At 57.1% G+C, this 115,343-nt stretch carries 97 protein-coding genes and 1 tRNA gene (2 of these 98 cut by a window edge); 47 read left to right on the top strand and 51 right to left on the bottom strand.

Going from position 1 to position 115,343, the window contains the following annotated elements; translation table 11 throughout:
• The 4 genes in view from maiA to mhbT are tightly spaced (at most 23 nt apart) and all read right to left on the bottom strand, a layout consistent with a single transcriptional unit that may run on beyond the window.
• A protein-coding gene (maiA, locus tag CDA56_RS19495) for a maleylacetoacetate isomerase (protein WP_025106757.1) crosses the window boundary here: on the bottom strand, positions 1 to 557 show its 5' portion. It extends 88 nt beyond the left edge of the window; the window shows 557 of its 645 coding nt (coding positions 1-557); it begins with the start codon at positions 555 to 557; its stop codon lies off the left edge, out of view.
• A gap of 8 nt (positions 558 to 565) precedes the next feature.
• On the bottom strand, positions 566 to 1,264 hold the full coding sequence (locus CDA56_RS19490; RefSeq protein WP_014230148.1) for a fumarylacetoacetate hydrolase family protein: 699 nt from the start codon (positions 1,262 to 1,264) through the stop codon (positions 566 to 568).
• A 23-nt stretch (positions 1,265 to 1,287) separates the two neighbouring features.
• Positions 1,288 to 2,325, bottom strand: coding sequence for a gentisate 1,2-dioxygenase (gtdA, locus tag CDA56_RS19485; RefSeq protein ID WP_025106756.1), 1,038 nt, complete (start codon positions 2,323 to 2,325; stop codon positions 1,288 to 1,290).
• Positions 2,326 to 2,336: 11 nt separating this feature from the next.
• On the bottom strand, positions 2,337 to 3,695 hold the full coding sequence (mhbT, locus tag CDA56_RS19480) for a 3-hydroxybenzoate transporter MhbT (RefSeq protein WP_102802921.1): 1,359 nt from the start codon (positions 3,693 to 3,695) through the stop codon (positions 2,337 to 2,339).
• Positions 3,696 to 3,821: 126 nt separating this feature from the next.
• On the opposite strand from mhbT, the gene CDA56_RS19475 reads away from it, so the two are divergent.
• From CDA56_RS19475 to sanA, 5 genes are all read left to right on the top strand, one after another.
• Complete coding sequence (locus tag CDA56_RS19475; protein WP_047723230.1) at positions 3,822 to 4,739, top strand: LysR family transcriptional regulator; 918 nt, start codon at positions 3,822 to 3,824, stop codon at positions 4,737 to 4,739.
• 121 nt (positions 4,740 to 4,860) lie between these two features.
• Entirely contained in the window at positions 4,861 to 5,259 is a 399-nt protein-coding gene (locus CDA56_RS19470; protein ID WP_014230151.1) for a CidA/LrgA family protein, read from the top strand.
• Complete coding sequence (locus CDA56_RS19465; protein ID WP_025106754.1) at positions 5,256 to 5,951, top strand: CidB/LrgB family autolysis modulator; 696 nt, start codon at positions 5,256 to 5,258, stop codon at positions 5,949 to 5,951. The genes CDA56_RS19470 and CDA56_RS19465 overlap by 4 nt, the downstream gene beginning before the upstream one ends.
• A gap of 127 nt (positions 5,952 to 6,078) precedes the next feature.
• Complete coding sequence (gene cdd / locus CDA56_RS19460) at positions 6,079 to 6,963, top strand: cytidine deaminase (RefSeq protein WP_014839055.1); 885 nt, start codon at positions 6,079 to 6,081, stop codon at positions 6,961 to 6,963.
• A gap of 124 nt (positions 6,964 to 7,087) precedes the next feature.
• The gene (gene sanA, locus CDA56_RS19455) at positions 7,088 to 7,804 is read left to right on the top strand and encodes an outer membrane permeability protein SanA (protein WP_004852661.1); all 717 of its coding nucleotides are present in this window, start codon (positions 7,088 to 7,090) and stop codon (positions 7,802 to 7,804) included.
• 191 nt (positions 7,805 to 7,995) lie between these two features.
• Here the strand turns inward: sanA and mglC are convergent, their stop codons facing one another.
• The 6 genes from mglC to folE form a co-directional block, all read right to left on the bottom strand.
• Positions 7,996 to 9,006, bottom strand: coding sequence for a galactose/methyl galactoside ABC transporter permease MglC (mglC, locus tag CDA56_RS19450; RefSeq protein ID WP_004852662.1), 1,011 nt, complete (start codon positions 9,004 to 9,006; stop codon positions 7,996 to 7,998).
• A gap of 15 nt (positions 9,007 to 9,021) precedes the next feature.
• Positions 9,022 to 10,542, bottom strand: coding sequence for a galactose/methyl galactoside ABC transporter ATP-binding protein MglA (gene mglA / locus CDA56_RS19445; RefSeq protein ID WP_049071642.1), 1,521 nt, complete (start codon positions 10,540 to 10,542; stop codon positions 9,022 to 9,024).
• A gap of 119 nt (positions 10,543 to 10,661) precedes the next feature.
• Positions 10,662 to 11,660: a galactose/glucose ABC transporter substrate-binding protein MglB gene (gene mglB, locus CDA56_RS19440; RefSeq protein ID WP_014230154.1), complete on the bottom strand. Its 999-nt coding sequence runs from the start codon at positions 11,658 to 11,660 to the stop codon at positions 10,662 to 10,664.
• Between the two features lie 289 nt (positions 11,661 to 11,949).
• Positions 11,950 to 12,972, bottom strand: coding sequence for an HTH-type transcriptional regulator GalS (galS, locus tag CDA56_RS19435; RefSeq protein ID WP_014230155.1), 1,023 nt, complete (start codon positions 12,970 to 12,972; stop codon positions 11,950 to 11,952).
• 155 nt (positions 12,973 to 13,127) lie between these two features.
• Positions 13,128 to 14,285 (bottom strand): DUF418 domain-containing protein YeiB, encoded by a 1,158-nt coding sequence (yeiB, locus tag CDA56_RS19425; protein ID WP_032719902.1) that lies wholly within the window; start codon positions 14,283 to 14,285, stop codon positions 13,128 to 13,130.
• A 15-nt stretch (positions 14,286 to 14,300) separates the two neighbouring features.
• Positions 14,301 to 14,969 carry a GTP cyclohydrolase I FolE gene (gene folE, locus CDA56_RS19420; protein WP_004103895.1) on the bottom strand — a complete coding sequence of 223 codons (669 nt, stop codon included), beginning with the start codon at positions 14,967 to 14,969 and terminating at the stop codon, positions 14,301 to 14,303.
• 368 nt (positions 14,970 to 15,337) lie between these two features.
• Between folE and fghA the strand changes: the two genes are divergently transcribed.
• Positions 15,338 to 16,174: an S-formylglutathione hydrolase gene (gene fghA, locus CDA56_RS19415; RefSeq protein WP_014839058.1), complete on the top strand. Its 837-nt coding sequence runs from the start codon at positions 15,338 to 15,340 to the stop codon at positions 16,172 to 16,174.
• 293 nt (positions 16,175 to 16,467) lie between these two features.
• Entirely contained in the window at positions 16,468 to 16,626 is a 159-nt protein-coding gene (locus tag CDA56_RS31290) for a type I toxin-antitoxin system Hok/Gef family toxin (protein ID WP_025106750.1), read from the top strand.
• 106 nt (positions 16,627 to 16,732) lie between these two features.
• Here CDA56_RS31290 and cirA read toward each other — a convergent pair whose 3' ends face one another.
• The 3 genes from cirA to yieE form a co-directional block, all read right to left on the bottom strand.
• Positions 16,733 to 18,706 (bottom strand): catecholate siderophore receptor CirA, encoded by a 1,974-nt coding sequence (gene cirA, locus CDA56_RS19400; protein WP_014230158.1) that lies wholly within the window; start codon positions 18,704 to 18,706, stop codon positions 16,733 to 16,735.
• Positions 18,707 to 19,009: 303 nt separating this feature from the next.
• Entirely contained in the window at positions 19,010 to 20,479 is a 1,470-nt protein-coding gene (locus tag CDA56_RS19395) for an amino acid permease (protein ID WP_004852681.1), read from the bottom strand.
• Positions 20,480 to 20,638: 159 nt separating this feature from the next.
• Positions 20,639 to 21,505: a DNA-binding transcriptional regulator YeiE gene (gene yieE, locus CDA56_RS19385; RefSeq protein ID WP_014839059.1), complete on the bottom strand. Its 867-nt coding sequence runs from the start codon at positions 21,503 to 21,505 to the stop codon at positions 20,639 to 20,641.
• Positions 21,506 to 21,678: 173 nt separating this feature from the next.
• On the opposite strand from yieE, the gene CDA56_RS19380 reads away from it, so the two are divergent.
• The 3 genes from CDA56_RS19380 to CDA56_RS19370 all read left to right on the top strand — a co-directional run bounded on the left by CDA56_RS19380 (position 21,679) and on the right by CDA56_RS19370 (position 24,775).
• A complete protein-coding gene (locus CDA56_RS19380; RefSeq protein WP_014230161.1) occupies positions 21,679 to 22,728 on the top strand; it encodes a YeiH family protein in 1,050 nt (349 codons plus the stop codon).
• A 96-nt stretch (positions 22,729 to 22,824) separates the two neighbouring features.
• Positions 22,825 to 23,682 carry a deoxyribonuclease IV gene (gene nfo, locus CDA56_RS19375; RefSeq protein ID WP_014230162.1) on the top strand — a complete coding sequence of 286 codons (858 nt, stop codon included), beginning with the start codon at positions 22,825 to 22,827 and terminating at the stop codon, positions 23,680 to 23,682.
• Position 23,683: 1 nt separating this feature from the next.
• On the top strand, positions 23,684 to 24,775 hold the full coding sequence (locus CDA56_RS19370; RefSeq protein ID WP_014839060.1) for a sugar kinase: 1,092 nt from the start codon (positions 23,684 to 23,686) through the stop codon (positions 24,773 to 24,775).
• A gap of 31 nt (positions 24,776 to 24,806) precedes the next feature.
• Here the strand turns inward: CDA56_RS19370 and CDA56_RS19365 are convergent, their stop codons facing one another.
• From CDA56_RS19365 to fruB, 6 genes are all read right to left on the bottom strand, one after another.
• Positions 24,807 to 26,057: a NupC/NupG family nucleoside CNT transporter gene (locus CDA56_RS19365; RefSeq protein WP_048260729.1), complete on the bottom strand. Its 1,251-nt coding sequence runs from the start codon at positions 26,055 to 26,057 to the stop codon at positions 24,807 to 24,809.
• Between the two features lie 95 nt (positions 26,058 to 26,152).
• Positions 26,153 to 27,088, bottom strand: a complete 936-nt coding sequence (locus CDA56_RS19360) for a pseudouridine-5'-phosphate glycosidase (protein WP_004852691.1) — start codon at positions 27,086 to 27,088, stop codon at positions 26,153 to 26,155.
• Entirely contained in the window at positions 27,081 to 28,016 is a 936-nt protein-coding gene (locus CDA56_RS19355; protein ID WP_025106748.1) for a pseudouridine kinase, read from the bottom strand. The genes CDA56_RS19360 and CDA56_RS19355 overlap by 8 nt, the downstream gene beginning before the upstream one ends.
• Before the next feature lie 324 nt (positions 28,017 to 28,340).
• A complete protein-coding gene (gene fruA / locus CDA56_RS19350; protein ID WP_014230167.1) occupies positions 28,341 to 30,029 on the bottom strand; it encodes a PTS fructose transporter subunit IIBC in 1,689 nt (562 codons plus the stop codon).
• A 16-nt stretch (positions 30,030 to 30,045) separates the two neighbouring features.
• A complete protein-coding gene (gene fruK / locus CDA56_RS19345) occupies positions 30,046 to 30,984 on the bottom strand; it encodes a 1-phosphofructokinase (RefSeq protein ID WP_004103928.1) in 939 nt (312 codons plus the stop codon).
• The gene (gene fruB / locus CDA56_RS19340) at positions 30,985 to 32,115 is read right to left on the bottom strand and encodes a fused PTS fructose transporter subunit IIA/HPr protein (RefSeq protein ID WP_032750633.1); all 1,131 of its coding nucleotides are present in this window, start codon (positions 32,113 to 32,115) and stop codon (positions 30,985 to 30,987) included. It abuts the gene before it with no gap.
• Between the two features lie 331 nt (positions 32,116 to 32,446).
• Between fruB and setB the strand changes: the two genes are divergently transcribed.
• Positions 32,447 to 33,628, top strand: a complete 1,182-nt coding sequence (setB, locus tag CDA56_RS19335) for a sugar efflux transporter SetB (RefSeq protein WP_103814889.1) — start codon at positions 32,447 to 32,449, stop codon at positions 33,626 to 33,628.
• A gap of 25 nt (positions 33,629 to 33,653) precedes the next feature.
• On the opposite strand, the gene CDA56_RS19330 is transcribed toward setB, so the two are convergent.
• Complete coding sequence (locus CDA56_RS19330) at positions 33,654 to 33,905, bottom strand: YkgJ family cysteine cluster protein (RefSeq protein WP_014230170.1); 252 nt, start codon at positions 33,903 to 33,905, stop codon at positions 33,654 to 33,656.
• A gap of 148 nt (positions 33,906 to 34,053) precedes the next feature.
• Between CDA56_RS19330 and yeiP the strand changes: the two genes are divergently transcribed.
• The 10 genes from yeiP to yejF all read left to right on the top strand — a co-directional run bounded on the left by yeiP (position 34,054) and on the right by yejF (position 46,564).
• Positions 34,054 to 34,626, top strand: a complete 573-nt coding sequence (gene yeiP, locus CDA56_RS19325) for an elongation factor P-like protein YeiP (protein WP_004122911.1) — start codon at positions 34,054 to 34,056, stop codon at positions 34,624 to 34,626.
• Between the two features lie 282 nt (positions 34,627 to 34,908).
• Positions 34,909 to 36,375: a mannitol dehydrogenase family protein gene (locus CDA56_RS19320; RefSeq protein ID WP_032750635.1), complete on the top strand. Its 1,467-nt coding sequence runs from the start codon at positions 34,909 to 34,911 to the stop codon at positions 36,373 to 36,375.
• 118 nt (positions 36,376 to 36,493) lie between these two features.
• Positions 36,494 to 37,471: a CobW family GTP-binding protein gene (locus tag CDA56_RS19315; protein ID WP_102802922.1), complete on the top strand. Its 978-nt coding sequence runs from the start codon at positions 36,494 to 36,496 to the stop codon at positions 37,469 to 37,471.
• A 35-nt stretch (positions 37,472 to 37,506) separates the two neighbouring features.
• Positions 37,507 to 38,220: a phosphatase PAP2 family protein gene (locus tag CDA56_RS19310; protein WP_165795127.1), complete on the top strand. Its 714-nt coding sequence runs from the start codon at positions 37,507 to 37,509 to the stop codon at positions 38,218 to 38,220.
• 426 nt (positions 38,221 to 38,646) lie between these two features.
• Positions 38,647 to 39,216 carry a bifunctional murein DD-endopeptidase/murein LD-carboxypeptidase gene (gene mepS / locus CDA56_RS19305; protein ID WP_004122922.1) on the top strand — a complete coding sequence of 190 codons (570 nt, stop codon included), beginning with the start codon at positions 38,647 to 38,649 and terminating at the stop codon, positions 39,214 to 39,216.
• A gap of 189 nt (positions 39,217 to 39,405) precedes the next feature.
• Complete coding sequence (locus CDA56_RS19300; RefSeq protein ID WP_014839070.1) at positions 39,406 to 40,968, top strand: cyclic di-GMP phosphodiesterase; 1,563 nt, start codon at positions 39,406 to 39,408, stop codon at positions 40,966 to 40,968.
• A gap of 70 nt (positions 40,969 to 41,038) precedes the next feature.
• Positions 41,039 to 42,844: an extracellular solute-binding protein gene (locus tag CDA56_RS19295; RefSeq protein ID WP_103814891.1), complete on the top strand. Its 1,806-nt coding sequence runs from the start codon at positions 41,039 to 41,041 to the stop codon at positions 42,842 to 42,844.
• 9 nt (positions 42,845 to 42,853) lie between these two features.
• Entirely contained in the window at positions 42,854 to 43,948 is a 1,095-nt protein-coding gene (locus CDA56_RS19290; RefSeq protein ID WP_004122930.1) for a microcin C ABC transporter permease YejB, read from the top strand.
• Complete coding sequence (locus CDA56_RS19285) at positions 43,948 to 44,973, top strand: ABC transporter permease (protein ID WP_004852714.1); 1,026 nt, start codon at positions 43,948 to 43,950, stop codon at positions 44,971 to 44,973. Before CDA56_RS19290 ends, CDA56_RS19285 begins: the two co-directional genes overlap by 1 nt.
• 1 nt (position 44,974) lies before the next feature.
• Entirely contained in the window at positions 44,975 to 46,564 is a 1,590-nt protein-coding gene (yejF, locus tag CDA56_RS19280; protein ID WP_102802924.1) for a microcin C ABC transporter ATP-binding protein YejF, read from the top strand.
• 3 nt (positions 46,565 to 46,567) lie between these two features.
• Here the strand turns inward: yejF and CDA56_RS19275 are convergent, their stop codons facing one another.
• The 3 genes from CDA56_RS19275 to rsuA form a co-directional block, all read right to left on the bottom strand.
• Entirely contained in the window at positions 46,568 to 46,912 is a 345-nt protein-coding gene (locus CDA56_RS19275) for a YejG family protein (RefSeq protein ID WP_004122937.1), read from the bottom strand.
• A 330-nt stretch (positions 46,913 to 47,242) separates the two neighbouring features.
• Positions 47,243 to 48,439: a Bcr/CflA family multidrug efflux MFS transporter gene (locus CDA56_RS19270; RefSeq protein ID WP_014230177.1), complete on the bottom strand. Its 1,197-nt coding sequence runs from the start codon at positions 48,437 to 48,439 to the stop codon at positions 47,243 to 47,245.
• Positions 48,436 to 49,155: a 16S rRNA pseudouridine(516) synthase RsuA gene (gene rsuA, locus CDA56_RS19265; RefSeq protein WP_014230178.1), complete on the bottom strand. Its 720-nt coding sequence runs from the start codon at positions 49,153 to 49,155 to the stop codon at positions 48,436 to 48,438. The genes CDA56_RS19270 and rsuA overlap by 4 nt, the downstream gene beginning before the upstream one ends.
• 148 nt (positions 49,156 to 49,303) lie before the next feature.
• On the opposite strand from rsuA, the gene radD reads away from it, so the two are divergent.
• Together radD and rplY are read left to right on the top strand one after the other, a co-directional pair.
• On the top strand, positions 49,304 to 51,061 hold the full coding sequence (gene radD / locus CDA56_RS19260) for a DNA repair helicase RadD (protein ID WP_057173885.1): 1,758 nt from the start codon (positions 49,304 to 49,306) through the stop codon (positions 51,059 to 51,061).
• 137 nt (positions 51,062 to 51,198) lie between these two features.
• The gene (rplY, locus tag CDA56_RS19255; protein WP_004103955.1) at positions 51,199 to 51,483 is read left to right on the top strand and encodes a 50S ribosomal protein L25; all 285 of its coding nucleotides are present in this window, start codon (positions 51,199 to 51,201) and stop codon (positions 51,481 to 51,483) included.
• A gap of 61 nt (positions 51,484 to 51,544) precedes the next feature.
• On the opposite strand, the gene CDA56_RS19250 is transcribed toward rplY, so the two are convergent.
• Positions 51,545 to 52,138: an NUDIX domain-containing protein gene (locus tag CDA56_RS19250; protein WP_009654037.1), complete on the bottom strand. Its 594-nt coding sequence runs from the start codon at positions 52,136 to 52,138 to the stop codon at positions 51,545 to 51,547.
• 80 nt (positions 52,139 to 52,218) lie between these two features.
• Here CDA56_RS19250 and CDA56_RS19245 point away from each other — a divergent pair, with 80 nt between their 5' ends.
• Positions 52,219 to 52,977, top strand: a complete 759-nt coding sequence (locus CDA56_RS19245) for a DeoR/GlpR family DNA-binding transcription regulator (protein ID WP_103814879.1) — start codon at positions 52,219 to 52,221, stop codon at positions 52,975 to 52,977.
• A 48-nt stretch (positions 52,978 to 53,025) separates the two neighbouring features.
• On the opposite strand, the gene yejK is transcribed toward CDA56_RS19245, so the two are convergent.
• Positions 53,026 to 54,033 (bottom strand): nucleoid-associated protein YejK, encoded by a 1,008-nt coding sequence (yejK, locus tag CDA56_RS19240; protein WP_004122954.1) that lies wholly within the window; start codon positions 54,031 to 54,033, stop codon positions 53,026 to 53,028.
• Positions 54,034 to 54,211: 178 nt separating this feature from the next.
• Here yejK and CDA56_RS19235 point away from each other — a divergent pair, with 178 nt between their 5' ends.
• From CDA56_RS19235 to eco, 5 genes are all read left to right on the top strand, one after another.
• Positions 54,212 to 54,439: a YejL family protein gene (locus CDA56_RS19235; protein WP_004133900.1), complete on the top strand. Its 228-nt coding sequence runs from the start codon at positions 54,212 to 54,214 to the stop codon at positions 54,437 to 54,439.
• 19 nt (positions 54,440 to 54,458) lie between these two features.
• Positions 54,459 to 56,219, top strand: coding sequence for an LPS biosynthesis-modulating metalloenzyme YejM (yejM, locus tag CDA56_RS19230; RefSeq protein WP_014230182.1), 1,761 nt, complete (start codon positions 54,459 to 54,461; stop codon positions 56,217 to 56,219).
• Positions 56,220 to 56,296: 77 nt separating this feature from the next.
• Positions 56,297 to 56,373 (top strand) — tRNA-Pro (locus CDA56_RS19225).
• Positions 56,374 to 56,551: 178 nt separating this feature from the next.
• Positions 56,552 to 57,658 (top strand): AI-2E family transporter, encoded by a 1,107-nt coding sequence (locus CDA56_RS19220; RefSeq protein WP_103814880.1) that lies wholly within the window; start codon positions 56,552 to 56,554, stop codon positions 57,656 to 57,658.
• Between the two features lie 272 nt (positions 57,659 to 57,930).
• A complete protein-coding gene (eco, locus tag CDA56_RS19215) occupies positions 57,931 to 58,422 on the top strand; it encodes a serine protease inhibitor ecotin (RefSeq protein ID WP_103814881.1) in 492 nt (163 codons plus the stop codon).
• Between the two features lie 44 nt (positions 58,423 to 58,466).
• Here eco and mqo read toward each other — a convergent pair whose 3' ends face one another.
• Entirely contained in the window at positions 58,467 to 60,101 is a 1,635-nt protein-coding gene (mqo, locus tag CDA56_RS19210) for a malate dehydrogenase (quinone) (protein WP_103814882.1), read from the bottom strand.
• 279 nt (positions 60,102 to 60,380) lie between these two features.
• Here mqo and CDA56_RS19205 point away from each other — a divergent pair, with 279 nt between their 5' ends.
• Complete coding sequence (locus CDA56_RS19205) at positions 60,381 to 61,628, top strand: SulP family inorganic anion transporter (RefSeq protein ID WP_103814883.1); 1,248 nt, start codon at positions 60,381 to 60,383, stop codon at positions 61,626 to 61,628.
• On the opposite strand, the gene mgtE is transcribed toward CDA56_RS19205, so the two are convergent.
• The 6 genes from mgtE to CDA56_RS19175 form a co-directional block, all read right to left on the bottom strand.
• Entirely contained in the window at positions 61,591 to 63,027 is a 1,437-nt protein-coding gene (gene mgtE / locus CDA56_RS19200; RefSeq protein WP_014230209.1) for a magnesium transporter, read from the bottom strand. The genes CDA56_RS19205 and mgtE overlap by 38 nt on opposite strands.
• A gap of 168 nt (positions 63,028 to 63,195) precedes the next feature.
• The gene (locus CDA56_RS19195) at positions 63,196 to 64,839 is read right to left on the bottom strand and encodes a multidrug ABC transporter permease/ATP-binding protein (protein WP_064357826.1); all 1,644 of its coding nucleotides are present in this window, start codon (positions 64,837 to 64,839) and stop codon (positions 63,196 to 63,198) included.
• Positions 64,840 to 64,915: 76 nt separating this feature from the next.
• Complete coding sequence (gene alkB, locus CDA56_RS19190; RefSeq protein WP_048260709.1) at positions 64,916 to 65,566, bottom strand: DNA oxidative demethylase AlkB; 651 nt, start codon at positions 65,564 to 65,566, stop codon at positions 64,916 to 64,918.
• On the bottom strand, positions 65,566 to 66,630 hold the full coding sequence (gene ada, locus CDA56_RS19185; protein WP_064391609.1) for a bifunctional DNA-binding transcriptional regulator/O6-methylguanine-DNA methyltransferase Ada: 1,065 nt from the start codon (positions 66,628 to 66,630) through the stop codon (positions 65,566 to 65,568). The genes alkB and ada overlap by 1 nt, the downstream gene beginning before the upstream one ends.
• 72 nt (positions 66,631 to 66,702) lie before the next feature.
• Positions 66,703 to 67,755, bottom strand: a complete 1,053-nt coding sequence (gene apbE / locus CDA56_RS19180; RefSeq protein WP_025106709.1) for an FAD:protein FMN transferase ApbE — start codon at positions 67,753 to 67,755, stop codon at positions 66,703 to 66,705.
• A 102-nt stretch (positions 67,756 to 67,857) separates the two neighbouring features.
• Positions 67,858 to 68,952: an OmpK36 porin gene (locus tag CDA56_RS19175; RefSeq protein WP_048260705.1), complete on the bottom strand. Its 1,095-nt coding sequence runs from the start codon at positions 68,950 to 68,952 to the stop codon at positions 67,858 to 67,860.
• A 771-nt stretch (positions 68,953 to 69,723) separates the two neighbouring features.
• On the opposite strand from CDA56_RS19175, the gene rcsD reads away from it, so the two are divergent.
• Both rcsD and rcsB read left to right on the top strand, forming a co-directional pair.
• Positions 69,724 to 72,384 (top strand): phosphotransferase RcsD, encoded by a 2,661-nt coding sequence (gene rcsD, locus CDA56_RS19165; RefSeq protein WP_102802930.1) that lies wholly within the window; start codon positions 69,724 to 69,726, stop codon positions 72,382 to 72,384.
• A gap of 16 nt (positions 72,385 to 72,400) precedes the next feature.
• Complete coding sequence (gene rcsB / locus CDA56_RS19160; protein WP_004103995.1) at positions 72,401 to 73,051, top strand: response regulator transcription factor RcsB; 651 nt, start codon at positions 72,401 to 72,403, stop codon at positions 73,049 to 73,051.
• A 44-nt stretch (positions 73,052 to 73,095) separates the two neighbouring features.
• Here the strand turns inward: rcsB and rcsC are convergent, their stop codons facing one another.
• Together rcsC and gyrA are read right to left on the bottom strand one after the other, a co-directional pair.
• Positions 73,096 to 75,942, bottom strand: a complete 2,847-nt coding sequence (gene rcsC, locus CDA56_RS19155) for a two-component system sensor histidine kinase RcsC (RefSeq protein ID WP_049083379.1) — start codon at positions 75,940 to 75,942, stop codon at positions 73,096 to 73,098.
• 130 nt (positions 75,943 to 76,072) lie between these two features.
• Positions 76,073 to 78,706, bottom strand: a complete 2,634-nt coding sequence (gene gyrA / locus CDA56_RS19150) for a DNA topoisomerase (ATP-hydrolyzing) subunit A (RefSeq protein ID WP_004852752.1) — start codon at positions 78,704 to 78,706, stop codon at positions 76,073 to 76,075.
• 185 nt (positions 78,707 to 78,891) lie between these two features.
• On the opposite strand from gyrA, the gene ubiG reads away from it, so the two are divergent.
• From ubiG to CDA56_RS19115, 6 genes are all read left to right on the top strand, one after another.
• Entirely contained in the window at positions 78,892 to 79,620 is a 729-nt protein-coding gene (gene ubiG / locus CDA56_RS19145) for a bifunctional 2-polyprenyl-6-hydroxyphenol methylase/3-demethylubiquinol 3-O-methyltransferase UbiG (RefSeq protein WP_014230217.1), read from the top strand.
• 344 nt (positions 79,621 to 79,964) lie between these two features.
• A complete protein-coding gene (nrdA, locus tag CDA56_RS19135) occupies positions 79,965 to 82,250 on the top strand; it encodes a class 1a ribonucleoside-diphosphate reductase subunit alpha (RefSeq protein WP_004852755.1) in 2,286 nt (761 codons plus the stop codon).
• Positions 82,251 to 82,353: 103 nt separating this feature from the next.
• On the top strand, positions 82,354 to 83,484 hold the full coding sequence (gene nrdB / locus CDA56_RS19130; RefSeq protein WP_004852757.1) for a class Ia ribonucleoside-diphosphate reductase subunit beta: 1,131 nt from the start codon (positions 82,354 to 82,356) through the stop codon (positions 83,482 to 83,484).
• A complete protein-coding gene (yfaE, locus tag CDA56_RS19125) occupies positions 83,484 to 83,738 on the top strand; it encodes a class I ribonucleotide reductase maintenance protein YfaE (RefSeq protein ID WP_004104002.1) in 255 nt (84 codons plus the stop codon). Before nrdB ends, yfaE begins: the two co-directional genes overlap by 1 nt.
• Positions 83,739 to 83,930: 192 nt before the next feature.
• The gene (locus tag CDA56_RS19120; RefSeq protein WP_104011391.1) at positions 83,931 to 85,475 is read left to right on the top strand and encodes a GMC family oxidoreductase; all 1,545 of its coding nucleotides are present in this window, start codon (positions 83,931 to 83,933) and stop codon (positions 85,473 to 85,475) included.
• A 44-nt stretch (positions 85,476 to 85,519) separates the two neighbouring features.
• The gene (locus CDA56_RS19115) at positions 85,520 to 86,476 is read left to right on the top strand and encodes a LysR family transcriptional regulator (protein ID WP_025106703.1); all 957 of its coding nucleotides are present in this window, start codon (positions 85,520 to 85,522) and stop codon (positions 86,474 to 86,476) included.
• Positions 86,477 to 86,480: 4 nt separating this feature from the next.
• On the opposite strand, the gene glpQ is transcribed toward CDA56_RS19115, so the two are convergent.
• Both glpQ and glpT read right to left on the bottom strand, forming a co-directional pair.
• Positions 86,481 to 87,548 carry a glycerophosphodiester phosphodiesterase gene (gene glpQ / locus CDA56_RS19110; RefSeq protein ID WP_025106702.1) on the bottom strand — a complete coding sequence of 356 codons (1,068 nt, stop codon included), beginning with the start codon at positions 87,546 to 87,548 and terminating at the stop codon, positions 86,481 to 86,483.
• Positions 87,549 to 87,557: 9 nt separating this feature from the next.
• Positions 87,558 to 88,904, bottom strand: a complete 1,347-nt coding sequence (gene glpT, locus CDA56_RS19105; protein WP_004852762.1) for a glycerol-3-phosphate transporter — start codon at positions 88,902 to 88,904, stop codon at positions 87,558 to 87,560.
• 271 nt (positions 88,905 to 89,175) lie between these two features.
• On the opposite strand from glpT, the gene glpA reads away from it, so the two are divergent.
• From glpA to glpC, 3 genes are read left to right on the top strand one after another with little or no spacing between them, the layout of a single operon-like run.
• Positions 89,176 to 90,798: an anaerobic glycerol-3-phosphate dehydrogenase subunit A gene (gene glpA, locus CDA56_RS19100; protein ID WP_047723184.1), complete on the top strand. Its 1,623-nt coding sequence runs from the start codon at positions 89,176 to 89,178 to the stop codon at positions 90,796 to 90,798.
• Positions 90,788 to 92,047, top strand: a complete 1,260-nt coding sequence (gene glpB / locus CDA56_RS19095) for a glycerol-3-phosphate dehydrogenase subunit GlpB (protein WP_102802933.1) — start codon at positions 90,788 to 90,790, stop codon at positions 92,045 to 92,047. The genes glpA and glpB overlap by 11 nt, the downstream gene beginning before the upstream one ends.
• Positions 92,044 to 93,222 carry an anaerobic glycerol-3-phosphate dehydrogenase subunit GlpC gene (gene glpC / locus CDA56_RS19090; RefSeq protein ID WP_102802934.1) on the top strand — a complete coding sequence of 393 codons (1,179 nt, stop codon included), beginning with the start codon at positions 92,044 to 92,046 and terminating at the stop codon, positions 93,220 to 93,222. The genes glpB and glpC overlap by 4 nt, the downstream gene beginning before the upstream one ends.
• A gap of 22 nt (positions 93,223 to 93,244) precedes the next feature.
• On the opposite strand, the gene yfaU is transcribed toward glpC, so the two are convergent.
• The 6 genes from yfaU to CDA56_RS19060 form a co-directional block, all read right to left on the bottom strand.
• The gene (yfaU, locus tag CDA56_RS19085) at positions 93,245 to 94,048 is read right to left on the bottom strand and encodes a 2-keto-3-deoxy-L-rhamnonate aldolase (RefSeq protein ID WP_014839099.1); all 804 of its coding nucleotides are present in this window, start codon (positions 94,046 to 94,048) and stop codon (positions 93,245 to 93,247) included.
• Positions 94,049 to 94,062: 14 nt separating this feature from the next.
• The gene (locus CDA56_RS19080; RefSeq protein ID WP_004852770.1) at positions 94,063 to 95,352 is read right to left on the bottom strand and encodes an MFS transporter; all 1,290 of its coding nucleotides are present in this window, start codon (positions 95,350 to 95,352) and stop codon (positions 94,063 to 94,065) included.
• A gap of 52 nt (positions 95,353 to 95,404) precedes the next feature.
• Positions 95,405 to 96,610: an L-rhamnonate dehydratase gene (gene rhmD, locus CDA56_RS19075; protein ID WP_014839100.1), complete on the bottom strand. Its 1,206-nt coding sequence runs from the start codon at positions 96,608 to 96,610 to the stop codon at positions 95,405 to 95,407.
• Between the two features lie 13 nt (positions 96,611 to 96,623).
• Positions 96,624 to 97,406: an IclR family transcriptional regulator gene (locus CDA56_RS19070; RefSeq protein WP_004852774.1), complete on the bottom strand. Its 783-nt coding sequence runs from the start codon at positions 97,404 to 97,406 to the stop codon at positions 96,624 to 96,626.
• Positions 97,407 to 97,610: 204 nt separating this feature from the next.
• Complete coding sequence (locus CDA56_RS19065) at positions 97,611 to 98,807, bottom strand: nicotinamide mononucleotide deamidase-related protein YfaY (protein ID WP_032750698.1); 1,197 nt, start codon at positions 98,805 to 98,807, stop codon at positions 97,611 to 97,613.
• A 96-nt stretch (positions 98,808 to 98,903) separates the two neighbouring features.
• Positions 98,904 to 99,446, bottom strand: coding sequence for a YfaZ family outer membrane protein (locus tag CDA56_RS19060; RefSeq protein ID WP_004123076.1), 543 nt, complete (start codon positions 99,444 to 99,446; stop codon positions 98,904 to 98,906).
• Between the two features lie 269 nt (positions 99,447 to 99,715).
• Here CDA56_RS19060 and CDA56_RS19055 point away from each other — a divergent pair, with 269 nt between their 5' ends.
• Positions 99,716 to 101,164, top strand: a complete 1,449-nt coding sequence (locus tag CDA56_RS19055) for a catalase (protein WP_103814885.1) — start codon at positions 99,716 to 99,718, stop codon at positions 101,162 to 101,164.
• A 48-nt stretch (positions 101,165 to 101,212) separates the two neighbouring features.
• Here CDA56_RS19055 and CDA56_RS19050 read toward each other — a convergent pair whose 3' ends face one another.
• Positions 101,213 to 102,205 (bottom strand): Rpn family recombination-promoting nuclease/putative transposase, encoded by a 993-nt coding sequence (locus tag CDA56_RS19050; protein ID WP_103814886.1) that lies wholly within the window; start codon positions 102,203 to 102,205, stop codon positions 101,213 to 101,215.
• A 137-nt stretch (positions 102,206 to 102,342) separates the two neighbouring features.
• Between CDA56_RS19050 and nudI the strand changes: the two genes are divergently transcribed.
• Positions 102,343 to 102,768: a nucleoside triphosphatase NudI gene (gene nudI / locus CDA56_RS19045; RefSeq protein WP_014230231.1), complete on the top strand. Its 426-nt coding sequence runs from the start codon at positions 102,343 to 102,345 to the stop codon at positions 102,766 to 102,768.
• Here nudI and CDA56_RS19040 read toward each other — a convergent pair.
• A complete protein-coding gene (locus tag CDA56_RS19040; RefSeq protein WP_102802937.1) occupies positions 102,760 to 104,175 on the bottom strand; it encodes a sensor histidine kinase in 1,416 nt (471 codons plus the stop codon). The genes nudI and CDA56_RS19040 overlap by 9 nt on opposite strands.
• Positions 104,162 to 104,836, bottom strand: a complete 675-nt coding sequence (tctD, locus tag CDA56_RS19035; RefSeq protein ID WP_032750708.1) for a transcriptional regulator TctD — start codon at positions 104,834 to 104,836, stop codon at positions 104,162 to 104,164. Before tctD ends, CDA56_RS19040 begins: the two co-directional genes overlap by 14 nt.
• Positions 104,837 to 104,976: 140 nt before the next feature.
• Here tctD and CDA56_RS19030 point away from each other — a divergent pair, with 140 nt between their 5' ends.
• The 4 genes from CDA56_RS19030 to CDA56_RS19015 all read left to right on the top strand — a co-directional run bounded on the left by CDA56_RS19030 (position 104,977) and on the right by CDA56_RS19015 (position 108,659).
• Positions 104,977 to 105,951 carry a Bug family tripartite tricarboxylate transporter substrate binding protein gene (locus tag CDA56_RS19030; RefSeq protein ID WP_177342537.1) on the top strand — a complete coding sequence of 325 codons (975 nt, stop codon included), beginning with the start codon at positions 104,977 to 104,979 and terminating at the stop codon, positions 105,949 to 105,951.
• 15 nt (positions 105,952 to 105,966) lie between these two features.
• Entirely contained in the window at positions 105,967 to 106,398 is a 432-nt protein-coding gene (locus tag CDA56_RS19025; protein WP_025106692.1) for a tripartite tricarboxylate transporter TctB family protein, read from the top strand.
• 11 nt (positions 106,399 to 106,409) lie between these two features.
• Positions 106,410 to 107,930 carry a tripartite tricarboxylate transporter permease gene (locus CDA56_RS19020; protein ID WP_014230236.1) on the top strand — a complete coding sequence of 507 codons (1,521 nt, stop codon included), beginning with the start codon at positions 106,410 to 106,412 and terminating at the stop codon, positions 107,928 to 107,930.
• Between the two features lie 105 nt (positions 107,931 to 108,035).
• Positions 108,036 to 108,659, top strand: a complete 624-nt coding sequence (locus tag CDA56_RS19015) for a DUF2238 domain-containing protein (protein WP_014839104.1) — start codon at positions 108,036 to 108,038, stop codon at positions 108,657 to 108,659.
• On the opposite strand, the gene menE is transcribed toward CDA56_RS19015, so the two are convergent.
• From menE to menF, 6 genes are all read right to left on the bottom strand, one after another.
• On the bottom strand, positions 108,636 to 110,027 hold the full coding sequence (menE, locus tag CDA56_RS19010) for an o-succinylbenzoate--CoA ligase (RefSeq protein WP_057173166.1): 1,392 nt from the start codon (positions 110,025 to 110,027) through the stop codon (positions 108,636 to 108,638). The two genes, CDA56_RS19015 and menE, sit on opposite strands and share 24 nt — an antisense overlap.
• On the bottom strand, positions 110,024 to 110,989 hold the full coding sequence (menC, locus tag CDA56_RS19005) for an o-succinylbenzoate synthase (RefSeq protein ID WP_102802938.1): 966 nt from the start codon (positions 110,987 to 110,989) through the stop codon (positions 110,024 to 110,026). The genes menE and menC overlap by 4 nt, the downstream gene beginning before the upstream one ends.
• Positions 110,989 to 111,846 carry a 1,4-dihydroxy-2-naphthoyl-CoA synthase gene (gene menB / locus CDA56_RS19000; RefSeq protein ID WP_004123101.1) on the bottom strand — a complete coding sequence of 286 codons (858 nt, stop codon included), beginning with the start codon at positions 111,844 to 111,846 and terminating at the stop codon, positions 110,989 to 110,991. Before menB ends, menC begins: the two co-directional genes overlap by 1 nt.
• 14 nt (positions 111,847 to 111,860) lie before the next feature.
• A complete protein-coding gene (menH, locus tag CDA56_RS18995) occupies positions 111,861 to 112,619 on the bottom strand; it encodes a 2-succinyl-6-hydroxy-2,4-cyclohexadiene-1-carboxylate synthase (RefSeq protein ID WP_102802939.1) in 759 nt (252 codons plus the stop codon).
• Positions 112,616 to 114,286, bottom strand: a complete 1,671-nt coding sequence (menD, locus tag CDA56_RS18990) for a 2-succinyl-5-enolpyruvyl-6-hydroxy-3-cyclohexene-1-carboxylic-acid synthase (protein WP_102802940.1) — start codon at positions 114,284 to 114,286, stop codon at positions 112,616 to 112,618. Before menD ends, menH begins: the two co-directional genes overlap by 4 nt.
• A gap of 77 nt (positions 114,287 to 114,363) precedes the next feature.
• Positions 114,364 to 115,343 carry the 3' portion of an isochorismate synthase MenF gene (gene menF, locus CDA56_RS18985; RefSeq protein WP_046877175.1) on the bottom strand. It continues 316 nt past the right edge of the window, so the window shows 980 of its 1,296 coding nt (coding positions 317-1,296); the start codon falls outside the window, past its right edge; its stop codon occupies positions 114,364 to 114,366.

Raw genomic sequence — 115,343 nt, 5'->3', positions numbered from 1 at the left:
CGCGGATAGTGGCTGAGATCGCAGCCCATTCTCAGCGCGTTGGCCCACTGCGGTACCAGACAGCAGTCTGCCAGGGTGGGCGCATCGCCCACGCAAAAAGCGCCGGATTTCGCGTGGCGCAATAGCTGCTCGACGGCGCTGAATCCCTGCTGGATCCAGTGCGCATACCAGCGCTTTTTCTCCTCTTCGCTTACCTTCAGTTCGTCGCTGAGGTAGCGTAAAACGCGCATGTTGTTTATTGGATGAATATCGCAGGCGATGGCGTAAACAATCTCCAGGACCCGCATCCGCGCGCTGTCCTCCTGGGGCAGCAGCAGCGGTTGCGGATAGTGCCGATCCAGCCAGTCGGCAATCGCCAGCGACTGGCCGAGAGATTCACCATCATCAGTAATCAACGTTGGCACCAGGCCAACCGGATTCAGCCGCCGGTACTCCAGCGCGTTCTGCTGACCGATGCGGATATTGACGCCCACGCTCTGGTAGTCGATGCCTTTCAGCGCCAGCGCGATGCGCACGCGGTAGGAGGCTGAGCTATTGAAAAAACTGTACAGCTTCATCATTCACCTCACACCACGCGCACGGCGATTGGCGTCAGTCCATCTACGTTGCCGGTGATGACATCGCCTTTCACCACCGCGCCGACGCCTTCCGGCGTGCCGGTGAAAATCAGATCGCCGGGCTGCAGCTCAAAGAAGCCGGAAAGATAGCTGATGGTTTCATTGACCGACCAGATCAGGTGACGAATATCGCTGCGCTGATGATCTTCCCCGTTTACCTGCAGCCAAATTCCGGCCTGGTTCACGTCCGCCGTATCCGCTTTATGCAGCGGCGCAATCGGCGCGGAAAGGTCAAAAGCTTTGCCAATCTCCCACGGACGGCCCATCTGGCGCATCTCCATCTGGCGATCGCGGCGGGTCATATCCAGCCCCGTGGCATAGCCCCAGATATACTCATGGGCCTGCTCCAGCGGGATATCGCTTCCCCGCTTGCCAATCGCCACCACCAGTTCAATTTCGTAGTGATAGTTGTCGGTTTGCGTCGGATACGGTAACTCCAGCGTCTCTCCCGCAGCGACGGGCACCACCGCATCGGCTGGCTTACAGAAGAAAAACGGCGGTTCGCGATCCGGGTCAAAGCCCATTTCACGCGCGTGAGCGGCGTAGTTGCGGCCCACGCAGTAAACGCGGCGCACCGGGAACTGCTCATCGCTGCCGACAACCGGAACGCTAATCGGGGCCTGGGGTGCAAAAACGTATTGAGTCATGATGGATTCCTTATTCTTCATTTTTAATAACGCGCTTCGCGGAACAGGCCGAGCGCTTCCTGCACGGGACGGTCCGAAAAGCTGAATAACACGGTATCTTCGGCAGAGTTAAAAGAGACGGCGTGCCAGGTCGGCACCACGAAGATATCTTTTGCCTGGAAGGCGAAGGTCTGTTCGCCAATGGTGACCTGGCCGCTACCTTCCACCACGTGATAGATAGTGCTGTCGGTGGTTTTCGCCGCGCGTGAGGTAAACCCTTTCGGTAACAGCTGCAGGAAGGCGCCCATCGACGGCATCGGATAGCCGCCGGTAACCGGGTTAACGTAGCGCATTTTATAGCCGTCCCACTCGTCGGCATCGCCCATACGCGTCAGGTCGTGCAGCGCTTCGCGGCTGCGGTCGTAGCGATAGTTAAAGATGGGCGAAGAGTTACCGACCTGATGGCGCAGCGGCAGCATATTGGCGGCGTAGCGCGGCAGGTAGTCTCCCTCTTTGCGGGTCACCGGCTGCTGATCTTCCGGGTAATCCTCAGCAAAAGCGCAGCCCAGATAGTTCACCAGCGGCAGGTCGAGACCGTCGAGCCAGACCACCGGCTCATTGCCGGGGTTGCCGTGATCGTGCCAGCGCCACTGCGGCGTCAGAATAAAGTCACCGGCGCGCATGGCGGTGCGTTCGCCATCGACGGCGGTAAATGCCCCTTCACCTTCAACCACAAAGCGCAGCGCCGACTGGTTATGACGGTGGCTCGGCGCCACTTCGCCGGGCATAATCAGCTGTAATCCGGCGTACAGCGAGGAGGTAATCGATGACTGTCCGCGCAGCGCCGGGTTCTCCAGCACCAGCACGCGGCGTATCGCCTCTTTCGCGCCAATCAGCTCGCCGCTTTTCATCAGCAGCGGGCGAATCTCCTGATAATTCCAGTAGGCCGGGGCGCAGGTGGCATTCGGCGTTTTCGGCACCAGGTGGTGCAGGGATTCCCAAAGCGGCGTCAGGTTTTGTCCGGAAATATGCTGATAGTACTGCTGACGGTCTTTATTGATTTCCATTGAAGATTGAGTCATGAGCGTTCTCCTTATTTATTCACGATGCCAGCAGAAGGCAACGCGGCAGGTACAGATGTTGGGTTGCGGACGGCAAGCGTCAGCAGGACAAGCATCACGGCGCTAACGACGGCCGGTACTGCGATAACAAAAAACAGGGTGTCAAAAGAGAAATTCATCGCCATCATCACGCCGCCGGAGAGCGAGCCGACGATGGCGCCGCAGCGGCCGACCGCGTTTGACCAGCTCACCCCGGTCGCGCGGCTTTGGGTGGGATACAGCGTAGCGGTTAGCGCATTCAGCCCCACCTGCGAGCCGCTGATGCCAATCCCGGTGCCGAAAATCGCCAGCGCCATCAGCCACAGGCCGTTCTCGCTCAGGCCAATCATGACGATACAGACCGCCCCCAGGCCGTAGCTCAGCGCCAGCACCCGATACGGGTTGTAGCGATCCATCAGCACACCGAGCAGCAGCGCGCCAAAGGTGCCGCCAATCTGGAAGGCGGCGGTGACCCACGAAGCGTGCTGTAAATCAATCCCGCGGTGGTTAAGCAGCGTCGGCATCCAGCTGGAGAGCAGATAGATAATCAGCAGGCTCATAAAGAACACCACCCATAGCATTAAGGTGATGGCCAGCTGGCGACCGGTGAACAGCTGGCTGATGCTGCTCTTCGCCCCTGCGGCAGGCTCATCAAGCCAGAAATGGGTATCGGTATAGCGTTCGCCGGTTATGGCACTAACGTTTTTGGCAATCACCGCCTGCAGGAGCTGGCGACGGATCTGCCAGCGCGGAGATTCGGGAAGCAGCGGTATCAGCGCCACCGCCAGCAGCAGCGGCAAAACGCCGCCCAGTACCAGAATACCGTGCCAGCCAATCAGCGGGACCAGCTGCGCGCTGACCACGCCGCCGAAGGCCGAGCCGAGGGTGAATCCACAAAACATCAGGGTCACCAGCGCCCCGCGCCGCCGGGCGGGCAGATATTCCGAGGTCATGGTAATGGTATTAGGCATCGCGCCGCCGAGGCCGAGGCCGGTCAGAAAACGCAGGAACACCAGCATCTGTAGATCGGGGGCAAACGCGGAAAGCAGGCTGAACAGGCCGAACAGCGCGACGCAGAACTCAATCACCCGTTTGCGGCCAAAGCGGTCGGAGAGCGGACCGCAGAGCAGCGCCCCGGCGGTCAGGCCCAGCAAGCCTGCGCCAAATAGCGGCGCGAGGTCACCGGCGGTTAATTGCCAGTGGCTGCGGATATCCGGCGCAATAAAACCAATCGCGGCGGTATCGAAGCCATCAAGCATCACCACCAGGAAACAGCAGATAATCACGCGCCACTGCCGGGCGCCGACCGGCGCAGCGTTGAGTAGTTTTTGTAGTTCAAGTCGTTGAGTCATGATTATGCCTCAGAGCAGGTAGGGGTAGATGTTGTATTTATTTCTTTTATGTTGCGAGTTTGTAACTCTGGCAATGAAATGTACAATGGTATTTCGGGCATAGACATAACCTGGAGGTTATCGCTGATGGCAGACTGGACGCAGAAACTGAAGCTGCACCATTTACAGATGCTGGTGGCGCTGGGGGAGCAAGGCAATCTCACGCAGGTGGCGAAAATGATGAACATTACTCAGCCCGCGCTCTCCAAATGGCTCAGCCAGTTTGAAGACGAAGTCGGCATGGTTTTGTTCGAACGCCACAGCAAAGGTCTGCGCCCGACCGAAGGCGGAAAGCTGCTGCTTCAGCACGCCCAGCGGCTGATTAACGATATGTCGCGTTCGCAGTATGAAATCGAGCGTTTTAAACAGGGCGGACAGGTGGGCAGCCTGATGATCGGCTGTTCGCCGGTGGCGACCGACTGCGTCTCACAGGCGATCCTCGAACTGCTGAAAGAGATGCCGACCCTGCACCTGAATATCGAAGAGAAAGTGATGACGCCGCTGCTTAACGACCTGCTCGCCGGGGTGGTGGATGTCGTCGTCGGGCGCGTCGGCGGGCGGGCGCTGGAGCTGCCGCTGAGCTACCGGGTGCTCTACACCGAACCGGTCTGTTTTGTCGCCCGCCCCGATCACCCGCTGGCCCAGAAATCGCGATTAAGCTGGGCCGACCTCTCTCCGTGGCGCTGGATCGTCTGGCCCACCGGCACGCCAATTCGCCTGAGCATCGACAACGCGCTGGTGGATAACGGCGTGATGCTGCCGGAAAACACCATTGAGTCCGCCTCGATGAACGTCACCAGCAATCTGCTGCAGAGCAGCGATATGGTCTCGATTCTCTCACTGCGCCTGGCGCAGCGCTACGCGGCCCAGCGCCAGCTGGCGATTCTTAATTTGCCGCGCATTGAACAAAAAGGTAGCGTTGGGGTGTTCTGGCGAAAAAGTGAAGCGCCGTCGCTGGCGCTGAGCCGATTTCTCCATTGCTTGTCCCTGCAATCTTCACTCTGACCGCCGCCCGGTCCGGTGTTCACGGTCTCTATCGCAGGTATGCGCAGAATTCATGATGTGATCGGTAGCACATTTTTGGCTTTAATTGTATGATGAATGCGGTTCATCAAGGGTTATTACCATGAGTAAATCACTGATTATTATCTGGCAGTATCTGCGCGCTTTCGTGCTCATCTACGCCTGCCTGTATGCGGGCATTTTTCTCTCTTCGCTCCTGCCGATCGCGATTCCCGGCAGTATTATTGGCATGTTGATTCTGTTTTTTCTGCTGGCGCTGCAAATCTTGCCTGCACAGTGGGTCAACCCCGGCTGCAACATCCTGATTCGCTATATGGCGCTGCTGTTTGTACCTATTGGCGTCGGCGTCATGCAGTACTGGGATTTACTGCGCGCGCAGTTTGGCCCGGTGGTGGTCTCCTGCGCGATAAGCACGCTGGTGGTCTTTTTAGTGGTCAGCTGGAGTTCACACCTGGTTCACGGTGAGCGCAAAGTGGTTGGGCAAAAAGGAAGTGAAAAATGATCCATGAAATCTGGTGGTCGCTGCCGTTAACCCTGGCCGTCTTTTTCCTTGCCCGCAGGCTGGCGGCGCGGTTTAAATTTCCGCTTCTCAACCCGCTGCTGGTCGCGATGGTGGTGCTGATACCTTTTCTGCTGATTACCGGCATCTCCTACGAGCGCTATTTCCAGGGCAGCAAAATTCTTAACGACCTGCTGCAGCCGGCGGTGGTGGCGTTGGCCTTTCCTTTGTATGAGCAGTTGCACCAAATCCGCGCCCGCTGGAAGTCAATCATCACCATCTGCTTTATCGGCAGCGTGGTGGCGATGGTCACCGGCACTACCGTTGCCCTGATGATGGGCGCAACCCCGCAGATTGCCGCCTCTATTTTGCCGAAATCGGTAACGACGCCGATCGCCATGGCGGTGAGCAGCAGCATTGGCGGGATCCCGGCGATCAGCGCGGTCTGCGTTATTTTCGTCGGCATTCTCGGCGCGGTCTTTGGCCACACCCTGCTGAATGTGATGCGCATCCGCACCAAGGCCTCGCGCGGGCTGTCGATGGGTACCGCATCCCACGCCCTGGGGACCGCCCGCTGCGCTGAGCTCGACTATCAGGAAGGGGCGTTCAGCTCGCTGGCGCTGGTGCTTTGCGGGATTATTACCTCGCTGGTCGCGCCGTTTTTGTTTCCGCTCATTTTAGCGGTGGTGGGTTAAATGTGATTTGAATCACATTTTTAAATGCAACACAGATTCGTTGCAATGACAATGAGATGTTTATCACATATACAGGTTGTAACCACCCGTACACTAGATTTCCATTACATTGTTATGAGGCAACGCCATGCACCCACGTTTTCAAGCTGTTCTTCCCCAACTGGCGGCGGACCTGCAAGCGGCCATCGCCCCGATGCTGGCCGACCCGCATTTCCCGGCCCTGCTGAATGCAGACCAGGTGGCAGCGCTGCAAAGCGCGACGGGGCTGGATGAAGACGCGCTGGCCTTTGCTTTGCTGCCGCTGGCGGCGGCCTGCGCGCGGGCCGATCTGTCGCATTTTAACGTCGGCGCGATTGCCCGCGGCATCAGCGGTACCTGGTACTTCGGCGGCAATATGGAATTTCTCGGCGCCACCATGCAGCAAACCGTGCACGCCGAACAAAGCGCCATCAGCCACGCCTGGCTGCGCGGCGAAAAATCCCTGCGGGCGATTACCGTGAACTACACCCCCTGCGGCCACTGTCGTCAGTTTATGAACGAATTGAACAGCGGCCTGTCGCTGCGCATCCACCTCCCCGGGCGCGAAGCGCATTCGCTGCAGCACTATTTGCCGGACGCTTTCGGCCCGAAAGATCTGGACATAAAAACCCTGCTGATGGATGAGCAGGACCACGGCTTCCCGCTCAGCGGCGACGCGCTGGCTCAGGCGGCGATTCAGGCGGCCAACCGTTGCCATATGCCTTACAGCAACTCACCATCCGGCGTTGCGCTGGAGCTGAAAGACGGTACCCTTTTCACCGGTAGCTATGCCGAAAACGCCGCCTTTAACCCGACGCTGCCCCCGCTGCAGGGTGCGCTGAATCTGCTGAGCCTCAACGGATACGATTACCCGGATATCCAGCGCGCGATCCTGGCCGAGAAGGCCGATGCGGCGCTTATCCAGTGGGACGCCACCGCGGCGACGCTGAAGGCGCTGGGCTGCCATAATATCGATCGCGTACTGTTAGGTTAGTCACATTCTGCGGGCCAAACGGCCCGCGCTGTTGAAAATCCCCGCAATTAAACGACGGTTTCTTGCGCTTGCCCGACGGGTAAAGTAGCCTGAAGCTTCCTTCGTCCACTATTGAGCCAGGTTCATGTTAAAGCGTGTGTTATACAGCCTGTTAGTCCTGTTCGGCTTGCTGCTGTTAACCGTGTTGGGACTCGACCGCTGGATGAGCTGGAAAACCTCTCCCTATATTTACGATGAGCTACAGGATCTGCCCTACCGCCAGGTCGGCGTCGTGCTCGGTACCGCCAAGTACTACCGTACCGGGGTTATCAACCAATATTATCGTTACCGGATTCAGGGCGCGCTGAACGCCTACAATAGCGGCAAGGTGAACTACCTGCTGCTCAGCGGCGATAACGCGCTGCAAAGCTATAACGAGCCGATGACCATGCGCCGCGATTTAATTAAAGCCGGCGTCGATCCGGCGGATATTGTGCTGGACTATGCGGGTTTCCGTACGCTCGATTCGATTGTCCGCACCCGTAAAGTCTTCGATACTAACGACTTTATTATTATTACCCAACGCTTCCACTGCGAGCGCGCGCTGTTTATTGCCCTGCATATGGGGATTCAGGCGCAGTGCTACGCGGTGCCGTCGCCGAAGGATATGTGGAGCGTTCGCCTGCGCGAGTTCGGCGCCCGCTTCGGCGCGCTGGCGGATCTCTATATTTTTAAACGCGAACCGCGCTTTTTAGGCCCGCTGATCCCGATTCCCGCGCTGCAGGAAGTTCCCGACGGCGCGCAGTCCTATCCGGCGGTCACGCCGCAGCAGCTGCTGGAGCTGCAGAAAAAAGAGAAGTAAAGCCTCCATAAAGTGAGCGTGATAACTGGCGTCTTATCGAGCGGGAATACTTTTCTGATTACGCGAGTGAGTATCGGGATACTGAGGATAGATACCCTGAATAATTCGAGTGGCAGGAAGGCGGCAAATTATCATCCAGAAAATGCAAAAGGCAGACGCCTGAACTGACGCCTGCCTTCATTCACTAATCGTTACTTCTTCCGCGCATACTTCAGCGAATCCAGCGCCACGGCGAAGATGATAATCGCCCCTTTGATAATGTACTGCCAGTACGGGTTCACGCCGATATAGGTCAGACCGTAGTTGATGACGGTGAAGATTATCACCCCGGTCACCACGCCAAATACGGTACCGACGCCGCCGCTGAACGATACGCCGCCGACCACGCAGGCGGCAATCGCATCCAGTTCATACATAAAGCCAAGGTTGTTGGTCGCCGAACCGATACGTCCGGCTTCCAGCAGCCCGCCGAACGCGTAGAACACGCCGGAGAGCGCATAAATCATCAGCAGGTTCAGGGCGACGTTGACGCCGGAGACCTTCGCCGCTTCCGGGTTACCGCCGATAGCAAAAATGTTTTTACCAAAGCGGGTCTTGTTCCACAGGATCCATACGAAGAACACGGCAATCAGCGCATAGAAGGTGATATACGACAGGCGGAATGAGCCCAGCGCGATAAACCCCTGGGCAAACTGCGAGAAGTGGCTATCGAAGCCGGAAATCGGCGACGCGCCAACAAAGTCGTAATACAGGGAGTTGATACCGTAAACGATGATCATCGTGCCGAGGGTGGTGATAAACGGCGTCACGTTCAGGTAAGCGATGATAATACCGTTGATAAGACCAATGACCGCGCCGATCGCACACACCAGCAGGATAACCAGCGGGATCGGCATCGTGGCCATCTCCGGGAACACCTTATTGGCATTGTCCACCGCCTGCAGCATCGTGGCGGCGATAACCGCCGCCAGGCCGACCTGGCGTCCGGCTGAAAGGTCGGTTCCCTGGGTGACAATAAGTCCGGCCACGCCGAGAGCGATAATAATACGCACCGAAGACTGGGTCAGAATATTACTTAAGTTCAGCAAACTTAAGAAAGTCGGATCCTGGAAAATAATAATGGCCAGCAATACTAAAAGAACCACGTAAATCCCACCTTCTTTCAAATAGGTGAGAAAACTCTTTTTATTTAACGCACTCATGAGGAGCCCCTGATCTTAAAGGTGCAACGACGCAAGACGGAGAATTTCGTTTTGCGTGGTGGTTTTAGTCTCAACAATTCCGGCAACAAGACCATTGCTCATTACCAGAATACGGTCAGTAATACCCAGCAGCTCCGGCATCTCGGAGGAAATAATAATGATTCCTTTGTCTTTTTTTGCCAGCTCGGCGATCAGCTGGTAAATTTCGAACTTCGCCCCAACGTCAATGCCGCGCGTGGGTTCATCGAGCATCAGAATTTCCGGCTGGGTCAATAGCCAGCGACCGATAATCACTTTTTGTTGGTTACCACCGGACAACGAACCAATTTGCGTGTGCTGCCCCGGAGTTTTCACGCGCATCGAATCAATCACCCATTGGGTATCGCTTTTCATGCGTGAATTATCCAGCAATCCGACCTTATTCTTGTATTTCTTAATATTGGAGATCAGCGAGTTAAAACCGATATCCAGGTAGGCATAAATTCCCGTCGAACGGCGCTCTTCGGTCACCAGCGCAAAGCCATGGTTGATGGCTTCATTGGCATTATGGTTATTAATCTTCTTACCGTGCAGCTTGATCGTCCCGCTGGCCTTCTCGCGAATACCAAATAACGTCTCGACGATATCGGTACGTTTCGCGCCAACCAGTCCGGCAATCCCCAGGATTTCGCCTTTGTGCAGATCGAAAGAGACATCGCGAATCGATGGCTGGCGCAGTGAGGTTAAATTGCGCACCTCAAGAATTACCTCACCCGGCTTATTCTCCTTGTTCGGGAAGCGCTGATTGAGGGAGCGGCCCACCATCATCGCGATGATCTTATCCATATCCAGCCCTTCCAGCGGCTGGGTGGCAATCCACTGGCCGTCGCGCAGGATGGTAATTTCATCGCACAGCTGGAAGATCTCTTCCATTTTGTGGGAAATATAGACTATGCCGCAGCCGCGCTCTTTCAGCTTGCGGATAATTTTAAACAGATGGTTGACCTCTTTTTCGGTTAACGAAGAAGTCGGCTCATCCATAATCACAATTTTGGCGTTATAGGAAAATGCCTTCGCAATTTCAATCATCTGCATTTGCGATACCGATAGCGTTCCGACGCGAGCGCGCGGGTCGATATCAATATCCAGCTCATCGAAAATCGCTTTGGTATCACGATACATTTTGTCCTGATCGACAAACATGCCTTTGGTGGGATAACGCCCCAGCCACATGTTGTCCATTACCGAGCGTTGCAATACCAGGTTTAATTCCTGATGAACCATTGAAATACCGTTCTCCAGGGCTTCTTTTGCCGAATGGAAATCGATCTCTTGTCCCTGAAAAAGAATACTGCCGGAATCTTTTTGATAGATTCCAAATAGGCATTTTAATAATGTAGATTTGCCCGCGCCGTTCTCCCCCATTAACGCGTGAATAGAGTGGGGACGAACCTTGAGGTTCACATTATCGAGAGCCTTGACGCCAGGAAACGATTTGTTGATGTTGCTCATTTCCAACAAATATTCGCCTGACCGTTCGCTATTATTGCTGACCATAGTTATACCTGGCTGCGTGCGTGCATACCCCAGCCGACGCATTAACGACGAGCCGGGACGGGTTCTGTATCAGTAATAATCGGGCGTACAAGCGCGTACGCCCGCAGCTTATTAAGCGATTACTTACCGATAAATTCGCTCAGATTATCTTTATCAACGCCAACGTACGGTACGCGGACAATCTTATTATCAATTTTCCATTGAGTACCGGCAGCCGGTTCTTTACCATCGGCCAGGTTTTTCGCCAGATCGAAGGTGGCTTTCGCCTGATTGTTGGCATCGTTCAGTACGGTACCCGCCATGGCGCCGGATTTCACCAGCGCCAGCGCTTCAGGCAGCGCATCGACGCCGAATACCGGAATGCTGCTCTTATTGTGCGCTTTCAGCGCTTCTACCGCGCCCATGGCCATCGCATCGTTGTTAGCGATGACGACTTCAATTTTGTTGGCATTCGGGCCAGACAGCCAGGCATCCATCTTATCTTTCGCCTGAGCGGTATCCCACATGGCGGTATCTAACGCCAGCTGCTGAGTTTTGAAGCCTTTATCGTTCAGCTCTTTAATAACGTAGGTGGTACGCGCTTCCGCATCCGGATGGCCCGGCTCGCCCTTCAGCAGGACAAACTGAATCTGGCCGTCTTTATTCAGATCCCAGTTCGGGTTCGCTTTCCAGTGCTTGGCAATCAGGTCACCCTGAATCACGCCGGACTCTTTTGAGTCGGTACCGACGTAGTACGCTTTATCGTAGCTATCCAGCGCCTTGCGGGAAGGTTCTTTGTTAAAGAACACCACCGGCACGTTCTGGCCACGCGCTTTATCGATGACCGTCCCCGCCGCCGCCGGGTCAACCAGGTTAATCGCCAGCGCCTTTACCCCTTTTGCCAGCAGGACGTCAATCTGATCGTTCTGCTTGGACTGGTCGTTTTGCGAGTCATTCATCAGCAGCTGAACATCCGGCGCTGATTTGCCATCTTTTTCAATTGCCTTACGCACCACCGACATAAAGTTGTCGTCGTATTTATAAATCGTCACGCCGATACGGGTATCTGCTGCGTGAGCCGCGGCGCCAAATAACATGCTAGCCATTACAGCAGACAGGGTTAACACCTTCTTATTCATGGAATCTCCGGTTTTATTATGCAGGGTCTTTGGTGTGAAAATGGCTGGCGAGCGTTACATTTATGTTACTGCACAGCGACATTCACGACTGTAATTCTGTCTTCCGTGTAGGGTAACGCTCCTGAAAAACGGCTTTATTAATCGTTTAACCGCCGATTACTGCTGTAAAAGTGATTAATCACCGTGACATAGTATGTTCAGACTTGTAAACGCAGCAATCATAGTCAGCTTAATGTTAACAAACTGTGAAATCACTCACATATTGAAAGCGGTTACATCAGGCAGATAATTAGTTAGTGATCGGCCCCACAATTTGCCTCTGCGCCACCGAATGTCGGCGCACCAGCGTCGGCATAAAGCAGTGGCTGGCGTCACGATCCAGCTTTCCCGCCGCGCCCTGTAGCGCCAGCTCTGTCGCCAGTTTCGCCATCGACATAATCGGATAACGGACCGTTGTCAGCTGCGGGTCGGTGTAACGGGAAATGGGGATATCATCAAAACCGATCAGCGAAAGATGCTGCGGTACGGCAATGCCGTTATCTTTAAGCGTCGTGAGCGCGCCGGCCGCCATACTGTCGTTGTAGGCGAAAACCGCGCTCAGACCAAGGTTGCGCCCCAGCAGTTCGACCATCGCCGCCTCACCGCCCTGCATATCCGGCGACCCGGATCCCACCCAGCTTTCGGGAGCGACAATGCCGTGTTCATGTAACGCCCTTAACCACCCTTCTCGCCGTAAATCATCATCTTCAATGCCGTGATTGGAAGAGAGGTAGCCGATGCGCTGGTGACCATGATTGAGCAGCATGCGGGTCGCCATCAGCGCGCCGCTGACGTTATCCAGTCCAACGCAGCGGTGGGCGTATCCCGGCACGATGCGGTTAATCAGCACCATTCCCGGCATATGCTCCATAAAATCCCCCAGCTCCGCGTCGCTCAGCGCTTTAGAGTGGACGATCAGCGCTGAACAGCGCTGGCGAATCAGCACCTCAATGGCGTTACGCTCTTTTTCCGCTTCATGATAGCTGTTGCCGATTAGCACATATTTCTGATGCTGCTGGGCGACGGTATCAACCGCTTTGACCAGCGCGCCAAAAAAGGCGTCCGACACGTCCATCACGACCACGCCGATGGTATCGCTGACCTGCGTCGCCAGCGCCTGCGCGTTGGCGTTTGGCCGATAGCCCAACAGCGTTACCGCCTTCATTACCGCTTCTCGCGTATCCGGGCTCACCAGCGCGCTGTTATTCAGCACGCGCGAAACCGTCGCGACGGAAACACCCGCCTGGCGGGCGACATCACGAATGGTGATCATACTCACCGACCTGTAGAGCATTGCAGTACGTCACACTCACCTCCTGTGTTCAGCAAGGAGGCTATTCTGGCAGCGACGTGCCGTACGCTACGTGAGTGAGGTCACAGGGATGGAAACGGTTACATCCATTTTGTTAATGATTGTGATCCAGATCGTTATCTGGATGTATCTTTTAATGATGTCCCCGACGCACGCAGGGTGAATTGACGCCATAGCCACTCAACGGGCCCTTGACGGAAATGACGTAGCCAAAACCACGAGAAGAGAAGATTAACCGCCCATACGGCCGGTACGAAGGCTAACAGCTGTAAGCGGTCATACTTCATAAACAGGCCGAAGCGGTAGAACAGGGTAGTGCAAATCAGGGTCTGCAGCAGATAGTTGGTTAGCGCCATGCGCCCGACGCAGGCAATCGCCCCCACCAGACGACTCTGACACAGCTGCGGCCAGAAGCCCCAGGCCAGCGCCGCGTAGCCGATGGTTTGCAGCGGCGCGCCCAGCTCCCGCGGCGCCTGTAGCAAAAATGCGCACCAGCGGTAGTCCCAGCCAAGATGCCACTGGGCAATAATCGAGGGCAAGTTGACCGCCATTCCGGCCGCAATCAGCAGCCCGCCGGTACGCCGATAGTGGCGAAGGCTGAACTGACCTTTGAGCCAGCCGCTGCGCATCAGCGCGGCGCCCATCAGCATCATACCGGCCAGCTGCCAGCCGTACTGCGCGCCCAGCGCCAGCAGGTTATCCGACAGCATATCCGCACGATTGCTCACCGCTTCAAAGCCGCCTTTTAGCTTCCAGTACTGCTCGTACTGCAAATTTGCCGCGTCCGGCAGCCACGAACGATTGGGCGTATTGCCGGAAATCAATCCCAGCAACAGCAGTACCGCCACGCCGATAACGTACAGCACCACGCCGGTATTAAACAGCGATTTGACATCGTGCGCGTCGCGCACCATTCGCCAGCCCACCAGCCCGACCAGCGCATAGGCCAGCAGAATATCGCCGTCCCAGAAAAACAGTCCGTGAATAAAGCCAAGCAGCGCCAGCAGCGTCAGGCGCGACTGGATCCAGCGCTTGCCGCGCGGCAGCAGAAGCTGAAGTCCGGCGCCAAACAGCAGGGCGAATAGGGTCAGGAATTTGACCTGCGCCAGCAGATCGAGAATCGCCCAGGTCCAGGCGTCGCTGGCGGAAATGTTCCCGGACCACGCCGGGTTGAGGTAAGCAGCCTTCGGTAAACCGAAGGCGCTGATATTCAGTAGCAGGATACCGAGGATGGCGACGCCGCGGACAAAGTCCAGCGTGACATTTCTCTCCATGTACCCTGCTCCGTTTTAGTTGTGGTGACGTACGGCGCGCAGGAACTCCTGGCGGGTATTCTGGCTGGATTTAAACAGGCCGCCCAGCGACGTGGTGGTGGTGGCGCTGGTGGCATCGCGAATGCCGCGCGCTTTCACGCAGTAGTGCACCGCATCGATGGAAACCGCGACGTTGCTGGTCCCCAGCAGCGTTTGCAGCGCGGTAAGGATCTGCTGCGTCAGCCGCTCCTGCACCTGCGGACGCTGGGAGAAGAACTGCACGATACGGTTAATTTTCGACAGGCCAATCACCGAATCTTTCGGGATATAGGCCACCGTGGCTTTGCCGTCAATGGTCACAAAATGGTGTTCACAGGTGCTGGTCAGGGTGATATCGCGCACGGTCACCATTTCATCAACCTGCATCTTATTTTCGATGACGGTGATTTTGGGGAACCGGGCGTAGTCCAGTCCGGAGAAGATCTCATCGACGTACATTTTGGCGATGCGATGCGGGGTCTCCATCAGGCTGTCATCACTTAGATCAAGGTTTAACAGCTGCATAATCTCGGTCATGTGTCCGGCGATCAGACGCTTGCGAGTTTCATTATCAATTTCTTGTACTGGCGGACGCAGCGGCGTCTCCAGCCCACGAGCGACCAGCGCTTCATGAACGAGTATGGCTTCTTTACTCAGTGATGACATTTTTGTTCTCCTGCAGGTGTGGCGCTCTTTGCTCTTCTGAGGGCAAAGTTTGTATTCATTGTGCGTGAGGTGACGCACAGAATCCAGTAGCCGCATCGATAATTGTTGAAATTGGCGTCACCTCTCGTTCCACGCCGCCAGACCAGCGCACTACGATGCGTCACGCAACGCCCTGCTCACCTTGCCGCAACCAAGCCAATCGCCGACCCATAGCGCGACGCCTGCCGCTGCGGCAAGGTCAGCATGTTGGTTAAAAGTTGCATTAATGATGCAATACGTTCCGAAAAGGAGGAAGTGAAAGTTACTCACGAGGGCATGAAATATCTGTATTATGGAAAATTACGCCTGAGACACTTAAGGAGCCCTGCATGGAACTGCTCGAAGAGCACCGCTGTTTTGAAGGTCGGCAGCAACGCTGGCGGCACGACTCCGCAACGCTGAACTGCGCAATGACCTTCAGCATCTTTTTACCTCCCGCCGCCGCTGACGCGCCGCCGCCGGTTCTCTACTGGCTCTCCGGCCTGACCTGCAACGATGAAAACTTCACCACCAAAGCGGGCGCTCAGCGCGTCGCCGCCGAACTGGGCATTGCGCTGGTGATGCCGGACACCAGTCCGCGCGGTGATAACGTTGCCGACGATAGCGCTTACGATCTGGGGAAAGGCGCTGGCTTTTATCTCAATGCCACCCAGGCGCCCTGGTCCGCGCATTTCCGCATGTACGATTACCTTCGCGACGAGCTGCCGCAGCTGATTGCCCGCGAGTTTAATCTCAGCGGCCGCTGCGCCATCAGCGGGCATTCCATGGGCGGCCACGGCGCGCTGGTGATGGCGCTGAAGAATCCGGGCCGCTTCGTCAGCGTTTCCGCGTTCGCGCCTATCGTTAACCCGACCCAGGTTCCCTGGGGCAAAAAAGCGTTTACCGCCTATCTGGGAGCGGATGAAGCGGCCTGGCAGGCCTGGGACAGCTGCGCGTTAATGCAGGCCAGCAGCGAGTCAGATGCGATTCCAACCCTGATTGACCAGGGCGATAGCGATACATTCCTCGCCGAACAGCTGCAGCCGGCGGTGCTGGCGGAAACCGCGCGTCAGAAAAGCTGGCCGTTAACCCTGCGTATTCAGCCCGGGTACGATCACAGCTACTACTTTATCGCCTCATTTATTGAGGACCACCTGCGCTTCCATGCCCGGCATCTCTTCTCCTGATCCTTTCAATGCGTCGTGAAGCACCTTCCCGGCGCATTGATACGCAAAATGCCTCATCATCCAATAGTCATAAAAACTAATATATACAGAGAGATAGTGTATTTTCCGTCGTCGGGGGTATGATTTTTGGCGGCGCTTGAGGCTTTCGCCTCAGAGCAGGATTGAGTTTTACCGTTGTGCTGAGGCAGAAAGAAGAAAGCCCCGAAGGTAATGTAATCACCCACGAGGCTGTCCCGATGCCTAGACAACATCAGGTTAGTCTCTTACCCGCCGTAAGGCAAGGAGAACAAACCATGAAGGTACCGCCCAACGTCCCGATCTGGTGTCTGCTCATCGTGTGTATCACGCTATTAGCGTTCACCCTGATGGTAAGAAAATCGCTTTGCGAAATTCGCTACCGCGATACGAACAGGGAGGTAGCTGCTTTTATGGCTTACGAATCCGGTAAGTAGCCACCTGGAGCGGTGGGTTCGCCCACCGCTTTTCCGTCTGGCTTCACCCTGAGCGCCTTTAGCGAGGGCTGGCAGGGAAATCTGCCAGCCCTCTTTTATCGCCCGGTCAGAAGCGGTAATCGACGGCCATAAAGTAGCGGCGCCCTTCTTCCGTATAGCTATAGTCGTCGCGGCTCAGATCCTTATCGCCCACGTTGAGTACCCCGGAGCGCAGCTTGACGTTTTTGGTGACGTTCCAGGCCGCGCCGATATCAAACATGGTGTAGCCGCCGGGCGTTTTGCCCGTCGCGCTGACCGAACGCTGTTCGCCGGTATAGTTGGCGGTGACGTAGAAGGACCAGTCGTCCAGCGGTTTCCAGTCGAGGGTACCGTTAGCGGTATGGAACGGCAGCGTTTGCAGCGGTTTATCGCCGCCGTTACTCAGGTCGCGACCATCGTTGTAGGTGTAGTTTACCGTCAGCTTCCATTCGTCGCCGAACGGCACCTTCAATTCAGTTTCTACCCCTTTGATACGCGCCTTATTGACGTTGAAGTAGCGGAATACCGGCACGCGCTTACCGTTCACCGTTTTCCAGCCGACAAAATTCGGGTAGCCCGGCGCTTCGCTGGCGCTGGAAGTACGCAGGATATCGATCATATCGTCAACGTTATTCTGGAAGGTGGTGACGCTTCCTTCCACGCCTTCAAGCCAGCCCTCTTCGCCGCGATAGTAAAGACCCAGTTCGAAGCTTTCGCTGGTTTCCGGTTTCAGATCCGGGTTACCGATAATGCTGCACGAGCCGCGGCAGGAGTTGGTGGTCCAGTCCGGGTTCAGCTGCAGCAGGGATGGCGCTTTAAATGCCGTCGCCCAGCCGCCCTTCACGGTCACGGTATCGGTGGCGTTATACACCAGATAAGCACGCGGGCTCCAGTGATCGCCATAGGTCTGGTGATCGTCCATACGGATGCCGGTGGTTAAGGCCAGAGGTTCGATTATCCGCCATTCATCTTCGAGGAACAGCGCGTACTGGCTGGCGGAAGTAGATTTACCGCCGCTGCTCAGGTTGACCGGATCTTTCAGCTTATCGTGACGCCATTCGCCACCGAAGGTCAGCAGCTGGTTGATCATGCCCAGCGGCAGAACGTATTTGCCGTCCACCGAGTTACTCTCAGATGTGATCGTTCCGGCCTGGCCCGGATTTTTATTATCCACTTTCTCGCCGTAGAATTTCAGCTCGCTATTGCCGACATCCCAGCGGCCGTTGTGGCTCAGGGAGTAGTTCTGGCGCTCAAGGCGGTTGCGGTCAAGAGAGTCGGAATCCCGATCCTGGCGATCGAACCCGTAGCCAGCGGTGATGTCCTGATTATCAGTGGGCGTCCAGGCGAATTCGACGTTGCCGTCGCGGCTGGTGAAGCCTTCAATACGCGGCGTTTCGCCAGCTGCGTTGCTGGAAGCCTGCTGATCGTCCTTGGCACGCTTTGCCAGGCTGCCGTAGGCTTTCATCCCCAGCACGCCGTCAATCAGCGGGCCGCTGGTAAAGAACTGACCATTGTACGTATCGCCGCGATCGCGGTGTTCCTGAATGGTGGTATCCGCGCTGAGGGTGCCCGTCCACTGCTGACCGACTTTTTTGGTAATGATATTGACCACGCCGCCGAGGGCGTCGGAACCATAGAGGGAAGACATCGGCCCGCGCACCACTTCGATACGCTCAATGGCATCAACCGGGATCCAGTTGAGGTCAAAATCGTTGTGGCGGAAAACGGCGTTGCGCGAGTTAACGCGTTTGCCGTCAACGAGGATCAGCGTATAGCCGCTGCTGAGGCCGCGAATGCTCACCCCTTTGCGATTATCCCCTTCGTTGGTGAGCTGCACGCCCGGCACTTCCCGCAGTACATCCTTCAGGTTTTGTACCGGTCTACGCTGCAGATCCTGTTGGGTGATAACGCTAATACTGGCGGGCGCATCTTTGACGCTCTGTTCAGTTGCCGCAGCGGTGACGACCAGCGTTTCTTCGTTAACGTCGGCGAGCGCCGGAAACGCCAGGGATACGACGGACGCGCATAATCCGGCCCGGACAAAAGGGTTTAGCCTGAACATTCCATATCTCCATGAGGTGTACAACAAAACAAACAAAAAAGGTCCTGCTCACAGGTACTGTCGGCATAGCGCTCTAACGGCGTATGCGCGCAATTTTTTACAGTAGATGTGGCTGGTCGCCCCTTGTCAGTCTGACCCTCTGCAAGATACGGGGATTGGCTTCATCCTGAATTTGGCGGAAATGATAAAGATAATGATTACAATTATCAATAAAATTATGAATAACTGTATCAACATGTAAGAATCGCAGACATAAAAAAACCCTCTCGATGAGAGGGTTTTATCTTACGGCGTCAGCTGACCTTAGCTTTTAAAACGCTCCGGGAACTTCATTTCGCTGTAGCGCACAAAACGCGTTCCTTTCGCCAGCTTGTAACCGAACCAGATCACCAGGAACAGCGGAATGCCGATATAGGTTGCCGCCACGCCGCCCCAGTCGATGGTATCTTTGAGGAACGCTTCGTAATTCTGGCCCAGGGTAATGATCAGGCACAGCACGAAAGCGAAGATCGGCCCCAGCGGGAAAAAGCCGGAACGATACGGCAGATCGTTGAGATCGTTCCCCTGCAGCACGTAGCCGCGACGGAAGCGATAGTGGCTAATGGCAATCCCCAGCCAGGCGATAAAGCCGGTCATGCCGGAGGTATTCAGCAGCCACAGGTAAACGGTCTGATTACCGAACATCGAGCTCAGGAAGCACAGCCCTGCAATCACCGTGGTGGCATACAGCGCATTACGCGGCACGCCGCCTTTGGACAGCTTAGAGAAAATACGCGGCGCTTTGCCATCGCAGGCCAGGGTGTAGAGCATGCGGGTGGACGCGTACATCCCGGAGTTACCCGCCGACAGTACCGCCGTCAGAATAACCGCGTTCATAATCGCCGCCGCCGACAGCAGCCCCGCGTGCTGGAAGACCAGCGTGAACGGGCTGACGGAAATATCTTTCACGTCGTTACGCAGCAGGCTCGGGTCGGTATACGGAATAATCAGGCTGATGATCAGGATGGCGAACACATAGAACAGCAGGATACGCCAGAACACCTGCCGCACGGCGCGCGGAATGTTCTTCTCCGGGTTTTCCGACTCGCCGGCCGCGATGCCGATAAGCTCGGTTCCCTGGAACGAGAAGCCGACAATCATCGCCACGCCAATCATCGCCGCAAAGCCGCCGGCAAACGGCGCATCGTCGACAACCCAGTTGCTCCAGCCCGCAGGCTGTGCGCCTTTAAAGATGCCAAAGATCATCATCACGCCGACAATAATAAAGATGATGACGGTGGCCACTTTGATCAGCGAGAACCAGTATTCCGCTTCACCAAAGCCTTTTACCGAGATCCAGTTCAGCAGGAACATGATGCCGAGGAACAGCGCGCTCCAGACCCAGCCGGGTGCATCGGGGAACCAGTAGGTCATCACCAGCTGAGCGGCAACGAGGTCAACGGCGATGGTCACCGCCCAGTTGTACCAGTAGTTCCAGCCCAGTGCGAAGCCAAAGCCTTCCTCAACGTAATTCTGCCCGTAGGTGGCAAAAGAGCCGGACACCGGCATAAACGCCGCCAGCTCGCCGAGGCTGGTCATCAGGAAATAAACCATCAGGCCGATGAGAATATAAGAGAGCAGCGCCCCACCCGGGCCCGCCTGAGAAATCGTTGCGCCAGAGGCAACAAAAAGACCTGTACCTATGGAACCGCCAATCGCGATCATGGTCAAGTGGCGCGCCTTCAGTTCACGACGTAAACCGGGCGCTTCTGTGGTTTTAGTATCCGAAACCATGTGAAAATGCTATCCATCCAAAAAACGAGGCGAGATTGTAGCAGAGTGTCTGTGATCCATCCGATACAATTGCAAAGTTATAAGAGAGCTTCATGATCGAGCATGGATTATTAGTAAAGCATGAAATCCCGAAAACGCCAGCGCGCGTGGCGTCCGCTTTTACACGTCGCAATAATGCAGAAACCGCTGTAATGCCTTGGAAATATGCTTCTGCCGGTGATGAATGCGCCACAAGGTGCGGGTTAAGCGCGGCAGCGGAATCGTCAGCTCCACCAGCGATCCGACTTCAAGCTGCTCCGCCACCACGCGTCGCGACAGGCAGCTAATGCCCAGACCGTGGCGTACCGCGTGCTTGATGGCTTCCGAGTTGCCCAGCTCCATCCCAAGATGAAACGCCGGTAAATGCGAGAGTAATAAATAGTCGACGATTTCCCGGGTCCCGGAGCCGTGCTCGCGTAAAATCCACGGCGCTTCCGCCAGCCGTTGCAGCGTCACCTCCCCTGCCAGCAGCGGCGAATCCGGCGCGGCAAAGACCACCAGCTCATCTTCCAGCCAGGGTTCGGCGATAATATCCGCGGCGTGACAGGGACCTTCAATCAGCCCGATATCCACGCGCAGATCGGCCACCGCATTGATCACGTCCTGGCTATTGCCCACGCTCAGCTCCAGGGGTAAATCCGGCAGATCGCGTCGATAGCGCGCAATGATTTCCGGCAGAATATAGTTGCCGATGGTGCTGCTGGCGTAGACGCGGATCGCGCCGTTGTCGCCGCGAAACAGCTGCTCTATCTCCAGCGCCCGCTCCAGCAGCGCCAGCGCCCGCGGATAAAGCAGCCTGCCGTGCTCGTTGACCACCAGCCTTTTCCCTACGCGGTCAAAGAGCTGCACCCCCAGCTGCCCTTCCAGTTCGGTCAGCGCCGCGCTAACCGCCGACTGGGAAAGCGCCAGCATTTGCGACGCCTGAGTGGTCGATCCGCTTTTTAAAACTTCAGCAAAAACTTCCAGCTGACGTAGCGTGATATGCATATTTTTTCCTGCCTTTATAGACGACTCGCGATCCGCGGCGTGAGGCTGAGGCCCATCGTTCTCAAACCGCGAAACCGCGTTTTTACCACTTATTTCGATTAATTATAAATATATAATCAATTTTATATTTAAACCAGCGAGTCGTATGCTTTTCCCAGACAAAGGAGAAGGTTATGACAGCACTCACTTTACCGACTAAACATCGCCCATTGCGGCACTTTGCACCTGGACTGGCGCTCACCGCCCTGCTCACCGGCGCAGCGCTGTGGGCCGGTAGCTTTCCGGCTATCGCCGGCGCGGGCTTCAGCGCCCTCACGCTGGCCATTTTATTCGGCATGGTCATCGGTAACACGGTTTACCCGAAAATCTGGCAGCCCTGCGACGGCGGCGTGATTTTTGCCAAGCAGCACCTGCTGCGCCTCGGCATCATCTTATACGGCTTTCGCCTGACGTTCGCCCAGATTGCCGACGTCGGCGTCGGCGGTATCGTGATTGACGTTCTGACGCTTTCCAGCACCTTTTTGATCGCCTGTTTTCTTGGGCAAAAGGTTTTCGGCCTCGATAAACATACCAGCTGGCTGATTGGCGCCGGCAGCAGCATCTGCGGCGCGGCAGCGGTACTGGCGACGGAACCGGTCGTCAAAGCGGAGGCCAGCAAAGTCACGGTCGCCGTCGCCACGGTGGTGATTTTCGGTACCATTGCCATCTTCCTGTACCCGGCGATTTATCCCTTCCTGGCGCACTGGTTCACGCCGGAAGCCTACGGCATTTATATGGGTTCGACGATGCATGAGGTTGCTCAGGTTGTCGCGGCAGGCCACGCGGTGGGTCCGGATGCGGAAAACGCGGCGGTGATTGCAAAAATGCTGCGCGTGATGATGCTGGCTCCGTTCCTGCTGTTCCTCGCCGCGCGCGTGAAGCAATTAGCCCCGGCAAACGGCGGTGAGAAAAGTAAAATCACCATTCCGTGGTTTGCGATCCTGTTTATTCTGGTGGCGGTGTTTAACTCCTTCCACCTGCTGCCGAAAGCGGTTGTCGATATGCTGGTCACGCTGGATACCGTACTGCTGGCGATGGCGATGGCCGCCCTCGGCCTGACCACCCACGTCAGCGCGCTGAAAAAAGCCGGCGCCAAACCGCTGCTGATGGCGCTGATGCTCTTCGTCTGGCTGATTGTCGGCGGCGGCGCGATTAACCTGGCCATTCATAGCCTGATGGCCTGAAGCCCCTCGCTACTCAGGTTGTATTAAGGATGATGTAACTCTCCGGCTAAGCCGCTATCATTACCCTCCCCCCAGCGGCTTAACTGGAGTTTTTTTATGAAATATATTGGAGCGCACGTCAGCGCCTCCGGCGGTGTAGCCAACGCCGCCATTCGCGCAGCCGAAATCGGCGCGACCGCATTTGCCCTCTTTACCAAAAACCAGCGCCAGTGGCGCGCCGCCCCTCTGAGCGACGAAACCATTGCTGAATTTAAAGCCGCCTGCGAAAAGTACCAGTTCGGCCCGGGGCAAATTCTGCCGCACGACAGCTATCTGATAAACCTCGGTCATCCGGTTGAGGACGCGCTGGAAAAATCCCGCGATGCCTTTATTGATGAACTCTCCCGCTGCCAGCAGCTCGGCCTGACGCTGCTGAATTTCCATCCGGGTAGCCATCTGCAGCAAATACCGGAAGACGAATGTCTGGCGCGTATCGCCGAATCGATCAATATCGCGCTGGCAAAAACCGAAGGCGTCACGGCGGTCATTGAAAACACCGCCGGCCAGGGCAGTAACCTGGGCTTTAAGTTTGAGCATCTGGCGGCCATCATCGACGGAGTGGAAGATAAATCACGCGTCGGCGTGTGCATTGATACCTGTCACGCCTTCGCCGCCGGCTACGACCTGCGCAGCGCCGAAGAGTGCGAAAAAACCTTCGCTGATTTCGACCGAATTGTGGGTTTCCAGTATCTGCGCGGTATGCACCTGAACGATGCGAAAAGCGCGTTCGCCAGCCGCGTTGACCGTCACCACAGCCTGGGTGAAGGCAATATTGGCCATGATGCTTTCCGCTGGATTATGCAGGACCGCCGCTTTGACGGTATCCCGCTGATTCTGGAAACGATCAATCCTGATATCTGGGCGGAAGAGATCGCCTGGCTGCGGGCGCAGCAAACGGAAGAGGCCACGGTCTGATATGAACGACAGGGAAAAGCAGATCCTCAAAATTTTGCGGCGCAATCCGCTAATTCAGCAGCATGAGATTGCCGATATTCTGCAGATTAGCCGCTCCCGCGTGGCCGCGCATATTATGGACCTCACGCGTAAGGGGGCCATCAAGGGCAAAGGCTACATCCTTACCGAGCAGGAGTACTGCGTCTCGCTGGGCGCGGTGAATATGGATATCCGCGGAATTGCCGATATTCATTATCCTCAACCGGTCTCCAACCCGGGGAATATCCAGTGCTCTGCCGGCGGCGTGGCGCGGAACATCGCGCATAACCTGGCGCTGCTGGGCCGCGATGTGCATTTGATTTCCGCCGTCGGCAGCGACTTTTACGGCGAAACGCTGCTGGAGCAAACCCGCCAGGCGGGCGTTAACGTGCAAAGCTGTATCCGCCTGCACGGCCATAACACCGCCACCTACCTCTCCATCGCTAACCCGCAGGAAGAGACGGTGCTGGCGATTAACGATACGCATATTTTACAGTCGCTCACGCCCCAGCTGCTGAATCAGTACCGGGATCTGCTGACGCATGCCGGCGTCGTTCTGGTCGATTGTAATTTGACGGAGCAGTCGCTGGAGTGGGTATTTACCCTGGCTAACGGCATCCCGGTATTTGTTGATACCGTGTCCGAGTTTAAAGCGCACCGCATTCGCCCATGGCTGGGGAAGATCCACACCCTCAAGCCCACGCTGCGCGAACTCCAGATCCTATGGGGACAGGCTATCGAAAACGACGCGGATCGCGATCGGGCGCTAGCATGGCTGCACGAAAGGGGAACTCAGCGGGTGGTGATTTGCTCGGAAGACGACGCTGTTTTCTGTAGCGAAGCAGGGGGTGAACGCTTCCGGATGAGTCTGCCGGACCATACGACGATAGACAGCTTCGGCGCCGACGATGCGCTAATGGCAGGGCTACTTTATAGCTATCTCGACGGTAGCGACTTTAAAGAAAGCGTCGCTTTCGCCATGGCCTGCACCGCCATCACCCGCGCCAGCGACGGTATCAACAACCCCTCGTTGTCCGTTGATAACGCGCTCAATTTACTTCCCGGCGTGGCGTAGCGCGCACCGCAGGCGCGGTGCGCGCAGCCTGTTATGCCAGGCCAATAAAGAACCCGGCAATGGTGGCGCTCATCAGGTTAGAGAGCGTGGCCGCCGCCAGGGCGCGCAGCCCAAGCTGGGCAATCTCCGGCGCGCGCTGCGGTGAAATGGCCGAAAACGCCCCGACAACCACGCCGATCGACCCAAAGTTGGCGAAACCGCACAGCGCGAACGAGATGATCGCAACGGTTTTCACGTCCAGATTGCCGCCAGCTTGCAGATAGGGTGAAAAGTTGAGGTAGGCGACGAATTCGTTTATCGCCAGCTTTTGGCCAATCAGGCTGCCCGCCAGCGTCGCATCGCTCCAGTCAACGCCCATAATCCATGCCAGCGGCGCGAGCAGGAAGCCGAAAATTCCCTCCAGCGTGGCGTGACCGTAGCCAAACCAGCCGCCAATGCCGCCGATAATACCGTTCAGCAGAGCAATAATCGCCACAAACGCCATCACTACCGTTGCCACCCCGGCGGCAATTTTCAGGCCGGTCATCGCCCCTGACGCCGCCGCCTCGATAACGCTTTTCGGCGGCGTCTCGGTGAAGGAGAGATTGTCGAAAGTGACCTGGGATACTTCGGTTGCCGGACTCAGCATACGGGCAAACAGAATCCCGCCGGGGATAGCCATAAGCGAAGCGGCCAGCAGATAATCAATCGGCACGCCCATACCGGCATAGCCGATCATCATCGACCCGGCGATCGACGCCATCCCGCTGCAAATCGCGGTAAAAAGCTCATTGCGGTTGAGCTTGTTGATAAACGGTTTGACGATCGCTGGGATCTCATTTTGCCCAAGAAAAATGGTGGTCACGGCGACAAAAGACTCAATTTTGCTGATATTCAGCGCCTTCTGGAAGATGCCGCCGAGAATCCGGATCAGCAGCCCCATCACGCCGAGGTAGTAAAGCAGGCTTATCAGCGCGGTGACAAAAATGATGGCGGGCAGCACGCGGAAGGCGAAGATAAAGCCGGCGCCGTCAAACAGCACGTCCATCTTCGGGCCGACCAGTGAACCAAAAATAAACGCGCTTCCGGCGTCGCTATAGGACATGACTTTATGTACCCCAAGCGCGGCCTGCTCGACCAGCCACTTGCCCGGCGGAAAGTAGAGCATCACCCCGCCAATGACGATTTGCAGCAGCAGCGCCGCCCCTACCGTTCTGACGCTGATGCGTTTTTTATTGACTGACAGCGCAAAGGCAATGGCCAGCAACACCACCATCCCCAGAAGACTTCTCATAATGTCCATAATGATATCCTTACCTGGTGGAAAACCCGGCGCGAGCCAGGCTTTCGGTATCGTTGATATCGGGGCGGGCAACCGCAAACGGCCCGCAACTGTCGTCAGGCTACCTGCTGATACTCTTTGGCAATCTCGCAGGCCAGAATGGCGTTGTTGAAGACCAACTGAATATTGGATTTCAGGCTGTCTCCGCCGGTCAGCTCCGCGACGCGGGCCAGCAGGAACGGCGTACTCGCTTTCCCCACCACGCCCTGCTCTTCCGCCTCCTTCACCGCCCGGTTGATGGCGGCGTTGATTTTCTCTTCCGGCATCGCGAACGCTTCAGGAATGGGGTTCGCCACCACCATGCCGCCATTCAGACCCGACTGCCATTTCACCGCCATCGCTTTGGCGATCTCTTTGGCGCTATTGAGGCGAATGCTGACGTCAAACGGGCTGGTTCGGCAGAAGAATGCCGGCAGCGCAGAGGTTTGATAACCAATAAGCGGAACGCCAAACGTTTCTAAATATTCGGTCGTTAAACCGAGATCGAGAATAGATTTTGCACCGGCGCAGACGACGGTGACGTTGGTATTTGCCAGCTCCTGCAAATCGGCGGAAATATCAAACGTGTGCTCGGCTCCGCGATGTACACCGCCAATACCGCCGGTAGCGAAGACTTTAATCCCGGCCATTGCGGCAATAATCATGGTGGACGCCACGGTGGTCGCGCCATTTAATCCCGCGGCGACAACAAAGGGTAAATCACGACGACTAACTTTGGCGACGTTATGCCCTTCGCGACCCAGCAGTTCAATTTCTTCACGGCTTAAGCCAACTTTCATGACGCCATGAATAATCGCAATGGTTGCCGGCACCGCCCCCTGGCGACGAATGGTTTCTTCTACTTCCAGCGCCGTTTGCGCATTTTCCGGAAATGGCATGCCGTGAGAAATAATGGTCGATTCCAGCGCCACTACTGGCTGATTATTTTTCAACGCCTGCTGAACTTCCGCAGAAACCTGTAATAATTCAGAGGAAATATTTAATTCAGACATATTCTTTCTCCACTACCTTTTTTACGTTGGCGTAAGATAATTCAGGGTTATTGGTGAATTCCGATGAGAGCGCCAGAGAAGAGCATCCCTGAGCAAACTTCACCGCTTGCGAAAATGAACAGCCGTCGAGCCAGCAGCAGGCAAGGCCGGCCATCATGGCGTCACCGGCGCCGGTGACGTTAACGACCTGAGTTTTCAGCGGCGCTGACCAGCCGCGTTCGCCCTCTTTCTCACTGTAGTAAACCCCGTCGCCGCCCATGCTCAGCACCAGGCGCTTCAGGCCACGCTGATGAAACCAGTCGGCAACGCGCGCGACGTCATCCGTGCCGGACAGCGCGATGCCGCTCAGCGTTTCAGCTTCAATTCGGTTCGGTTTCAGGGTGTGAATACGCCCCAGATGCTGGCTGATTTTCACGCACTTCCAGGCTGAAACCGGATCGACAAAAACGGGCGTTGCGCCGCTATTTTCCATCAGCCAGGCGAGAGCGGCCTCGCTGATATTGCAATCAACGACAATCACCGCGGCATTGCGGATAAAATCATGATGCTGTCTTAAAAACGCTGGCGTAATATGTTCAGTGATGCTCATATCATTAATCGCCACCAGCATTTCACCGGTATTATCAAGCAGCGATAAATAGCTTGAAGTACCTTCCCCCTGGATAACCTGACATTTATCGACGTGAACCCCGGACTGGGCCGTTTGTTTTAATAGAGAGTGGCCATAAAAATCGTCACCGACAACCGATAATAGCCACGCTGTTTTATTTAACAAGGCAATGTTTTGCGCAATGTTTCGCCCTACGCCGCCGGGAGTATATTTTATTTTCCCGGGGTTAGAATCCGCATAGTTCAACGATACATTGGAATAACCAGCAACATCCATATTTGCCGATCCAATAATTACAACGTAATCATTTTCAGGCATAAAAATACCCTCCAGCATAAAAAATGCTATGGCAGTGGAATTATTGAATATCAATAAATAAGCATACTCCCATTCATCACCCCCAAATAAACACATGTTTGAATGTGAACATGTGTTTATGTTAAGCGCAATGTTTTTAAAGTAAAGAGGTCAGCAAGAGGGATTTCATATGAACATGAACAAAATCACAAAAAATGCCCCGTATGGTTTTTAAACAGTTTAAAAATGCGAAGGAGAGCACATACGGCAGGATGAGCGGGGGGAGATGAGGCATAAAAAAAGGGCAGAGAAGACTCTGCCCTTGAGAACGATTTAATAGGTCGATCAGGCTGCTTTTTCGACTACCTGAACTTCAGGACGTTTCAGCACCGCGTAGGAGAGCCCTGCGACCAGCGTACCGACGACAATCGCCATCAGATAACCGAGTACCGGCGTAATCGCGCCAGGAATCAGCAGGACGAACAGACCGCCGTGCGGCGCCATCAGCTTAGCACCGACCGCCATGGACATCGCGCCGGTGACCGCGCCGCCAACGATACAGCAGGGCAGGACGCGCATCGGGTCGCGAGCAGCGAACGGAATCGCGCCTTCGGTGATAAAGCACAGGCCGAGAACCAGTGCGGCCTTACCGCCTTCCTGCTGCGCTTTGTCGAACTTGTTACGCGCAACCAGCGTCGCCAGACCCAGCGCCAGCGGTGGAACCATACCCGCCGCCATAATGGCCGCCATCGGCGCATAGGTTTGGGTACTCAGAAGACCAACACCAAAGGCGTAGGCCGCTTTGTTCACCGGACCGCCCATGTCGGTACACATCATACCGCCGAGGATCGCACCGAGCAGAACCGCGTTCGCCGTGCCCATGGTTTGCAGCCAGTGGGTCAACGCTTCGAGGATCCCGGCAACGGGCTTACCAATCAGGTAAATCATCGCCAGACCTACGATCAGGCTGGAAACCAGTGGAATGATCAGGATTGGCTTCAGCGCCTCCATACTTTGCGGCAGTTTCAGCTTCGTACTGATCGCTTTCGCCACGTAACCGGCAAGGAAACCAGCGATGATACCGCCGATAAAGCCGGACCCGGTGCTTACCGCCAGCATACCGCCGATAAGACCCGGCGTCAGGCCCGGACGGTCAGCGATGGAGAAGGCGATAAAGCCCGCCAGTACCGGCACCATCAGCGCGAAGGCTGAGCCCCCACCGATTTGCATCAGCGCGGCGGCCAGGGTGTCTTTCACTTCAAAGGCTTTAATACCAAAAGCGAAGGAGAGCGCGATACACAGACCGCCCGCCACCACCATCGGCAGCATGTACGACACGCCGGTCAGCAGGTGGCGATAGGCGCCAGCGGACTCTTTTTTGCCTTCCGCCGCGGCCTGGGATTTACCCGCAGGCTGATACGGTTTCGCTTCAACAACGGCTTTATCCAGCTCCTGAGCGGTTTTCTTCAGCGCCAGACCGGTGGTGGTGCGATACATCGGCTTACCGGCGAATTTCGCCAGATCCACTTCGATATCGGCAGCCACCACCACCAGATCCGCCTGTTCAACTTCTTCCGGGGTGATTGCATTGCCCGCGCCCACGGAGCCGCGCGTTTCAACTTTCACCCACCAGCCGCGTTTTTTGGCTTCGGTTTCAATCGCTTCCGCCGCCATAAAGGTGTGCGCCACCCCGGTCGGACAGGCGGTGACCGCTACGATGCGTTTCGGACCGTTGGTCGCTGCGGGTACAGCGGCAGCGGCCGGGGCGCTGTAAGGCGTTGCATGGCTTTTGGCCTCACCGAGGAAGAGCTCCGGGTGCGCTACGGCGCGGTTAATATCGCCGAGATAGACCTTTTTGCCGTTCAGCGCGCTGTCGGCCGGCAGCGCCGTGCCCAGCACAATCGCCAGCTCAGCGTCGTTCGGGTTATCAATCAGTTCGAGTTGCGCTTTTTGCGCCGCAGTGCTTAACAGGGTCTTCGCCATATAGGCGCGAGCCTGTCCAAGCCCGGCATCAATAATCAGCAGCGTTTTCATTATGCCTCTCCTGCTGTTAATTAAAGGGTTGTAAGTCGACGCGCGCCATCATTGCGGCCAACTGGGTACGATCGGTAATACCGACATTGCTCTGACTCACCGCCAGCGCGGCAACTGCCGTTGCCAGGCGCAGCGTATGTTCGCTGGACTCACGCATCAGCAGACCATAAATCAGGCCGCCAACCATGGAGTCACCGGCGCCAACGGTGCTTACCACTTCAACGGAAGGCGGCTTGGCAATCCACTCTCCGGATGCGTTAACCCACAGAGCGCCTTCTTCGCCAAGGGAGATAACCACGTGGGCAATTCCCTGCTCACGCAGCGCATGAGCGGCTTCAATCACATCTTTCATTTCAGGCAGCTTGCGGCCCGCCCAGATTTCCAGCTCGCGGCGGTTAGGTTTAACCAGCCACGGCGCCGCTTTCAGACCGGCAACCAGCGCTTCGCGGCTGCTGTCAAAAATGATGCACGGGCACTGGCTGCGCAGACGGGTCATCCAGTCAGTGAACGCTTCCGGGCTGACGCCAGACGGCAGGCTACCGCTCACGCAAACCATATCGAACTGGCCCAGCCAGCTCAGGGAATCGTTAACAAAACGCTCCCAGTCGCCCGGCGTGACTTCAAAGCCGGAGAAGTTGAAATCGGTGACTTCGCCGTCTTTCTCCGTCAGCTTGACGTTGATACGGGTACGGCCCTGAACAACCTGAAAACGGTTAGCAATGCCCAGCTCGCTGAACAGCTGCTGAAAACCATCCTGATTGTCTTTACCGAGGAAACCGCCAACGGTGACGTCGATACCGAGATCTTTCAGCACTTTTGCAACGTTGATCCCCTTCCCTGCGGCGTGCAAACCGGTAGTGCGAACAAGGTTAACCTCACCGCGTTCAATTTCCGGGGTAAAACCCACCAGGTCATAGGCCGGGTTTAAAGTAATCGTTGCGACACGTCTGCTCATTTATGCGCCCTCCCCAAGGCCTGCGGCGATCGCTTCGCCAATCGCATCCAGCGCCTGCTGCGCATCTTCACCCTGCGCGGTAAAGCGCAAGCGGTGACCTTTTTTCACGCCCAGCGCCACGACTTTCATCAGGCTGCGGCCGTTGGCCGGTTTGCCCGAACCATCAAGGTTGGTGACGGTAATGTCGCTGGAGAATTGTTTAATGGTATTAACCAGCATCGTGCCGGGACGCGCGTGCAGCCCGTGCTCGTTGCGGATAACGTATTCCGCGCTGAGAACATCTTCCGCAATCGCGTCGTCGCTGGTCAGCAGCGCCAGCAGCGTGGCACCATCAGCCTTCAGCAAACGGTCAGCTTTTTTGTCGAGCAGCAAATTGCTCAGGCGATTAAGCACCGCAGTTGGCTGGTCATCGGCCATCGCGACGGTGATCAGCAGAGAAACCGGCTGCTCTTCGCTGGTAAAGGCGCTGGCCGCGCGGCTGACGGCAACGGCGCTGCGCAGGTTGCCTTCGGTGCTGTCGTTCAGCCAGATGCCCTGACCGAGGTTCAGCGGTTTATCATTAATCGTACGGCTAACAAAGGAAGCATCGACCGCGCCGGCTTCTTTCAGCCGAGCGGCATTCAGCGCCTGCAGGGTCAGCAGGTCGCTGGCGACAACGTCCAGGGTCAGCGTCTCGTTATCCAGCTTCAGCGCTTCGCTCTGCTTTTCACCCATCAACAGGGCGCGCAGCTCTTCAGCGGTCGTCGCGGACTTAAGTTGTTCAGCAACGGAGTCGTCGCTCAGCACGTGGGTCAGCTGACGCAGCAGCCCCAGGTGTTCATCCGAGCTGGCGGCAATACCGATGGCGACGTAGGCGGTTTGCCCTTCGCCCCAGGTCACGCCCTGCGGGAACTGATACACCTGAACGCCGGTTTTCAGTACCTGATCGCGGGTGTCGGTGGTACCGTGCGGAATCGCAATACCGTTGCCAAGGAAAGTGGAGGTTTGCTGCTCGCGAGCCAGCATCCCGTTGATGTAGCCGTCTGCCACGTTGCCCGCGCTGACCAGCGCGGAGGCAACCTGACGAATAGCCTCTTCTTTATTACCGGCCTGCTGACCGGGATGAATATCCTGCACAGATAACTGGAACATGGTTCTCCTCTCCTGCTGAATTGAATCGTTTCAGCTACTTTGAGAAAAAATGCGTCATCTACCTGCCGGAGAATCTCCCGATGACGCTGAAACGTTTCAAGAAGTCTGTACCTTTATTAGCCGCCAGGCAAGAAAAGTTCGTTTTCTGATAACAGAAGTTAGAGATACAGCACACTTTTGCTGAAGCGGGAGCGTCGAGGCCGGGAAAACTTCAGCTTTCTGCTGAAGTTTGATTTTGAAACGTCTTTTTGATTTATTCGTGCCCTGGTACTGTTCATTTTCTGAGTGACGGCGTAAACTCCGCGACTCCTGAAAACCGATGAACGCCGACATGCAAAACAGTAGCGCCGCCCTGCCACGACGCGGGTTTGATTTCACCTCTTCCGCCTTTCTGATCGTCGCCTTCCTGACGGGTATCGCCGGGGCACTCCAGACGCCAACGCTGAGCCTGTTTCTGACGAACGAGGTTCACGTACGACCGGCGATGGTCGGCTTCTTTTTTACCGGTAGCGCGGTGATCGGCATTCTGGTGAGCCAGTTCCTCGCCGGGCGTTCGGATCGCAAAGGCGACCGCAAGCGGCTGATCGTCTTCTGCTGCCTGATGGGCGTGCTGGCCTGCATGCTCTTCGCCTGGAACCGTAACTACTTTATTTTGCTGTTCATCGGGGTATTTCTCAGCAGCTTCGGCTCCACCGCCAACCCGCAGATGTTTGCCCTCGCCCGCGAGCATGCGGACAAAACGGGCCGCGAGGCGGTCATGTTTAGTTCGATTCTGCGCGCTCAGGTGTCGCTGGCATGGGTTATCGGACCGCCGCTGGCCTACGCGCTGGCCATGGGTTTTGGCTTTACGGTGATGTATCTCAGCGCGGCAGTTGCCTTTGTGGTCTGCGGCGCGATGGTCTGGTTTTTTCTTCCCAGCATGCGTAAAGAGCCAAAGCTCGCTACGGGCCATCTTGAAGCGCCGCGCACCAACCGCCGCGACGCGCTGCTGCTGTTTATCATCTGTACGCTGATGTGGGGAATCAACAGCCTGTACATCATTAATATGCCGCTGTTTATCATCAATGAACTGCATTTACCGGAGAAGCTGGCCGGGGTCATGATGGGCACCGCCGCCGGGCTGGAAATCCCGACCATGCTGATTGCGGGCTACTACGCCAAACGCTTCGGCAAACGTTTCCTGATGCGCATCTCAGCGGTGGCCGGCGTGCTGTTTTACGTTGGCATGCTAACCGTCCATACCCCCGGACTGCTGCTGGCCCTGCAGGCGCTGAACGCCATTTTTATCGGTATCCTGGCCGGTATCGGCATGCTCTATTTCCAGGACCTGATGCCCGGACAGGCGGGTGCGGCCACCACGCTTTATACCAATATCACGCGCGTTGGCTGGATTATCGCCGGTTCGCTGGCGGGGGTCGTTGCGGAAGTCTGGAGCTATCACGCCGTATTCTGGATTGCGCTGGTGATGGGGGTCATCACTCAGGCCTGCCTGTGGCGTATTAAAGACGTTTAAGGGTATCCCGCGCGGGCTTGCACCGTCACGAAGTGCTCAGCTCAAGATGAAGCAGCCAGGTCATGGCGTCTTCGCGATTGGTGGCGCACATTTCCGCTTCCGGCTTCAGGCTGGCGCACACTTTCGGCCTTAACGGCGAGCCAAAAATAGCGCAGAGATTATTTTGCGATAGCTGCACGCAGCGGGTGTTTGCCGGCTTGCCTTGCGGCATGCCCGGGATAGGGCTGGAGATAGAAGGAGCGATACAGCAAGCTCCGCATTCAGGGCGGCATTCCATAATCGACTCTTCCGATAACGCTTTTAGCAGCCCAGCCTAAACGTTTTACCTGAAGATAGCAAAACCGACGAATTCCACTTGCCTGAAAGGCCCGGCGCGAGTAGTTTTACGCGATATTTTCGACCCTTTAAGTGACAGGATTACTGCAATGCCAAGAGCGAATGAAATTAAAAAAGGTATGGTGCTGAATTACAACGGCAAACTGCTGATTGTTAAAAATATTGATATTCAGTCACCCAGCGCCCGCGGCGCAGCGACGCTGTACAAAATGCGTTTCTCCGATGTACGCACCGGCCTGAAAGTGGAAGAACGCTTCAAAGGCGACGACATCGTCGATACCGTCACCCTGACCCGCCGCTTCGTTGACTTCTCCTATATCGATGGCAACGAATACGTCTTTATGGATAAAGAAGATTACACCCCGTATATCTTCACCAAAGAGCAGATCGAAGAAGAGCTGCTGTTTATGCCGGAAGGCGGCATGCCGGATATGCAGGTTCTGACCTGGGACGGCCAGCTGCTGGCGCTGGAACTGCCGCAGACCGTGGATCTCGAAATCGTTGAGACGGCGCCGGGTATCAAAGGCGCATCCGCAAGCGCCCGTAACAAACCGGCGACGCTGAGCACCGGCCTTGTTGTTCAGGTGCCTGAATACCTGAGCGCGGGAGAGCGTATCCGCATCCATATCGAAGAGAGCCGCTACATGGGCCGCGCGGACTAAACTCCGCGTTTGCAACATCCAGGAGGGCAGCCAGCGGCTGTCCTTTTTATTAGCCCCTTATCCGCAATCTCCCCTCCGCCAAAAGCTGTTATACCAAAAATAGCGAAGTTACCGCTAATCTCACCGGCTCTCTCCGCATACTTTGCGGCCTGACCGTTTACCGCGACAGAATTGCATGATCAAGCTCACATTAAGCGGATAAATAAGGCTCACCAATTTAATTTGTTGTCATATATCTTTACACTGACCATGTTAATTATTGGTTAATCAGGTGTATTAAGAATGACAACCATTGCGACAGCCACGCTGCCGGAAGGCGTACAGCTTCCTCGATACGATCGCAGTCAGCTGCGTTCGCGTATTGTGCATTTCGGTTTTGGCGCGTTTCATCGCGCGCACCAGGCCCTTCTCACCGATCGGGTGCTCAACGCCAGCGGCGGAGACTGGGGGATTTGTGAGATTAGCCTGTTCAGCGGCGATCGGCTGATGAGCCAGCTTCGCCAGCAGGACCACCTGTTTACCGTGCTGGAAAAAGGCGCCGAGGGCAATCAGCCGATTATTGTCGGCGCCGTTCATGAGTGTCTGAATGCGAAACTGGATTCGCTGGCCGCCATTATTGAGAAATTTTGCGAACCGCAGGTCGCCATTGTCTCTCTGACCATCACCGAGAAGGGCTACTGCATCGATCCGGCCAGCGGCCAGCTGGATATGACGCAGCCGCGCATTATTCACGATCTGCAAAATCCGACGCTGCCGCAATCGGTTCCCGGCATTCTGGTGGAAGCGCTGGCGCGCCGCCGACAGCGGGGGCTACCGCCGTTTACCGTCCTCTCCTGCGATAATATTCCCGATAATGGACATGTGGTAAAAAACGCCGTGCTGGGAATGGCCGAAAAACGGGACCCGGAGCTGGCGCAGTGGATCGCCGAACACGTCAGCTTTCCCGGTACCATGGTTGACCGCATCGTGCCCGCCGCCACCGATGAGTCGCTGGCAGAAATTAGCGCGACGCTAGGCGTGGAAGACCCCTGCGCAATCAGCTGCGAACCCTTTATCCAGTGGGTCATTGAAGATAACTTTGTTGCCGGTCGCCCGGACTGGGAAACCGCGGGCGTCCAGATGACCGATGACGTTTTACCGTGGGAACAAATGAAGCTACGGATGCTCAACGGTAGCCACTCGTTTCTCGCCTGGCTTGGCTATCTGGCTGGCCATGCGCACATTAGCGACTGCATGCAGGATCCGATTTTCCGCAGCGCCGCCTACCGCCTGATGCTTGACGAACAGGCGCCGACCTTATCCATTCAGGGCGTTGACCTGACGGCGTACGCTGACAGCCTGATCGAGCGCTTCAGCAACCCGGCGCTGAAGCATCGCACCTGGCAAATCGCCATGGACGGTAGCCAGAAGCTGCCGCAACGTATGCTTGAGGGTATTCGCGTCCATCTCGCTCGGGGCAGCCGCTGGCCGCTGCTGGCGCTCGGCGTGGCCGGCTGGATGCGCTACGTCAGCGGTATTGACGATGCCGGAAATGCGATTGATATTCGCGATCCGCTGGCCGATAAGATGCAGAAACGGGTTTCTGCCAGCGATGAACACCAGCGCGTGGCGGCCCTGCTTACGCTTGAAGAGATCTTCGGCCGCGACCTGCCGCAGAACCCGCAGTTTGTCGCGCATATCACCGCCGCATGGCATCAGCTCGCCGCTTTTGGCGCACGTCAGGCGATTGCCGGCACGCTGAACGCTTAACAATTTCTGCCTTTTAGCGGACAGATCCCCCTTCTGTCCGCGGTAAGACTTCTCTTTTCCCCTTTTTTTCGTCAGGATAGCGTAACTGTTACAACATTACATTTATCCTGGAGAAAAAGTGACCAAAACCAATTTGATCACGGGGTTTCTCGGCAGCGGCAAGACGACGTCGATTCTGCATCTGCTGGCCCATAAGCCCGCGGATGAAAAATGGGCCGTGCTGGTCAACGAGTTTGGTGAAGTGGGCATTGACGGCGCGCTGCTGGCGGAAAGCGGCGCGCTGCTCAAAGAGATCCCCGGCGGCTGCATGTGCTGCGTGAACGGTCTGCCGATGCAGGTCGGGCTCAACACCCTGCTGCGCCAGGGCAAACCCGATCGCCTGCTGATAGAACCCACCGGGCTTGGCCATCCTAAACAGATCCTCGATATGCTGACCGCCGCAATATACGAGCCGTGGATCGACCTGCGCGCCACCTTATGCGTGCTGGATCCGCGCCAGCTGCTGGACGAAAAAATAGCGACCAACGACAACTTTCGCGACCAGCTGGCCGCCGCTGACGTCATTATCAGTAATAAAGCCGACCGCGCAACGGAGGAAAGCCAACGCGTATTCGCCGCCTGGTGGCAGACCTATGCCGGCGATCGGCGGTTCGTCAGCGCCACGCGGGGGAATATCGACCCGGCACTGCTTGATTTGCCGCGCCGCAATCTTGCGCCGCTTCCCGCCAGCCCCGAACACGCGCACGGCCACGGGCAGAAACAGGGCCTTGCGGCATTGAGCCTCCCTGCCCATCAGCGCTGGCGTCGCAGCCTCACTAGCGGCCAGGGCTATCACGCCTGCGGCTGGATTTTTGACGCCGAAACCGTTTTCGACACCGTGGCCCTGCTCGAATGGGCGCGCCTGGCGCCGGTCGGGCGCGTGAAAGGCGTGATGCGCATCGCGGAAGGAGTGGTACGCATCAACCGCCAGCAGCGCGATCTGCATATTGAGACGCAGAACGTTCCTCCCCCCGATAGCCGTATCGAGCTGATTGCCGATACTGAGACGGACTGGAACGCACTGCAGGCCTCCTTGTTGAGGATTCGTTTAAGTTAAGACGGCTATGGTTGCCGTCGTTTACCCAACACACGATAGTTATGATTAAAAATCGAATTCCCCTAATCCTGCTGCTGAACGCGGCGGGTGTTGCGCTTTTTTGTTCATGGTACCTTCCCGTTAACCATGGTTTCTGGAATCCGCTGGACTCAGCGATCTTCTATTTCTTTAACCACCTGGTTGGCGTGAGCACCGCTTATACCTGGCTGCTGGCGATTATCAACAACCGCGCATTTGATGCCTGCTCGCTACTGGCGATGGGCAGCCTGATGCTAAGCTTCTGGTTTAAAGAGCAGAGCGCCGGACGCCGCCGGGTGATTATCATCGGCCTGACGATGCTGCTGGCCGCCGTCATCATCAATCAGCTTGCCCAGCACCTGATGCCGGTTAAGCGCGCCAGCCCTTCGCTCTCTTTTACCGATATCACCAAAGTGAGCGATGTGATCTCCTTCCCCACTAAAGATGCGTCTAAAGATAGCTTTCCAGGCGATCACGGTATGATGCTGCTGATTTTTGCATCATTTATGTGGCGCTATTTTGGTCGCCGGGCGTTTGCCATCGCGCTGGTCATATTCGTGGTGTTCGCTTTTCCACGCGTAATGATTGGCGCTCACTGGTTTACCGATATTGCCGTCGGCTCATTAACGGCGGTACTCATTGGCGCCCCCTGGGTATTGATGACCCCGCTGAGTGATAATGTCATTGCGTTATTTGAGCGTTATCTTCCGGGTAGAAAAACTAAAATTTAAATCCATCTTTACAATTAATTAATATCATTCATAAGGGATCGTTCTGGGTCCCTTTTTTTGTCCGCGCGTTTTTTCTCATCCGGCATCATCTTCCCGTCATAGTAATCATGTTAGAAATGAGTAAATTGCGTATTTTTTACCCATTGCTGCCGCTATTTTGCCCTTTGCCGATGATTCACTTTTTGTCGCAAAAATACTTATAAGAAAATGCGTAAAACCGCTCGCCATCCCCCGGTTGATCGGGTAACCTCAATCTCGTTTTGCCTCGTCAGCGACATCAATTCAGAGAATGAATAAATTTGTGCGTCAGTCCACAGTTTTATGCTTACGGAATTGTCTCATTGCGACCAGGTAATTAGGCTCTAACACGTTTGGCATTTTTTATAACGACATTGTCGTTAAGGACAACAAGGGATAACACACAGCATGGTCAAATCTCAGCCGATTTTGAGATATATCTTGCGGGTCGCCCCCGCGATTGCAGTTGCGGTTCTGCTTTCCGCGTGTAGTTCAAATAGTACCGCCAGGAATATGCATTCTGAGACGCTTGCTGTGGGTAGTGGCGATTTATCATCACTGCAAGCCTCTCAGGATGAATTTGAAACGATGGTCCGCAACCTGGACGTTAAGTCCCGCTTGATGGATCAATATGCCAGCTGGAAGGGCGTGCGTTACCGCCTCGGCGGCAGCACCCGTAAAGGCATCGATTGTTCCGCCTTTGTGCAACGGACTTTCCGTGAACAGTTTGGCCTGGAACTGCCGCGCTCGACTTCAGAGCAGCAGGATTCCGGAAAATCGATCAGCCGCGCGCAGCTGCGCACCGGTGATTTAGTTCTGTTCCGTGCAGGTTCCACGGGCCGCCATGTAGGGATCTACATCGGCAACAATCAGTTTGTTCATGCTTCCACCAGCAGCGGTGTGACGATTTCAAGCATGGATGAGCCGTACTGGAAAAAGCGCTATAACGAAGCGCGACGCGTTCTGAGCCGTTCGTAATCGTCTTCTGCCGTTGGTTAATCCCTTGGCCAACGAAAGAAATAAAAAAACACTGCCGAGGCGGTGTTTTTTTTTGCTCGCCAGCCAGGAAACTTCGTAAAATAAGCGATGTCTTTAAGCAGGGATAGAAAAAGCGATTTCTATCAGCCCCCTGGCGCAAATCAACAATACGGACTGACTATATAGCCTATGCCTACCCGTCATCTCGCTCCCCGGCGAAAAATCTGGCTGACCAGCATATGTGTTGGAATAGCCGTCGCCCTGCTGGCCGGTAGCATCCAGTTTATGGTGATTTATCACAACCGTGCGGAGCGTTTCGACGCCATTATTCACAACGTTCATACGTATCTGCAGGACTACTTTCACGATTTGAATCAGACGATTCAGGGCATGCAGCCGCTGGTCGATCAACCCTGTGAAAACGTTGCCTCAGGCTTAACCGCCCATGCGGCATTCAGCCCGAACGTCCGCGCCATCCTGCTGGTCAAAAATGGCCTTGCGTTTTGCTCCTCCGCCACAGGCGCTATGAACACGCCCTTAACCCAGCTCATTCCGCAGCTTAATCTTACTCAAGCGGTCGATATGGCGATTCTGCCCGGGACGCCAATGATGCCGAAAAGCGCCGCGCTGGCGCTGTGGGTCCGCAGCCCACACGGCGGGAAAGACGGTATTTTTGTCTCGATTAATGCCAACCTGACGCCCTATATTCTCTACTCAGCCCGACAGAATGATTTCAGCGGCCTGGCGCTGGCCATTAAGGACACCGCCATTTCCACCTTCAGCAACCAACTTATCGACCCGCAGACGCTGCTCTCGCCGCCCATTCGCCAGACGCAAATCGACGGCCTGCCGCTGAAGGTTTATCTCTACGCGAACAGCTGGCTGGCGGAGAATACGCAGTTTGCTCTGCTGCTGGGCGTCGTGTGCGGGCTGCTGGCCGGGCTTTTAAGCTACTACATCCTGACGATTAAATCGGACCCGCGCAAAGAGCTGCTGCTGGCGATCAAAAACGATCAGTTCTATGTGGTTTATCAACCGGTGGTGAGGTCAGAGACGCTGCGCATCAGCGGCGTTGAGGTACTGATGCGCTGGCGACATCCCGTGGCCGGCGAGATCCCTCCCGATGTGTTTATCAACCTTGCTGAAACCCAGCAGATCATTATTCCGCTCACCCGCCATCTGTTAAAACTGATTGCGCAGGATGCGCCTGTTCTGCAAACGCTCCTGCCCGCAGGGAGCAAGCTGGGGATAAATATCTCCCCCCTTCATCTGCACGCAGGCAGCTTTCAGCAAGACCTTCAGCATTTCGCCGCCGCCATGCCGGCCGGCCATTTTAGCGTGGTGCTGGAGATCACCGAGCGCGCGATGATCGATAAGAATCGCTCCTTAGGGAACTTCGACTGGCTGCACGAACAGGGCTTTGAAATTGCGATTGATGATTTTGGTACCGGCCACAGCGCGCTAATCTATCTGGAGCGCTATAACTTTGATTACCTGAAGATAGACCGCGGCTTCGTGCAGGCTATCGGCACTGAGACCGTCACCTCACCGGTGCTTGATGCCGTTATCACCCTGAGCCGCCGCCTGAAGCTCACCACGGTCGCTGAAGGGGTGGAAACGCAGGAACAAGCGGAATGGCTGCGCGACCACGGGGTAAACTATTTACAGGGCTACTGGTTAAGCCGGCCGCTGACGCTGGACGCGCTGATCGCCGCCCATGATGAACCGGCGAAATATTTCACAAGCCGCTAAGGGTCCTTTATTATTTGCTATCAAAGGTCAGGCCGCTTCAGGTCTGACATTGGAGGGCGTCATCCTGGTTATTTTTGCACGCATCAGCCTGATCCTGCTGACCTTATTTAGCCTGCAGAGCCAGGCGCAAACGATTAAAGAGAGCGACAGGTTCGCTATTATCGGCGAACCGAAATACGCCGCGGGCTTTGACCATTACGATTATGCCAACCCCGCCGCGCCTAAAGGCGGGGCGATTACCCTCGCGGCCATCGGTACTTTTGATAATTTCAACCGCTACGCCATGCGCGGCAACCCCGGTATCCGTACCGAAAGCTTATACGACACGCTATTCACCACCTCTGATGATGAGCCCGGCAGCTACTATCCGCTGATCGCCGAGCATACGCGCTATGCCGATGATTTTTCATGGATGGAGATCGCGCTCAATCCCCGCGCCCGCTATCACGATGGCAGCCCCGTCACCGCCAGCGATGTCGCGTTTACCTTCCAGAAGTTTATGACCGAAGGGGTGCCGCAGTTTCGCCTCTATTATAAAGGCACCACCGTAAAAGCCATCGCTCCGCTCACCGTACGCATTGATTTAGCCAAACCGGGCAAAGAGAACATGCTTAGCCTGATGACGCTACCGGTGATGCCGGAAAAATTCTGGAAAAACCATAAACTCAGCGACCCGCTATCCGCCCCACCGCTGGCCAGCGGCCCGTATCGCATCACCGCCTGGCGCATGGGCCAGTACATTACCTACTCGCGGGTTAAGGACTACTGGGCCGCCGACTTACCGGTCAACCGCGGGCGCTGGAATTTCGATACGCTGCGCTACGACTATTACCTGGACGACAACGTCGCTTTCGAAGCCTTTAAGGCCGGCGCCGTCGACCGTCGCGAAGAGAACGTTGCCAAGAACTGGGCTACCCGCTACGTCGGGCGCAATTTTACCCACGGCTATATCGTTAAAGATGAATACACCAACACCTCGGCGCAGAATACGCAGTGGCTGGCCTTTAACATTCAGCGCCCGGTATTTTCCGACCGCCGGGTACGCGAAGCCATTACCCTCGCCTTTGATTTTGAATGGATGAATAAGGCGCTGTTTTATCACTCCTACAGCCGCGCCAACAGCTTCTTTCAGAATACCGAATACGCGGCGCGCGATTATCCGGATGCCGACGAGCTGGCGCTGTTAACGCCGCTGAAAAAAGAGATCCCGGCCGAAGTTTTCACGCAGATATACCGCCCCCCGGTTTCCAGCGGCGATGGTTTCGAACGCGCAAACTTGCTGAAGGCGGATGCCATCCTTAACCAGGCGGGATGGATAGTGAAAAACCAGCGGCGGGTTAATGCGAAGAGCGGCAAACCGTTACGCTTTGAGCTGCTGCTTCCTTCCGGCAGCAGCGATCGCTGGGTCCTGCCCTTCCAGCACAACCTCCAGCGGCTCGGCATCGTCATGGATATTCGCCAGGTCGACAACTCCCAGTATAGTAACCGCAAGCGCAGCCGGGATTACGACATGATGCCCAACGTCTGGCGCGCCACGCCCTGGCCCGGCACCGACCTGCAAGTCTCCTGGGACTCCGAATATATTAACTCCAGCTATAACGCCTCAGGGGTACAAAGCCCGGTCGTCGACCGGCTCATCGCGCAGATTATTCGCTGGCAGGGTAATAAAGAAAAGCTGCTGCCGCTGGGCCGGGCTCTCGACCGCGTGCTGACCTGGAACTATTACATGCTGCCGATGTGGTATATGGCGCAGGACCGAACCGCATACTGGGACAAATTCTCCTTCCCGCAGACCCGCGCGGTCTACTCCTCCGGTTTCGAAAACTGGTGGTACGACGCAAGCAAAGCGGCCAGACTCCCCGCGGACAGACGCTAAGGAATTAAGATGGGTGCATATCTGCTCCGCCGACTACTGCTCATCATCCCCACCCTGTGGGCGATTATCACCATTAACTTTTTTATTGTGCAGATCGCGCCCGGCGGTCCGGTCGATCAGGCGATCGCGGCGATTGAGTTCGGCGACCGCGGCGGCTTGCCCGGCGCCGGAGATGGCGGCATGGCCGCCAGCCATGCGCGTACCGGGGTCAGCAACATCAGCGATGGGCACTATCGCGGCGGGCGCGGGCTGGACCCGGAGGTGATTGCTGAGATAACCCACCGCTACGGCTTTGATAAGCCGCTGCACGAGCGTTATTTTAAAATGCTCGGTGATTATCTGCGCTTTGATTTTGGCGATAGCCTGTTTCGCAGCTCATCGGTACTGCAGCTGATTAAAGACAGCCTGCCGGTCTCAATCACCCTGGGCCTGTGGAGTACGCTCATCATCTACCTGGTGTCGATTCCGTTGGGGATCCGTAAAGCGGTCAGCAACGGCAGCCATTTTGACGTCTGGAGCAGTACGCTGATTATTATCGGCTATGCCATCCCGGCGTTCCTGTTTGCCATTTTGCTGATCGTTATCTTTGCCGGCGGCAGCTATTTCGATCTCTTTCCGCTGCGCGGGCTGGTGTCAGCCAACTTCGACAGCCTGCCCTGGTACCAAAAAATCCTCGACTATCTCTGGCATATCACCCTACCGGTGCTGGCAACGGTGATCGGCGGTTTTGCCGCCCTCACGATGCTGACCAAAAACAGCTTTCTTGATGAAATCCGCAAGCAGTACGTGGTTACCGCACGCGCCAAGGGCGTCAGCGAAAAGCAGATCCTTTGGGGCCACGTGTTTCGCAACGCGATGCTGCTGGTGATTGCCGGTTTCCCGGCCACCTTTATCAGTATGTTTTTTACCGGCTCGCTGCTGATTGAGGTGATGTTCTCGCTAAACGGACTGGGGCTGCTGGGCTATGAGGCCACCGTATCTCGCGATTACCCGGTCATGTTCGGCACGCTGTATATTTTTACCCTGATTGGCCTGCTGCTGAATATCATCAGCGATATCAGCTATACGCTGGTCGATCCGCGAATCGATTTTGAGGGCCGCTAATGTCATTTTTTAGTCCCGTCAATCAGGCCCGCTGGGCGCGTTTTCGCCACAACCGCCGCGGCTACTGGTCGCTATGGCTCTTTTTAGCGCTTTTCGCCTGTAGCCTGTGCGCAGAGCTTATTGCTAACGATAAGCCGCTGCTGGTCCAGTACCGCGGCAGCTTCTACGTTCCGCTCCTGAAAAACTACAGTGAGACCACCTTCGGCGGCAGCTTTGCCACCGCCGCCGACTATCAGGACCCGTGGCTGCAAAAACGGCTGGCGGATAACGGCTGGGCCCTGTGGGCGCCGGTTCGTTTCGGCGCGACGACCATTAATTTCGCCACCGACGCGCCCTTCCCTTCGCCGCCGTCAGGACAGAACTGGCTGGGCACCGATGCCAACGGCGGGGACGTGCTGGCGCGTATTCTGTACGGCACGCGCATTTCCATTCTCTTTGGACTGCTGCTGACCTTCTTCTCCAGCGTACTGGGGGTGATGGCCGGTGCCGTTCAGGGGTATTACGGCGGGAAGATTGACCTCTGGGGGCAGCGGTTTATCGAAGTCTGGTCGGGAATGCCGACGCTGTTTCTGATTATCCTGCTCTCAAGCGTTGTACAGGCCAACTTCTGGTGGCTGCTGGCCATTACCGTGCTGTTCGGCTGGATGACGCTGGTCGGCGTGGTCCGGGCTGAGTTCCTGCGCACCCGTAACTATGATTATATCCGCGCCGCGCAGGCGCTCGGCGTCAGCGATCGCGCCATTATTCTGCGCCATATGCTGCCTAACGCCATGGTCGCCACCCTGACCTTCCTGCCGTTCATTCTGTGCAGTTCGATAACCACCCTGACCTCGCTCGATTTCCTCGGTTTTGGCCTGCCGCTGGGCTCCCCTTCGCTGGGCGAACTGCTGTTGCAGGGTAAAAACAACCTGCAGGCGCCCTGGCTGGGCATCGCCGCCTTTCTGTCGGTGGCGGTCCTGCTGACGTTATTGATTTTTATTGGTGAAGCGGTTCGCGACGCCTTTGACCCAAGCAAGGCGGTGTAGCATGACGCAACCTTTGTTAGATATCGATAACCTCTCCATCGCCTTTCGCCAGCAGGGTGAGACTATCCCCGTCGTCAGCGAACTGTCGCTGCAGATTGCCGTCGGCGAGACCCTGGCGCTGGTCGGCGAGTCCGGCTCCGGGAAGAGCGTGACCGCGCTATCGGTGCTGCGGCTACTCCCGTCGCCGCCGGTCAGCTATCCTGCCGGCGACATCCGTTTTCACGGCCAGTCGCTGCTGCACGCGGATGAACGCACCCTGCGCGGCGTGCGCGGTAACCGCATTGCGATGATCTTTCAGGAGCCGATGGTTTCGCTTAATCCACTGCATACTCTGGAAAAACAGCTGTACGAAGTGCTCTCTTTGCATCGCGGGATGCGCAAAGAAGCGGCGCGCGGGGAAATCCTCGACTGCCTCGATCGCGTCGGCATCCGCAACGCGCCCCGGCGGCTGGCCGACTATCCCCATCAGCTTTCCGGCGGCGAGCGCCAGCGGGTGATGATCGCCATGGCGCTGTTAACCCGCCCGGAGCTGCTTATCGCCGACGAACCCACCACCGCGCTGGACGTGTCGGTGCAGGCGCAAATCCTCACGCTGCTGCGGGAGCTGAAGCAAGAGTTGAATATGGGGCTGCTGTTTATCACCCATAATCTGAGCATCGTTCGTCAGCTCGCCGACCGCGTCGCGGTGATGCAGAACGGCCGCTGCGTGGAACAAAACGGCTGCCGGGCGCTGTTTTCCGCCCCCGAACACCCTTATACCCGCCGCCTGCTGGATAGCGAGCCGTCGGGCGATCCCGTCCCGCTCGCACCCGATGCGCCGGTATTACTGCGGGCGGAAAATTTGACTATCGCCTTCCCGATACGTAAAGGTCTGCTGCGGCGAGTTGTCGATCATAACCGGGTCGTTAACGGCCTCAGCTTTCATTTGCGCGCGGGAGAAACGCTGGGGCTGGTCGGCGAGTCCGGATCGGGCAAAAGCACCACCGGGCTGGCGCTTCTGCGTCTGATTCATTCCGATGGCGCGATCGCCTTTGACGGTGAGGCGCTTCAGGGACGTAATCGCCGGCAGATGCTGCCGCTGCGTCGTCGCATGCAGGTGGTCTTTCAGGATCCTAACTCATCGCTAAACCCGCGGCTCAACGTGCTGCAAATTATCGAAGAGGGATTGCGCGTCCATCAACCGACGCTCACGCCGGCCGAACGGGAGCAGGCGGTGATTCAGGTGATGCAGGAGGTCGGCCTCGATCCACACTCACGGCATCGCTACCCTGCCGCCTTCTCCGGCGGCCAGCGTCAGCGCATCGCGATCGCCAGGGCGCTGGTCGTCAAACCGCAGCTTATCGTGCTGGATGAGCCCACCTCATCGCTGGATAAAACCGTACAGGCGCAAATCCTCGCGCTGCTGAAGGCGTTACAGCAAAAGCATCAGCTGGCCTATATTTTTATCAGCCATGATTTACGCGTCGTGCGGGCGTTGTGTCATCAGGTGATGGTGCTGCGGCAGGGAGAAGTCGTCGAGCAAGGTGAGTGCGAGCGCGTATTTACCGCTCCGCAGCAGGAGTATACCCGTCAGCTGCTGGCGTTAAGCTGACGGTCAGAAGGGATTGTTGCCGGAGAAAGGTTCCGCAATCGCCACGCCGAAATTTTTCAGGCGGCAGGTTGCAGCGAATTCGTCCTGACGGTTAACAAACAGGCACGGTTCCCCTTCGCATTCAACGACAGAGCTGTCGACCTCGATGTCGCTAAGCGCCTGGCTGAGCTTATGCATGACCGGCCACGCGCTTTCGCCATCGGGGCTGAGTAATTTCAACGCCACGAGGCTGTTTTCGCTCTGGGCGCCGTTTTGCGGAATCGGTTCAACTCTTGAACCTGCAAAACCGGCCAGCCAGCGATAGCTCTGCGGCAGACGGTGTACGATAGAGAGTTGCAGTGTATTCACGTGTTTACCCCGGAAGCAAAATACTTCACAATAATTTTACATCAATACTAACACATTATTGACAACCAGTCCTCTTCCTGCACAGAAAACGCTTACACCAGTGGCATAGCCGTGTTATTGGTTTGTAATGTAAAAGTTTATAATTGCGCAGATGGAACATCTTCGGGCTATATGTACCCGTTTCTGTGATCTAAAACAACTTTTTTATCGCAATCATGCGACTTTTTGAACGATTTGATTTTACATAAAATAAACAAATCGCTGAACAGAGAAGCCAGATTTGGTTGACATGCATCAAAAAAAGGGGCGATATCGCCCCCTGAAAGTCGCTTAGCGCGCGGCTTTGCGCCGTCGGCTGGCGTAGAGGTAAAAGAGGATGGAGCTGCTGGCGCAGAAGGCGATAGAAATCAGCATTGGCCAGGCGGTGGTAAACGTCGCCATCGACAGCAGCGCACCGACAATGGCGCCAATCCCGAAACGGAACGTCCCTGCCAGCGAGGAAGCGGTCCCGGCCATATGCGGAAACTCATCGAGAATCACCGCCATCGCGTTAGAGGAGACCATCGAAACGCAGCCGATGAACGCCGCCACGCCAAACACCAGCGCCCAGAACCCCACGCCAAACAGCGCGCACACGACCATCCACGCCGCCATCGCAAACTGGATCCATAGCCCGGCGCGGAACATGTTCAGCGCCCCAACCCGCCGCACAAAGCGGCTGTTGATCATGGTCATGACAAACAGGAAGACGACGTTCAGCGCAAAATAGTAGCCAAAGTGCTGCGGTGAAACGTGGTTGATATTGATATAGACAAACGGGCCGGCGCTCAGAAACGAGAACATCCCGGCGAAGCTGAAACCGCTTGCCAGCATATAGCTCAGCACCCGCTTGTGGCGAAACAGCGTCGCGAAGTTGCCGAGCGTAGTGCGAATATGAAATTTCTGCCGGCGTTCCGGCGGCAGGGTCTCGCTAATAAAGAAGGCGATCATCGCCGAGGCTAATAGCGCCGCCACCGCGAGGATCCAGAAGATCGCATGCCAGCTAAACCACACCAGCACCGCTCCGCCGACCATCGGCGCCACCAGCGGCGCGACGGTGGTCACCAGCATGACGAACGACATCATCCGCGAGAACTCTTCCTTGGGATAGATATCGCGCATCAGGGCGTTAATCACCACGCTCGCCGCCGCGGCCGCCAGGCCGTGGAAAAAGCGCATGGTGATCAGCATATCGATAGTCTGCGACAGCGCGCAGGCCACCGCCGCCGCGGCAAAAACCAACGTACCGCCCAGTATCACCGGTTTACGCCCCATGCTGTCCGCCATTGGGCCATATAAAAGCTGGCCCAGGGCAAAGCCCAGAATATAGGTACTGAGCGTCATCTGCGCGCTGCCGTCCGGCACATTAAACTGCGCCGCAATCACCGGCAGCGCCGGAAGATACATATCAATCGACAGCGGCATTAACATGGCCAGCAGGCCAAGAATAAACACAATCCCTAATGAAGAATTCTGCTTTGCCGTCACGTTTTACTCCGCGCATGTTGGCCGCCAACGCTGGCAATTTCTTCTGCCGTCAGCGGACGATATTCACCCGGCGCCAGCGACGCATCGAGCGCGATATCGCCAATACGTTCGCGATGCAGGCCAACCACATGATTCCCCACCGCGGCAAACATCCGCTTCACCTGATGGTAGCGCCCTTCGCTAATGGTCAGGCGGACTTCGGTCGGCGTCACCACTTCCAGCACCGCCGGTTTGGTCAGGTCTTTCTCATTATGCAGCTGAACGCCTTTGGCAAACTGCTCGGCGGTGGATTCATCCAGCGGATTTTCCAGCGTCACCAGATAGGTTTTTTCGCAATGGTGGCGCGGGGAAGTAATGCGGTGCGACCACTGGCCATCGTCGGTCATCAATACCAGTCCGGTGGTGTCGATATCCAGACGCCCCGCGGCATGCAGCTTGTGCGCCACCGGCTCGTCGAGGAAATAAAGGACCGTTGGATGATCCGGATCGTCGGTGGAACAAACGTAACCCTGCGGCTTGTTGAGCATAAAGTAGCGCGGGCCGGTCTGCTGAACCAGCGTATTGCCGTCATACTCGACGTCATGCTCCGGCAGAAGCTTGAAGGAGGAGTCTTTTACAATGTCGCCGTCCACGGTAACGCGGCTGCCGCGGATTTCACGCCCGGCAATAGCCCGGCTAACGCCAAGTTGCTGAGCGATAAACTTATCAAGTCGCATGAGATTTTTTTAGCCTGTACAAGTGCTGGAGCGGGCAACGCGCCCGAAAAAGAAGAATTTCATGGGGTAGTATAACGGGCTATTAACACCACTCAAGGGAAAAGATTCGTGGCATACTATTCGCGAGTTAATTAACCGCCATAAATTCATGACATTTACATTACGTCCCTACCAAAAAGAGGCGGTCGACGCGACGCTCGCCTGGTTTCGCCGCCATCATGAACCTGCCGCGATTGTGCTGCCGACAGGCGCAGGTAAAAGCCTGGTTATCGCCGAACTTGCGCGCCTGGCGCGCGGTCGCGTGCTGGTGCTGGCGCACGTTAAAGAGCTGGTGGCGCAGAACCACGCCAAGTATTGCGCGCTCGGCCTGGAAGCGGATATTTTCGCCGCGGGCCTCAAGCGTAAAGAGAGCCACGGTAAAGTGGTCTTTGGCAGCGTGCAGTCGGTCGCCCGCAACCTCGACCAGTTTCAGGGCGAGTTTTCGCTGCTGATCGTCGACGAGTGCCACCGCATCAGCGACGATGATGACAGCCAGTATCAGCAGATTATCAGCCACCTTCAGCAGGTCAATCCGCACCTGCGCCTTCTGGGGCTGACCGCGACGCCTTTTCGCCTCGGTAAGGGGTGGATTTACCAGTTCCACTACCACGGCATGGTGCGCGGTGATGAAAACGCGCTATTTCGCGACTGCATCTACGAGCTGCCGCTGCGCTATATGATTAAGAACGGCTACCTGACGCCGCCGGAGCGGCTGGATATGCCGGTGGTTCAATATGACTTCAGCCGCCTGCAGTCGCAAAGTAACGGCCTGTTCAGCGAGGCTGATTTAAACCACGAACTGAAAAAACAGCAGCGCGTCACGCCGCATATCGTCAGCCAAATCGTTGAATTCGCCCAAACGCGCAAAGGGGCGATGATTTTCGCCGCCACCGTTGAACACGCCCGCGAAGTGACCGGGTTGCTTCCGCAGGGCGAAGCGGCCTTAATCACCGGAGAAACGCCGGGGCCGGAGCGCGATCGCATCATCGACGCGTTTAAAGCTCAGCAGTACCGCTATCTGGTTAACGTCGCGGTACTGACGACCGGCTTTGATGCGCCGCATGTCGATCTGATCGCCATCCTGCGCCCGACCGAGTCGGTGAGCCTTTACCAACAGATCGTCGGCCGCGGCCTGCGCCTGGCGCCGGGTAAAACGGACTGCCTGATTCTCGATTACGCCGGTAATCCGCACGACCTTTACGCGCCTGAAGTGGGAACGCCGAAGGGGAAAAGCGACAACGTGCCGGTCCAGGTTTTTTGCCCGGCATGCGGTTTCGCCAATACGTTCTGGGGGAAAACCACCGCCGACGGCACGCTGATTGAACACTTTGGCCGCCGCTGTCAGGGCTGGTTTGAGGATGAGGAAGGCCATCGCGAGCAGTGTGATTTTCGTTTTCGCTTTAAAAACTGCCCGCAGTGTAACGCGGAAAACGATATCGCCGCCCGCCGCTGCCGCGAGTGCGATACCATCCTGGTCGACCCCGACGACATGCTGAAAGCCGCGCTGAAGCTTAAAGATGCGCTGGTGCTGCGCTGTAGCGGTATGGATCTGCAGCACGGCGCGGATGATAAAGGCGCCTGGCTAAAAATCACCTATTACGATGAAGATGGCGCGGATGTTAGTGAGCGCTTCCGACTGCATACGCCCGCCCAGCGCACCGCCTTTGAGCAGCTCTTTATCCGCCCGCATACCCGAACGCCGGGCGTACCGCTGCGCTGGATAACGCCCGCCGATATCCTCGCCCAGCAGGCGCTTCTGCGCCATCCGGACTTTGTCGTGGCGCGCATGAAGGGGCAATACTGGCAGGTGCGGGAGAAAGTATTTGATTATCAGGGCCGATTCCGCCGGGCCAACGAACTACGCTAATCGCCCTCACGTCTGAGGTTTTGGTTGCTGCAAACACCTATGGCGGCTATAATGCCGCCCGCTTTTGCATTCGCAAAGCAGATAATCTGCCTGCTGCTGGGTCGCCTGTAGCAGGATTTATATATAGAGAGACATCAATGTTTACTATCAACGCAGAAGTACGTAAAGAGCAGGGTAAGGGTGCGAGCCGCCGCCTGCGTGCAGCTAACAAATTCCCGGCCATCATCTATGGCGGCGAAGCTGCGCCAGTAGCAATCGAACTGGATCACGACAAAGTGTGGAACATGCAGACCAATGCAGAGTTCTACAACGAAGTTCTGACCATCGTTGTTGATGGCAAAGAAGAGAAAGTTAAAGCTCAGGCTGTTCAGCGTCACCCGTTCAAGCCGAAGCTGTCCCACATCGACTTCGTTCGCGCTTAATCGCTCGCTGAAAGTTGTATGGCAAACGCCCCGCTCCGCAAGGTTCGGGGCGTTTTGTTTATCAGCCGAGTAGCGTTGACCTGTTCAGCGCCAGATGCTGCAACAGCATAATCGTTTTCGCATCGACGATTTCTCCTTCGCGAATAGCCTGCAGCGCTTTTTCCAGCGGCCACTCCAGCACCTCGATATCTTCTCCCTCCGTCGCCAGGCCGCCACCGTCGCCGCGCCGATCGTCGGCAGAGTATTCGGCAATGAAAAAGTAAAGCTTCTCCGTCACCGAACCGGGGCTCATGTAAGCGGTGAATACCGGCTCTATGCGCGTGACGCGAAAACCGGTCTCCTCTTCGGCTTCGGCAACGATGCGCGCCTCCGGAGAAGCGTTATCCAGCAGTCCAGCGGCGGCTTCGATCAAAAATCCATCATGACCGTTAATCCACACCGGAAAGCGAAACTGGCGAACCAGCACTACCGTTTGCTTTTCACGATTGTAGAGCAGGATCACCGCGCCGTTGCCGCGGTCGTAAGCTTCCCGGCTCTGCTCCTGCCAGCGTCCGTCCCGGCGCAATAGTTCAAAAGTATATTTCTTGAGCGTGTACCAGTTATCCGATAAAAGCGTTTCGCGGATATGGCGAACGCGCGGTGCGTCAGCGTGCATGTTTTTCCCCTTTTAGGTGACAGCGAGCAACATAACATGCATAATCGTGCACAAACAAGATCGCTCATGAAGGTATTTTGATGCTCGCCAGCCAGAGAAAACAGCAGATTTTGCAGATCCTCACCGAGGAAAAACAGGTGATGTCCGGGGATCTCAGCCAGCGCTTTAGCGTATCAGAAGACTCCATTCGCCGGGATCTGCGGGAGCTGGCCGCGGAAGGCAAGCTGCAGCGCGTCCACGGCGGCGCGCTGCCGGTTTCCGAAGCCATCGCGCCTATTGAAACAAGAAAGAACGTGCAAATCGCCTCAAAGCAGAGCATTGCCCAGCGCGCGGTTGAGCTCATTCAGCCCGGTCAGGTGGTGATTGTCGACGGCGGCACCACCACCGGGGAGATGATGCGCCTGCTGCCGGATAACCTCGCGTGTACCGTGGTCACCCATAGCCCGGGGATTGCCGTCGCGCTGGTGCAAAAACCGCTCATCGAGGTGATTTTGATCGGCGGCCGGTTGTTTAAACATTCCGTCGTCAGCGTCGGGTCTGCGGCCCTCGAGAGTATTTCCCGTATCAACGCCGATCTGTTTTTTATGGGCGTCACCGGCGTTCACCCCCGGGCGGGATTCACCACCGGTGACTATGAAGAAGCGGGCATTAAACGCGCGCTGGCAGCGCGGGCTGCCGAAACGGTGGTGATGGCGTCACAAGAAAAGCTTAACTCCGCGTCGGCCTTTGCCATCGGCGAGCTGGGGGCAGCCAGTACGCTGATCGTGGATACGACCCTGGACGAGGCGCTGCGACAGCAGCTAACCCTGGCGGGGGTAGAAATCCTCTACGCCCTGTAATACGGGTTCAGGCAAAAAAATCCCGACTCGACGTCGGGATTTTGCGCATTAATTTCCGCCAGAAGTACGGCGCTGTAGCTGATCGCGCAGGTTCGGCGGCGTGCCTTTAATGGTTAGAGTATCCGTAGCCGGATCCCAGAACACCCGCTCGCCCAGCAGCATAGCGTCAAAATTAATGGTTAACCCGCCGCCGCTGCCGGCAAACTTGGTTAACTGACGCAGCGTGCTGCGATCCGCCGGGAAGCTCTCTTCCAGCTCGTAGCCTTGTTCGGCGGTAAATTCCTGAAAGGTCTTCTCGCTGACGCCCGCCAGCTCTTTCGACAGCGACTCCAGCTCGATTTCCTCACCGGCCTGCAGCTGCTCGTTGCAGTAGCTGTATACCTGCTGGCGCACGTTTTGACGTTCAGATTTATCCAGCTGCGCATCGGCGGCGAAATCATCCAGCGCCTGCAGCAGGCCGCGGTTCTGCGCTTTGGCGTTCAGCCCTTCGCTGGCGCCGAGGAAATCCATAAAGAAATCCGCCACCTTGCGCCCTACCCGCCCCTTCAGGAAGGTCAGATAGCGCGTTGACTCCGGGTTGGTTTCCCACTCGGTTAAATCAATACGCGCGACGATATCCGCGTGATTGATGTCCAGATAATGGGTGGAGCTGATATCCAGCTCTTCGTTGACGCGCATGCTGCTTAGGTTGTTCAGCACCGCCACCATCAGATATTCCACCGCCAGATAACGATACTGGCAAAACAGCACAATACCGCCTTCTGCAAAGGGATATTTTGCCAGTTCGTCGCGCAGGCGCCCGGTAGCGGCGCGGCTAAACGGCAGGAACGCTTCTTCGCCCTTACGCTGCCCGCGCAGCGCCTGCGCCAGCTCGCTCTCTTCATTAAACAGGCCGTAGGCTTTATTTTTTGCGCTGTAGACACGATGCAGTTCGGCCATCATCTCGACAACCGTCGCCGTCGGCTCCAGCAACGATTCGCGCAGCACCAGCTCCAGATTTTGTTCATCACGTTTGATTAACTGATGCAGGGCAATCTGGTCGATATCCAGACTCATGTTAAACTCTCCTTTTAGACCGGGCGGTATTCAACCACCGCGGGGGCAACGACGCAACCGCCGCGTGACTCTTTGCGAGCGAAGCCGCGCGCTTTTGCGTCGTGGCGAAAAAATGCGGAAAAAAAGCTGCTGCTACGGTAATATGTTGCCCTTTCACGAACAAACAGATTTTGAGTTTATGCCGCAATTATCCCGCTATAGCGATGAACACGTCGAACAGCTGCTCAGCGAGCTGACGAGCGTTCTGGAAACACATAAAGCGCCCGTTGACCTTTCACTGATGGTTCTGGGCAATATGGTGACTAACCTGATCAACAGTAGCGTCGCGCCGGCGCAGCGTCAGGCCATCGCCCGTTCTTTTGCCCAGGCGCTGCAGTCATCTATCAACGACGATCCAGCGCACTAAGGATAACGAACAACAGTATATGGTGACTCTTCGTCAGCCCTACCGAGAAAAAGTCTCCCAGATGGTCAGCTGGGGGCACTGGTTCGCCCTTTTCAACATGTTGTTGGCTATGGTGCTCGGCAGTCGCTATCTGTTTGTCGCCGACTGGCCAACGACGCTTGCCGGACGTCTTTTTTCGTACGTCAGCCTCGTTGGTCACTTCAGCTTCCTGGTCTTTACCAGCTATGTGCTGATTCTTTTCCCGCTGACTTTTATCGTCGTCTCTCAGCGCTTAATGCGCTTTATCTCGGTTATTCTGGCGACCGTGGGCATGACGCTGCTGCTAATCGACAGCGAAGTTTTCACCCGTTTCCACCTGCATCTTAATCCCTTTGTCTGGGAACTGGTTATCAACCCCGACCAGAACGAGATGGCGCGCGACTGGCAGCTGATGTTTATCAGCGTACCGATCATTTTCCTGCTGGAAATGCTCTTCGCGACCTGGAGCTGGCAGAAGCTGCGCAGCCTGACGCGTCGCCGCCACTACGCCCGACCCGTTGCCTGGTTCTTCTTTATCTCCTTTATCAGTAGCCATCTGGTCTATATCTGGGCGGATGCCAACTTCTATCGTCCGATCACCATGCAGCGGGCCAACCTGCCGCTCTCCTATCCGATGACGGCGCGCCGTTTCCTAGAAAAACATGGCCTGCTCGACGCGCAGGACTACCAGCGCCGTCTGGTGGAACAAGGCGCGCCAGAAGCCGTCTCGGTGCAATATCCGCTGAGCGATCTGCGTTATCGCGATCTCGGTACCGGTTATAACGTGCTGCTGATTACCGTTGATAACCTTAATTATTCGCGCTTTGAGAAAAACATGCCGGCGCTGGCCGGGTTCGCGAAAGACAACGTGAACTTTACCCAGCACATGAGCTCCGGCAACACCGCTGACAGCGGCATGTTTGGCCTGTTCTACGGTATTTCCCCGAGCTATATGGACGGCGTTCTGTCTGCGCGCATCCCTGCGGCGCTGATTACGTCGCTGAATCAGCAGGGTTATCAGCTGGGCCTGTTCTCATCAGATGGCTTTAGCAGCCCGCTCTACCGTCAGGCGCTGCTGTCAGATTTCTCACTGCCCGTCGCGAAAGCGCAAAGCGACGAGCAGACGGCAAACCAGTGGATTAACTGGCTGGACCGCTACGCCCAGGATGAAAACCGCTGGTTCTCGTGGGTTTCTCTCAACGGCACTACCTTTGACGACGGGCAGCAGCAAAACTTCGTCCGCCGCTACGGTAACGCCGCGGGCGCGGTCGATACGCAAATTGGCCGCGTGCTGAACGCGCTGCGGGAAGCAGGCAAGCTGGATAACACGGTGGTTATCGTGACCGCAGGCCGTGGAATGCCGCTGAACCCGCAGCATGAGCAGTTTGGCTGGTCGCGCGAGCAGCTGCAGGTTCCCTTAGTGATCCATTGGCCGGGCACGCCGGCTCAGGAGATCGCGACGCTGACCGATAATAAAGACGTGATGACGACGCTGATGCAGCGTTTGCTCCACGTCTCTACCCCGGCCAACGAGTATTCGCAAGGTGAGGATCTGTTTAGCGCCGCCCGCCGTCGTGCCTGGGTCACCGCGGCCAATAGCGATACGCTGGCCATTACCACGCCGAAATTCACGGTTGTGCTTAATCACAACGGCACTTACCGAACGTGGAACAGCGACGGCGAGAAAATTAACGATCAAAAACCGCAGCTCAGCCTGCTGCTGCAGGTGCTGACCGATGAAAAACGCTTTATCGCTAACTGATTGATTATTTATAAATCAATCAGTCATTTCCCGGCTTGCATTCGCTTGGGGAACGGGTAATATTGTTCCCCACGAATCGGCACGTAGCGCAGCCTGGTAGCGCACCGTCATGGGGTGTCGGGGGTCGGAGGTTCAAATCCTCTCGTGCCGACCAAATTATTCACCGATTAAATCGGTAACCCCTTAAGAACCCGCACTCTCACAGAGTTTGCGGGTTTTTTAATGTCATATTTCCACCCTGTTCTAAGCGAAACGCTACCGCGACTCTGATTGTAAATCCCGGAAAAACTTCTATTATTTGACTGTACACGTCATTTTTCTGAAGGATTTACATGAGAGTTAATGGACTTACGAAAGGATTTTTCATCCTGATCGTGCTGATCGTCACCCTTGCTTTTTTCGACGTTCTCTCCCCCTATTATTCAGCCATTTTATGGGCGGCAATTCTGGCGGTGATCTTCCACCCGGTGAAGAACAAACTGCGCGATCGGCTCGGCGAGCGTAACGGCCTGGCGGCGTTTCTGACAATAGTGATTATCTGTCTGATCGTGTTTACCCCGCTGGCGATCATCCTCTCGTCGCTGGCCTTCGAGCTCAACGTGGTTTACACCAAACTGCAGCATAACGATACCCAGTTCCCGACCGTGGTAGCCAGCCTGTTTGCTCACCTGCCGGAATGGGCAAGGAGCTTCCTCTCAGAGCATAATCTTGATAGCGCGGAACAGATTCAGCGGCAGCTTTCGGACGTTGCGCTTAAAGGAGGCCAGTACCTTGCCGGTAGCGCATTCCTGATTGGTAAAGGCACGTTCGGTTTTACCATCAGCTTCGGCATCATGCTTTATCTGCTGTTTTTCCTGCTAAAAGATGGTCCATACCTGGTCAGGCTGATTCTGGAATCCCTGCCGCTATCAAATCACGTGAAGCAGCATCTTTTCGCCAAATTTGCCGCCGTCGCCAGGGCGACGGTCAAAGGCACCGTGGCGGTCGCGCTCGCCCAGGGCGCGCTTGGGGGACTGGCGTTCTGGATCGTGGGCATTGATGGCAGCATCCTGTGGGGCGCGCTGATGGCGTTTCTGTCGCTGATCCCGGCGGTGGGCTCGGCGATTATCTGGGTTCCTGCGGCGATCTATCTCTTCGCGACCGGTCAGCTCTGGCAGGGCGCGTTTATCGTCGGTTTCTTTGTAATCATCGTAGGCCTGGTTGATAACATTCTGCGACCTTTACTGGTGGGTAAAGATACCAAAATGCCGGACTATCTGATCCTGATCACAACGATCGGCGGAATGGAAATCTACGGCATCAACGGTTTTGTTATCGGCCCGCTGATCGCCGCCCTGTTTATCGCCTGCTGGAACCTGCTGTCCGGACGCGATCACGCCGGAAACATCGATGAACTTGATGAGGATTTCTTAGAAGAGGGTAAAAATCACGATGAGTAGCGAGCGGCATTGCACAACTTTACAGGCATAGAGCGGCATTCCTGTCAGGCAATGACCGGCACCTTAGCGGCTCTGTAATTAGTAAAACATCGCGGGGGCAGCGAGGTCAGGGGGGATGCCCCTTGCTCAACCGCGATGAAATCCCCTACTCCTGCGCCAATAAGCAGAATTTATAACTGGTATCTGTGAAAATTTTGGTAAACGCCACTGCCCATCAACGTAACAAATGCTAACATTATGCTGTTTATGATTGATAAAAAAGGATTACCCACGTGAAAAAAATCACTATGTTTGCTGCCTCCCTGCTGGCCGTTGCCTGCATGTCCACCAGCGCCGCTGCAGCTGAGCAGCCGCTGGAGAAGATCGCCCCGTTTCCAAAGGCGGAACAAGGGATGAAGCGTCAGGTGATTCAGCTGCCGCAGCAGCAGGATGAATCCGCATTGAAAGTCGAGCTGATGATTGGCCAGACGCTGGAAGTCGACTGCAATCGCCACCGCCTTGGCGGCCAGCTGGAAAGCAAAACCCTGGAAGGCTGGGGCTACGACTACTACGTATTTGATAAAGTGACGTCACCCGTCTCAACCATGATGGCCTGCCCGGATGGTAAAAAAGAGAAGCAGTTTGTGATGGCAGGCCTGGGCGATGCGGGCATGCTGCGCTATAACAGCAAGCTGCCCATCGTGGTTTATACCCCGGCGAATATCGACGTGAAATATCGTATCTGGAGAGCGGACGAAACCATCGGCGTAGCCGTTGAGCGTTAATGCCTGAAGAGTGAATCCGGCGGCCTGCGCCGCCGGAGAAGCGCTTACAGCGCGATGTCAGCGATAGGTTTCCCTTCCGGCAGAGGCTTCAGCGTCGCCTGCGGAACGTTATGAGCCTCGGTAAGCGGCTCATAGCGCAGTTCCAGCACTTCGCTGGTCCACGCCAGCGCCTTTTCAATTTCCGCTGCGTTGCCATCCAGACGCGTACCGTAGCTCGGGATAATCGCTTTCAGTTTCGCCTGCCACTCCGCTGAGTTGATCTTCTCTTTGAACACTTTCTCCATCAGCTGCAGCATGATTGGCGCCGCGGTGGAAGCACCCGGCGAGGCGCCCAACAGCGCGGCTACCGTGCCTTCATCATCGCTGACAACTTCGGTTCCCAGGCGCAGAACGCCGCCCTTCTTCGCGTCGCGCTTGATAATCTGCACGCGCTGGCCGGCCTGCCATAAGCGCCAGTCTTCTTTGCGCGCTTCCGGATAGTACTCGCACAGCGCCGCGTGACGATCTTTGTCCTTTTGCAGCACCTGGCTAATCAGGTATTTTACCAGATCGAAGTTATCCAGCCCGACGTTGAGCATCGGCATGATATTCGACGTGTTGGTGGAGGCCAGCAGATCCCAAAGCGAACCGTTTTTCAGGAAGCGGGTTGAGAAGGTCGCGAACGGCCCAAACAACACCACGCGTTTGCCGTCGATAATACGGGTGTCGATGTGCGGAACCGACATCGGCGGCGCGCCCACTTCCGCCTGGCCGTAGACTTTAGCCAGATGGTGAGTCACCACTTCCGGGTTCTCACAAACCAGGAACTGACCGCCGACCGGAAAGCCCGCGTACTCCTTCGCCTGCGGAATACCGGTTTCCTGCAGCAGGGTCAGCGCGGCGCCGCCGGCGCCAATAAAGATAAATTTAGCCCTGATAACCCGTTTCTGGTGGCGATTGTTCGCATCCGCCAGCGTTACGCTCCAGCTTTTGTCGGCGTTGCGCTTAAAGCGACGGACCACGGTACCCAGCTGAAGCGAGAAATTATCATGGGTTTGCAGTCCGGCGATCAGCTGACGGGTAATTTCACCGTAGTTCACGTCGGTGCCGACTTCCGAGCGGGTCGCGGCCACCTTCTGCTGCGGATCGCGCCCTTCCATCACCAGCGGAGCCCACTCTTTAATTTGTTGATGATCTTCAGAGTAGCGGATACCGCGGAACAGCTCGCTTTGTTGTAACGCCGCATAGCGGGCGCGCAGGAAGTTCACGTTGTCTTCGCCCCACACGAAGCTCATGTGCGGCACGCTGTTAATAAAGGATTTAGGCTTTTTCAGAATGCCCCGGGTCACCTGGTGGGCCCAAAACTGACGAGAAATCTGGAAAGATTCGTTGATATCAACCGCTTTATCGATATTGATACCGTTAGCGGTTTGCGGCGTATAGTTCAATTCCATCAGCGCCGCGTGGCCGGTGCCCGCGTTGTTCCATCCGTTCGAGCTCTCTTCCGCGACGCTGGACATCTGCTCGACCATGGTAATAGACCAGTCCGGCTCCAGTTCCTGCAGCCAGGTTCCCAACGTGGCGCTCATGATGCCGCCGCCAATCAACAATACATCCGTCTCTTGCTCATGGCGGGTGTTGGTCCGAGTGTTATTGGAACCAACCGCCTGTGAGCTGGGTACGGCCATCTTTTTCTTCATCGGATTTGAGCCTTACTTTACTCGCTTTTTTATTTAGCGCAGGTGAAACGATTCTCGGCTTCAAAGGTAACACTGAAGAAAAAAAATTTAAATATTGTTTAAATTTTAAGTTGAGTTTTGAGATCTGTTATAAAAATGTTTAATAAATGTGTATCACAAATCACATTTTGTACTGGTGTCAGCGATGCATCCGCGCTATTATCCTCGGTTTTGTGACCGACCGCACGTAAGCAGCGACCGATCCCGGCCAAAATTTTTTAAATTCTGCGAACTTTTTTTATGCCCCCAGTTTCCGATTCCGCTACCTTTGGTCACGCTGGCGCATTAGGCCAGATACTGCGCTCGCCCGCGCTGCTGACGCGTGAAACGCTGGCAGGCGTGCTCACCGCGCTGGCCCTGATCCCCGAAGTCATCTCCTTCTCCGTCATCGCTGGCGTTGACCCGAAAGTTAGCCTGATTGCCTCCGTGGTACTGTGCCTGGCGATGTCGGTCCTCGGCGGCCGGCCGGCGATGGTCACCGCGGCCGCCGGCTCGGTGGCGCTGGTTATCGGGCCCATGGTGCACCAATACGGCGTCGGCTACATTCTGCCGGCGGTCGTGCTGGCAGGCGTTATTCAAATTTTGTTTGGCCTATGCGGCATGGCGCGCCTGATGCGCTTTATCCCGCAGCCGGTGATGACCGGTTTTGTTAACGCGCTGGGTATTCTCATCTTTTTTGCTCAGGTACCGCATTTCTGGAGCAAGCAGCCGCTGATTATCGGCCTGTTCGTATTGACGCTGCTGATTGTCCTGTGGGCGCCGCGCTTTATTAAAGCGATCCCTTCTCCGCTGATTGCTATCGTTCTGCTGACGCTGTTTACCGTTTTCAGCGGCCAGCTGCTGCCTACCGTCGGCGATGAGGGCTCCATGAGCGGCGGACTGCCGGGGTTAACCAGCCTGATGGTGCCCCTCGACTTAACCACGCTGCGCATCATCTGGCCCTGCGCGCTGAGCATCGCTTTTGTCGGCCTGATGGAGTCGCTTTTGACGGCGAAGCTGGTCGATGATTTGACCCATACCCCTTCCAGTAAGGCGCGCGAGAGCGCCGGTCTGGGCGTCGCCAACATTCTCGCCGGGTTTTACGGCGGCATCGCCGGGTGTGCGATGATCGGTCAGACCATCGTTAACGTTGAAATGGGCAAAGCGCGCAGCCGCGTCTCGACCGTTGCCGCAGGCCTGGTACTGCTATTGCTGGTAACCGCGTTAAGCGAAGTGATGGCGAGAATCCCGATGGCCGTGCTCGCCGGCGTGATGGTGATAGTGGCGGTAAAAACCTTTAGCTGGCACAGCATTCGTCCGGCGGAGCTGGCGCGCAATCCGTGGCCGGAAACGCTGGTGATGCTGGTGACCGTCGGCGCGACCGTCGGCACCAGCAATCTGGCAATCGGCGTTCTGGCAGGCCTGCTCTCAATGGCCCTGATCCCTCGCCGTCTGCGCACTCAAGCGCAGGCTACATCAGAAAAAGCGTCGCCAGCCCAAGAAAAATAAAGAATCCCCCGGTGTCGGTAATAGCGGTAATCATCACGCTGGAGCCGACCGCCGGGTCGCGTCCCAGCTTGACCATCACCATCGGGATAATCACCCCCATCATCGCCGCCATCAGCAGGTTGAGCATCATCGCCAGCGTCATTACGCCGCCCAGCTGCGGATCGTCGTACAGCCACCAGGTGATCGCCCCCATAATCCCGCCCCAGACGATCCCATTGATCAGCGCGACGCCCATCTCACGCAGGATCAGGAACGAAAAGCTTCCCGGCTGAATATGCTGTAACGCCATCGCCCGCACGATCATGGTGATCGTCTGGTTGCCGGTGTTACCGCCGATTCCGGCGACAATCGGCATCAGCGAGGCCAGCGCCACCAGTTGCGAAATGGTGTGCTCGAAACCATCGATAACGCGGGAGGCGATAAAGGCGGTGCACAGATTGACCGCCAGCCAGGCCCAGCGGGTCTTCACCGCTTTGCTCACCGGGGCAAACACATCGTCATCGTTGCTCAGGCCGCCCATCCGGCGTAGATCGTTATCCGTCTCCTCATAGACCACGTCAACGATCTCATCGATGGTTAAACGCCCCATCAGCTTGCCGTCGGCATCAATCACCGCCGCGCTGAGTAAGTCATCACGTTCAAAGGTACGCGCGACTTTTTCCGCGTCCTCGTGCGGCTGGAAGGTCACCGGATCGCCTTCCATCACTTCCCCCACCCGCTTCTGCGCATCGTTGAGCAGAATGGTTTGCAGCTCGAGTTCGCCGAGCAGCAGCTTATTGCGGGTGGTCACAAACAGTTTGTCGGTGTTCTCCGGCATTTTCCCTAGTCGCCGCAGATAGCGCTGTACCGCCGCGAGAGTGGCTTCCGGACGAACGGTAATGACCTCGAACTCCATGATCGCGCCGACGGTATTGTCGGCGTAGCGCATCATCTGGCGAATACGGGCGCGTTTATCCGCGGGCAGCGTGGCCAGCAAACGTCCGGTCAGATCGCGCGGCAGGTGCTGCAGCAGGTAGACCTGTTCATCAATATCGAGATTTTGCAGCGCGAACAGCAGGTCGTGATCGCTCATCTCCTCGATGAGGTCGCCCCAGACGCTTTCCGATGCCTCCAGCAGCACTTCACCGCGCTTATCGTCAGCGACCAGCCGCCAGAGCGCGTTGCGCGCATCGTAAGGCAGCGCTTCGAGCGCATCGGCAAGGTCCGGAGGCGGCAGGTGGGAAACCAGCATCTCCACTTCAGCCAGATCGTCGGCAAGCGTGCTGTCATCGTAACGTTCAGCGAGGGTTAATTTACCCAGCAGCGAGGATGTGACGGCTTTATCGGTGCTCAGGAGCCAAATGAGGCGGGCGCGCTCTTCGTCACGCAATCTGGCGCTTTTTTTATGCAAAACGGACATCGGTCAGGCAATCCTTGTAAAAATATCTGTCAGACCAGCAGGCCGGAAGCCTTAAGCATAGCGCGAGGAGGCGGAAATAATAACCGCTATGAATTCAGTCGACGGAAAAAACAGCAGCCTGCAGGAAGCCCGGAGGTCGGCTGGCGCCTCCGGGACGGCGTAAAGCGATCAGGCGGTACGGGCGACCGCGTCGCGGGTCGCCAGCTCGCGCTCATTTCCGGTCAGCTCAGACAGCTGGCCGCCGCGCATTTCCAGCAGCCTGTCGGCGTGCTGAAAGTAGTGATCGTCATGGCTTATAGCAAAGAGGGTTTTACCCATCTCCTTCATCAGCGGCAGCAGCACCTGATAGAACTCACGGCGGAAATGGGGGTCCTGATCCGCCGCCCATTCATCCAGCATGATGATATCTCTATCTTCCGCTAACGCCAGCAGCAGCGCCACGCGCTTTTTCTGCCCTTTAGACAGCTTCAGGTCGAGGATTTTGCCATCGTCGAGCCGTAGCTTATGGTTCATCTGCAGATAACCCAGCCACTTCTCCACCAGCGCCGGGTCAGCCGCCTTCCCTTCCGGCCCCAGCAGTCTGTCAAACAGCCAGACGTCGGTAAACACCGCCGAGAACAGCTTGCGGTAATCTTCCGGCTTATCCGCCGCCATCGGCTTCCCGTCGACCAGGATCTGCCCGGAAAGGGGCTGATACAAACCGGTCAACAGCATAGCCAGCGTCGATTTCCCGCTACCGTTACCGCCGATGAGAAAGACCAGTTCGCCGCGCTTGAGGGTCATGTTGATCGGCCCGACCGCAAAGCTGTTGTCAGGATAATGGAAGGTGATGTCGCGCAGCTCGAGCGTCTGCCAGTGGGGATGCGCCTGCGGCTGCGGGAACTCAGCGCGGTACGGCGCGAGCGAAAACTTATTCAGCTTGTTGAATGCCACCTGCGCGCTGAGCAGAGTGGGCAGCGCGCCTACCGCCGAGAGCAGCGGCGTGCGCAGGAATAATAGGGTCAACGAGTAGGTCGCCGCCACCGCCGTATCGGCCCAGCCCAGGCTGTTGGCCATCCAGAAGACCAGGCCAATCGCGCCCAGCATCATAATATTCGACCAGTTGACCGCGCTCAGATGAAAGGTATCGGCGCGAACAATATGGTGCCGGTATTCTCGCGCATCCGGCAGATAGAGCTGATTAAACACATATTCGGCGCGCTCGCGGTTGAGAGTGAGCTCTTTGCGACCTTCGAGCACCGTCTGGTAGTCGTGATACAGCTTATCTTCGCTTTCGCGCAGCGACGCCATATGCTTATAAACCCGCGATACCAGCATAAATCCGCCCCAGATGGTCAACGCCAGCCACAGGGCGGTAACCAGCATCATTTTTCCTGACAGCCAGGCCAGATAAGCGGCGGAGCCAAAGGTCAGAATAATCCCCTGCACCAGCTCCGGCAGGCGTACGAAGGCAATGGTGATATTACGGATATCGCTGGTTAGCCCGGCCAGCAGCGACGCGCTGCCGATTTTCTCGATCTTCTCGATTTGCGTATCCAGAATGCGCTTAATAAATTCGCCGCGTAGGCGGTAAACGAAATGGTGGCCGAGCGTGGTCAGCGCCAGCTGCGAGCCGAGGGTGACCGCCATCAACAGCAATAGCAGCCCGAGAAACTCCGGCAGGACCGTCAGGGAGGTATCGACAAGGGTTATCAGGCGCAGGTTAATGAAGGCGATAAGCCCAATACCCAGCGCCGCGCTCAGCAGGCTCAGGGCAATGACGGAGATAAACGGCCAGCGATACTGGCGCCAGACAAGAAGAAGAAGTTCCATAACGCGTAATCCGGGCAAGCAAAAACAGCCAGCAGTTTAAACTGCTCGACGATGACAGCAAGAATAATTCTTATTTTTATTCTTTATTACCCGCCAGGCGGAAAGTGAGATTGTAACGACAGCCGCCGGTAGCCGGATGGATGCCCTCTTTCAGCGGTTGAATACCGTGGTAAAACAGCCGCGATTCGCCGCCCCAGACCACCACGTCGCCGTGCTCCAGCAGCACCCGCTGCAGCGGATCGTTACGCCGCAGGCCGCCAAACTGAAATATCGCCGGAAGCCCCAGAGAGACGGAGACAATCGGCGCTCGCAGGTTTTGCTCGTCTTTATCCTGATGCAGCGACAGCTTCGTTCCCGGCTGATAGCGGTTGATAAGACACGCATCCGGGGTAAAGCGCGCATAGCCGCTCGCCGCCGCCGCTTCTGCGGCCAGTTCGCGGAAAAGCGGCGGCATCTGCGGCCAGCGCTTGCCCGTCAGCGGATCGTCGGCAGCATAAAGATAGCCGTGCTGGTTGGTGGTCCAGCCCAGCTCGCCGCAGTTGGTCATCGCCACCGACATCGTATAGCCGCCGGGGGTAACCATCTGGCGAAAAGGCGAACGGCAGGCAATCTCGCTGATTGCCTGCAAAAGCGCCGGCGCGCGCTCTCGGGCGTAGCGACGCAAAATTATCGCCCCCGGAGCCAGCGGCTCCTGCCAGGGCGGCGTATCGGCAAAAAGATCGAGCATTATTTCTCCTCGGATGACGCTTCTCGCGCCAGCAGCAGCGCCTTGCGCGCCGTCCCCCAACGATAGCCGGATAGCGCCCCATCCTCGCGAACGACCCGATGACAGGGAATAACCAGCGCCAGTTTATTCGCAGCGCAGGCGCTTGCCACCGCCCTCACCGCGCGGGGGCGACCAATAATTTGCGCCACCTGGCGATAGCTGCGGGTCTCCCCCGCCGGGATCTGACGCAGCGCCTGCCAGACCTGAAGCTGAAACGCCGTGCCGCGCAGATCCAACGGCAGGGAAAACGGCTGCCGGTGGTCATCAAGATGGGAAAATACCTGCGCCACCCGCTGACGAAAAATCTCGTCGCCCGGATGCAGCCGCGCATTGGGGAACAGGCTGGCTAATTCCGCACAAAGCAAGGCGTCGTCCTCTCCGGGCAGCACGGCGCACACGCCCCGCTCACTCTCAGCCACCAGACAGCGCCCCAGCGGACCGTCGCCGCATACCCAGGTAATATCGATATCCCCCCCGCCGCGGCGAAACTGGCGGCCGGTCATTCCCAGCGCCGCATCAGCCTGCTGGTAGTAGCTGCTACTATCCGGAAAACCGGCAGAGAGCGCCGCATCTGTAATTTTCGCCCCCTGTCCCAGCGCTTCGCGTAAACGGCGAGCGCGCCACGCCTGTTGCCAGGCTTTAGGGGTCATTCCGGTGACGGATTTAAAGAGGCGGTGAAAATGAAAGGGGCTGACCGCAAGCTGGCGTGCCAGTGCTTCCAGCGTTATCGGCGTCTCCTGCTCCAGCAGACGGCACGCGGCAGCCACTTTCTCTACCTTCTGCTGCTGCGGATCGGTTTTTTCCGGCTGGCAACGTTTGCACGGACGAAAGCCTTCCGCCTGCGCGCTTGCCACATCAGGATAAAAGCGAACATTTTCCCGCAGCGCGCGGCGCGAGCGGCAGGAGGGGCGGCAGCAGACGCCGGTGGTCAGCACGGCAAAGACAAACTGACCATCGGCGCTGGCATCGCGTTCGCATACCGCCTGCCAGCGGCGCTCATCGGTATCAATCATTATCGTTTTCATCACGGACTCCTGCTGTAAGTGTATCTTCAGTGTGGGCCGAAGTCCGTCATCAAAAACCCGAAATCTTGCGCTTTAATTTTTCTCGCCAACGAGGAAAGTGCGGAACTGCGGCGACATCCAGGTTTTAAACCCGTCCCCCTCTTTGATAATCATATAGACCGCCAGCCCCTGTTCGCGTACCACGTCCCGCGCTTTTTCCGGCCCCAGCACCATCAGCCCGGTGTCCCAGCCGTCGGCTTCCAGCGCCGTCGGGGCGATAACGGTCACCGAAACCAGTTTATGATCGATAGGCCGCCCGGTTTGCGGATCGATAACGTGCGAGATGCGCTTACCGTCCAGCTCATAGTAGTTGCGATAGCTGCCGGAGGTGCTGATGCCGTGGCCGTTGATATCAACGATCGCCTGTACCGCGTTTTCGCGATCGGTTGGCTTCTGGATCGCCACCCGCCACGGCTGCCCTTCCGCATTCATTCCCCGGCTCGCCAGTGCGCCGCCCACCGAGACCAGGTAGCGCGAGATCCCCTCCTGCTCCATCAGGCGCGCCAGATGATCGGCGGCGTAGCCTTCACCTACGGTAGAGAGATCGACAAACAGATCCGGAATATCTTTTTGCAGAAACTGCTTGCCGGCCTGGTTGATCACCGTCAGATGCTGTAATCCGCTGCGCGCTTTTGCCGCGGCAATCTGCTGCGCATCCGGCGTTTTGACCGGCTGTTTATCCGGGCCAAAGCCCCATAAATTGACCAGCGGCCCGACGGTGATATCCATGGCGCCATGGGTTTTTGCGCCAATGCGCAGCGACATCGTCACGATATCCGCCATCGCCTCGCTGACCGGCCACGGCGAGGTACCCGGCGAATGGTTAAAGCGCATCAACGCTGAATCGTTCTTCCAGGTGGAAAGCAGACGATCGTCAGCATCCAGCTGAGCCTGAACTTTCTGGCGCAGCGCCTCGGCCTTCGCCTCATCAACGTTGATGACGCTAACCCGCCAGAATGTGCCCATGGTTTTACCCTCCAGCACGGTGGCGGCGGATTTTGGCGTCTGGGGAGTGGTGGCTGAATCACAGCCTGAAAGTAATACGCAGGCGCCGAACAGGGCGGCGCGGAAAAAAGTGATATCCATAAAATTGGCTTCCTCTGGCTAAGGCGCAAAGAGTACACCAGCAAGGTTAAACCGGGCATAAAAAAAGGCGCCATCGGCGCCTTTTTTCAAACTTCAGCGTGCTTAGAACTGGTAAACCAGGCCCAGAGCAACGATGTCGTCGGTAGAAACACCGGCGTTACGAGTGAAGCTGTTGTCGTCCAGCAGGTTGATTTTGTAGTCAACGTAGGTGGACATGTTTTTGTTGAAGTAGTAGGTAGCGCCTACATCAACATATTTCAGCAGATCCTGGTCGCCGTAGCCTTCCAGATCCTTACCTTTGGACTGCAGGTAAGCCACGGACGGACGCAGACCGAAGTCGAACTGGTACTGAGCAACTACTTCAAAGTTCTGCGCTTTGTTAGCAAAACCCTGGTTGCCAGCGCGAGTTGCGTTGTAGGTCTGGGTGTACTGAGTCGCCAGGTAGATGTTGTTGGCGTCATATTTCAGACCACCGGTGTAGGTTTCAGCGTTGTCGCCGCGGCCCAGAGCAGGAACTGTGTTCTGATCGCTGGTACGTTTAGAGTGAGAGTACGCGAAACCAGCGCTGATACCTTCCCAGATATCATAAGTCAAAGCGGTACCGTAACCGTCGCCGTTCTGTTTGCTCCAACCACGACCGTTGTTAGTCGAACCTTCACCGCTTACGCTGCCGTTTTTACCCTGATACTGCAGAGCAAAGTTCAGGCCGTCAACCAGACCGAAGAAGTCAGAGTTACGGTAGGTTGCCACGCCGTTAGCGCGAGACTGCAGGAAGTTGTCAGAACCGTAGGTGTCGCCGCCGAATTCCGGCAGAACGTCAGTCCAGGAAGTTACGTCGTAGACAACGCCGTAGTTACGACCGTAGTCGAAAGAACCCGCGTCGCCGAATTTCAGACCAGCAAATGCCAGACGAGTCCACGCCTGATCGCTGGAGCTCTCGGTGTTGTTTGCCTGAACGTTGTATTCCCACTGGCCGTAACCGGTCAGCTGGTCGTTGATCTGAGTTTCGCCTTTGATGCCCAGACGCATGTAGGTCTGGTCGCCATCGGAAGATTTGTCGTCAGAGAAATAGTGCAGACCGTCGATTTTACCGTACAGGTCTAATTTGTTGCCATCTTTGTTATAGACTTCAGCCGCATTCGCTGCGCCTGCTACCAGCAGTGCCGGTACCAGGAGGGACAGTACTTTAACTTTCATGTTATTAACCCTCTGTTTGTTATATGCCTTTTATTATTGCCACTGCTTACTGATTACCCTTCTAATCAGTCGGCTATTTCATTGTGCTGCAAAACGCGGAATAATCCAACAAGAATATGATACTAAAACTTCTAAGATGTTTCAAAATACCCACAAGATGTTTCAATTTGTAAATATGAGGGAACTTTTTTTCGGCCCTAAATGGGTAGCGAAATAAGCACTAATAATCAAAAAATAAAATTTTTTAATCCCTGTCAATGAGTTACACGGTTACATATCTATAGCACTGAATGGTAAAACAAAATTATCGTCTGCGACTAAAATTACCCTCGCTATCATCATTAACTTTATTTATTACCGTCATTCAGTTCTGAATGTCTGTTTACCCCTATTTCAACCGGATGCCTCGCATCCGGTTTTTTTTACCCTTCTTTACACATCTTTAATTATTCCATGCTACCGGCGAAAAAAATAACGGTTATTAATCAAACAACTTGCGAATAAACTCAAGGCTGTTTATATAATTTCTTGTTATTTAGTGCTATTTACGTTAGTCAATCCGTCAATAATTGTACAAAACTATTCGGACGGTACATCTTTACTCACCGCGCGGGTTTGAGATGAAACTCAAGGTAAAAAAGTCGTTGTATGGTATTCAGATGTATGGATTTTGGGCGTTAACCTTTATACTGTTCATAGCATCTGCGCTGCCCCCGGTTAACTTGGTGCAACAGTCCGTTTACACATACTGATGAGTCGTACTCTCACACGATGACCCCGAAAAAATTTTCCCTGATACCCGGCAACATTACCCGCTTCTTTATTCTCATGGTCATCGTCCTGCTGGCGACGATGGGGGTCATGATCCAAAGCGCCGTTAACACCTGGCTAAAAGATAAAAGCTACCAGGTTGTCGATGTCAGCTACGACTTACATAAACGCATTGATACCTGGCGCTACGCCACCTGGCAAATCTATGACAACATTGCCGCGACCTCGTCCAGTTCAGCCGCAGAAACAGGGTTACAAGAGACGCGTTTAAAGCAGGACGTTTACTACCTTGAGAAACCCCGGCGCAAAACTGAAGCGCTGATTTTTGGCTCTCATGACAGCTCAACGCTGGAAATGACGCAAAAAATCTCCAACTATCTCGATATCCTGTGGGGTGCCGAGACCATTCCCTGGTCGATGTATTACCTTAACGGCCTGGATAACAGCCTGATTCTGGTTTCAACGCTGCCGTTAAAAGATCTCTCCTCCAGCTTCAAAGAGTCGACCATCAGCAGCGTCGTTGAATCACGACGGGCAGAAATGCTGCTGCAGGCCAACACGTTAGATGAACGCGAGACGTTTTCGTCGCTGCGCCACCTCGCCTGGCAAAACGGCTACTACTTCACCTTACGCACCACCTTTAACCAGCCCGGCCACCTGGCGACCGTTGTGGCCTTCGATCTGCCCATTAACGATCTCATCCCTCCCAGTATGTCGCTGGAGAGTTTCCGCCTGGAGCCCGATCCGTCGCAGAACGTCAGCGCCAATCCGGATAAAGAAACCGCCGACATCGTCAGCATTAACTTTAACGGCCCGCAGATTGAAATTATCACCACAATTAATACCACCGGTATGCGCCTGGTCTGGATGGTGCCCTTTAGCGAGCTGATTCTGGAGTCCTTGCAGAGTATTTTACTGCCGCTGCTGCTGAACATCGGCCTGCTGGCGCTGGCGCTGTTCGGATTTACCACCTTCCGTCACTACAGCGGCCGCAAAAGCATCGTGGGAACGGCCGTTTCCTCGGCCGCCAATAGTGAATTACGCGCCCAGCGCGCCATTCACGAAGAGATTGTTTCTCTGCTGCCGCTGGGGCTGCTGGTGCACGATCAGGAAGCTAACCGGACGGTGATCAGCAATCCGATTGCCGATCATCTGCTGCCGCATCTGAATCTGCAAAACATCATCAACATGGCCGATCAGCACCAGGGCGTGATTCAGGCGACGGTGAACAATGAACTGTATGAAATCCGTCAGTTCCGCAGCCAGGTGTCGCCGCGCACGCAAATCTTTATTATTCGCGATCAGGACCGCGAGGTGCTGGTGAATAAGAAACTCAAGCAGGCCCAGCGCCTGTATGAGAAAAACCAGCAGGGCCGTACGGCGTTTATGCAGCATATCGGCACGGCGCTGAAACAGCCGGCGCAAACGCTGGCGGAAGAAGCTGCGGCGCTCGGCATGGCCGAAAGCCGCAGGCTGGCCCAGCATGCCGATGAACTGGTACAGCTGGTTGATGAAATAGAGCTGGCAAATCTGCTGGAGAGCGATAGCTGGAAGAGCGTTCAGGACCTGTTCTCAATTCAGGAATTGATCGATGAAGTGGTACCTGAAGTCCTGCCCATCATCAAACGCAAAGGTCTGCAGCTGCTGATTAACAACTCGCTACCGGCCAATGAGCAGCGCTACGGCGATCGCGACGCCCTGCGCCGCACCCTTTTACTGCTGATTCAGTACTCGGTGACCACCACGCCTATTGGCAAAATAACCCTGGAAGTCAGTAAAGATGAATCCGCGGACGATCGTCTGACCTTCCGTATTCTGGATACCGGCAACGGCGTTTCGGCGAACGAAATCGACAATATGCACTTCCCGTTCCTCAACGATACGCAGGCAGACCTTTACGGCAAAGCCAACGCCCTCACCTTCTGGCTCTGCGATCGCCTGACGCGCAAGCTCGGCGGACAGCTCAATATCAAAGCGCGCGAATCGCTGGGTACCCGCTACTCCCTGCATCTAAAAATGGCCGCCAGCGCGGATGAGAGAGATTCGGGTGAACATCTGCTGGATGAAGTGGTGATCATGCTTGATGTGACCGCCAATGAAGTCCGCCGTATCGTGACCCGTCAGCTGGAGAGCTGGGGAGCCACCTGCATCACTCCGGATGACAGAATCACAAGTCAACAATATGATCTCTTTTTAACGGATAATCCGTCTAATCTTACTGCTTCGGGCTTGCTTTTAAGCGATGATGAAGCCCGGGTTCATAAGATTGGTCCTGGTCAGCTCCGCGTAAACTTTAATATCAGCGCTGCGCTGCAGGAAGCTATCCTGCAATTGATTGAGCAGCAGCTTGCTGAGGAAGAGGAGCAGCCATCCTCTCCCGGGAACGAAAGTAACGCCGAACTGCATGCCAGCGGCTATTACACGCTGTTTGCTGACACGGTACCAGATGATGTTAAGAGGCTGTATAATGAACTGGCGACGGGCGATTTCGCCGCGCTGGCGCAAACCGCCCACCGCCTCAAAGGGGCATTTGCTATGCTAAATCTGGTACCCGGCAAGCAGTTATGTGAAACGCTTGAGCATCTGATTCGTGAAAAAGATGCGCAAGGCATAGAAAAATATATCAGCGACATTGACGTTTACGTCAAGAGCTTGCTGTAGCAAGGTAGCCTAATACATGAACAATATGAACGTAATTATTGCCGATGACCATCCGATCGTACTGTTCGGTATTCGTAAGTCACTTGAACAAATTGAGTGGGTGAACGTTGTTGGCGAGTTTGAAGACTCCACCGCATTAATCAACAATCTGCCTAAACTGGACGCACACGTCCTGATTACCGATTTATCGATGCCCGGTGATAAATACGGCGATGGCATTACGCTTATTAAATACATCAAGCGTCATTTCCCGGACCTGTCAATCATTGTACTGACAATGAACAACAACCCGGCGATCCTGAGCGCGGTTCTGGATCTGGACATCGAAGGGATCGTCCTGAAACAGGGGGCGCCGACCGATCTGCCTAAGGCGCTCGCCGCGCTGCAAAAAGGCAAAAAATTCACCCCGGAAAGCGTTTCGCGCCTGCTGGAAAAAATCAGCGCCGGCGGTTACGGTGACAAACGTTTGTCACCCAAAGAGAGTGAAGTGCTGCGTCTGTTCGCCGAAGGCTTCCTGGTCACCGAGATAGCCAAAAAGCTCAACCGCAGTATCAAAACCATCAGTAGCCAGAAAAAATCGGCGATGATGAAGCTCGGCGTGGAAAACGATATCGCCCTGCTCAACTACCTCTCTTCCGTTTCCCTGAGCTCAACGGACAAAGACTAACGTCTCTCTTCCCGGATAGCGCGGCGCTATCCGGGAAACGTCTTTTATTCCCTGCCCTTACGTACCCGCGCGGCGTAGACCGTCAGCGTCTGCTTGATAATATCCAGAGTGACCGGTTTTGAAAGGCAGCTGTCCATACCGGACTCCAGGCAGCGCTGCTTCTCCTCCGCCAGCGCGTTGGCGGTCACCCCAATAACCGGCAGCGTAAGCCCTAGCTGGCGAATGCGCTGGGTCAGGCGATAACCATCCATATTCGGCATGTTGACGTCGCTGAGCACGATATCAATATGCTGCTTGCTCAGGACATTCAGCGCATCGACCCCGTCATTTGCCGTCACGCACTGATAGCCCAGCGATCCCAGCTGATCGGCCAGCAGACGTCGGTTAATCGGATGATCGTCCACCACCAGAATCATCATGTCATCATTGCTGGCGGTTTGCGCATCCGCCGCGGATAGCGCAGGGCCGTTTTCCGTACTGGCCATGGCAATATGGAAGATGCGGGCCAGCAGCGGCAGCAGCTCGTGCGGCGTGGCCACGCTATGCAGCCACTCGCCGGGCGCCCGCTCCTGTGGAATACCGATATGCCGACGAGAGAAGATCACCATCGCGCCGCCGTCCCAGGCGTCATGCGTCTCGCTATCGGTCAACAGAATATCCTCCGCGTCCGGCGCTTGCCCGTCAAAATGACGGACCGGAATACCGTGGTATTTCAGCAACTGCTCGACGAACAGCGCCAGCGAGCTGTTATCAATCGCCAGCCAGCAGCATTTTTCCGCCAGGCCATCAATATTCGGCGACGGCGTATTTTGTACGCCATAAAGCGGGATACGAATAGTGAAGCGGCTGCCCATACCTGGCTCGGTTTCAACGGCAATATCGCCATCCATCATGCTGATAAGCTTTTCACAAATCGCCAGACCGAGTCCGGTCCCCTGGAAATTGCGCTGCACGCCGGTCCCCACCTGGAAGAACGGGTCAAACAGGCGTACGACCTCTTTCGCCGGGATCCCTTCCCCGGTATCGCGCACGCTGATGCGCAGATAATCCTCCGCCCGCTCTACGTGCAGGATAATGCAGCCGGTATCGGTAAACTTAATCGCGTTACTCAGCAGGTTTGAAATAACCTGCTGCAGGCGCATCGGATCGCCGGACATCAGCTGCGGTACGTCAGGTTCAATAAAGCAGTACAGCCCGAGATGTTTCCGCACCACCAGCGGCAGATAGTTGGCGGAAATATGGTTCATGACCTCGCGCGGCGAAAACTCCCGCGGCTCAATTTTGAGCTGTTCGGACTCAATTTTCGAGAAATCGAGGATGTCGCTAATAATTTTCAGCAGCAGGCTGGAAGAGTTGTTCATCGCCGTCACCAGACGATCGACGCCCTTCGGTAGCTCTTTGGTCTGCAATAAATCGAGGTTACCGATAATCCCGTACAGCGGCGTTCGCAGTTCGTGGCTGACGGTGGCAAGGAACATCGATTTCGACTGGCTGGCCTGCTCGGCGGCCTGGGCCATCTCCTGCAGCGACTCCTCCATTTTGACGCGCGCCGAGACATCCACCAGCACGCAAATCGCCACGTTCTCGTTACGGTAGCGCGAGTGGACAAAGCTGATTTGCAAATTGGTATTGTTGCTGGTCAGCACATCGACAAAGTTCACCTGCTGGCCGCAGATAATTTGCGTCAGCCGCTGCCGATCCTCATGGGTTAGCATATTGAGATAGTTATGCGCCAGCTCGTTACTCAGGATATTGGTGCCGTCGATCGTACGTAAAATACAGATCCCCACCGGCGCGGAGGCAACGATTTTTCGGTTGAACTGCTCGTGCTCTTCGAGGCGCTGGGCGTCGTTTTCAGCCGGAATAAAAATCCGCCGTTCATACATGCGGGCAAGCGCAAAAAGGAGGCCGCCGGTAAGCAGATTGAGCACCACGGCGTTCAGTATCAGCATCCGGATGCGTTCCAGCACCTGATCCACCGGCACCGAATAGACAATGCTCAACGATGACGGCGGCAAGCTTTTTTTCATCGCCAGCTCGCGAAAACCGGCGGTATAGCCGAACCACAGACGCTCCTGCATCCACTTCGCATCCGGTTTAATATTGCTGTCCGACCCGGCAAGCGAGATCAGCGTCTGTCCGTTATCGTCGAGAATCGTCACGTTCATCGGCAGACTGCCTGGGGTAAAGAAGCTTTCCATGCGGATGGTTTGCTCTACGCCGAGCATGGCCTGCAGGCGGTTCGCCACATAGATTGGGGTCAGCGCATAGAAATAGCCAACGCCCGGACGCACGCCCTGGCTTATCCAGAACAGATTGTTACCGCGCTCGTTTTGCGGCGCGTCGCGATACTGCTCAATGCGCTGATGCAGCACTTTTAACGCCTGGTCCCGCTCCAGCGGAATATCGCGCAGGCCGAAGTTGGCCATACACAGATTGTCGCTGCCAATCATAAAAATACGATTGAGGTCGTAGGCCGTTGAGAAATTGTCGCGCCAGTAGCGCATAAACCACGCCAGTGACTGCAGCGAGTTACGCCAGGTCGTACTCATCAGCGCGCAGTCGGAATCCGGGTAGAGCGGTTCAAAATTAGGGATCGTAATATCGCCGCGCTGCACCGGCGTATCGCCGCCTTCGCTGCCGTCCATCGGCCGGTTGCCGGCAACGTATTTCAGCTCTTTGATCACATCGGCCGTACGCTGTATGTAGCGCTGCGCCTGATCGGCATTGAGGTTAAATTCCTGGCGAATTTCCGATTCGCGATCGTGCAACGCATTGACGATGTAAAACACCGAAACAAAAGCGACCAGCACCCACAGCAGTATCGCCAGCGCTCTGAACAGATAGCGTGAAACCTTTAACGTGTTATGGAAAGAAGCTAGATATTTCAATGTGGCGATGCTCGGCCGTCAGGGGCTCAACAGAATGGCGTTAAGGTAACGATAAAACACCGGTCCCGCAACGGGAAAACAAAAAGGGCCGGGGAGAACCCCGACCCTTTCAGACAATTACCGCAGAGGATTACTCTTCGTCTTCGGCGATGTCATCGTCAGTATCCGCTTCCGGCGCGATATCTTCGTCGCCTTCCGCCGCGCTGCCGTCGATGGCATCCAGCTCTTCGTCATCAACCGGCTCAGCCACGCGCTGCAGGCCGACCACGTTTTCATCTTCCGCAGTACGAATCAGGATCACGCCCTGAGTGTTACGACCGACAATGCTCACTTCAGATACGCGGGTTCGTACCAGCGTGCCCGCGTCGGTGATCATCATAATCTGGTCGCAGTCATCAACCTGCACCGCGCCCACAACGGAACCGTTGCGTTCGGTCACTTTGATTGAGATAACGCCCTGGGTCGCACGCGACTTAGTGGGATACTCTTCAGCTGCGGTACGTTTACCGTAGCCATTCTGCGTGACGGTCAGGATGGCACCTTCACCGCGCGGAACGATCAGAGAAACCACTTTGTCCTCGCCGGCCAGCTTGATGCCGCGCACGCCGGTGGCGGTACGGCCCATCGCGCGGACGGCGTCCTCTTTAAAGCGCACCACTTTACCGGCGGCGGAGAACAGCATGACTTCGTCCTGACCGGAGGTCAGATCGACGCCAATCAGCTCGTCGCCTTCGTTGAGGTTAACCGCGATAATACCGGCGGAACGCGGACGGCTGAATTCAGTCAGCGCCGTTTTCTTCACGGTACCGCTGGCGGTCGCCATAAATACGTTCACGCCCTCTTCATATTCGCGGACCGGCAGGATCGCGGTAATACGCTCGTTGGCTTCCAGCGGCAGCAGGTTGACGATCGGACGGCCGCGCGCGCCGCGGCTCGCTTCCGGCAGCTGATAAACCTTCATCCAGTAGAGACGACCGCGGCTGGAGAAGCAGAGGATCGTATCGTGGGTGTTGGCCACCAGCAGGCGGTCGATAAAGTCTTCTTCTTTGATACGCGCCGCAGATTTACCTTTACCGCCACGACGCTGGGCTTCGTAGTCGGTCAGCGGCTGATACTTCACGTAGCCCTGATGCGAAAGGGTCACGACAACATCTTCCTGGTTGATCAGGTCTTCAATGTTGATATCCGCGCTGTTCGCGGTGATCTCGGTACGACGCGCGTCGCCGAACTGTTCACGGACCAGCTCCAGCTCTTCGCGGATAACTTCCATCAGGCGATCGGCGCTGCCCAGAATGTGCAGCAGCTCCGCGATCTGTTCCAGCAGCTCTTTGTATTCATCGAGCAGTTTTTCATGCTCAAGGCCGGTCAGCTTCTGCAAACGCAGATCCAGAATCGCCTGCGCCTGCTGTTCGGTCAGGTAGTACTGGCCGTCGCGTACGCCGAATTCGGGCTCCAGCCATTCCGGACGGGCGGCGTCATCGCCTGCGCGTTCCAGCATCGCGGAAACGTTGCCCAGATCCCATGAACGGGCGATTAAGGCGGCCTTCGCTTCCGCCGGGGTCGGCGCGCGGCGAATCAGTTCGATAATCGGATCGATGTTGGCCAGGGCAATCGCCAGCGCTTCGAGGATGTGCGCGCGATCGCGGGCTTTACGCAGTTCAAAAATCGTACGACGGGTCACCACTTCGCGGCGATGGCGCACGAACGCGGCAATAATTTCTTTCAGGTTCATAATCTTCGGCTGACCATGGTGCAGGGCAACCATGTTGATACCGAAGGAGACCTGGAGCTGGGTCTGCGAATAGAGGTTGTTCAGCACCACCTCACCCACCGCATCGCGCTTCACTTCAATCACGATGCGCATACCGTCTTTATCGGACTCGTCGCGCAGCGCGCTGATGCCTTCGACGCGTTTGTCTTTGACCAGCTCGGCGATTTTCTCAATCAGGCGCGCTTTGTTCACCTGATACGGAATTTCATGCACGATGATGGTTTCGCGGCCGGTTTTCGCGTCAGCTTCCACTTCCGCGCGCGCGCGAATGTACACTTTACCGCGACCGGTACGATAGGCCTCTTCAATGCCGCGGCGACCGTTGATGATCGCGGCGGTCGGGAAGTCCGGACCTGGGATGTGTTCCATCAGCCCTTCAATGCTGATGTCTTCATTTTCAACGTAGGCCAGACAACCGTTGATCACTTCGGTGAGGTTGTGCGGCGGAATATTCGTCGCCATACCTACCGCAATACCTGACGAACCGTTGACTAACAGGTTCGGGATTTTAGTCGGCATAACGTCAGGGATCTTTTCCGTGCCGTCATAGTTATCGACGAAATCCACCGTCTCTTTTTCGAGGTCGGCCATCAGCTCATGGGCGATCTTCGACATACGGATTTCCGTATAACGCATCGCTGCGGCGGAGTCGCCGTCGACCGAACCAAAGTTACCCTGGCCATCTACCAGCATATAGCGCAGGGAGAATGGCTGCGCCATACGTACAATGGTGTCGTACACGGCAGTATCACCATGAGGGTGGTATTTACCGATTACGTCACCAACGACACGGGCAGATTTTTTATAGGCTTTGTTCCAGTCATTGCCCAATACGTTCATGGCGTATAGTACGCGACGGTGTACCGGCTTCAGGCCATCTCGGACATCCGGCAGCGCACGGCCAACAATGACCGACATCGCATAATCCAGATAGGAGCTCTTCAGCTCTTCCTCAATGTTGACCGGTGTAATTTCTCTCGCAAGGTCGCTCATCTAACCGCTATCCCTCTACTGTATCCCGGATTCAAAGGTCGCAAATTATAACACAGCCGCGGTGATACGGGTAAACCTATACCCAATGATTTTCGCGCGGCGAAAGGCGACAGGGATAGACGGTTTATTCATCCCTGAGGCCTGATATACTCGCGGGTCTGAACTGAACAGGAGTAAAAGCGCCCATGAATGCCGAAAAACCGTCGGTGGCCCACAATGTTGATCATAATGAAATCGCTAAATTTGAAGCCGTCGCCTCGCGCTGGTGGGATTTAGAGGGCGAATTCAAGCCGTTACATCGCATCAATCCTCTACGCCTCGGCTATATCGCGGAGCGCTCCGGCGGCCTGTTTGGCAAAAAAGTACTTGATGTCGGCTGCGGCGGCGGCATCCTGGCGGAAAGCATGGCCCGGGAAGGTGCAGCGGTGACCGGTCTGGATATGGGCTTCGAACCGCTACAGGTGGCGAAACTGCACGCCCTGGAGAGCGGCATTCAGGTCGAATATGTCCAGGAAACCGTTGAAGAGCACGCGGCGAAGCATGCCGGAGAGTACGACGTCGTTACCTGCATGGAGATGCTGGAGCACGTCCCGGATCCGCAGTCGGTCGTCCACGCCTGCGCGCGGCTGGTCAAACCTGGCGGTCAGGTGTTCTTCTCAACCATTAACCGCAACGGTAAAGCGTGGCTGATGGCGGTCGTCGGCGCCGAATACATCATGAAAATGGTGCCGAAGGGAACCCACGACGTGAAGAAATTCATCAAGCCCGCGGAGCTGATCGGCTGGGTAGATGAGACAATTCTGAAAGAGCAGCATATTACCGGTCTTCATTACAATCCGTTGACCAATACCTTCAAGCTGGCGCCAGGGGTGGATGTTAACTATATGTTGCATACAACGGCGAAAAAAGCATAACGTCAGCTGTATTTCCTATGATGATTGCGCGGCATCAAGCCGCGTGATTTTTTCTTCCGATGAAGAAATCAGCACTCGATCAAATTTTCATTTTTTTTTCTGATTTATTGACATCTTCTCCAGGCCTTATGTGGCGTGGACTTGGCGATTATTACCCTTCCGCAACCTCAATTTAACGTCAAAATCAACTCTTGTACTCAAAAGAATCCTTACTAGAATACTCACCATATAGCGTTTCTTTTATCGACCACCCCCTACATATAGTATTTATCCACAGAGTTAGTCACAACGGCGTTCTGTGGATAAGTGGGGGATATTTTCTTTCACGGACAGGTATAATCCACATGAATCAGAGTCTGCTGGTGACAAAGCGTGACGGTAGCACCGAGCGCATCAATCTCGATAAAATCCACCGCGTGCTGGATTGGGCGGCAGAAGGGCTGAATAACGTATCCATCTCCCAGGTAGAACTGCGTTCCCACATTCAGTTCTATGACGGCATCAAAACCGCCGACATTCACGAAACCATTATCAAAGCCGCCGCGGACCTTATCTCCCGCGAGGCGCCAGATTACCAGTATCTCGCCGCCCGTCTGGCGATTTTCCACCTGCGTAAAAAAGCCTACGGCCAGTTTGAGCCGCCAGCGCTGTTCGACCACGTGTCGAAAATGGTGAAAAACGGCAAATACGATACTCATCTGCTGGAAGACTACACGGAAGAAGAGTTCAAGCAGATGGACTCGTTCATCGAGCACGATCGCGATATGACCTTCTCCTACGCTGCGGTTAAGCAGCTCGAAGGCAAATATCTGGTGCAGAACCGCGTCACCGGTGAGATCTATGAAAGCGCCCAGTTCCTGTACATTCTGGTTGCCGCCTGCCTGTTCTCCAACTACCCGCGCGAGACGCGTCTGGACTACATCAAGCGTTTCTATGACGCGGTGTCGACGTTCAAAATCTCGCTGCCGACGCCGATTATGTCCGGCGTGCGTACCCCGACCCGTCAGTTCAGCTCCTGCGTGCTGATCGAGTGCGGCGACAGCCTGGATTCTATTAACGCCACCTCCAGCGCGATTGTGAAATACGTCTCTCAGCGCGCCGGTATCGGCATCAACGCCGGCCGCATCCGCGCGCTGGGTAGCCCGATTCGCGGCGGTGAAGCTTTCCATACCGGCTGTATCCCGTTCTATAAGCACTTCCAGACGGCGGTGAAATCCTGCTCCCAGGGCGGCGTCCGCGGCGGTGCGGCGACCCTCTTCTACCCGATGTGGCATCTGGAAGTCGAAAGCCTGCTGGTGCTGAAAAACAACCGCGGTACCGACGCCAACCGCGTTCGTCACATGGACTACGGCGTACAGATCAACAAGCTGATGTACACCCGTCTGCTGAAAGGCGGCGATATCACCCTGTTCAGCCCGTCCGACGTCCCGGGCCTGTACGATGCGTTCTTCGCCGACCAGGACGAGTTTGAGCGCCTGTACACCCAATACGAGCAGGACGACAGCATCCGCAAGCAGCGCATTAAAGCGGTAGAACTGTTCTCGCTGATGATGCAGGAGCGCGCCTCCACCGGCCGTATCTACATCCAGAACGTGGACCACTGCAACACCCACAGCCCGTTTGACCCGGTTGTCGCGCCGGTGCGCCAGTCCAACCTGTGCCTTGAAATCGCCCTGCCAACCAAGCCGCTGGAAGATGTAAACGACGAAAACGGTGAAATTGCGCTGTGTACCCTGTCCGCTTTCAACCTCGGCGTTATCGATAGCCTTGATGAGCTGGAAGAGCTGGCGGTGCTGGCCGTTCGCGCGCTGGATGCCCTGCTGGATTACCAGGACTACCCGATCCCGGCGGCCAAACGCGGCGCGATGGGCCGTCGTACGCTGGGTATTGGGGTGATTAACTTTGCCTACTATCTGGCGAAGCACGGTAAACGCTACTCTGACGGCAGCGCTAACAACCTGACGCATAAAACGTTCGAAGCGATTCAGTACTATCTGCTGAAAGCCTCTAACGAGCTGGCGATCGAGCAAGGCGCGTGCCCGTGGTTTAACGAAACCACCTATGCGAAAGGCATTCTGCCGATCGATACCTACAAAAAAGACCTGGACGCTATCGTCAGCGAATCCCTGCATTACGACTGGGAGCAGCTTCGCGAGTCGATCAAAACGCACGGTCTGCGTAACTCCACGCTCTCCGCGCTGATGCCGTCCGAGACCTCTTCGCAGATCTCCAACGCCACCAACGGCATTGAGCCGCCGCGCGGTCACGTCAGCATCAAAGCGTCGAAAGACGGTATCCTGCGCCAGGTGGTGCCGGATTACGAAAAACTGCAGAACGGCTACGAGCTGCTGTGGGAAATGCCGAACAACGACGGTTACTTGCAGCTGGTCGGTATTATGCAGAAGTTTATCGACCAGTCGATTTCTGCTAACACCAACTACGATCCGACGCGCTTCCCGTCTGGCAAAGTGCCGATGCAGCAGTTGCTGAAAGACTTGCTCAATGCCTATAAGTTCGGCGTCAAAACGCTGTACTATCACAACACGCGCGATGGCGCGGAAGATGCCCAGGATGACCTGGCGCCGTCCATCCAGGACGACGGCTGCGAAAGCGGCGCATGTAAGATTTGATAATATTGCCCGGCGGCGCGTTGCCTGCCGGGCCTACGGTCTAATGTAGGTCGGGCTAGCGAAGCGCCGCCCGGCGTATAATTCCAGGACAGGATCCCCACTCATGGCATACACCACCTTTTCACAGACGAAAAATGACCAGCTCAAAGAGCCGATGTTCTTCGGTCAGCCGGTGAACGTCGCCCGCTACGATCAGCAAAAATATGACATCTTCGAAAAGCTGATTGAAAAACAGCTCTCCTTCTTCTGGCGTCCGGAAGAAGTTGACGTTTCCCGCGACCGTATCGACTATCAGGCGCTGCCGGAACACGAAAAACACATTTTTATCAGCAACCTGAAATATCAGACGCTGCTGGACTCCATCCAGGGCCGCAGCCCGAACGTCGCCCTGCTGCCGCTGATTTCAATTCCGGAGCTGGAAACCTGGGTGGAAACCTGGGCGTTCTCGGAGACCATCCATTCGCGCTCCTACACCCATATCATCCGCAATATCGTTAACGATCCGGCGATGGTGTTTGACGATATCGTCACCAACGAGCAGATTCAGAAACGCGCGGAAGGCATTTCCAGCTATTACGATGAATTGATTGAGCTCACCAGCTACTGGCATCTGCTGGGCGAAGGGACCCACAGCGTGAACGGTAAAACCATTACCGTGAACCTGCGCGAGCTGAAAAAGAAACTCTACCTGTGCCTGATGAGCGTGAACGCGCTGGAAGCCATCCGTTTTTACGTCAGCTTCGCCTGCTCTTTCGCCTTTGCCGAGCGCAAGCTGATGGAAGGTAACGCCAAGATTATCCGCCTGATCGCTCGCGACGAAGCGCTGCACCTGACCGGCACTCAGCACATGCTGAATCTGCTGCGTTCCGGCGTCGACGATCCGGAGATGGCTTCAATCGCCGAAGAGTGCAAACAGGCGTGCTACGACCTGTTCGTGCAGGCGGCGCAGCAGGAAAAAGAGTGGGCGGATTATCTGTTCCGCGACGGTTCGATGATCGGCCTGAACAAAGATATTCTCTGCCAGTACGTTGAGTACATTACCAACATCCGCATGCAGGCGGTAGGTCTCGATCTGCCGTTCCAGACCCGCTCCAACCCGATCCCGTGGATCAACACCTGGCTGGTGTCCGATAACGTGCAGGTCGCGCCGCAGGAAGTGGAAGTCAGTTCTTACCTCGTCGGACAGATCGATTCCGAAGTCGACGCCGACGATCTGAGCAACTTCCAGCTCTGATGAAACGCATTTTTTTGAAGATTTCTGACACTCGCCTTGAGTGTCAGGATGAACATCCCTCCCTGCTGGCGGCTCTGGAATCGCACAATATCGACGTGGAGTATCAGTGCCGCGAAGGCTACTGCGGCTCCTGCCGTCTACGGCTGGTTTCGGGGCAGGTTGACTGGCTCACCGAACCGCTGGCGTTTGTCCAGCCGGGAGAGATTCTGCCCTGCTGCTGCCGGGCAAAAGGCGATATCGAAATTGAGATGTAAGCCAGTCTGAAACGCATTCCCATTCTTTACAGGGTTCGTTTTTTACGAACCCTGGGTTCGTCTTCCTTTCCCTGTTCACCTCCCCCCACTCCGCCTACTCTACCTGTATAAGCCACCGGATAAGGCCATCAGCAATGGTCGCAGCAACGCTGACTGATGCTCTGCGTCACGACATTCATGAGGAGAGAAAAAATGGCTTCCGTCAAACAGGAAAACTGCGCCAACGGACTGAAAAAAGCATACGACGTCATCGTGGTCGGCGGGGGTTCTGCGGGTGCAGTACTCGCCGCACGTCTGAGCGAGAACCCCGATTGCCAAGTAGCGCTGCTGGAAGGCGGCCCCGTTTTTGCCCCTGATGCCTGGCCGGACGAGCTGGCGCAAAGCCACTCTGTTGGTGGCGGCGATTACGTCTGGGAGCGCGGGGTAGCAACGGGAACCGATCACACGGCCGGTCACCTGCGGGCAAAAGTACTTGGCGGCGGGTCAACGATCAATGCCGGCGCGTTTGTTCGCGCCCCCAAATCTGATTTTGACCGTTGGGTCAAGCGCGGCCTGAGCGACTGGTCGTTCGATAAGGTCTTACCCTGGTTCAAACGACTTGAAAACGCCGACTATGGCGACGATCGCTGGCATGGTCGCCACGGCCCGGTTCCGGTGCGGTTACCGGCGCTGGAAACGCTCAGCCCGGCAAGCCAGGCGTTTTATCATGCTTGCCGCGCTCACGGCTTCGCCGCCGTTGACGATATCAACGGCGCGCAGCAGCACGGCGTCGCGGTCTACCCGGTCAATGTTGTCAACGGCATCCGGCAAAATACCGCCATGGTCTACCTGACGGCAGACGTTCGCGCGCGCAAGAATCTGTCGATTGTCGGCATGACGGTCGTGGATAAAGCGTTGATTGAAGGTTCGCGCGTGAACGGCGTACAGCTGGCGGACGGAACACAGATCGCTACCGACAACGTATTCCTGTGCGCCGGCGCGGCCGGTACGCCAGCGATTCTGTTGCGCTCCGGCATTGGCCCTGCGGACGATTTACGCCATCTCGAGATCACGGTGAAACAGGATCTCCCCGTTGGGCGCAACTTGCAGGAACAACCCGTGAACGGGATCATGCTGGCAACGTCCGCTGAGCATGCCAGTTATCCCCCTATAGGCACAACGCTCTGGACGCAATCTTCGCTGGCGGCAGCCAACGAACTGGATCTCTATATCAGCAATAACCACTTCGTAGATCCTGAACTATTTCCACATGGTGCGGGTTTCCAGCTCTTTTTCACCGTGGCGCGCCCCTTTGCCCGCGGGCGTCTGACTTTGGCGAGCCGCAACCCGCTGCTCGGCCCCCGTATCGATCTCAATTTACTGGGCGACGAGCGCGACGTCACGCGAATGGTCGAAGCGGTGAAATTATCCCGGGCGCTGGTGCAGGAAGGTCCGCTACAGGCGCTGGTGATTGGCGAAGTCCCGATGGTAAAAGGCGGTACACTGGCAGAAACTGACCAGCAGATAGCAGAAGAACAGCGTAAGACGGTGAAAAGTAACCTGCACCACAGCGCGACCGCGCCGATGGGGAACGAAAGCGATCCCATCGCCGTCGTGGACGCCTGCGGGAAAGTTTTCGGTATTGCCGGGCTGTTTGTCGTCGATGCCTCGCTGTTCCCGGACGTTCCCTCTCAGGCGACCAATCCGGATGCGATCATGGCGGCAGAATATCTCGCCAGCCGTTTTTCTGGCGCATAGAACGAGGCATAGTCAACCGCAAGACCCGAAAAAGGAGCGCCTGTGTGAACAAGTTCGTGGAGATGAGCACGTTTGTTTCGGTTGTTGAGTCTCTGAGCTTTGTCGGCGCGGCGGCAAAATTGGGGACATCAAAATCGGTAGTCAGCCAGCGCGTCAAGATGCTGGAGAAACGGCTTGGCGCCAGCTTACTGGAGCGCGGGCCACGGCTTAGCCTCACGGAGGCGGGCCTGCTATTTTATCAGGAGTGCGTGCGGCTGCTTGACGAAGTCACGCTGGCAGAAGAGGCGGTGGCCCCGTCACGCAGCGAGCTTCGGGGCGGGCTGCGGATTGCCACCTCGCATACGTTTATGACCACTCATTTATCGACGATTCTGGCCGGTTTTATCCGCGACCATCCGGGGTTGTCTCTCGATATCGCGACGGAGGATCGGCAGATCAATATGCACCAGCCCGACTTTGATATCGCCATCCGCCTCGGTCTCGTCCCGGACTCAACGCTCATCGCCCGAACGCTGGCGCGCAACCTGACCTGGCTCTGCGCCAGCCCGGACTATCTGTCGCAACGGGGCACGCCTTTGCATCCTGTTGAACTGGAGCAGCACGACGGGCTGCTATATACCCATCGCGCGCCGGGCGGCTGCTGGCAGTTGCTGCATAACGGGCAGCGTCAGACCTGGCGGGTCAAAAATCGTCTGCGTTCGGATAACGCCTTCAGCCTGCTGGAGGCCGCCAGAATGGGGCTTGGGATTGTGGTCATGCCGCTATTTTTAGGCGCTGAAGCGATAATGCGGGGAGAGCTAAAAATTGTTTTACCCGACTGGCAGCCGGAGGGTGGCAACATTGTGGCGCTGTATCGCCAGACGCGTCGCGCCTCGCCAGTGATTCAGGCGCTGGTCAACGAGGTTGCGGAAAAGCTGGGGCCAGAGCCAGAGTGGGAAAAACAGTTACGACTGGCCGGGCTGCTGCCCCTCTGGAACAGGGGCGCAAGCGCCCCTGATTAATGGCTTAGTTTTTATTGAGGAACTTCACCGCCTTATCCGGGAAATCCGTAAACAACCCGTCCACGTCCGCCTGGTTATACAGAACGTCGTAAAGCTGATTCACGTCCGCTGCATACGCTGGCAGCTGATCCGCGCGGACCGTATACGGATGCACCTGCAGCTTGCTGGCATGGGCTTCTTTCACCATCGCCGTCAGCTTCACGTGACCCGGCGTCGAGCCTTCCGCCACCAGCATATGGTAGTCCGGGCCAATGCCGTCAGCGTACTGCGCGATCTGCGCCATCGCCCCCGGTTTGAACATCCAGTCATAGCTGTAGTTCACCCACTTGCCGTCGGCCTGCCGCTGCTGGGTCTCATTCCAGTCGGTATAGGCGATAAGCTGCACCAGATTGAGATCCATCCCCATTTTCGGCTCCAGCTCCTGTTTGATGCGCTTGAGCTCGTTGGCGTCAAAGCACTGCAGATAAACCTTATCCTGCTTGCCGGTATAGCCATATTTCTTCAGCACGTTCAGCGTGCTGGCGGCAATGTCCTTGCCTTCCTGATGGTGGAACCACGGCGCTTTGATCTCCGGGTAGATGCCGATGTTTTTGCCGGTCGAATGGTTCAGCCCCTGCACAAACTCAATCTCCTCTTCAAAGGTATGAATACGGAAATCAGATTTACCCATCGGGAAACGGCCCGGATAAGTTTGCACGTTCTTGCCATCTTTCGGCTCAAACCCTTCGGTAAACTTCAGCGACTTTATCTCGGCGAGGGTAAAGTCGATGGCGTAGAAGCGGCCATCTTGACGCGCCCGCTGCGGGAAACGCTGGGCCACGTCGGTCACCCGATCCAGATAGTGGTCATGCAGCACCACCAGCCGGTCGTCTTTCGTCATCACCAGGTCTTGCTCGAGGTAGTCCGCCCCCTGCGCGTAGGCCATCGCTTTCGCCGGCAGGGTATGTTCCGGCAGATAGCCGCTGGCGCCGCGGTGGGCGATAACGATTTTCTCCCCCGCGACGGCGCTGAAAGAGAGCGCCGTCGCGGCCAGCAGCATTCCGCTCATCAGGGTGGTTAATGTGCTTTTCATCGCCGCTCCTTAAGCTTGTTTCATCTGTTGGTGATGGCGTCGTTCACCCAGCATCACGATAATCAGCAGCAGGACCGCCAGCACGCTGCCGCCGATCATCACCATAAAGCCGCCGTCCCAGCCGAAGAAATCGACGGTATAGCCAACGATGGCGCTCGCGGCCACGGAGCCGCCGAGATAGCCAAACAGGCCGGTGAAGCCCGCGGCGGTGCCGGCGGCTTTTTTCGGCGCCAGCTCCAGCGCATGCAGGCCAATCAGCATCACCGGACCGTAAATCAGGAAGCCGATGATGATCATACAGGCCATATCCACGCCCGGGTTACCCGGCGGGTTCAGCCAGTAGACGACGGTGGCGATGGTGACCAGGGTCATAAAGAAGACGCCGGTCGCGCCGCGGTTGCCTTTAAACACTTTATCCGACATCCAGCCGCACAGCAGGGTGCCCGGGATCCCCGCGTATTCATAAAGAAAGTAGGCCCAGGACGATTTATCCAGCGCGAAGTGCTTAACCTCTTTCAGGTAGGTCGGCGACCAGTCAAGAATGCCGTAGCGCAGCAGATAAACAAACACGTTGGCGACGGCGATGTACCACAGCAGCTTGTTCGGCAGGATGTACTGCATAAAGATCTGCTTTGCGGTCAGCTCTTCTTCGTGCTTCTCGCTGTAGTCGTCAGGATAATCGTTTTTGTACTCTTCGATCGGCGGCAGGCCGCAGGACTGCGGAGTATCGCGCATCATCGCGAAGGCGAAAATCGCCAGCAGGATCGCGCCGAAAGCCGGCATATACAGCGCCGCGTGCCAGTCGTTAAACCACGCCATACCCAGCAGAAACAGCAGCGGCGGGATCCCGCCGCCGACGTTGTGCGCGCAGTTCCATACCGAAACAATACCGCCGCGCTCTTTCTGCGACCACCAGTGCACCATCGTACGTCCGCACGGCGGCCAGCCCATCCCCTGGAACCAGCCGCACAGGAACAACAGGACGAACATCACCATAATGCTGGAGGTCGCCCAGGGGACGAAGCCCATCACCAGCATCACCAGCGCGGCAAGGATCAGGCCTGCCGGTAAAAAAATGCGCGGATTCGAACGGTCAGAAACCGAGCCCATGATGAATTTCGAAAATCCGTAGGCGATAGAGATACCGGAAAGCGCAAAGCCGAGATCGCCGCGGGAGAACCCCTGCTCGATAAGATAGGGCATCGCCAAAGCAAAGTTCTTACGAACCAAATAGTAAGCGGCATATCCGAAGAAGATACCGATAAAGATCTGCCAGCGTAATCGACGATATAGCGGATCGATTTCCGCCGTTGGCAAACGCGCTTTATGCGCTGCGGGTTTAAATATACTTAACATATCAGCCTCCGTGGCCATTGCTGTTCTTCTGACGTCGTCGCAAAAAAACGTAATTTATTCACTGACTTCTGATTTGGTCGCGATAGTAGGCAAAGCGTAAATCTAATACTGTGAAATGTCGCACACTTTGTTACAGAAATATGACAGAACTTTCCAATATGCGCATAAAGTCACAACAAACGCTCGAATTGCGCGCAAATATGCTCGAAATCAAACATTAAACGCGGTCGATATGGCTAAATGATGTAAAACGAACACAGAGGACAGGGAGATGGCCGATAGTCGTGAATATGACGTCATTATTATTGGCGGCGGCGCCACCGGCGCCGGGATCGCGCGCGACTGCGCGCTGCGCGGGCTGAAGGCGGCGCTGGTTGAGCGCTACGATATCGCCACCGGGGCGACCGGCCGCAACCACGGCCTGCTGCACAGCGGCGCGCGCTATGCGGTAACCGATAGCGAATCGGCGCGGGAGTGTATCAGCGAAAACCGCATCTTACGCCGCATCGCCCGGCACTGCATTGAGCCCACCAGCGGCCTGTTTATTACCTTGCCGGAAGACGATCCGGCGTATCAGCACACCTTTATCACCGCCTGCCAGCAGGCGGGTATTGAGGCCCAGCCTCTGACGCCCGCCGAGGCGCTGCGCATTGAGCCTGCGGTTAACCCGGCGCTGCTCGGCGCGGTGCAGGTCCCCGACGGCACCGTCGATCCTTTCCGCCTCACCGCCGCAAATATGCTCGATGCCCGCGAACATGGCGCCGCTATCCTCACCGGCTGCGAAGTCACCGGCCTGCTGCGTCAGGGCGATCGCGTCCATGGCGTCACGATCTACAACCATCAGCTCCGTGAATCGCGCACGCTGCGCGCGCAGGTGGTGGTCAACGCCGCCGGGATCTGGGGGCAGCGCATCGCAGAGTATGCCGACCTGCGCATCTCGATGTTTCCGGCAAAAGGATCGCTGTTAATCCTCGACCACCGCATTAACCGTCAGGTTATCAACCGCTGCCGCAAACCGGCTGACGCCGATATCCTGGTGCCCGGCGATACTATTTCGCTGATTGGCACCACTTCGATGCATATTCCCTATGACGAAATTGACGACAACCGGGTAACGGCCGAGGAGGTCGAAACGCTGCTGCGCGAAGGGGAAAAGCTGGCGCCGATCATGGGGCGGACGCGGGTACTGCGCGCCTACTCCGGCATACGTCCGCTGGTCGCCAGCGATGACGATCCCAGCGGGCGCAGCGTCAGTCGCGGTATTGTGCTGCTCGACCACGCCCGGCGCGACGGACTGGAGGGCTTTATCACCATCACCGGCGGTAAGCTGATGACCTATCGTCTGATGGCGGAGTGGGCCACGGATGCGCTCTGCCGCAAGCTCGGAAATACCGTCCCCTGTACGACCGCCGATACGCCGCTGCCGGGCTCGCAGGAGCCGGCGGAAGCCACGCTACGCAAAATCATCTCTTTACCTGCGTCGCTGCGCGGGTCGGCCATCTATCGCCACGGCGATCGCACCCCGGCCTGGCTTGGCGATAGCCGCCAGCACCGCAGCCTGGTCTGCGAATGCGAGGCGGTGACCGCCGGCGAGGTTCAGTACGCGGTCGAAAACCTGGCGGTGAAAAACCTGCTCGACCTGCGCCGCCGCACCCGCGTCGGCATGGGAACCTGTCAGGGCGAACTGTGCGCCTGCCGCGCCGCCGGGCTGCTCGCGCGTTTTAACGTCACCACTTCCGCTCGATCCCTTACCCAGCTGTCTCAATTTTTGAACGAACGCTGGAAAGGCGTCCAGCCGGTGGCCTGGGGGGACGCGCTGCGCGAAAGCGAGTTCACCCGCTGGGTCTATCTCGGCCTGTGCGGATTACAAAAGGAGCATCAGGATGAAGTTTGATTGCGCCATCATCGGCGGCGGCCTCGCCGGACTGCTCTGCGGGCTGGCGCTCAACCAGCGCGGCCTGCGCAGCGTGATTATCAGCCGCGGCCAAAGCGCCCTGCACTTCTCTTCCGCCTCGCTGGATTTACTTACCACGCTGCCGAATGGCGACACCGTCACCGATGTCGCTCACGGCATCGGCCAACTGGCCCGCCAGCTTCCCGAACATCCCTATGCCAGGCTCGGCGCCGAACGGGTGATGGATTACGCCCGCCAGAGTCAGGCGTTGTTTGCCGACTGCGGTATCGCCATGCAAGGTGACGCCAGCCAGCCGCATCTGCGCGTGACGCCGCTGGGAACCTTACGCGCGGCCTGGCTATCGCCGCAGGAAATCGCCACCGCGCCGCTGCCCGCCAGCGGCGTCGGCGTAGTCGGCATCAGCGGATTCGGCGACTTCCAGCCGCATCTTGCCGCCGCCTCTTTGAACCAGCACGGCGTGACCGCCGAAGCCCATGAGATAGATTTACCTCTCCTCGATGTGCTGCGCGATAGCCCATCCGAATTTCGTGCCGCCAATATTGCCCGCCGGCTGGACGATGAAGCGCACTGGCCGGCCCTGCTGGCGGCGCTGCGCCCGCTGGCGCAGCAGCATAATTTACTGATTATGCCCGCCTGCTTTGGCCTCGCCGACGATCGTCTGTACCAGTGGCTGCAGCAGCGCCTGCCCTGCCCGCTGCGCCTGCTGCCTACGCTGCCGCCGTCGGTGCCGGGGATGCGCCTGCACGCCCAGCTGCAGCGGCAATTTATCCGCAGCGGCGGGACCTGGCTGACCGGGGATGAAGTCATCGATATCAGCCACCGCAACGGTAGCGTTAACGCGATCTGGACGCGCAATCACGGCGATATCCCGCTGCGCCCGCGCTTCGCGGTGCTGGCCAGCGGCAGCTTTTTCAGCAACGGGCTGGTCGCCGAGCGCAGCGGCGTGCGCGAGCCGATCCTCGGCCTTGACCTGCAGCAGACGCTGCCGCGCGAGCGCTGGTATCAGCAGGACTTTTTTGCCTCTCAGCCCTGGCAGCGTTTCGGCCTGAAAACCGATGCGGATCTGCGCCCGCAGCTTCAGGGGCAGACGCTGGAGAATCTGTTCGCCGTAGGCGCGATCCTCGGCGGTTTTGACGCCATCGCGCTGGGATGCGGCGGCGGCGTTTGCGCGGTGACCGCGCTGCATGCCGCTGGGTTAATCGGCGAGCTTGCCGGAGGTGAATTATGAACGACACGCGCTTTGAACACTGTATAAAATGCACCGTTTGCACCACCGCCTGCCCGGTTAGCCGGGTTAATCCGCGCTATCCGGGGCCAAAACAGGCCGGGCCGGACGGCGAACGCCTGCGCCTGAAAGACGGCGCGCTCTACGACGAGGCATTGAAATATTGCATCAACTGTAAACGCTGCGAAGTTGCCTGCCCTTCGGACGTCAAAATTGGCGATATAATCCAGCGAGCGCGCATGGAGTACGGTCGGCAAAAGCCCACGCTGCGCGATGCGATCCTCAGCCATACCGACCTGATGGGCACCCTCTCCACGCCCTTTGCCCCGCTGGTGAACGCCACCACCGGGCTGAGGCCGGTACGCCGGGTACTGGATGCCGCGCTTAAAATCGACCACCGCCGCACGCTGCCGAAATATGGCTTTGGTACCTTTCGCCGCGCATATCGTCAGCTGGCCGCCCGGCAGGGGCAGTACGCCGAGCAGGTGGCGTTTTTTCACGGCTGCTATGTGAACTACAACAATCCGCAGCTGGGCAAAGATCTTATCCGCGTGTTCAACGCCATGGGCATCGGGGTGCAGTTATTGAGCAAAGAGAAATGCTGCGGCGTACCGCTGATTGCCAACGGTTTTTTTGCGAAAGCGCGCAAGCAGGCGCTGAGCAACGTCATCGCGATGCGGGAAAATAGTCTGCCCATTATTGCGACTTCATCGACCTGCACCTTTACGCTGCGCGATGAATATCCGCATCTCCTTGATATCGATAATCACGATATCCGCGACCGGATTGAGCTGGCGACTCGCTGGCTCTGGCGTCAGCTGGAAAATGGGCGGCCTCTGAAGCTAAAAACGCTGCCGCTGAAGGTGGTCTATCACACGCCCTGCCATATGGAAAAAATGGGCTGGTCGCTGTATACCCTTGAGCTATTGCGGCTGATCCCCGGCTTGCAGCTGGAGGTACTCGACTCGCAATGCTGCGGTATTGCCGGCACATACGGCTTCAAGGCGGAGAACTACGACTCATCGCAGGCGATGGGCGCGCCGCTGTTCCGGCAAATTGAGGAGAGCGGCGCGGATCTGGTGGTGACCGACTGTGAAACCTGCAAATGGCAGATAGAGATGTCCACCAGCAAACGCTGCGAACACCCCATCACCCTGCTGGCACAGGCGCTGGCCTGACGCCAGCGCCAACACCGGGGGGCTAGTAGCTCCCCTTTCCCTCCGCCTGTTCGGCTACCGGCTTGAACATCGCCAGCCGTTTATCCAGCGCGCTGGTGTAAAGGTTGGTATCGACGCCAACGGCAACAAAATTCGCCCCCCACGCCAGCGCTTTGTGCGCCATCTCCGGATCGACGGCAAGGAATCCGGCCGCCTTACCCGCCGCGCGAATGCGGCGGATGCTCTGTTCAATAACCCGCTGCACTTCAGGATGACCGGCGTTATCCGGGTAGCCCAGCGAGGCCGACAGGTCCGCCGGGCCGATAAACACGCCGTCAATGCCCTCCACTTCAAGGATCGCATCCAGATTATCGAGGGCCGTTTTACTCTCTACCTGAATCAACAGGCACAGCTCATCGTTGGCCTGCGCCATATAGTTTTCGACCCGTCCCCAGCGCGCGGCGCGGGCCACTCCGGCCCCCACCCCGCGGGTACCCAGCGGCGGGTAGCGGGTAGCCGAGACAATCTCCCGCGCCTGTTCGGCGGTATCGACCATGGGGATCAGCAGCGTTCTGGCGCCGATATCCAGCACCTGTTTAATCAGGCTGCGATTGCCCTCTACCGGGCGAATGACCGGCTGGCTGGCGTAGGGCGCAATGGCCTGCAGCTGATGATAAAGATCCTGGATGGTATTGGGCGCATGTTCGCCGTCAATCAGCAGCCAGTCGTAACCCGAGGTGGCGGCAATCTCAGCCATATAAGAAGAGGTCGAGCTCAGCCACAGGCCAATTTGCGCTTCCCCTTGTAATAATCCCGCTTTAAATGGGTTCGATAAAATTGCGTTCATAGTTCTCCCTTACATTAATGCTGTACGCTGCCAGCCTGCGGCACGGCGCGGTTCACGCGCAGTGAAAAGATAATAACCACCCCGACAATCGCCACGCAGGCGAGCGTCACTAATCCGGCAGAATCACTGGCGAACATGGTTTCAGCCTGGACGCGGATAATGGGCGCCAGAAACCCGCCGATAGCGCCGAACAGGTTCACAAAGCCGATGCCAGCGGCCAGCGCCGTACCGGACAACAGCTGCGTCGGCATGGTCCAGAAGACCGGCTGCACGGCAATGACGCCGACGGCGGCAACGCACAGCGCGATAATCGCCAGCACCGGCGACACCAGCCCGGAGACCGCAATGCCAATTGCCGCCGCCAGCAGGGTGAATGCCGCCACATTACGCCGCTCGCCGGTGCGGTCGGAGTAGCGCGGAATCAGCCAGGTACCGAACAGCGCCGCCACCCACGGGATCGCGGTCACCACCGACGCCACGAACCCCACCTTGGTGCCGAGCAGCGCGGCAACCTGGGTTGGCAGGAAGAAGATCAGGCCGTAAACCGCCACCTGAATGGTGAGATAGATAATCGCCAGCTGCCAGACGCGGCCGTTACGCAGCGCATCGGACAAACGCGAGGTCACCTTTTTCTGCTCTTCGCTGGCCAGCTCGCTGATTAACGCCTGTTTTTCGGCAGCGCTCAGGAAGCGCGCCTTTTGCGGCGTATCGTCGAGCCAGAAGAAGGTGAAGAACCCCGCGCCGACCGCCAGCAGCCCCTCAATGATAAACATCCAGAACCAGCCGGGATGCCCCATAAAACCATGCATTTCCAGCAGCGCGCCGGAGAGCGGCGACCCGAGGGTCAGCGCCAGCGGCGCGCCCATATAAAACAGCCCCATAATGCTGGCGCGGTTCTGCTGCGGAAACCACTGGGACGTCAGGTAGATCATGCCCGGGAAAAAACCCGCTTCCGCGGCGCCCAGCAGGGTGCGCACCAGCAGAAACTTCGCTTCGGTATCCGCCCACGCCATCGCCGCGGAGAGAAGCCCCCACAGCAAGGTGGTGCAGCCGATCCACTTTCTTGCGCCGAATTTGCGCATCAGCAGGTTAGCGGGCACCCCGAGAAAGGCGTAGACCACAAAGAAAATCCCCGCTCCCAGCGCATAGGCTTCGTTGCTCAGGCCGGTATCCAGCTGATAGGTCTCTTTGGCAAAGCCGATATTCGAACGGTCAAGAAACGCCAGCACGTACAGCGCCAGCATAAAGGGGATCAAACGGGCGCGGTTTTTCTTCACCACGCTCTCAAGCAAGGCGTTGCTCATCGTAATATCCTCAACAATAGGCCGCACATCTGCGCTGTGCGGCACGACGGGATCAGTGGCTATAAGGACGTTTTAGATTACAGTCGCGGTTCAGCTCCACGCCGAAGCCCGGTTTGTCCAGCACGGTTTTATGAATGCGCCCGTTCACCGGTACCGGCTCATCAACCAGAATCGGGTCAAACTGCGGACGCATCGTTGAACAGTCCGGGCTGGTCATCAGGAACTCGCTGAACGGCGTGTTGGTAAAGGTAATGACCGCATGGTGCGAATAGACCGACGAGCCGTGCGGCACCACCAGCTGGCCGCGCGATTTGGCGATCGCCGCAATCTCCACCAGCGTGGTCAGGCCGCCGCACCAGCCCACGTCAGGCTGCATAATATCGATGCCGGTTTCCGACAGCGTGCGGAAGGATTGCAGCGTACCGTGGTGCTCGCCGCTGGTGACCATCATGCCGGCCGGGGCATTGCGTTTCAGCTCGCGATAGCCTTCATACTGCTGTGGCGGCAGGCACTCTTCGATCCACTTAAGATTAGAGGGCGCGCAGGCGTGGGCCAGTTTAGTGGCGTAGTTAACGTCCTGGCTCATCCAGCAGTCCAGCATCAGCCAAAAGTCCGGGCCGCACTTTTCGCGCATATCGGCCACCATGGCGGCATCTTTGCGGATCCCCGCGTCGCCATCGTGCGGCCCCCAGTGGGTCGGCATCTTGCCGCCAATAAAGCCCATCTCTTTCGCCAGGTCCGGACGCGCCCCGGTGGCGTAGAACTGAATTTCATCGCGTACCGCGCCGCCCAGCAGTTTGTATACCGGTAATCCCACCACTTTGCCGAACAGATCCCACAGCGCCAGGTCGACGCAGGAAATCGTATTCATCACCAGGCCGCCGGATCCGGAGTAGTACAGGGTGGCGTTGAGCATCTGGTCATGGATCAGTTTGATATCGCTGACGCACTTGCCTTCGATAAAGCGGTTGAGGTGTTTTTCCACGATAAAGCAGCCCATTTCGCCGGCGGTCGATACCGCAAAGCCGGTCTGCCCGTTTTCGGCTTCGACCTCAACGATCAGCGTGCCGAGAACGTTGATGCCAAACGACTGGCGGGACTGTTCATACTGTTTATATTTGCTCATCGGCGTGGCGATATGATCGTCAATCCAGTGATTCGCCCCCTGGTCATGATAATCGCCGCCGCCAGCGCCTTTCTCTGCGGTAGCACCGCCGATAAACCAGGCGCGGACGTGTTTAATTTTCGGTAGGGTCATGATCTTCTCCTTATTATGAGGCTTGTTGTTCGAAGGGGCTTTTCCACCCCAGCAGACGGGAAATATCTTTGGCGCAGGCAATCGCCCTACCGGCGAGGTAATCGCGATTGTCTTCATTGATTTGCAGACGGGTACCCACCACGGAAATGGCGGCGGTCAGCTCGTTATTGGCATTAAAAACCGGCGCCGCCACGCAGCGAACGTCGGGATAGTCTTCGCCGTTATCGAAGCTCCAGCCGCGGGCGCGAATACGGCCCAGTTCATCACGAAGCTGTTGGGCGCTGGTGATGGTGGTTGGCGTCGCCCGCTCCCACTGCAGCTCGCTGATAATCGACTCCTGAACCCGCTCGGGCTGCCAGGCCAGCAGGCATTTACCAATGCCGGAACGATATAACGACAGGCTCTTACCTTCGTGCGAACGCACGCTGATGGTGGCCGGGGATTCAATCTTCAGAATGTAGTAGGCGTTGCCGCTGTCGATGATGCCCAGGTGGCAGAGCAGCCCGCACTGATCCATCAGCTGCGTCAGGCGCGGGCGCGCCAGTTCGCGCAGGTCCATTTTGCTCAGCGCCTGCCCGGCCAGCTCAACCAGCTTGGTCCACAGGCAGTAGTTATCCTGATTATCCATGCTGAGGAAGCGCTGTTTTTTCAGCTCTCCCAGCAGCAGATAGGCGGTGCTTTTCGGAATACCCAGTTCGTCAATAATGGTCGCCGCGCTGCAGGGGCCGATGCGGGCGATCAGATTGAGAATATCAATGGCGCGGGTCAGCGCCGGGACTTTGCTTGATTCCAACATACTGGACTCCAATCCTGAATACTGGAATCAGTGTTGCGGTTGTCGGGCGTGTAAATTGTGAGCGACTTCAAATGACGACGCTATTCCAGCCGGGTGGACGTTCAGAGGGAGAAAAATGCGAGATAGTGCACAGAATATTTTAAAGCAAGTACAACAGGCTGGACTCATCGCGCGCCGGGAGGGGCTCCCGACGCGGAGGTGGGTTTACGCTGAGAGAGATTCGACGACGTTAATCCAGCCGTGTTCACCGGCCACCGGCTGGCCGTTCAGCCAGCGGCGCAGCATGTTGAGGGCCATCATCGCGCACACTTCCTGACGCACCTGGAGGCTGTGGCGGTTGGTGGTGAATTTCACCCGCAGCGCGTGGGTGCCGTCCGGCGTGGAAAGCGCAAAGTTCAGGTGATCGCTCTCCTGACCACTTACCGCCAGCGCCAGGCCGGCAAAGTGTTTTTCGCGCCGTTCCGCCGCCCAGCGCGCAGACTGCGCCAGGGTCTCCTCCTGCGCCGGAATGACTTCGCTGGCCAACAGCGGAGCGTTGACGCGAGAAAGCTGTAGCGCCAGCAGACCACCGGTAAACTGCTCGCTCAGCGTCAGGCTTAGCTGACGCTGCTGCAGGCGACGGGCGATCTGCGCAGGCAGGCCTTCGGTACCTTCGAAAATCATGCTCTCTCCGGCCACCTTCTGCACTTCCGGCCACAGCGCCAGCATCGCCTCGCGCTGTTCGGCAGGCCCGGTCAGCTTCAGTTCGATAATCGGCATCGAGGAGCGATAGCCCATTACGACGCCCGGCGGCAACTGCAGATGGTCGAGGCTCTGCGCCAGTTCGCTTTCGGAACGGCCGAAGGTGGTCAGGCGCAAACACAGCGGCGCAGCGGATAGCGGGAAACGTTCGCGCAGGCGCGGTAAGATTTCCTGTTCAACCATCACCTTAAATTCGGAAGGCACGCCGGGAGTAAAAAACATCAGGCAGCGGTTTAGCTGCACGGCAAAACCGCATGCGGTCCCGACCGGGTTGTTGATCATCTCGGCGCTTTGCGGAATTTCCGCCTGTTTACGATTGCTGGCGGCCATGGGTCTTCCGCGCTCGGCAAAGAAACGGGTCATGGTTTCCAGCCAATCTTCGTGCAGAATTAACCCTTCGCCTTTGGCCGTCGCCGCGGCCAGCGCGCTCAAATCGTCGCTGGTCGGCCCCAGGCCGCCGTTAACGATCAGCACGTCAGCGTGTTCGCTGCGCTCGCGTAAAATCGCCACCAGGGAGTCGAGGTCGTCACCCACGGTATGGCGACGCTTTAAGGGTAATCCTTGATTAAAAAAGAAATCCGCCAGCCACGCGGCATTGGTGTCGATGATTTGCCCATGCAGCACTTCATCGCCGGTGGACAGCATTTCCACGTTTAACATTGTGAACTCCAGCCTGATAAGTAGAAATACTATATCGCAAAGCGGCTGGTGAAAAAGCCTGAAAATCAGGCGCGGCGGAATACCGCGCCGGAGAGATTAGAAGCTGGCGTTGACGCCGACGTACGGACCGTCCGCGACCGCGTTATCGCGGTTGCCGTCTTTACCCGCCAGGTTAAGGTAGCGGTAACCAGCTTCGATGCTCAGAGGGCGCATAATGGTAAAGCGCGCGCCGGCATTGGCTTCCTGATAGCTGTCGATACCGCTGGAGAGTGAATCGGGAGAGTAATAGTATTCGCCGAACAGGCGGAAGCTGTCGCCGATTTTCCACTGCAGACCGCCGCCAACCGCCGCCGCGTAGCCTTCATCGCCATTGTTCGGGTTGGTGTAAACGCCTTTTCCGCCCACGGTGGCCAGGAATGGCCCCAAGGGAATGTTCAGGCCCAATCCCAGCCCCGCCGCATCGCCGTCGTCATCATTGTGCAGCCAGTTGCCGGTTACCGCCAGGCCGGTCGATTCCGTACCGAATCCGACGCCAAGGTTAGTGTAGTGCTCGCCGGCCTGCCCGCTGACGCTGATCGCATTTGCCGCCGTCGAGACGAACATCATGCCGGCCAGGGCCATAAATATGCTTTTTTTCATTTTTATCTATCCAGAAAATAATAATAAGAAAATCCCAAAAAACCGCGAAATTGTACTGCTCCGTTTTAAGGAATCAATGCGTTATAGCGCGCTTTTACCGCGTGATTGTAACCAGTTGCTTCGGGAGCCTTGTTAACGGTCTCAGATATCAATTCAATAGTCAGGGTCAAATTGCTGGGTCTCAGCCTTTATTATACAAATAGGCTCCAGCTTATTTCGTCGTCGTAAAGAGATGAATAAGTTACATAAAACTTTGTCAGGAGATAAAGATGAGCAAAAAAGGATTAACCACCGCCGCCGGCGCCCCGGTTGTCGATAATAACAATGTCGTCACCGCAGGCCCGCGCGGCCCGATGCTGCTGCAGGATGTCTGGTTTCTGGAAAAACTGGCCCACTTCGACCGTGAGGTTATCCCGGAACGCCGAATGCACGCTAAAGGCTCCGGCGCTTACGGTAAACTGACCATTACCCGCGATATCACCCGCTATACCCGCGCAAAACTGTTTGCCGAAATCGGTAAAACCACCGATCTGTTCCTGCGCTTCTCAACCGTCGCCGGAGAACGCGGCGCCGCTGACGCCGAGCGCGATATTCGCGGTTTCTCGATCAAGTTTTATACCGAAGAAGGCAACTGGGATCTGGTGGGCAACAATACGCCCATTTTCTACCTTCGCGACCCGCTGAAGTTTCCCGACCTTAACCACGTCGTGAAGCGCGACCCGCGCACCAACCTGCGTAACCCCACCTGGAAATGGGACTTTTTCTCCCTGCTGCCGGAAACGCTGCATCAGTTAACGATTGATTTCAGCGACCGCGGCCTCCCGCGCTCCTGGCGCCATATGCACGGTTTCGGCAGCCACGCGTTCAGCTTTATTAATGCCGATAACGAACGTTTTTGGGTGAAATTCCACTTCAAATCCCAGCAGGGGATCGCCAACCTGATGGATGATGAAGCGAAACGCCTGGTGGCAGAGGACCGCGAGAGTTCGCAGCGCGATCTCTATGAGTCGATTGAAAAAGGCGATTTCCCGCGCTGGACCTTCTACGTGCAGATCATGCCGGAAGCGGACGCCAGCCGGGTCCCTTATAACCCCTTCGATCTGACCAAAATCTGGCCGCACGCTGATTATCCGCTGATGGAAGTCGGCGTGCTGGAGCTCAACCGCAACCCGGACAACTACTTCGCAGAAGTTGAGCAGGTCGCGATGAATCCGGCCAACGTGGTGCCCGGGATCGGCTTCTCTCCGGATCGCATGCTGCAGGGACGGCTGTTCTCCTACGGTGATACCCAGCGCTATCGTCTGGGCGTCAACCATCATCAAATTCCGGTCAATGCGCCGCGCTGCCCGTTCCATAACTACCACCGCGACGGCGCGATGCGCGTTGACGGCAATAGCGGCAACGGCGTCACCTATGAACCCAACAGCTTTGGCGCGTTTCAGGAACAGCCGGACTTTAGCGAGCCGCCTTTAAGCCTTGAAGGCGCGGCGGCCCACTGGAATCATCGGGAAGATAACGACTACTTCAGCCAGCCGCGCAGGCTGTTTGAGCTATTAAGCGAAGAGGAACATCAGCGTATGTTCCAGCGTATCGCCAATGATATGCGGGATATCCCTGAGTTTATTCAGCAGCAACAAATTGGCCTGTTCAGTGAAGTCCACCCCGACTACGGCGCGGGCGTGGCTGCGGCGCTGAAAGCCTTAAAGCACGGAGAGTAATGCTGATGGCAGCCCTTGCGGCTGCCATTTTACGGTTTTTAAACGCGCTTAGTGCTGAAGCTTAGCGAGCTGCCGCAGCGACAAACCGGTTAGCTTTGCGACCTGAGAGGGCTCAAGCCCATCATCCAGCATCGCCTGAGCAATGCGTTGCGTCGCTTCCTGCTGTCCTTGATGCCGGCCTTCTTGTCGGCCTTCATTCCAGCCTTCCTGTCGACCCTTTCGTAAACCTTTTTCTATCCCCGCCTTCATTCCCTGAAGGACCCCCTCTTTACGGCCACGCTCTTCCAGAAAATGAGCAATATTCATCAGCGTCTCCTTATGCGGTTTGAGTGGCGTCTTTTGCGCGAGCTTGCGTAAAAAGGCCACCGGATCGGCGGCGTTGCCCGCCTGAAGCATATAATTCAGCAAAGTTTTAAACTGCCGACGCGTAGTGTATCCCAAGGATAATATCCTGACCAGTTGCTCAGAAATGTCCATCAAATCCCGCTGGCGGATATGTTTTTGCAGCAGTTCCAGCATAGCGACACGGCGGTGCTGTACAAGCCGATCGTCAGGAATCACCGTGACGTCTATCAGTGGAAAACGCTGGCTATACAGCCGCTCGGCCACCTCTGGCTGAGGGAAATCATCCAGCCAGCGCGTCGAGTACGGGTAAGGAGCGATCCTGCCGTGATAAAATAGCAGAGGAATAACCAGCGGCAGCTGATGATGCCCTTTATCAAGGTGGCGCTGCATGGCCGCGATGGCGTATCGCATCAGGCGAAACGCCATATGCCTGTCGGGAGAGCTTTGATGCTCTATAAGAATGTAGATGTACCCCTCTCCGTGCTGGGTTTTTAGCGAATAAAGAATATCCGAATGGCTTGCGCGTAGGTCCTCTTCAATAAAACTGCCGGATTCCAGCTGCAGCGTTCGCAGATCGCACTGTTCCCGCAAATGCTTCGGCAAATGAATAGACAAAAAATCGCGCGCCGTTGCCCGTTGGGACAAAAGGTGTTTAAACACCGCATCGTGCGGTGAGTGGCTTGCTATCTGTTCCATGATGGCCCCTGACCCGTTAACCTACGCTCACCCTACCACCGCACGCGTTCGCCGCGCGTTTTCGCTTGCGGTTTGCCGAGGCGGCTCGCAAACTGGGCCTTCCCGTTAGTTATCCCTGTCATCAGTAAGGAGAAATCATGCGTCAAAGGACTATCGTCTGCCCGCTCATTCAACATGAAGGCCACTATCTGCTGTGCAAAATGGCCGACGATCGCGGCGTATTTCCCGGCCAGTGGGCGCTCTCCGGCGGCGGCGTCGAGCCAGGCGAGCGCATTGAAGAGGCGCTGCGGCGAGAAATTCGCGAGGAGCTGGGCGAAAAACTGCAGCTGACCCAGATTACGCCGTGGACCTTTAGCGACGATATCCGGGTTAAAACCTACGCCGATGGCCGCCGGGAAGAGATTTATATGATTTACCTGATCTTCGACTGCATCAGCGCCAATCGCGAAGTGACGATCAACGAGGAGTTTCAGGACTACGCCTGGGTGAAGGCAGAAGATCTTCCCCACTATGATTTGAACGCGGCGACCCGCAGGACGCTCACCCTGAAAGGCCTACTCTGAACAAGCGCGCAAAAAGCGCAGCCTGACCTTCAGCCCGCCCAGCGTTTCGCTACGCAGCAGCTGCGGATGGCTGCGGTGCAGGCGCGCAATATCGCTGACCAGCGCCAGTCCGAGCCCGGCGCCGGGGTTATCACCCACGTTTTCCAGACGATGGAACGGCATGAGCGCCTGCTGAATCTGCGCATCATCGATCCCCGGCCCGCTGTCTTCGACATCCAGCAGCACCGCCTCTCCGTCACGATGCAGGCTAACCGTGACGATACCGCCCTGCGGCGTATAGCGAATCGCGTTATCCAGCAGATTCGCGCACAGCTCGCTCAACAGCACGCCATCGCCGGCAATGGTCACCGTCGAGGGTTCCCCCTCATAGCCGAGATCGATAGCCTTGCTCCGCGCCTGCTGAAGACGCGAAAAGCAGCTATTGTGGACGATCTCATGCAGGTCCACCGGCGGGAACGCGTGCTCGCCCTGCTCTTTCCGTTTGATGGTAGCCAGCTGCAGCAGGCGTTCGGTAAGCAGAATAGTACTGTCAAGCGTGCCGCTCATCGCCTCCAGGCTCTCTCGCCACAGCCGGGGATCGCCGCTCGCCAGCGCCACTGAGGCCTGCGTTTTCAACACCGCTAACGGCGTTTTGAGCTGATGCGACGCGTCGGCGCTAAAGCGCTCCTGGCGGGAGATCATCACCCGTAACCGGTCGATATAGCGGTTAAAGGCCACGATCAGCAGACGGGTTTCCGACCACGGCAGCAGCTCTGGCAGCGGCGTCAGCAGGCCAGGTTCGCGCCGCACCATGAGCGCCGAAAGCCGGCGCATCGGCCGCAGCACGCGGCGCAGCAGCCAGCCGGTGAGCACCAGCGTCAACAGCACTAGTAGCCCCTGCGAGATCCATGATGAAAACAGCAGCTGTCCCGCCAGCCAGCGCCGCGACTGCAGCGTTTCGGCGATGTAGATTTCCGCCATGCCGACAACGCCGCCTTCGTTAACCGGCTGCAGCAGGCGCGCCACGCGGATGGCCTGACCGCGATATTCAGTATGATAAAACCACGCCAGCGCCGGATAGAGCTCGGTTCGAGAGGTCGATGGCGGCATCGATGGCAGGTCGTCAAAACCGGAAATCACCCGCTTCTCGTGATCGAGTATCTTATAGTACAGCCGATCGTTCATATTCAGCTCGAAGCTGTCCAGCACCACCCAGGGGACATTCACCTCCAGCCTACCGCGGCGAACCACCAGGCGCTCCGCCACCGTGCGGGCGGATGAAAGCAGCGTGCGATCGTAAGCCTGGGTCGCCGCCTGCAGAGCGCTGACGTAGCTATTGAACGCCGACAGCCCCCATAGCAAAACCAGCGGCAGGCCGAGAAACAGCAACAGTTGAGCGAATAACGACTGCGGTTTACCCCACCTCATGAGCGAGCTCCAGCACGTAGCCCAGGCCGCGCAGGGTCACGATACGCACGTTGCTCTCCTGAAGTTTCTTACGCAGACGATGGATATACAGCTCGATGCTTTCCGGGCTGACGTCATCGTTCAGGCTAAAAACCTGTTCAAACAGCTGCTGGCGCGACACCGGCCGCGTACGGCGAAACATCAGCACCGTCAGCAGCGCCTGCTCGCGCGGCGTCAACGACAGCGTTTGGCCGCAGAGTAAAAAATAGCCTTCATCGCGATATTCCAGCGCGCCGATCTGCTGAACCTCATGCACCTGGCCTTCGCTACGCCGCAGCAGCGCGCGCAGCCTGGCATCCAGCTCTTCAAGCTCAAAAGGTTTCGGCAAATAGTCATCGGCGCCGACGTTCAGCCCTTTCACCCGATCCGCCACCGCGCTGCGGGCGGTGAGTAGCAAGACGGGAAGGGTCTGCCCGCGCTTTCGCAGGCGCTGCACCACTTCCAGACCGTCGAGTCCCGGCATGCCAATATCCAGCACCGCCAGCGCATATTTTTCGCTTTGCAGCAGATGATCGGCCGCGCGACCATCAAATACGCAGTCCACGGCAAACCCGCCCTGCACCAGCGCTTTCTCCAGCCAGTGAGCCAGCTCACGGTTATCTTCTGCCAGTAAGAGACGCATATCACATCCTGAAAAGTTGCTGCCGCATTGAAAGGGAAATGAAAGGTAATTGTTTTAACAATCACGCAACCGAATAGCCACATGCCGGTTCACATAATTAAAAAAACGTCTCCTGTATCTGACTGAGGAAGCTTATGAATATGCCATTCCTGCGCCGTGCTGGCGCCATTGCATTATGCCTTTTAACCGCCTCTGCCCTGGCCGCCGAGGCGCCTTCCCGTACCGAATGTATCGCGCCCGCCAAGCCCGGCGGCGGCTTCGACCTCACCTGCAAGCTGATCCAGGTCAGCCTGATGGAAACCGGCGCCATCGAAAAACCGATGCGCGTCACCTACATGCCCGGCGGCGTAGGCGCTGTGGCCTACAACGCGATCGTCGCCCAGCGCCCCGGCGAACCCGGTACCGTGGTCGCGTTCTCCGGCGGCTCGCTGCTCAACCTGGCGCAGGGCAAGTTTGGCCGCTACGGCGTGGATGATGTGCGCTGGCTGGCCAGCGTCGGCACCGATTACGGCATGATCGCCGTCCGCACCGACTCGCCGTGGAAAGACCTGCCGTCGTTTATGGCGGCGATGGAAAAAAATCCCGCCAGTATCGTCATCGGCGCCGGCGCCTCCATTGGTAGCCAGGACTGGATGAAAGCGGCGCTGCTGGCGCAAAAAGCCAACGTCGATCCGCACAAAATGCGCTACGTGGCGTTTGAGGGCGGCGGCGAACCGGTCACCGCGCTGCTGGGCAATCACGTGCAGGCGGTCTCCGGCGATCTCAGCGAAATGGTGCCTTATCTCCAGGGCAATAAAATCCGCGTGCTGGCGGTGTTCGCTAACGAAAGGCTGCCGGGTGCCCTCGCCGATGTGCCGACCGCCAAAGAGCAGGGCTATGACCTGGTCTGGCCGATTATTCGCGGCTTCTTCGTGGGGCCGAAAGTCAGCGACGCCGACTATCAGTGGTGGGTGGATGAGTTCACGAAATTGCAGCAGACCGACGCGTTCAAAAAGCAGCGCGAGCTGCGCGGCCTGTTCGAATTCAATATGAACGGTAAGGAACTGGACGCCTACGTTAAACAACAGGTGGAAGCGTATCGCCTGCAGGCGAAATCCTTTGGCCTGGCCAAATAATTTACGGAGGTTGCGATGAGCGATCGTATTTTTGCCGGAGTGTGGCTGCTGCTCTGCGCGGGTGGAATGTTTATCGCCTGGCAAATTCACAGCGAATACGCCTATGAACCCGTCGGCCCACGCCCTTTCCCGGTCGGCATTATCGGCCTGATGCTGGCGTGCTCTGTCTTGCTGCTTCTGCGTCGGCCCGACGCCATCACGTGGCCCGGGCGCCGGGTTTTACAACGTCTATTAACCATGGTGGTTGCGCTGGGGATCTATGCGTGGGGTTTTGAATGGCTGGGTTTTCCTCTGGCCACCGCGCTGCTGACCGCCGCGTTTGGCCTGCTGTTTGGCGCCACCCTGCCCGCCGCCGGGGTAGCCGGCGTCGCGATGGGCATCGCGCTGTGGTACGTCTTTGACGCCCTGCTTGATGTCACCCTGCCGCTCGGCGTTTGGTTGAGTTAACGGAGAAGGTTATGGATATCTGGATTTATTTATCACAGGGCTTCGCCGTTGCCATGACGCCGGGCAACCTGACCATCGCGCTAATTGGCTGCTTTGTTGGCACTATCGTCGGCCTCCTGCCGGGTCTGGGTCCGATTAACGGTGTCGCGATCTTACTGCCGCTGGCCTTTGCTCTGCACCTGCCCGCGGAATCAGCGCTAATCCTGCTGGCTACGGTCTATATTGGTTGTGAATACGGCGGGCGCATTTCGTCTATCCTGCTTAACGTACCCGGTGATGCCGCCGCCATTATGACCGCTCTCGACGGTTATCCGATGGCGCAGCAGGGACGCGGCGGCGTAGCGCTGTCGATCTCTGCCGTGAGCTCCTTTGTTGGTTCAACGATCGCTATCGGCGGGATCATCCTGTTCGCCCCGGTGCTGGCGCAGTGGTCGCTGGCGTTCGGCCCGGCGGAATATTTCGCCCTGATGATTTTTGCCATCGCCTGCCTTGGCAGCATGATGGCGGAAAATCCGCTGAAGTCATTTCTCGCCGCGTTAATCGGTTTGGGGCTGGCGACGGTGGGCGTTGATGCCAATACCGGCGTGTACCGCTTCACGTTCGACAGCGTTCATCTTTCCGACGGCGTGCAGTTTATCGTGGTGGTGATTGGGCTCTTTTCGGTTTCGGAGATTTTGCTGATGCTGGAGAGCACCAGCGGCGGGCAGAAGCTGGTACGGAAAACCGGACGCATGCTGTTTAACGCCAAAGAGGCGGGCCAGTGCGTGGGCGCGACCCTGCGCTCATCGGTGGTGGGTTTCTTTGTCGGCATTCTGCCGGGCGCAGGGGCGACCATTGCCAGCGCCATCACCTATATGACCGAGAAAAAGCTCAGCGGCAATAGCGCTACCTTCGGCAAGGGCGATATTCGCGGCGTCGCGGCGCCGGAAGCGGCGAACAACGCCTCCGCCTGCGGCTCGTTTATTCCGATGCTCACGCTCGGCGTTCCCGGCTCCGGGACCACCGCGGTGATGATGGGCGCCCTGACCCTCTACAACATCACGCCGGGACCGGCGATGTTTACCGAACAGCCGGATATCGTCTGGGGGTTAATTGCCGCGCTGCTCATCGCCAACGTGATGCTGCTGATTATGAACATTCCGCTGATCGGCCTGTTCACCCGCATGCTGACGATTCCGCTATGGTTTCTGGCCCCGGCCATCGCCGCCGTGTCCGCGGTCGGCGTCTACGCGGTGCACAGCACCACCTTCGACCTGCTGTTGATGGTTGGGCTGGGCGTGCTGGGCTACATTATGCGTAAAATGCACTTCCCGATGTCGCCGCTGATCTTAGGGTTTGTGCTGGGAGAGATGCTGGAGCAGAACCTGCGCCGCGCGCTGTCCATCAGCAACGGCAACGTGGCGATTCTGTGGCAAAGCGGCGTAACGAAAACGCTTCTGTTTCTGGCCATCGCGGTGATTGTTGTCCCTCCGCTGCTGCGGTACTGGCGGAAGCGCCAGCTTAATACGCAGGGCGACCTGCCCTCTTCCTGATGCTCAACGTCATTGGCGGTCGCTCAGCGCCGCCAATGACGGTATACGTTGAATTTCCACCACATCTGCCTGATAGTTATCGTTTTAACTTTCTGGTGATCCGTTATGACCGTCGCCGCATCCCGTTCGGGGTTAACATTCGCCGCGCTGGCGCTGGCCCTGATGCTTGTTTACACCGGTATCAGCGCAGGGGATAAGCTCACCTGGCTGATGGAAGTGACGCCGGTGATTATCATCGTTCCGCTTTTGCTGGCCACGCGCTCGCGCTATCCGCTGACGCCGCTGCTTTACACGCTGATTTTCTTCCATGCCATCATTTTGATGGTCGGCGGTATGTACACCTACGCGAAAGTGCCCATCGGCTTTGACGTACAGGCGTGGCTGGGACTGAGCCGTAACCCCTATGACAAGCTGGGGCACTTTTTCCAGGGGCTGGTGCCGGCGCTGGCGGCGCGGGAGATTCTGCTGCGCGGCGGCTACGTTCACGGGCGTAAAATGCTCGGTTTCGTGGTCTGCTGTATTGCGCTGGCGATTAGCGCCGTCTATGAACTGATCGAATGGTGGGCGGCGCTGGCGCTGGGACAGGGCGCGGATGAGTTTCTCGGCACCCAGGGCGATCCCTGGGATACCCAGTCGGATATGTTTTGCGCCCTGCTCGGCGCGCTGACCACCGTTTTAGCGCTGGGCCGCTGGCATACGAAGCAGCTACTGAACGTCCAGCGCGTCTGAGTCGGGCATCGCCTGCTGGTTGACCCAGTCACGTAGCGCCCGGCGGGAAATTTTAATTCCGCCGGTTTTCAGCGATTCAGGCAGCCGCAGCCAGCGCACCGGCTGCTGAAAGCGCGCCAGCTTATCGGCGCACCAGCCCGCCAGCGCGGACGGGTCGTCATGCTCGCCGCACTCCACCACCGCCACCGGCCGCTGGCCAAACTCCGCATCATCCTGCGGCACGATGAAAACTTGCGTAATCCACGGATGAGCGCCAATCACCCGCTCCACTTCTTCCGGCTGAATACCTTCTCCGCCGCTAAAAAAGAGGTTGTCCACTCGTCCGAGGATAGTCAGCCTGCCGTGCTCCAGCCGGCCCCGATCGCGAGTGGCGAACCAGCCGTCGGCATTAGCGAGGGGGACCATTTGCCCATCGCGCCAGTAGCCTGCGGCGATACTGTCCGACCGCAGCCACACTTCGCCATCGACAATCCGCACTTCGCGCCCCGGCAGCGGCTGCCCGACATCCGCCAGGCCGTCCGCCTCCTTGGCGCATACCGTGGAGGCAAACTCGGTGAGCCCGTAGCCGCACCAGCAGCGGATACCGCGCTTACCGGCCTGCTCGGTTAGCGCCACCGGGATCGCCGCGCCGCCGAGCAGAACCGCTTTCAACGACACCTCGGCGTCGCCGCTGAGCAGGCGCCAGAGCTGGGTCGGCACCAGAGAGGCATGGGTACAGCCGCGTAACGCCTGTTCCAGCGGCTGCTTGTCGCGTACCGTCAGGCCTGCGCCAGCTAACAGCCAGCGCCAGAGAATCCCCTGGCCGGAAACGTGAAACAGCGGCAGCGACAGCAGCCAGTCGTCCTGCGGCGCAAAGGGTATCATCGCCAGCACGCCTTCTGCGCTGGCAAGATGGGCGCGAAAAGCGTGCACCGCCGCTTTCGGTAGTCCCGTCGACCCCGAGGTTAGCGTCATGGACGCGATACGATCTTCTCGCCAGGCGACCGCGTGCACGCCGTCGCCGGCGCACAACGCTAATGAATTAAGCGCCACCGGAAGGTCGCCGCCGTTTAGCACCAGCGCGTGGCGCAGTCCCAGAGACGGCAGCAGTTCCACCAACAGAGGAGCAGGCAGCTGCGGATTCAGCGGCAGGACGCGCGCGCCGCACTGCAGGAGGGCCAGCCACGCCAGCAGAGCATCGGGCTGGTTGTAAGCGCGAAGCAGCACGCCATCGCCGTCGCGAACACCCTGGGCGTGGAATCCCCCCGCCAGCGCATCAATTTGCGCGCACAGTTCCCGCCAGCTTAGCCGCCTCTCGTTCAGGCGCAGCGCCTGAGCCTCTTCCCGCAGCCGCCGCCAGTGGCGCCAGGGCCAGTCGCTAAAGGTCACAGCAGCGGCTCCAGCTCATCAACGTGCAGACACGGCAGCTCGCTTTCCGGCCAACGGCGCACCAGCTGGGCACGCATCAGGCTCAGCGTGTCCAGACCGGGGATCGTGTCCGGGGTCAGCCAGGCGGCGATTCGCGCCAGCTGCGTCAGGCCAAGGCTCGACTCAATGGCTGAACTGATGACCGCCGTCAGCCCCAGGGCATGCGCCTGCGCCACCTGCTGCCGCACTTTTTGCAGACTGCCGGTCAACGTCGGTTTAATCACCACCGCCCGCAGCCCCGGCTCGGCGGCAAAGGTAAAGTCCGCCTCGCGCAGGCTCTCATCCCAGGCGATAGCGATACCCGTTTGTTGGGCGAAAGCGCGCGAATCATCGCGGTTTTTACAGGGTTCTTCGAGAAAGGCGATGCGGCTGCGATAGTGCGGATCCACGTATTTGGCAAACTGCTGCGCTTTCAGCGGCGTCCAGGCGCGGTTAGCGTCGAGGCGTAGCGTCAGATCGGGAATCGCCTCCAGCAGCAGGTTGACCACCATGCCGTCGCGCACCGCCTCATACAGGCCGACTTTGACCTTAGCGACTTTTTCGCCGGGCATCAGCGAAAGCCTGGCGAACAGCTCGTCCGGATCGCCGGCGCAGAGCGGCGCCGCGCGATAGTCCGCCGCCTGCGGCAGCTCGCCGCACAGTTCCGCCAGTGCGCAGCTCGCCCCGAAAGCCGCCGACGGCGGCGTTGGCAACGCGCCCTCTTCGCCATCGCGCCAGGCGCTCGCCCACGCCAGCAGCGCAGCCTGTGCCTCATCCAGCGTTTCCAGGCTGAATCCGGGCAGGGGAGATATTTCCCCCCAGCCTTCGCGCTCGCCGTCGCGTAGGCGCAGAAGCAAACCATCGCGGGTTTTTAACCGCCGTTCACGCAGCACCACTCCCGCGTCCATCGGTAGCTGCCAGCGGTAGACCTGCGCCTGCCGCATTACGGATTCCGTTTAAATTTGCTGAAGTCCGGCTGGCGCTTCTGATTGAAAGCGTTGCGCCCTTCCTGACCCTCTTCGGTCATGTAAAACAGCATGGTGGCGTTACCCGCCAGCTCCTGCAGTCCCGCCTGGCCGTCGCAGTCGGCGTTCAGCGCCGCCTTCAGGCAGCGCAGCGCCATCGGACTGTTCTGCAGCATTTCCCGGCACCAGCGCACGGTCTCTTTTTCCAGGTCCGCCAGCGGCACCACCGTATTCACCAGCCCCATATCCAGCGCCTGCTGCGCGTCGTACTGGCGGCACAGGAACCAAATCTCACGGGCTTTTTTCTGCCCGACGATGCGCGCCATATAGGAGGCGCCCCAGCCGCCGTCGAAAGAGCCGACTTTCGGGCCGGTCTGCCCGAAGATGGCGTTTTCCGCCGCGATAGTCAGATCGCACATCATATGCAGGACGTGGCCGCCGCCGATGGAGTACCCCGCCACCATCGCCACCACCGGTTTCGGGCAGGTGCGGATCTGGCGCTGAAAATCGAGAACGTTGAGGTGATGAACGCCGGAATCATCCTGGTAGCCGCCGTAGTCGCCACGGACTTTCTGATCGCCGCCGGCGCAAAATGCTTTATCGCCTTCACCGGTCAGAACGATGACGCCAATATTGTCGTCATAGCGGGCATCCGCCAGCGCCTGAATCATCTCTTTGACGGTCAGCGGGCGGAAAGCGTTGCGTACCTGCGGGCGGTTGATGGTAATTTTGGCAATCCCGTCCGCCGATTTTTGGTAACGAATGTCGGTGTAGCCTTCGGAGCAGTCCTGCCATTCAATCGGGGCGTAAAGCATGGCTTCATCAAGAGAGATCATAAAGTGTCCTTCGGTTAACTCGCTAAAAACTGCGCCAGACAAGCCACGACAGCATCGGGGTTTTCCCGATGCGCGTTGTGTCCGGCATGATTAATCACGTGCGCGGTGGCGGAGAGTTCATCGGCGATGGCGCGAAACTTGCCGTCGCGTTCGCCGCAAAGGTAATGAAAAGGGAAATCGCGCGCCCGTAACGACGCGCGCAGATCGGGTTGTTCCGCCAGCGAGCTGGCCTGCAGCATCGCCGCCAACGCTCCGCCGTTATTGCGGCTGCGTAGCGCAACCAGAGCCGCCCGCTGCGCTGCGTCCAGGGAAGCGAAGACCGGCTGCTGATACCAGTCGGCAAAGACCTGGGTCAGCGGCTCGCGGCGAAAGCGTTCAGCCCAGGCGGCATCGCTGTGCCGGCGCAGCCTACGCTGGTTATCATCCCCCAGGCCCGGATGCCCCCCCTCGACGACCAGCCCGCAGAGCCCTTCGCGCGGCTGGCTGACATAGAACATCGCCACCCGTCCGCCGAGGGAGTATCCCACCAGCCAGTACTTAAGTATGTTGTAACTATTAAGCGTATTCTTAATCAGCTCGCTGACATCGGCAAAATGGTTGACGGCGATATGCGCCGATCCGCCGTGGCCAGGCAGGTCAATATAGAGACGCGGATACGCGCCAAACGCCTGCCCCACCGTGCGCCACTCATGACTATCCCCGGCAAAACCGTGCAAAAAGACCAGCCAGGGATAGCCAGGCAGGCCGCTTTCAGCCACCGCGTGCAGCGTCATAGCTGACTCACCTGCGCCAGCAGCTGCTGAAGCGTTTGCGTACCGTCGGTTTCATTAACCGCCAGCTCAATCAACGTCGCGCCGGGTCCTCGCCAGGCAACGTCCAGCGCCTGCTCCAGCTCATTCCAGTCCGCAGGGCGATGGTAAGTCAGATTGAACATCGCCGCCGCGTGCGCGAAATGGATATTCTGCGGCATCAGATAGAACTGGCTGCGCTGCTCCTGCGGCGTGGGCAGCAGGGAAAAAATCTGCCCGCCATTATTGTTGACGACAATCAGCACCAGCGGCGCGGAGGCCTGACGCAGCAGGGCCAGCGAGTTGAGATCGTAAAGCGCCGAAAGATCGCCGACGATAGCCAGCGTCGGACGCGCGCTGGCGCGCTGTACCCCGGCCGCCGTCGCCAGCAGGCCGTCTATTCCGCTGGCCCCTCGATTGCTGTAGACCGGGTAACCTGCCGGTAGCTGCGACAGCGCGTCAATTAAGCGCACCACCAGGCTGTTGCCGACAAACAGCTGGCCCTGATCCGGCAGATAGCGCCGGATTCGCTGCGCCAGCTGGGCCTCGCCGAAATCCTCGCTGCTGGCGACCGCCGCCAGCCATGCCTGGCGCGAAAGCTCGGGAATGACGGTGGGCCACGGCTGTCGTTTTTCCGCCGGATGCTGTTCAAGCCAGCGGTCGATGGCGCACACCAGTCGGCGACCGCGATGCTGGGCGGGATCCAGACGCCCCGGCAGATTGTCCACCAGCCAGTACTCTTCAGGTTCGCAGGTGGCCTGCCACTGCAAAACGCGTTTGCTGGTCAGGCTGCTGCCCAGTTGAACAACGATTTGCGCCTGCGCCAGTTCACTCACCGCCTTGCCGTTACCCAGCCACAGGTCGGCGCAGGGGAGCGGCTGCCCGGTTTGCGAGAGCACATCGCCAATCAGCGGCCAGCCGAGGGTCTTCGCCCACTCGGCCACCTTGACGCCCTCTTCCGCGCTCATCCGTCCGGCGACCACCACGCCGCGTTTCTGCCGCCAGAAAAACCAGTCGCGCTGCTTTTCACTTTCCAGATGCAGAGAGTGACGCAGCCAGGGCTTGTCGCTCTGCCACCAATCGCCGAGCTGCTGCTGCCACTCGGCGCCGGTGTCGTCCATATCGCCATACAGCGGTTCGGCAAACGGACAGTTAATATGAACGCCGCCGCAGTGCAGCGCGCCGAGCGCCTGGTCGAGGGTCGAGACCAGCCAGCGGGCGGAGATATCCTGCGACGGACGCGGCAGGGATAGCGTCTGCGACGGGTGCGAAGCAAACATGCCCGGCTGGCGAATCGCCTGATTCGCGCCGCAGTCAATCAGCTCCGGCGGCCGGTCGGCGGTCAGTAAAATGAGTTTTTCACCGGTCAGCCCGGCTTCAATCAGCGCCGGATAGAGGTTAGCCGTCGCGGTACCGGAGGTCACAATCACCGCCACCGGCTGACCGCTGGCTTTCGCCAGCCCTAACGCCAGATGGCCGAGGCCGCGTTCATCAAAGTGGGTATGGTGAATAAATGCGCGGTTTTCCGCCGCCGCCAGGGTTAAAGGTGTCGAGCGCGATCCGGGCGCAATGCAGATATGCTGCACGCCGTGGCGCGTCAATGCTTCAAGGATCACCGCCGCCCAGCGTCGGTTAAATGCGCTTACAGACATGAATTTGTCCAGTATCAAATATTGAGGCTAAGTATAGATAAAGCAAACTGTTGCCGTTTTGATATGCATCGTTTTCTCTATACTTCTGACAGCAGTAACGAACGCAATCCCGCGGCTTTATTTTCAATTTCCTGCCACTCCTGCTCCGGGTCGGAACCGCTGACGATCCCCGCACCGGCGTAGAGTCTGAGCGTACGCTGTTCGATTTTCGCCGAACGCAGAGAAACGCAAAATTCGCTTTGCGCCAGCGACAGATAGCCGGCGGAGCCTGCATACCAGCCGCGGGTAAAAAGCTCATTACGGGTGATAAAATCCAGCGCAACCCGGCGCGGTAAACCAGCAACCGCCGCCGTGGGCTGGAGCTGATGAAGGCAGCGGGCATCGTCAGGCTTCTCCAGCTCGGCCCAAATACAGCGCCGGAGATGCTGTACTTTCCGCAAACGGACAATCTGCGGCGGCAGGACTTCCAGCGCGCGGGTCTCCCCTTGCATCCGCTGACAGATATCCTCCACCACCAGCATATTTTCGCGCTGGTTCTTATCGTCGGCCATCAGCCAGTTACCCAAACGCTGCGCCTGGCGATCGTCCGCATGGCTGGCAACGGTTCCCGCCAGCGCTTCGGTACGCAGCAGCGCCCCGCGACGCCGCCACAGCCGTTCCGGCGTAGACCCCATAAAGGCCTCTTGCGCGTTAAAGACCATCATGAAGTGGAAGCAGTTAAGGTTGCTGCGGCGGCTGGCCGCCATAATCGCTCCGGCGTTTAACGGAGCGGCGAAGTGCAAATCGGTGGCGCGAGCCAGCACCACTTTATCCATCTCCCCCGCCGCTATCGCCTGCGTCGCCTGCGCAATCAGCTCTCTCCACTGCGGATAAGCCGGGAAATGCTGTTCGCTCAGCAGAGAGGGCATCGCGGTAGCCTGCGCCTGTTTCGCCACCAGCGAATCGAGAAATTCACGTGCCGCACGGGCATCGTCACGGAGCGAGGTCTCGCTATATAACACCAGGCGTAGCGTGGCGCTGCCGCCCAGCCGACGCCACTCCAGCCTCGGCAAGATCA

The sequence above is a fragment of the Klebsiella michiganensis genome, from assembly GCF_002925905.1.
Classification (GTDB): domain Bacteria; phylum Pseudomonadota; class Gammaproteobacteria; order Enterobacterales; family Enterobacteriaceae; genus Klebsiella; species Klebsiella michiganensis.
The sequence above is the reverse complement of the archived record's forward strand: the minus strand, read 5'-3'. Positions and strand labels throughout refer to the sequence as shown.

What these genes read in the sequence shown, in the direction of transcription:
- galS (WP_014230155.1), bottom strand. Translation starts at nt 12,972, where the DNA reads ATGATCACCATTCGTGATGTCGCCCGCCAGGCGGGTGTTTCCGTCGCG.
- glpB (WP_102802933.1), top strand. Translation starts at nt 90,788, where the DNA reads ATGAAGTTTGATTGCGCCATCATCGGCGGCGGCCTCGCCGGACTGCTC.
- yfaU (WP_014839099.1), bottom strand. Translation starts at nt 94,048, where the DNA reads ATGAACGCAATTTTATCGAACCCATTTAAAGCGGGATTATTACAAGGG.
- radD (WP_057173885.1), top strand. Translation starts at nt 49,304, where the DNA reads ATGACATTTACATTACGTCCCTACCAAAAAGAGGCGGTCGACGCGACG.
- mqo (WP_103814882.1), bottom strand. Translation starts at nt 60,101, where the DNA reads ATGAAGAAAAAGATGGCCGTACCCAGCTCACAGGCGGTTGGTTCCAAT.
- cirA (WP_014230158.1), bottom strand. Translation starts at nt 18,706, where the DNA reads ATGTTCAGGCTAAACCCTTTTGTCCGGGCCGGATTATGCGCGTCCGTC.
- CDA56_RS31290 (WP_025106750.1), top strand. Translation starts at nt 16,468, where the DNA reads ATGAAGGTACCGCCCAACGTCCCGATCTGGTGTCTGCTCATCGTGTGT.
- yejF (WP_102802924.1), top strand. Translation starts at nt 44,975, where the DNA reads ATGACGCAACCTTTGTTAGATATCGATAACCTCTCCATCGCCTTTCGC.
- CDA56_RS19320 (WP_032750635.1), top strand. Translation starts at nt 34,909, where the DNA reads ATGACAACCATTGCGACAGCCACGCTGCCGGAAGGCGTACAGCTTCCT.
- CDA56_RS19070 (WP_004852774.1), bottom strand. Translation starts at nt 97,406, where the DNA reads ATGTTGGAATCAAGCAAAGTCCCGGCGCTGACCCGCGCCATTGATATT.
- CDA56_RS19470 (WP_014230151.1), top strand. Translation starts at nt 4,861, where the DNA reads ATGAGTAAATCACTGATTATTATCTGGCAGTATCTGCGCGCTTTCGTG.
- fruK (WP_004103928.1), bottom strand. Translation starts at nt 30,984, where the DNA reads ATGAGCAGACGTGTCGCAACGATTACTTTAAACCCGGCCTATGACCTG.
- yeiB (WP_032719902.1), bottom strand. Translation starts at nt 14,285, where the DNA reads ATGGAGAGAAATGTCACGCTGGACTTTGTCCGCGGCGTCGCCATCCTC.
- menD (WP_102802940.1), bottom strand. Translation starts at nt 114,286, where the DNA reads ATGTCTGTAAGCGCATTTAACCGACGCTGGGCGGCGGTGATCCTTGAA.
- yejK (WP_004122954.1), bottom strand. Translation starts at nt 54,033, where the DNA reads ATGAGTCTGGATATCGACCAGATTGCCCTGCATCAGTTAATCAAACGT.
- glpQ (WP_025106702.1), bottom strand. Translation starts at nt 87,548, where the DNA reads ATGAAAAGCACATTAACCACCCTGATGAGCGGAATGCTGCTGGCCGCG.
- fruB (WP_032750633.1), bottom strand. Translation starts at nt 32,115, where the DNA reads ATGTTCCAGTTATCTGTGCAGGATATTCATCCCGGTCAGCAGGCCGGT.
- CDA56_RS19120 (WP_104011391.1), top strand. Translation starts at nt 83,931, where the DNA reads ATGGCTTCCGTCAAACAGGAAAACTGCGCCAACGGACTGAAAAAAGCA.
- mhbT (WP_102802921.1), bottom strand. Translation starts at nt 3,695, where the DNA reads ATGACTCAACGACTTGAACTACAAAAACTACTCAACGCTGCGCCGGTC.
- cdd (WP_014839055.1), top strand. Translation starts at nt 6,079, where the DNA reads ATGCACCCACGTTTTCAAGCTGTTCTTCCCCAACTGGCGGCGGACCTG.
- rplY (WP_004103955.1), top strand. Translation starts at nt 51,199, where the DNA reads ATGTTTACTATCAACGCAGAAGTACGTAAAGAGCAGGGTAAGGGTGCG.
- alkB (WP_048260709.1), bottom strand. Translation starts at nt 65,566, where the DNA reads ATGCTCGATCTTTTTGCCGATACGCCGCCCTGGCAGGAGCCGCTGGCT.
- glpA (WP_047723184.1), top strand. Translation starts at nt 89,176, where the DNA reads ATGGCCGATAGTCGTGAATATGACGTCATTATTATTGGCGGCGGCGCC.
- gyrA (WP_004852752.1), bottom strand. Translation starts at nt 78,706, where the DNA reads ATGAGCGACCTTGCGAGAGAAATTACACCGGTCAACATTGAGGAAGAG.
- folE (WP_004103895.1), bottom strand. Translation starts at nt 14,969, where the DNA reads ATGTCATCACTGAGTAAAGAAGCCATACTCGTTCATGAAGCGCTGGTC.
- rcsB (WP_004103995.1), top strand. Translation starts at nt 72,401, where the DNA reads ATGAACAATATGAACGTAATTATTGCCGATGACCATCCGATCGTACTG.
- ada (WP_064391609.1), bottom strand. Translation starts at nt 66,630, where the DNA reads ATGAAAACGATAATGATTGATACCGATGAGCGCCGCTGGCAGGCGGTA.
- mepS (WP_004122922.1), top strand. Translation starts at nt 38,647, where the DNA reads ATGGTCAAATCTCAGCCGATTTTGAGATATATCTTGCGGGTCGCCCCC.
- mglB (WP_014230154.1), bottom strand. Translation starts at nt 11,660, where the DNA reads ATGAATAAGAAGGTGTTAACCCTGTCTGCTGTAATGGCTAGCATGTTA.
- CDA56_RS19060 (WP_004123076.1), bottom strand. Translation starts at nt 99,446, where the DNA reads ATGAAAAAAAGCATATTTATGGCCCTGGCCGGCATGATGTTCGTCTCG.
- CDA56_RS19285 (WP_004852714.1), top strand. Translation starts at nt 43,948, where the DNA reads ATGTCATTTTTTAGTCCCGTCAATCAGGCCCGCTGGGCGCGTTTTCGC.
- fruA (WP_014230167.1), bottom strand. Translation starts at nt 30,029, where the DNA reads ATGAAAACGCTGCTGATTATTGATGCCGGGCTTGGACAGGCTCGCGCC.
- yfaE (WP_004104002.1), top strand. Translation starts at nt 83,484, where the DNA reads ATGAAACGCATTTTTTTGAAGATTTCTGACACTCGCCTTGAGTGTCAG.
- yejM (WP_014230182.1), top strand. Translation starts at nt 54,459, where the DNA reads ATGGTGACTCTTCGTCAGCCCTACCGAGAAAAAGTCTCCCAGATGGTC.
- CDA56_RS19030 (WP_177342537.1), top strand. Translation starts at nt 104,977, where the DNA reads ATGCCATTCCTGCGCCGTGCTGGCGCCATTGCATTATGCCTTTTAACC.
- CDA56_RS19065 (WP_032750698.1), bottom strand. Translation starts at nt 98,807, where the DNA reads ATGTTAAACGTGGAAATGCTGTCCACCGGCGATGAAGTGCTGCATGGG.
- CDA56_RS19220 (WP_103814880.1), top strand. Translation starts at nt 56,552, where the DNA reads ATGAGAGTTAATGGACTTACGAAAGGATTTTTCATCCTGATCGTGCTG.
- tctD (WP_032750708.1), bottom strand. Translation starts at nt 104,836, where the DNA reads ATGCGTCTCTTACTGGCAGAAGATAACCGTGAGCTGGCTCACTGGCTG.
- nfo (WP_014230162.1), top strand. Translation starts at nt 22,825, where the DNA reads ATGAAATATATTGGAGCGCACGTCAGCGCCTCCGGCGGTGTAGCCAAC.
- CDA56_RS19050 (WP_103814886.1), bottom strand. Translation starts at nt 102,205, where the DNA reads ATGGAACAGATAGCAAGCCACTCACCGCACGATGCGGTGTTTAAACAC.
- CDA56_RS19290 (WP_004122930.1), top strand. Translation starts at nt 42,854, where the DNA reads ATGGGTGCATATCTGCTCCGCCGACTACTGCTCATCATCCCCACCCTG.
- CDA56_RS19490 (WP_014230148.1), bottom strand. Translation starts at nt 1,264, where the DNA reads ATGACTCAATACGTTTTTGCACCCCAGGCCCCGATTAGCGTTCCGGTT.
- CDA56_RS19395 (WP_004852681.1), bottom strand. Translation starts at nt 20,479, where the DNA reads ATGGTTTCGGATACTAAAACCACAGAAGCGCCCGGTTTACGTCGTGAA.
- menH (WP_102802939.1), bottom strand. Translation starts at nt 112,619, where the DNA reads ATGACGCTGCACGCGGTGGCTGAAAGCGGCCTGCCTGGCTATCCCTGG.
- gtdA (WP_025106756.1), bottom strand. Translation starts at nt 2,325, where the DNA reads ATGACTCAATCTTCAATGGAAATCAATAAAGACCGTCAGCAGTACTAT.
- CDA56_RS19330 (WP_014230170.1), bottom strand. Translation starts at nt 33,905, where the DNA reads ATGGAATGCCGCCCTGAATGCGGAGCTTGCTGTATCGCTCCTTCTATC.
- mglA (WP_049071642.1), bottom strand. Translation starts at nt 10,542, where the DNA reads ATGGTCAGCAATAATAGCGAACGGTCAGGCGAATATTTGTTGGAAATG.
- ubiG (WP_014230217.1), top strand. Translation starts at nt 78,892, where the DNA reads ATGAATGCCGAAAAACCGTCGGTGGCCCACAATGTTGATCATAATGAA.
- CDA56_RS19175 (WP_048260705.1), bottom strand. Translation starts at nt 68,952, where the DNA reads ATGAAAGTTAAAGTACTGTCCCTCCTGGTACCGGCACTGCTGGTAGCA.
- CDA56_RS19465 (WP_025106754.1), top strand. Translation starts at nt 5,256, where the DNA reads ATGATCCATGAAATCTGGTGGTCGCTGCCGTTAACCCTGGCCGTCTTT.
- menB (WP_004123101.1), bottom strand. Translation starts at nt 111,846, where the DNA reads ATGATCTCTCTTGATGAAGCCATGCTTTACGCCCCGATTGAATGGCAG.
- CDA56_RS19195 (WP_064357826.1), bottom strand. Translation starts at nt 64,839, where the DNA reads ATGGAACTTCTTCTTCTTGTCTGGCGCCAGTATCGCTGGCCGTTTATC.
- CDA56_RS19250 (WP_009654037.1), bottom strand. Translation starts at nt 52,138, where the DNA reads ATGCACGCTGACGCACCGCGCGTTCGCCATATCCGCGAAACGCTTTTA.
- CDA56_RS19020 (WP_014230236.1), top strand. Translation starts at nt 106,410, where the DNA reads ATGGATATCTGGATTTATTTATCACAGGGCTTCGCCGTTGCCATGACG.
- CDA56_RS19245 (WP_103814879.1), top strand. Translation starts at nt 52,219, where the DNA reads ATGCTCGCCAGCCAGAGAAAACAGCAGATTTTGCAGATCCTCACCGAG.
- CDA56_RS19055 (WP_103814885.1), top strand. Translation starts at nt 99,716, where the DNA reads ATGAGCAAAAAAGGATTAACCACCGCCGCCGGCGCCCCGGTTGTCGAT.
- rcsD (WP_102802930.1), top strand. Translation starts at nt 69,724, where the DNA reads ATGACCCCGAAAAAATTTTCCCTGATACCCGGCAACATTACCCGCTTC.
- nrdB (WP_004852757.1), top strand. Translation starts at nt 82,354, where the DNA reads ATGGCATACACCACCTTTTCACAGACGAAAAATGACCAGCTCAAAGAG.
- CDA56_RS19370 (WP_014839060.1), top strand. Translation starts at nt 23,684, where the DNA reads ATGAACGACAGGGAAAAGCAGATCCTCAAAATTTTGCGGCGCAATCCG.
- CDA56_RS19015 (WP_014839104.1), top strand. Translation starts at nt 108,036, where the DNA reads ATGACCGTCGCCGCATCCCGTTCGGGGTTAACATTCGCCGCGCTGGCG.
- CDA56_RS19355 (WP_025106748.1), bottom strand. Translation starts at nt 28,016, where the DNA reads ATGCCTGAAAATGATTACGTTGTAATTATTGGATCGGCAAATATGGAT.
- sanA (WP_004852661.1), top strand. Translation starts at nt 7,088, where the DNA reads ATGTTAAAGCGTGTGTTATACAGCCTGTTAGTCCTGTTCGGCTTGCTG.
- CDA56_RS19080 (WP_004852770.1), bottom strand. Translation starts at nt 95,352, where the DNA reads ATGAGCAACGCCTTGCTTGAGAGCGTGGTGAAGAAAAACCGCGCCCGT.
- CDA56_RS19205 (WP_103814883.1), top strand. Translation starts at nt 60,381, where the DNA reads ATGCCCCCAGTTTCCGATTCCGCTACCTTTGGTCACGCTGGCGCATTA.
- mglC (WP_004852662.1), bottom strand. Translation starts at nt 9,006, where the DNA reads ATGAGTGCGTTAAATAAAAAGAGTTTTCTCACCTATTTGAAAGAAGGT.
- nudI (WP_014230231.1), top strand. Translation starts at nt 102,343, where the DNA reads ATGCGTCAAAGGACTATCGTCTGCCCGCTCATTCAACATGAAGGCCAC.
- menC (WP_102802938.1), bottom strand. Translation starts at nt 110,989, where the DNA reads ATGCGGCAGGCGCAGGTCTACCGCTGGCAGCTACCGATGGACGCGGGA.
- CDA56_RS19235 (WP_004133900.1), top strand. Translation starts at nt 54,212, where the DNA reads ATGCCGCAATTATCCCGCTATAGCGATGAACACGTCGAACAGCTGCTC.
- mgtE (WP_014230209.1), bottom strand. Translation starts at nt 63,027, where the DNA reads ATGTCCGTTTTGCATAAAAAAAGCGCCAGATTGCGTGACGAAGAGCGC.
- glpC (WP_102802934.1), top strand. Translation starts at nt 92,044, where the DNA reads ATGAACGACACGCGCTTTGAACACTGTATAAAATGCACCGTTTGCACC.
- CDA56_RS19475 (WP_047723230.1), top strand. Translation starts at nt 3,822, where the DNA reads ATGGCAGACTGGACGCAGAAACTGAAGCTGCACCATTTACAGATGCTG.
- rsuA (WP_014230178.1), bottom strand. Translation starts at nt 49,155, where the DNA reads ATGCGACTTGATAAGTTTATCGCTCAGCAACTTGGCGTTAGCCGGGCT.
- nrdA (WP_004852755.1), top strand. Translation starts at nt 79,965, where the DNA reads ATGAATCAGAGTCTGCTGGTGACAAAGCGTGACGGTAGCACCGAGCGC.
- setB (WP_103814889.1), top strand. Translation starts at nt 32,447, where the DNA reads ATGCAAAACAGTAGCGCCGCCCTGCCACGACGCGGGTTTGATTTCACC.
- apbE (WP_025106709.1), bottom strand. Translation starts at nt 67,755, where the DNA reads ATGGATATCACTTTTTTCCGCGCCGCCCTGTTCGGCGCCTGCGTATTA.
- CDA56_RS19040 (WP_102802937.1), bottom strand. Translation starts at nt 104,175, where the DNA reads ATGAGGTGGGGTAAACCGCAGTCGTTATTCGCTCAACTGTTGCTGTTT.
- yeiP (WP_004122911.1), top strand. Translation starts at nt 34,054, where the DNA reads ATGCCAAGAGCGAATGAAATTAAAAAAGGTATGGTGCTGAATTACAAC.
- CDA56_RS19365 (WP_048260729.1), bottom strand. Translation starts at nt 26,057, where the DNA reads ATGGACATTATGAGAAGTCTTCTGGGGATGGTGGTGTTGCTGGCCATT.
- CDA56_RS19360 (WP_004852691.1), bottom strand. Translation starts at nt 27,088, where the DNA reads ATGTCTGAATTAAATATTTCCTCTGAATTATTACAGGTTTCTGCGGAA.
- rhmD (WP_014839100.1), bottom strand. Translation starts at nt 96,610, where the DNA reads ATGACCCTACCGAAAATTAAACACGTCCGCGCCTGGTTTATCGGCGGT.
- glpT (WP_004852762.1), bottom strand. Translation starts at nt 88,904, where the DNA reads ATGTTAAGTATATTTAAACCCGCAGCGCATAAAGCGCGTTTGCCAACG.
- CDA56_RS19380 (WP_014230161.1), top strand. Translation starts at nt 21,679, where the DNA reads ATGACAGCACTCACTTTACCGACTAAACATCGCCCATTGCGGCACTTT.
- yieE (WP_014839059.1), bottom strand. Translation starts at nt 21,505, where the DNA reads ATGCATATCACGCTACGTCAGCTGGAAGTTTTTGCTGAAGTTTTAAAA.
- CDA56_RS19025 (WP_025106692.1), top strand. Translation starts at nt 105,967, where the DNA reads ATGAGCGATCGTATTTTTGCCGGAGTGTGGCTGCTGCTCTGCGCGGGT.
- CDA56_RS19300 (WP_014839070.1), top strand. Translation starts at nt 39,406, where the DNA reads ATGCCTACCCGTCATCTCGCTCCCCGGCGAAAAATCTGGCTGACCAGC.
- fghA (WP_014839058.1), top strand. Translation starts at nt 15,338, where the DNA reads ATGGAACTGCTCGAAGAGCACCGCTGTTTTGAAGGTCGGCAGCAACGC.